The sequence below is a fragment of the Pseudomonas sp. NFACC37-1 genome (assembly GCF_900101575.1).
Taxonomy (GTDB): Bacteria; Pseudomonadota; Gammaproteobacteria; order Pseudomonadales; family Pseudomonadaceae; genus Aquipseudomonas; species Aquipseudomonas fluorescens_AA.
Window position 1 is genome coordinate 113510 of sequence record NZ_FMUZ01000006.1, and the last position, 112635, is coordinate 226144.

Here is a 112635-nt window from a genome sequence, read left to right on the forward strand (position 1 = left end):
CGAACATGGCCGATGTGGATTATCAGACCCTGGCCGGTGCCATCGCCACCTCGACCCACGGCCCCGGCAAGGCCTTTGGCTCGTACGCGTCCCAGGTCGTCGGCCTGCAACTGGTCACGGCCAGCGGTGAGGTCCTCGATTGCGATGCCCAGCATCATGCCGAAGTATTCAAGGCCGGCCGGGTGTCCCTTGGCGCGCTGGGGCTGGTGACCCGCGTGCGCCTATAGAACCGCGCCGCTTATCGCTTGCGCGAGCACCAGTGGGTGGCGAAAACCGAGGAGTTGCTCGAGGCTGAACACCGAAACTTCCTGCTTGATCCAAGGCTGGGCGATGTAGATCCCCGCGCGCCCACCGGCCACCCACAGCGGGCTCAGGTAGTCGATGCGCGGGACCACTGCCGTGGATTCGATTTCGACATCCGGCAGTTCGCCGCCCAAAGAACTGATGTTGAATTTCCGAGCCTTGTAATGGTTGTAGTAGAGGTTGAACGCGACCATGTGGTCCGGAAGGCTGTCGACCTCCAGTGGCAACACAAAAAAACCGTCGGTGCCCGGGCCGATGTTGTCCACCCCCGATTCGGTCGCCAGGGCGGGCAGGGCACCGCCGCAGGCCAGGCCGAGGGACAGTTGCAAGGCGAATGTCGTGCGGATCGGGTTCATGGGAGGGGCTCATTATTATTGTTGGAAACGCACCGGAGGTCCGAGTCATACAAATAAGCCGTTCGCTGCCGACAGGGCAGGGTATTGGCGGCCATTCAGGGGACTTGGGCGGCCAGATTTTCAGGTCCCTCTATCCGAACACAGCCTGACCTTCGAGACCTTGCTCGAACAAGTGCGCCGCGGCCGCACCCTGAACCTGCTGGCCAACCCCGAGCTGTCCATCGAGCGCATCACCGAAGAGGTCGGCTACAGCGATGTGCGCAGTTGCCGCCGGGCGTTCTGGCGCTGGACCGGCATGAGCCCGAGCGCGTTTCGCAATGAGGGGCAAACGTTGTAGCCACGACATTCAGGCTGGGTCTGATTAAACTCCTGCCTTTTTTGAGGGGCTCATTGCGCAGCCTGGGCCTTGATTCCATGAGTCAAACGATGAAAACAGTACGCTGGGGCATGATCGGGTGTGGCAGCGTGACGGAACGCAAGAGTGGGCCGGCCTTCTACAAGGCGCCCGGTTCCGCGTTGGTAGCGGTGATGGGGCGACGTTTGGAGGTCGTGTCCGATTATGCTGAACGCCACGGCATCGCCAGGTTCTACACCGACGCGCAGGCACTGATCGATGATCCTGAAGTCGATGCGGTTTACATTGCGACGCCGCCCGACAGTCATTTCAGCTATAGCCTGCTGGTAGCTGCCGCTGGCAAACATTGCTGTGTCGAAAAACCCATGTCCCTCAATGTCGTGCAGAGCCGGGAAATGCAGCGCGTATTCAACAGCGCCGGGGTGCAGCTGTTTGTGTCGTACTACCGGCGCTCGCTGCCGCGTTTTCGCAAAGTGTGGCAATGGATCGAGCAGGGATGCATCGGTGACATCCGGCATTTGACCTGGACGCTGACTAAGCCCGCGTCATTGGCGGATATCAACGGCGCGACCAATTGGCGTACCGATCCGGCGATTGCAGGCGGAGGTTATTTCACGGACCTGGCCTGCCATGGCCTTGATCTGTTCCAGTTCCTGTTGGGGGACATCGTCGAAGTGGCAGGTTTCGCCGCTCACCAGAACGGCTTGTATCAGGCGGAAGACGCGGTCGTGGCCAATTGGCGTTTTGCCTGCGGGGCCACAGGCATGGGCTGTTGGAACTTCGTCGCTGATCGACGTGAGGACCGCGTGGAGGTGATTGGCAGCCAGGGGCGGATCAGCTTCTCGGTGTTCGATGAGGCGCCGCTGCAACTGTATACGGACACCTCCGTCAGCCTCGACATTCCTCATCATCCTGAGCATATCCAGTGGCACCATGTACTCGGCATGAATGCCCATATCCGGGGTGAGTCGAAGCATCCCGCCGTGGCCGAAGAGGCCTTGAAGACCGACTGGGTGATGGACCGCATTCTCCAACGCCGTTGAGGCGAGCCCGCGCGGGCATAACTCATGTCGAACGGCGTCCCTTCACCGGCGCGCTGTTCCTACGGTCGCTGCACAGCCGAGCGGGAGCAGGCTCCTCGCCACAATGATGGGTACAGGCAAACTGTGAACTGACTGGCGGCGCTTGTCAGAAAAATCCTTAAAGAGTACAAATGTACTCCATGACGACTCTCACTCCCCGCCGCACCGCCATCCTGACTTTCATCCGCGAACGCATCGCCGATCAGGGCCAGCCTCCCAGCCTCGCTGAAATCAGCGAGGCGTTCGGTTTCGCCTCCCGTAGCGTGGCGCGCAAGCATGTGCTGGCGTTGACCGAGGCCGGTTTCATCGAAGTCAATCCGCACCAGGCCCGAGGCATTCGGCTGTTGAACCAGCCGCCACGGCCTGAACTGCTGGATGTGCCGGTGCTGGGGCGGGTGGCGGCTGGCGTGCCGATCGGCGCCGATGCCGAGGTCCACACTCGCCTGATGCTGGACCCGGCGATTTTTACCAAGGCGCCGGATTACCTGCTGCGGGTCCAGGGCGATTCGATGATCGAGGACGGCATTCTCGACGGTGACCTGGTGGGCGTGCAGCGCACCCCCCAGGCTTCCAACGGCCAGATCGTCGTGGCGCGCCTGGACGGTGAAGTCACCATCAAGCGCTTCGAGCGCATCGGCGAGCGGGTGCGTTTGCTGCCGCGTAACCCGGCCTACCAGCCGATCATCGTCGAGGCCGACCAGGACCTGGCGATAGAAGGGGTGTTTTGTGGCTTGGTGAGGCAAGGTTGATGGGCGCTGTCGTTGCGCTGGACACGCTGTTCAACGGCGGCCAGGTCTGGAAGGGCCGGCCTGCGCCGCCGGCCGCCAGTGCGCAACCCACTGGCCATGCAGCGCTGGATGCGGCGTTGCCCAGTGGTGGCTGGCCAGAGGCGGCCTTGACGGAACTGCTCATCGCCGCGCCGGGCGTGGGCGAGTTGCAGTTGGTGTGGCCGACCCTGGCGCGGCTGTCGGCAGCGGGGGAGCGGATCGTGCTGGTGGCGCCGCCGTTCGTGCCTTATCCCCAAGCCTGGCTGAACGCTGGCATCGACCTGCGTCAGTTGTCGGTGATCCGTGCCGATGAACGCGATGCCCTGTGGGCCACCGAACAATGCCTGCGTTCGGGCAGTTGTGGCGCCGTGCTGTGTTGGCCCCGCCAGGCGGACGACCGGGCCTTGCGGCGCTTGCAAGTGGCGGCGGAAACCGGCCAGACCCTGGCGTTCGCCTGGCGCTCGATCCAGGAGGCCATCAATCCGTCGCCAGCGGCGCTGCGCATCGCCATCGATACCCGGCCGGCGCAATTGCGCGTGCTCAAGTGCCGGGGCGGGTTGGCTCGTTCGGCGCCGATTGCCTTTGCCACGCTCGCCACACAAACCGGGCATTGAGGTTGCGATGCGCTGGGTCTGTATTCTCTTCCCGCAATTGGCGCTGGACGCCGCGCTGCGTCAGCGCCCCGATCCCGACCAGCCCCTGGCATTGCTGACCGGTCCGGCCCAGCGTCGGGTGCTGCAAGCGGTGAACGCGCCGGCACGGGCCCTGGGTTTGCGGCCCGGCCAGACCATGACCGCCGCCCAGGCCTTGAGCAAAGGCTTTGCCACCGCCGAATACGACGCGGCGCAGATCGAACATTGGCAACAGTTCCTGGCGGCCTGGGCCTACCGTTTCAGCGCCCAGGTCAGCGTGCATTATCCGCGTACGCTGCTGTTCGAGATCGAGTCGAGCCTGGGCCTGTTCGGACCCTGGCCGGTGTTCGAGGCGCGCTTGCGAGCCGAGCTGACCGAGCTGGGCTTTCGTCATCGCATCGTCGCCGCCCCGAACCCAGTGGCGGCGCGGGTGTTGGCCAATGCCTATGACGCCCTGGTGGTGCCCGATGCCGAGACCTTGCAACAGTACCTGGGGCACATGCCGGTGGAGCGAATCGGCCTGGAGCCCGACGTCGCCACGGCGCTGTCGCGCATGGGCCTGCGTCGCCTGAGCCAGGTCCAGGCCTTGCCCCGGCAGACCCTGGCGCGGCGCTTCGAGGCCCAGGTGCTCAAGCACCTCGACGCGTTGACGGGCCATCGCACCCTGGCGCTGTCGTTCTACCTGCCACCGGACCGTTTCGATGTGCGCATCGAGCTCAACTATGACGTGCAATCCCATCAGGCGCTGTTGTTCCCGTTGCGCCGCCTGACCGGTGACCTGTCGGCCTTCCTCTGCGGACGCGACAGCGGCGTGCAGCGCTTCGACTTGCACCTGGAGCACGTCGGGTTGCCGGACACCGTGATCAAGGTCGGCCTGCTTAGTGCCGAACGGGCCCCGGCGATGCTCTTCGAACTGGCCCGCGGTCGCTTGGAACAGGTGCAGGTCGAGGCCCCGGTGCGGGGCTTTCGCTTGTGTGCCGAAGACCTGCCGAGTTTCGTGCCCCAGCGCCTGGAGCTGTTCGACGAACGCCCCCAACAATCATTGCCCTGGGAACAACTGCGCGAACGCTTGCGGGCCCGGCTGGGGGATGACGCCGTGCAGGGCCTGGGATTTCGCGACGACCATCGGCCTGAGTGCGCCTGGCAGATGACGTCCCAACCCCGATCCCAGGCTTGTCCGGTGCGCGACGGCGTGCAGCGTCCCGGCTGGCTGCTGGAGGAGCCCCAGGCATTGGCGCAAGATCAGGCGCACATCCTCATGGGCCCCGAGCGTATCGAGACCGGTTGGTGGGACGGTGCGGATGTGCGTCGCGACTATTACCTGATCGAAACCCGCAGCGGACAACGGGGCTGGGCCTATCGACCGGTGGGCGAGGGCGGGCCGCTGTGGCTGCAGGGCTGGTTCGCATGAACGTTGAGTATGCCGAGCTGCATTGCCTGTCGAACTTCAGCTTCCAGCGCGGCGCCTCCAGTGCCCTGGAGTTGTGTCGTCGCGCCAAGCAGCAGGGCTACCAGGCCCTGGCGATCACCGACGAATGCACCCTGGCCGGGATCGTCCGGGCCTGGCAGGCGGCCAGGGAGCTGGACCTGCAACTGATCGTCGGCAGCGAGATCCAGGTCGAGAACGGTCCGAAACTGGTGTTGCTGGTGGAAAACCTGGACGGTTATCAAACCTTGTGCCGGTTGATCACCCGCGCCCGACGTCGCAGCGAGAAGGGCCACTACCGCATCGTGCGAGAGGATTTCGACCAACCCTTGCCGGGGCTGCTGGCGTTGTGGATAGCCGAGGGCAAGGACGCCGAGGAACATGGGCGTTGGCTCCAGCCGATCTTTGCCGGGAGCCTGTGGCTGACGGTCCAGTTGCATTGCGCACAGGACGACCGCCGCCGGTTGGCAGACTCGTTGGCGCTGGCCGGGCGCCTGGCGCTTCCGGCCGTGGCCAGCGGCGATGTGCACATGCACGTGCGTGGCCGTCGCGCCTTGCAGGACACCATGACCGCCATCCGTCACCACGTCACGGTGGCCGAGGCCGGCCAGCGCTTGCACCCCAACGGCGAACGCCACCTGCGCAGCCGCAAGGATCTGGCCGATCTCTACCCGCAGGCCTTGCTCGATGAAACCCTGAACATCGCCCGACGCTGCACCTTCGACCTCGGCCAACTGCGCTATCAATACCCCCGCGAGCTGGTGCCCGAGGGGCATGATCCGGCGTCCTGGCTGCGGGAACTGACCGCGCGAGGCATGCGCGAGCGGTGGAAGGACGGCGTGACAGACAAGGTGCGGGTGCAGATCGACAAGGAGCTGAGCCTGATCGCCGAGTTGGGCTATGACAGCTATTTCCTCACCGTGCAGGACATCGTCAGCTTTGCCCGCAGCCGCCATATCCTTTGCCAGGGGCGCGGTTCGGCGGCCAACTCGGCGGTGTGCTACGCCTTGGGCATCACCGAAATCGACCCCAGCCTCACCAGCCTGTTGTTCGAACGCTTCCTGTCCCGGGAGCGCAACGAGCCGCCGGACATCGACGTCGACTTCGAACACGACCGTCGCGAGGAAGTGCTGCAGTACGTGTTCCAGCGCTACGGTCGTCATCGTGCGGCCTTGACGGCGGTGGTCAGCAGTTACCACGGCGCCGGAGCGGTACGCGATGTGGCCAAGGCCCTGGGCCTGCCGCCGGATCAGGTCAACGCCCTGGCCGATTGCTGTGGTCGCTGGAGCGACGAGGCGCCGCCGGTGGAGCGCTTGCGTGAGGGCGGCTTCGATCCGGACAGCCCGGTGTTGCGTCGGGTCCTGAGCCTGACCCGGCAATTGATCGGTTTTCCCCGACACTTATCCCAACACCCTGGCGGCTTCGTGATTTCCGAACAGCCCCTGGACACCCTGGTGCCGGTGGAAAACGCCGCCATGGCCGAGCGCACCATCATCCAGTGGGACAAGGACGACCTGGACGCGGTCGGGCTGCTCAAGGTGGACATCCTCGCCTTGGGCATGCTCAGCGCGATCCGGCGCTGTTTCGACTTGATCGAGCAGTACCGGGGGCAGCGTTATACCCTGGCATCGCTACCCCAGGGCGATCGGGCTACCTATGAAATGATCAGTCGCGCCGACACCATCGGTGTCTTCCAGATCGAGTCCCGGGCGCAGATGTCGATGTTGCCTCGGTTGAGACCCAAGACCTTCTACGACTTGGTCATCGAAGTGGCGATCGTGCGGCCCGGGCCGATCCAGGGTGGGATGGTGCATCCGTACCTGCGGCGCAGAAACAACGAAGAGGCGGTGACTTATCCCTCTGACGCGCTGGAACAAGTGCTCAACCGCACCCTGGGTGTGCCCTTGTTCCAGGAGCAGGTCATGCAGATCGCCATCGTCGCGGCCGATTACACCCCGGGAGAAGCCGACCAGTTGCGACGTTCCATGGCTGCCTGGAAACGTCACGGCGGGTTGGAGCCTCATCGAGAACGCCTGGCGCAGGGGATGAAGAAAAACGGCTACACCGCTGAATTCGCCGCGCAAATCTTCGAACAGATCAAAGGCTTCGGCAATTACGGTTTCCCCGAGTCCCACGCCGCCAGTTTCGCCTTGCTGACCTACGCCAGCAGTTGGCTCAAATGTCACGAACCGGCGGCATTCGCCTGTGCCCTGATCAACAGCTGGCCGATGGGCTTCTACAGCCCGGACCAGATCCTTCAGGATGCCCGCCGGCATCAGTTGTCGATCCACCCGGTGGACGTGCGCGCCAGCGATTGGGATTGCAGCCTCGAACCCATGGAAGGCCGGCAACCGGCGATCCGCCTGGGGCTGCGCCTGGTCAAGGGCTTTCGCGAAGAGGATGCCCTGCGTATCGAAGCGGCGCGCCGGCATCGGCCCTTCAGCGATGTAGCCGACCTGGGCGAGCGCGCGCAACTCGATGCCCGGGCCCAGGCGCAACTGGCCGACGCGGGGGCCTTGCAGGGCTTGGCCGGGGATCGCCATCGGGCCCGCTGGGAAGTGGCCGGCGTGCAGAGGCAACTGGGCTTGTTCGCCGGTTTGCCCAGCCAGGAAGAGCCGCCCGTGGCGCTGCCCGAACCCACGCTGGGGGAAAACCTGTTTGCCGATTACGCCACGCTGGGCACGACACTGGGCCCTCATCCGCTGGCCCTGCTGCGTCCCGAACTGCGCGCCCGACGCTGCCGCAGCTCCCGGGAATTGCAGGGCGTGGCGCATGGCCGCAATGTCAGCGTCGCCGGGCTGGTCACCGGTCGCCAGCGCCCGGGCACGGCCAGCGGCGTGACCTTCGTTACCCTGGAAGATGAGTTCGGCAACCTCAACGTGGTGGTCTGGCGTGACCTGGCCGAGCGCCAACGCAAGGTTTTGGTGGGCTCGCAATTGCTCAGGGTCGACGGCCGTTGGGAAAGCGTCGGCGAGGTCCGCCACCTGATTGCCGGGCGCTTGAGCGACCTGACTCAATTGCTGGCGGGTATCCAAGTGCAGAGCCGCGATTTCCGCTGAATTCGCAGGCTGGAGACACGATTTCTGCGGCATCGGAATTACGTGGCGAGGGGATTTATCCCCGCTGGGTTGCGCAGCAACCTCCTGCGTCCCGTCTGACACACCACGGTGGCTGATGAATCATGGGGGCTGCTTCGCACCCCAGCGGGGATAAATCCCCTCGCCACAGTGTTAATCGTCTCCCCGATCCGAACAGCGCCCTCGCATGAAACCAAACGCCAACCCGGCGCTCGAAGCTCTGATCGCAAGGGATTTGTGTCTGTCGATTCCCTGCAGGCATTTTTGAGGTTCAGAGTCGACCATGGAGTTTCTATCCCAGAATCACGGCTGCCCTGGGTGGGGCGGTGAGATGGCCGGGCGTATCCGGGCGTTCGATTGGAGCCGAACGGAGTTGGGCGCCATCGAGCACTGGTCCGCCAGCTTGCGCAGCGCTGTCCAATTGTTGCTGGCTTCGCCCCTGCCGATGGTGATGTTGTGGGGCCGCCAGGGCTTCATGATTTACAACGATGCCTATGCCGAGTTCGCCGGCGGCCGCCATCCCTACTTGCTGGGGTGCGCGGTGGAGTTGGGCTGGCCGGAGGTCGCTGAATTCAATCGCCATGTACTGGACGTCTGTCTGGCCGGCGGCACCTTGTCCTACCGCAGCAAAGAGCTGGTCCTGCTGCGCGATGGCAAGCCTGAAGACGTGTGGATGGACCTCTACTACAGCCCGGTGCCCGATGATGACCAGTGCCCGGGGGGCGTGCTGGCGATTGTGGTGGAAACCACAGAGCACGTATTGACCGAGCGCGCCCGGCAAGAGGCCGAACGCAGTTACCGCGCGGTCAATGAACGCATCCAACTGGCGCTCTCGGCCGGGCCCTTGCTGGGGTCGTTCGTCTGGGACATCCAGGCCGACACGCTGTCGGGCGATGAGCGTTTTGCCCGCACCTTCAACTACCCACCCGACTGTCCGCTGGACGCACTGCCCATCGAGATTGCCCGCCAGGGCATCCACCCGGACGACCTTGAAGAGGTCAACCAGCGGGTCGAACTGACCGTGCGCACAGGTACGCCTTACAGCGCTGAGTATCGGGTTCGCCGCCTGGGCGGTGACTACCGGTGGGTACTGGCCAGCGGTCGATGCGAGTTCGACGGGACGGGCCGGCCCCTGCGGTTTCCGGGAGTGCTGATTGATATCGACGAGCGCAAGACGGCCGAAGCTTCGCTGCTCAAATTCACCCGCGACCTGGAGCAGCGTGTCGCCAACGAGGTGCAGGCGCGGTTGGCAGCGGAAGAGCAGTTGCGCCAGTCGCAGAAACTCGAGGCCATTGGCGGCCTCACCGGTGGCGTGGCCCATGACTTCAATAACTTGCTGCAAGTGATCGCCGGCAATCTGCACTTGCTGGCCCGCCACGAACGGGACAACGCCAATGTGCAACGACGGGTCAGTGCCTCCATCGAGGCCGTGGAGCGGGGCGCCAAGTTGTCATCGCAACTGCTGGCCTTTGCCCGGCGCCAGCCATTGTCACCGGCGGTCTATAACCCTCGGCGCATCTACGAGGGCATGGGTGAACTGCTGCAACGGGCCTTGGGTGAAACCATCCTGATTGAAGTGAGCCTGCCCCAGGAACCCTGGTGCATCCATGTCGATCGCAATCAGCTGGAAAATGCCCTGTTGAACCTGGCGATCAATGCACGTGATGCCATGCGGGGCGAGGGCACCATCCATCTGATCGGCGAGAACATCGTGCTCGATGACGCGTTCTGCGCCGGCAAGGGGATTGCGGCCGGCGACTATGTCCGGCTGTCGGTGATCGATTGCGGCGTCGGCATGCCACCCGAAGTCCTGAAGCAGGTGTTCGAACCGTTTTTCACCACCAAGACCGATGGCCAGGGCACCGGGCTTGGATTGAGCATGGTGTTCGGGTTCGTCAAGCAGAGTGGCGGCCATATCGAGATCTCCAGTGACCTGGGCGAAGGCACGCGGGTGCGGATGTATTTCCCTCGAAGCCTTGCGCCCGAAGCAGGGGAAGCCGAGCAACACGACACACTTCATTCCGGCCGGCAAGAGACGATCCTGGTGGTGGAGGACAACGCCCAGGTGCGCAGCGCGTCGGTGGAACTGCTGGAACAGTCCGGCTACAAGACCCTCACGGCCGCCAACGGCGATGAGGCGATGAAGCTGCTGCTGGATGGCACCCCGGTGGACCTGATCTTCACCGACGTGGTCATGCCCGGCCTGATCAAGAGCTCCGACCTGGCCGCCTGGGCCAAGGTGCAGACCCCGCCGGTCCCCGTGCTGTTCACCTCGGGGCATACCCGGGACATCATCTCCCGCAACCATCAATTGAGCCCCGATACCCATTTGTTGAGCAAACCCTACGGTCCGGACGCACTGGCCCGGATGGTGAGGAGCGTGCTGGGCGGTTGATCGCGGCGTCTTAAACAAATGGAACCGAAGCCGTCGCGTCACCTTCGAATGTTCAAGACCGGTCATCCATCCGGCCCTGTCATGAACGAGGTGCCCATGAACGACGATCCCGCAAACACTCAGCAACAAGGCCAGGGGCAGACGCCATTCCCGCGTAATGATCCGGCCATCGATCCTCAGGTCCCGGGCAAGCCTTCGAATGCCGAACCCGTCAGTCCCGCCGGAGCGGACCAGGCTGACAGCGCCGCCACTGAGGTCGACCAGAAGCAGCATCATCAGGACAATGACAACACCTTCAGCCCCGGCTTCAAGCCTGACCCGGACCGGCCGAAATCCGGTGACGACACGGATGCTGACATCGACACCGATGGGGGCTAGACCAGGAAGGATGTACAACACCGCATCAGGGTGGTGAATGCAAAACTCATGAACATCCACAAACCCTGTGGGAGCGAGCTTGCTCGCGCTTGAGCGCGAAGCGCTCACAAATGGGTCTGCTGCGCAGCCCAGCGGGAGCAAGCGCCCTCGCCACAGGTTACCGAACGCCTTGAGCGCAACGGCATGACCTCAAATGTCCTTGACCAGCCGCAGCGCATCGTAGATAGCCGCATGGGTGTTACGCGCCGACACCGCGTCGCCAATTCGGAACAGCTGGAAACGGCCCTCCGGGTTGGTCACGATATTTTGGGTTTTCCCGGCGATCAGATTGTGCTGCTCCACTGCGCCGTTATTGCTCGAGTGCGGGCGTAGCTCGAAGTACAAATCGTCCAGGGGCAGGGTGCCGTGGTTGACCACCACCTGATCGACCACGCGCTGCTTGTGCACCTGACCATAATCGCTGCCGAAGTTGGCCACCAATTGACCGTCGCGCTTCTCCACGGAGTCGACCCGATAGGTGACCGTGAAGGTGACGTTCAGGTCTTGCAGGCTGCGCATGTAAGGCACCAGGTTCATCGCCATCACCTCCGGCGCAAACGACCGGTCCGGCGTGACGATCTCCAGTTTCGCACCGCTGCTGGCGATGACCTCGGCTGCTTGCAGCGCCGCGTGGTCGCCCGCGTCGTCGAAGATCAGCACGTTCTGGCCGGGCTTGACGTCGCCGGAAATGATGTCCCAGGTCGACACCACCAGTTCATTGCCGTGCTTGAGCACTTCGGTGTGGGGTAAACCGCCGGTGGCGACGATCACCACGTCCGGCGCCTGCGCCATGACGGTCTCGGCTTCGGCCCAGGTGTTGAATTGGAACTTCACCCCCAGCCGTTCGCATTGCGCCATGCGCCAATCGATGATGCTGATCATCTCCCGCCGCCGCTCGCTCTGCGCAGTCAGGCGGATCTGCCCACCGGGTTGATCCGCCACTTCGAACACCGTGACGTCGTGGCCACGTTCGCCGGCTACCCGTGCCGCTTCCAGGCCCGCCGGGCCGGTGCCAATCACCACCACCTTGCGCGTGACCGACGCCTTGGGAATTTCGTGGGGCATGGTGGTTTCGCGGCCGGTGGCGGCGTTGTGGATGCAGTACGCGGCACCGCCCTGATAGATGCGGTCCAGGCAATAGTTGGCACCGACGCAGGGGCGGATCTCTTCTTCACGCTTCTCGATGATCTTGCGCACGATGTGCGGGTCGGTCATGTGCGCCCGGGTCATGCCGATCATGTCCACCTTGCCGGAGGCGATGGCGTGACGCGCCGTGGCGACGTCCGGAATCTTGGCCGCATGGAACGTCGGGAAACCGGTGGCCGAGCGGATCTCGCCGGCAAAATCCAGGTGCGGCGAGTTGCGCATGCCCTGGATGGGGATCACGTCGGTGAGGCCGGCATCGGTGTCGATGTGCCCGCGAACGACGTTGAGGAAGTCCACCAGCCCACTGTCCTTGAGCATGTGGGAGATCTGCAGGCCATCGCTGGCACCGAAGCCGCCGGGCAGGTCTTCATCGCCGGTGTAGCGCACCCCGAGCAGGAAATCTTCGCCACAACGCTGGCGAATGCCGCGTAACACATCAAAAGTGAAGCGCATCCGGTTTTCCAGCGAACCACCGTAGGGCCCGTCGAGATCGTTGGTCAACGGCGACCAGAACTGATCCATGAGATGCCCGTAGGCCTGCAGTTCCAGGCCATCAAGACCGGCGGCCTTCATGCGTTCGGCGGCGTCCACGTAATCCTTGATGATCCGGTCGATGTCCCAGTCTTCCAGTTTTTTCGGGAAGGCCCGGTGGGACGCCTCGCGGCGATGGGACGGCGAGACGACCGGCAGCCAATCAGCCTTGTCCCAGCGTGTGCGCCGGCCCAGGTGGGTCAGTTGGATCATCACCGCAGCGCCGTGTTCGTGGCACTCGTCGGTGATGTCCTTCATCCATTTGACCACTTCGTCCTTGTACGCCAGCACGTTGTTGAACACCGGCGGGCTGTCGCGGGAAACGGCGGCGGAGCCCGCCGTCATGGTCAGCGCCACGCCGGCCTTGGCGCGCTCGACGTGATAGGCGCGGTACAAATCCTTCGGCATGCCGTCGACAGGATAAGCGGGCTCATGGGAGGTGGTCATGATCCGGTTTTTGAGGGTCAGGTGTTTGATCTTATAGGGCTGCAGCAGAGGATCGCTGGACATGGTGTTGCGCTCCGGGAACAGGACATCAGGCTTGGTTTGACATAACGGTATGTCGAATGTTCATGTGTGTCAACGAGTGGGACACAGGTGTACATTTTCCTTGCGTGACGTAAAAACCGGGATTACCATCCAGTCGAAACAGGGGGGGGCTGGCTCGTGCGGCCGGCCATCGTGTCGATCCAAAGTGCAAGGGGGCTGTGCGAAGCGCTATGCCAGGAACCGCTCTACATCGCGGCGGGTATCAGTGGCGCCATTCAACCTTTGGCGGGCATGCGTGGTTCAAAGGTCATCGTTGCGATCAACCAGGACGCTGAAGCGCCAATTGCCCAGGTGGCGGATTACATGTGGGTGGCGGATCTGTTCGAGGCCTTGCCGGCGCTCGAAAAAGCACTGTGAGTGCTTACATTCATACGTTCCGCCAAAGGGCGGAGGAGGGCCGAACGACCTGAATACAGGAAGGGTTTCGCATAACTAGAACTTATCCACGCATAACATTAAATCCCTTGAGGAGTGTAATGGCACTCTGCTTTGATGAGGGAACGTGAATTCTTCTGCTGCCCTGCCAATAACTATTAATACAGTACGCGGAGATGCACCATGATGACGTTTTCCAGTAAAACTCGTATCGGCTGGCTTGCAGGCCTGGCGATGGCCGCCGGCAGCCTGATGGCCCACGCCGAGGAACCCACGCCCATTCGTATCGGTTGGGTGAATTGGTCGGATACGGAAATCGCTGTAAAGCTGGCGGATACCGCATTGCGCGATCACTTGAAGCAACCGGTCAAATTGGTGCTCGCCGACATTGGCATTCAGTTCCAGGCCTTGGCCAACGGCAATATCGACCTGATCCCGATGGTCTGGCTGCCGAACACTCACAAGGCGTTCTATGACAAATACCAGGACAAGCTCGAAGACCTCGGCGTGCTGTATGAAGGTCGCATCGGCATGGCCGTGCCAACGTCCATTCCCGCCAGCGAACTCGCCACTGTCGAGGACCTCAACAAGCCTGAAGTGCGGCAAAAGCTCGACGGCAAGATCCTGACCTCGGAAGTGGGCAACGGCCAATACAAACTCACGGAAAAGGCCATCAAGGAATACAAGCTCGAGGGCTACAAGATGGTCGCCTCTTCAGAGTCTGGCATGTTGAGCGAGTTGGATCGCAACCTCAAACGTGACAAATGGGCCTTGATCAACGCCTGGAGCCCACACTGGATGTTCGCCAAGTGGCCGCTGCGCTACCTGGATGATCCGAAGCAGGTTTTCGGTGGCGCCGAGCAGATTCACGCGATTGCCCGCAAAGGCTTCAGTGCCGAACATCCCGATGTCGCCCGGTTCTTCGCCAACTTCAAGATTCCCAAGGCCGACCTTGAGAAGCTGATGGCGACCGCCCGCGACAGTTCGGCAGACAAGGTCGTTGCCGAGTACTACGCCGCCAACAAGCCTCGTTTCGAGGCCATGTTTGGCAGTCAGACCGCCTCGGCGACCGTTAGCCAGTAATCGCCGCCGTTGCTTGGGTGTTTGCAGTTCGGTGCCCTTGACGCAAAGTGAAGGGCGTCGGCTGTCATCGATACCGTTCGGGCTACCCTTGGAACATGCCGGGACCCGCTTCCAGTGCCGCTGGGGTACGTTGAGCAGCCTGTCATCTTCTTCTACGTCTGACTCAGGAATGGGGTTGAAAACGATGATCACCCATCACGAGCCTTTGTCGTTGGATCCGGCCGTCACCTGCGGCGCGCAGTGGCTTCGGCGATCGCTGCATGAAATCCTCTCCAGCCATCTGGGGGACGGTACATCCGGGGCGACACAGGCCTATGCCGCCGCCCTGGGCCCGACCGAGTGGTCCCTCAAGAAGCCGCCGGCAACGCCCCGCGCGTTACCGGCAGTCCTGGCACCCTATTTGGCCCAGGCATTCGACGCTGCGCCAAGAGGCTCCGAACACCTGGCAGGGGTATTGGAGGCGTTGAACGTGCTGGTGCCCCATGTTCCCTGGATCAACCGTCAGGCCCAGGCCGGCCAGGACGATCGGTTCGTGGAGCGGCATCGCCATGGGATGGTCACCGGTCCAGGGGGATTGTTCGACTGTCCTGGCATGACCCTGGGGTTGGCCCTCATGGCGCCCGAAACCTGTTATCCGTTCCACCAGCATCCTCCGGCTGAGTTCTATCTGGTGTTGTCCCCAGGCGACTGGTATCGCGAGGACGTAGGCTGGTGGACGCCCGGGGCAGGGGGCATTGTCATAAACCCACCGTCCTGCACCCATGCGATGAGATCAACGCAAGCGCCACTCCTGGCGCTGTGGGGATTGCTCCATGAGTCCTGCGCTTGAGCCGACCACGGGTGATGCACACCGTGGGTGATGCCCCACGGCCGCAACTTGGAATCCTCTTGTGCCTGCTTGCCATGCTGCTCTTTGCAAGCCAGGATGGGATCACCAAAGTGCTGGTCAAGGACCTTCCCGTCGCCCAGCTCGTCATGGTGCGTTACTGGGTATTCCTGGCATTCGCTGTCGGCTATAGCCTTTATCGCGGCCACCTGGGAGCGGCGTGTCGAAGCCATCATCCGGTCCTGCAGGTCATCCGTGCCTTGCTGGGGGTGGGCGAAAGCGCGTTGTTCGGATTGGGGCTGCGCTACCTCGGAATGGCGGAGATGCATGCCCTGTATGCGGTGTTTCCGCTGATGACCCTGGCCTTGGCGGGCGCGTTCCTGGGTGAGTTCATCGGCGTCCGTCGCTGGGTGGCCGCGGCCATAGGGTTCATGGGGACCCTGGTGATCCTCCGTCCGGGAACCGGTGTCTTCGAGTTGGCGGCGTTGATTCCGCTGTTGTCGGCCCTGGGGTTCGCGGTCTTCAGTGTGCTGACACGTCGGATCAGCCGGGATGATTCATTCGCGACGAACATGCTCTACATGGGTTTTTTCGGCGCCCTGGCCATCACGTTCTCTGGCTTGCCTGGGTGGGTTTCGCCGAACCCGACACAGTGGGGCCTGATCGCCGTGCTGTCGACGATCGGCATGGTGGCGCAGTTGCTACTCCTCCAGGCGCTCAAGTACGCAACGGCAGGTACGCTTCAACCGTTCAACTACACGTTGTTGGTGTTCGCCACATGCATCGGCCTGTTCGTATTTGGCGAACTGCCCGACCTATGGACCGTCGTGGGGGCGTGCATGGTGATTGCCGCAGGCCTGTATGCAATCAAGGCGAAAGGGTAGGGAGCCCGTTTCATGTTATTCGATCCAGGAATAAGCATAATAGAATATATTCCTTGATCGAATTAGTTGGCATGTTAAGTTGACGCTACCGGACCGCCGGATATGTTCAACCCTACTCTATGGTACGACTATGTCCGGCGCCCGAATCTTCCAAATCAGCCTTGAGGCTCTGTCGCATGATGGGGCCCATGCAGTGATTTCTCAGTCCGGCACTCTGCGCATCAGTTCTTGTGCCGCCATTGCCGCTCCATTCGTGACCGGCAAACCTCTCCCTTGCCAGGCCAACAGTGAGGCCTGCAGTGCAATCAGCGAAGGCTTGGCGTTTCTGCTCTACGCCATGTGACGCACCGCTGTCGGCACTTCCATACCGTAACGTCAGTCAGTCATCTTGAGGTAATACCCGGTCCCGGGTGGTCGCTTGAAGTGTGAGTGAGTGGGCGTCTGTTCAGCGCAGCCTATCGCGACTTACCACCATGCCAAATTATTTGGATGAAGCTCATCGAGTTGAAATCGTCAAGCTCAGCAGGACCTTGACCAGCCAGACTGAATGGCCCACCTGGCTTTTACTGGTCGGCTTTTATCTGGCTTGGGCTCTTATTGTTTTTCATGGGCAGGCACTTGGCCAACTCATCAGCATTGTTCTGTTGGTTCCACTGGTCGTGCTCTGGATGTCGATCCAGCATGAGCTTATTCACGGTCACCCAACGCGTTGGCCTGTCATAAATAAAGCCCTGGGGTTTCTGCCGTTTGCCGTTTGGTATCCCTACGACATTTATAGGGACACGCATTTGGCACATCACAACGACGAGGTGTTGACGGTGCCTGGTCAAGATCCAGAAAGTCGCTATGTCACAAGTGCCTTCTGGTTGCAGTCACCTCGTTATGTGAAAGCGTTGCTTTGGGTAAATAAGACCTTGGGTGGTCGCTTGCTCGTGGGAGCACCATTGGCAGTGATATCCCTGCTGGGTAGCGAGATCAGAGGCTTGTTTCTCGCGGGACGAAGTACTGGACGAGTGTGGATAGCTCACGTGCTAAGTGTCGTCGTGGTGCTGACCTTGGTTGAGCAATACAGCGCCATCAGCGCTGTGCAGTACGTATTTTTAGTTTCACTGCCGGCCTTGTCCATTGCAATGATCAGGTCGTTTTACGAGCATCGGCCGTCAACGCTGCCAGAACACCGCACGGTGATCAATGAATCCTCAGGGCTTTTGAGTTGGCTCTTTCTTAACCTCAATCTTCACTTGGTTCATCACGATCTTCCCGGTTTGCCCTGGTTTTATTTGCCTCGGGTGTATAGAGCCAGGCGTGAACAATGGATCGCGCGAAACAATGGCTATGTCATTCATGGCTACTTCCAGTTATTGCAGAGGCATCTGATCAATCCCGTGGATTGTCCTCGCCATCCTGTCAGGCACTAAAAATACTCAAGCTAATCTGGGCGTCGGAAAATGATACGTTTTGAAGCCATCAAGAAAACTCATAAAGGCAGCCCGCGAATGGCCGTGAGCGATTTAACGCTTCATGTCCGGGAGGGGGAGATCTGCGTATTTGTCGGGCCAAGTGGGTGTGGCAAAACGACCATTTTGCGAATGATCAATAGACTGGACACCCAGGACAGTGGCCGCATCAGTGTCAATGGGGTGGCGACCGATGAGCTTGACGTCGTGACGCTTCGCCGTGGCATTGGTTTCATGATGCAAAGCTCAGCCTTATTTCCTCATCAAACCGTTGCAGAAAATATTGGCGCTGTTCCGCGGCTCTTGGGTTGGAGCAAGCATAAGATCCGCCAGCGCGTGAGCGAGCTCATTTCCCTGGTCGGGCTTCAGCCGGAATTTCTGGACAGGTACCCTAATCAACTGTCGGGCGGGCAGCAAAGTCGTGTTGCCTTGGCGAGGGCATTGGCCTCGGACCCACCGGTTGTATTGATGGACGAACCCTTTGCCGCGCTTGATCCGGTGATCCGCGAGCGACTGCAGGACGAACTGGTTGCGCTGCAGAGGCGTTTGCATAAAACCATCATCCTGGTGACCCATGACATGGAAGAGGCCATCAAGATTGGTGACCGGATCGCCATCTTCGAGGGTGAAGGAAAGCTTGCTCAGTTCGATACACCTCACAATATCCTTGCCCACCCTGCCAGCGAGTTTGTGAAGAACTTCATCGGCAAGGATCCGCTGTTGAAAAGACTGTCGCTGATGAAGGTTTCTGATCTTCCTTTGGATGAAGTCAATTGCGAATTCAAACTTCTGCTGGACGATAAGTCCAATCCGCTGAAGTGGGTCAGTGAATCGGACTTGCCTGTCCCGGAACTTACCACGGTGTCTAATAATGACTCGTTGCATCACGCACTGGTTAAAATTCTAACGGCTCCGCTCGGTGTGGTTGTTCGAGTGGACGAGGCGGGCGGTTACGAAGGTTGCCTGTCGATTGCCAGCTTTCACAGCGCACTCAATGAGCGCCGCTTTGGAAGTGCGCAATGATTGACTGGTCCTGGATCGTTGAAAACTGGCAGCAGATCGGTCAGCTGTTATTCGATCATATTCAGCTGGTGACCCTGGGCCTGTTTATAGGAATGTTGTTGGCGGGCGCAATGGTGCTCTTGACGTTGTGGAAGCCAGGGTTGGCGCAGCCCATGATTTATATCAGCGGAATACTTTTTACCATTCCGTCCCTGGCACTGTTCATTTTGATAATGCCCTTTGCCGGTTTGTCCAAGACGACGGCGGTGATTGGTTTGAGCCTGTATGCCTTGCTGATTGTGTTACAGAACACTTTGGCGGGCCTTGCGAGTAACCCCCCGGACGTGCTGGAAGAAGCCCGTGCGCTAGGGTACACGCGCATGCAGAGATTCCTGGGAGTTGAACTTCCCCTGGCGTTGCCTTCGTTATTGGCAGGGCTGCGAACGACTGCAGTGACATTGGTAGGGCTGGTGACGGTTACGGCGTTAATTGGTCAAGGCGGATTGGGGCAACTGTTCATTACCGGGTTGGCTCAAAGTTTCACTACGCCTGTGGCGGTCAGTTTGGTCCTGACGGTGATGTTGGCGTTATGTTTTGATTTTCTGTTTTATTCAATCAATAAATGGCTGGTCCCTTGGGTGCGCTAATGAATAGGATCGCAGATGTCTACCTCTGGTTTTCTCTTCCTGAACACTGGTTGGGCGAAGACGGAATACTGACTCGGCTGGCAGAGCATATTTATTATGTGTCTTTGAGCCTGGCGATTGCTTGTGCGATAGCGTTGCCGCTCGGCGTACTCATGGCTAACTACCGCAAAGGCGCGCAGGTTGCGATCGGGCTGTTCAATATTGGGCGAGCATTGCCTTCCCTGGGTATTGTGATACTTGCAATCATGGTCATTGGCTATGAAACCAGCACAGTGATTATCGCCTTGGTCACCATGAGCATCCCGCCGATATTGACCAATACCTATGTTGGCATCGATCAGGTGGATTCGTCTCTGAAGCATGCTGCCAAATCGATGGGGATGCGCAGATGGCAGATGTTTATCCAGCTGGAATTACCGTTGGCTTTTCCGTTGATCTTTTCTGGATTCCGATCAGCCCTGGTGCAACTTATTGCCACGGCCACCATCGCCGCCTATGCAGGGTTCGGCGGGCTGGGCAGGTTTCTCATTGACGGGCTGGGTCGAAATGACATCCCTCAAATCATTGGCGGCGCACTGGTGGTGTCGGCACTTGCGATTGTCAGCGAGTGGGTTTGTTCAATGATCGAAACACTCATGGTTCGAAAATGGCGAGCGGGGGATGTTGAACTGAGCGCTACATGATCAGGAGCATTTGAAAGTGCGTATTAATTCTGCAGAGGTGCAAATCCAAATGAAAAACAAACGACGTTCGAAGGCTCGTTCAGCGCACTCGGTTTCATTGTTGCTGGGGTTAGGCTTGCTGGTGGGCAGCGCATTTGCCAGTGCCCAGTCCATCACCATAGGCGGGGCCAATTTTTCCGAGCAGACGATTCTCGCAAATATCTATGCGTCAGCTTTGAAAAAGGAAGGGATTGAGGTCAAGACCCGGCTCAATCTGGGGAACCGCCAGATCATCGCCAAAGCGCTGGAAAACGGGGATATCGATGTTGTACCCGAGTACATAGGATCACTGTTGAGTTTCTATGACGACAAGAGCGCCCTGACCAGCCAAAAGGAGATCGTCAGCGTCTTGCAACAGAAGTTGCCGGCGGACCTCCAGTTGCTTGAACCTTCGGCCGCGGGCTCTATTACCGCTTGGGCCGTCACCCAGAAAACCGCAGAAAAGTACAACCTGCAGACCTTGTCCGACCTGGCGCCCGTCTCCGGTGAACTCACGCTGGGTGGGCCTCCCGAAGTCACCACTGCCGCCTTAGGCCTGCCCGGGTTGAAGGCGGTCTACGGCATCAACTTCAAGAGCGTCAAATCGCTGGACATGGGCGGGCCCTTGTCGCGGCTGGCGCTGAACTCAGGTGCTATCGACGTCGCCACGGTGGTCTCCACGCAAGGCATCCTGGCAAAAGAACCTTGGGTTGTGCTCGAGGACGACAAGCACCAACAGCCCCTGCAAAACATTACGCCACTGGGGCGCAAGGCGTTGCTGACCCCAGAAGTCACCAAAGTGCTCAACGAGGTCTCTGCAAAACTGACCGATGACGACCTCAAGCAACTCAATCGCCTGGTTGATATCGATCACAAGGATCCCGCAAAAGTCGCGGCGCAGTGGGTCGCTGAAAATACCGTCAAGGCGGCCAACTGAACATGAATGCGATGTGGGTAAGGTCGCGGAGGCGTTATGTCCAATAAAAGTATGATTTTGAATCTGTTCTTTTTTAATCCCCAAGGGGATCACCGTTTTTCCTGGCGCCACCCGCTGTCGCCGACCAAGGAAATATTGACGCTGGGCTACTACGTGAAACTGGTGCAGGCAGCCGAAGCGGCGAAGTTCGATGCGGTTTTTGTCGCGGATCACGTCGCGGTCTGGGACTCCGTCGCCAGTGGGTTGAGGCACTATGCCAACGCCCGCCTTGAACCGATTACGCTCTTGTCCGCATTGGCGGCTGTCACCGAACACATCGGGCTGATGGGCACCGCTTCAACGTCCTATAACGAGCCCTTCAACATTGCGCGATATTTTGCTTCGCTGGACTACCTCAGCACAGGGCGAGCCAGCTGGAATATCGTGACCTCCTGGTTGGAAGAGGAGGCTTCGAATTTCGGATTGTCAGGCGTGACGAAACACGGCGATCGTTATCGGCGGGCCGAGGAGTTCATTCATGTCGTCAAGCAGCTTTGGGACTCCTGGGAGGAGGGGGCTCTTGAGTTTGACAAGGACAGCGGCGATTTTGCCGATCCGTCCAAAATTCACCCGATTCATCACAAAGGAGCGCATTTCAACGTGCGTGGGCCGCTTAACGTGCCGCGTCCACCGCAAGGACATCCAGTCCTTGCCCAGGCGGGGTCTTCTGAAGCGGGCAAGGATCTGGCCGCCGCCCATGGGGACGTGCATTTCTGTTTCATCAATACGGTCGAAGAGGGACTGGCGTACAGGGCCGATTTGAATCGCCGACTCGAGTTGAAGGGCCGGCATTCCAGTGATCTGAAAATCATTACCGGTGTGCTTCCGGTGGTTCTGGAGGATGAGACTGAGGAGGAGCGCCGTCGGCAACTGGAGGACAGCCTCATTATCGATGCCGTGGCGATTGATCTGGTCTCCAGCTACACCCGTCTTGATCTGACAGGCCTGTCGCCGGACAGCCCGCTGCCCGCGTTGCCGGATGAGTCTGAGTTCGATGGCATTCGAACCGAACTGGCCCTGCTCAAGAAGTACGACACGACCTTGTCCATCCGTGAAATAGGGCGCCGGTTGGTCAAGAGTTCCAGTACCTGGCTGCTGATCGGAACGGCGGAGCATATTGCCGATAAGCTTTCAGCGTTATACGAGTCGAATGCCGTCGATGGCTACAACCTCATGTTTCCGTTTTTGCCGACGGACTTCGACACATTCACCCGTGGCGTGGTGCCTTTGCTGCAAGCCAGAGGGGTTTTTCGCACGGAATATGAACCTGGGACCCTGAGGGATCGCTTGGGTTTGAAGACGCCTGCCAACCGCTTCTTGCTGTGATCAGCGTCAATCACAATCCTCTGAATGGCTTTCATATGATCAGCGATCTATCCATGTACCTCGCTCCCGCCAGGGTTTTACAGGCCCAGGACGCCTGGCTCCAGCGCACCCTGGAGATTCTGGGTGAGCGCCGTGAGCAAAGACCGATCGTTGATCCCGTGTCCCATTGGCTTTCCCCTGATCTGTTGTTATCCCAGACCTGCGGCTATCCATTCGTCACGTCACTGCGGGGAAAGGTGAGGCTGATAGGGCGTCCGAGCTATGAGCTTGCTCATAGCTCGGGGGGTGACCATTGCAGTTTGCTGCTGTGTAGAGCTGATTCGGCCGTCACCGATCTGGCGGGTTTGCAGGGCAGCCATGGTCTGATCAACGCCCGGGATTCCAACTCGGGAATGAATTTATTGCGCCACACGTTGGCTGGGATCAGCGACCGTGGTTTTTTCTCGAAACTGACCTTCACCGGATCCCACAGGGAGAGCATTCGAAGGTTGAAAAACCACGACGGTGATTTGGCTTCTATCGACAGCGTCACCTACGACTATCTGGCGAGAGACAACAGTGACGAGATCGAAGGCCTCAGGATCCTGGTGCGAAGTGTGCGCAGTCCCTGCCTGCCTTACATAACGTCGATTCGTCGAACGGCGACGCAAGCAGAGTCTATCCGGCACGCAATGAACGAAGCCTTGAGCCAGCTTCCCGAGATTTCCCGTGACCTGGCGATCAGGGAAGTCCTGCCGGCCAGTGAGGCTGACTATGAGTGTCTTCTGGAGTATGAGCGCAGTGCGGCCAATCGCGGCTTTTCGTTTGTATCATCCTGAGCGGCGAGCCGTCCCTGGCTCGCCACCTCGAACACGCTAGAACTTGAAGCGCCCAACCAAGCCCTTGAGCTGCCCGGAAATATCCGTCAAACGCCCCGAGCCGGTCTGTGCCGAGTGAGCGAATTCCTCGACCAACTGGGCATCGGCATGAATCTGCGCGATGTGCCGGTTGATGTCTTCGGCGACCTGGTGCTGTTCCTCTGCCGCCGTGGCGATCTGGGTGTTCTGATCGCGAATCGAGTCCACCGAATTGCGGATCTTGTCGAAGCTGTCACGGGCCTGCTGAATGCGCTCGACGCTGGTGTGGGACACCTGCAGGCTGCTTTGCATCTGCTGGGTGACTTCCTGGGTGCGCCGTGCGAGGTTGCCCAGCAGGCTGTCGATCTCGCCGGTGGAGTCGGCGGTGCGGCGTGCCAGGGCCCGCACTTCGTCGGCCACCACGGCGAACCCACGACCTTGATCGCCGGCCCGTGCGGCTTCGATCGCGGCGTTGAGGGCCAACAGGTTGGTCTGTTCGGCGATCGAGCGGATGGTGTCGAGGATGGTGTTGATGTTCTTGCTGTCCTGTTCCAGCGCCTGCATGGTCTGGGTCGACTGCTGCAGGTCCTCGCTCAGTTTCAGCACGCTGCCGGTGGCTTCGCCGATGTGATGCTGGCCGTCGTGCACATCGCGGTAGCCTTCGTCCGCACTGGAGGCGGCCTGGCTGCAAGAACGGGCCACTTCGTTGGCGGTGGCAACCATTTCGTTGAACGCGGTGCTCACCAATTCCACGGCCTGGCGCTGGCGCCCGGCCGCATCGTTCATGTTCTGGGCCACGTGGCTGGTATCGGCCGCGGCGGTTTGCAGGTCGGAAGAGGCGCTGCCGATGCGTTGCATCAGTTGCGCGATCATGCCCAGGAACTGGTTGAACCAGCCCGCCAGGGTGGCCGTTTCGTCCTTGCCTTGCACGATGAGTTTGCGGGTGAGGTCGCCTTCACCTTCGGCGATTTCCTGCAGGCCATTGGCAACGCCGCGAATCGGCCGCACGATCACGCTGGCGAAACTGGCGCCCACCACGGCGAAGACCACGGCCAGCGCGGCGGCGATGGCGGCGATCAGCCAAGTCAGGCTCGAGGCCTCGGCCATCACTTCATCGCGCTTGATCAGGCCGATGAAGCGCCAGCCCAGCCCTTTGGAACTGACCACGTTGGCCATGTAGGGCACGCCGTCGATCTCGATCTGAGTCACGCCATCGCTGCTTTTGGCCAGCTCGGCATAGTGGGGGCCAAGGTCGGCCAGCGGCTTGAAGTTGTGCTTGGCATCGGCGGCGTCCACCAGGACGTTGCCGTTGGCTTCCACCAGCATCAGGTAGCCGCTGTCGCCCAGCTTGATGTTCTTGACCAGTTCGGTGAGCTGCTTGAGCGACACGTCCAGGCCGACCACGCCCACGACGTTGCCGCTGGCGTCGGCGACGGTGTGTACGGTGCCGATCAGCGACACATCGTCCGGCGCCCAGTAATAGGCGTCCGTGCGCACGGTTGTACCCGGTGCGGCGATGGCAGCCTTGTACCAAGGGCGCACGCGCGGATCATAGTTGGTCATCTTCGGATCGTCAGGCCAGCTGGCGTAGCCGCCGTCGCTCAGGCCCACGGACAGATAGGCGGTGGTCGGATGGCTCTTGGCGAATCGGTCGAATATTTCCAGAAGTTGTTGGTTGATCTCGGGGAGCGGTGTTTGTGCGGCATCGGCCAGGGAGTAGTTTTTCAACCCCTTGGCGGCGATGATCCGTGGATCCTTGGCGATGTATTCGACGTTCTGGCTGATGCCATCGAAGAACTGCTTCATGCCGTTATCGATCTGGCGGATTTCACGGCCGCTGCTGTCCAGGAAGTTGGCCTTTGCGGCGTCGCGCAGGTTCATTACGACAAGCACCGCTACCAGGATAACCGGGAGGCAGGCGATGGCCGCGAACGCCCATGTCAGCTTCTGTTTGATATTCATGACTTCTCCCGCGGAATATTTTAAGTGTTGGAACGGCGGAAACAGCAGTGTTTGGCGTTGCGAGTCTCTGGAAGGGAAAAGCGCCCATGCCTACTGCCACTGTATCGACCAAAGTTGTAGGCACTTGAGGCTTGCCATTTTGGCGCGGGCCGATCGGTAGAGGGCGTAGGCGCGATTGCAGGCGGCTTGACTAGTCTGGAAGATAGCGTGGTTTGCCCTGCGCCTTCGCTCTGCGGCTCGGGCACCCACGTGCAGCCAATCCTCATTGTCTTTAATGTATTAACGAGGCCCTATGCCAAGCGCATTCGAGAGCGTACTCAAAAACAAGAACATGGCTTATCGACCGCTCGGAGCGGCGTCCGCCAGCGAGGCGCCGATCCGCGTCGCGTTTGTATTGATGGACAACTTCTCGATGATGTCCTTCACCGGTGCGGTGGACGCGCTGGTGACCGCCAACCTGATGAGCGACATGCCCCTCTACGAGGTGCTGACGGTGGGGGTTTCAGGTGGGCAGGTGACGAGCGACCTGGGCATTGTCATCTCGACGGACATCGAACTGGCGCAGATGCCGGAAAACCAGGACGTGCTGATTGTCGCCGGGGGCTTTCGCGTGAAGTTGCAAGGCCATCCCTTGCTGCGCCGCAAGCTGCGCGCTAATGCGGCGTCCGGGGCGATCCTGGGCGGGTTGTGGAACGGTGTCTTCTTCGTTGCCGATGCCAATCTGTTGGATGGTTTCGAATGCGCTGTCCACCCGGAAAGTCGCGCGATGATGGTGGAGGTGTTCCCCCATGTGAAGGTGTCCAGCCGGGCCTATGTGGTGGATCGGGAGCGGGTCAGTTGCGCGGGCGCCAACAGTTCGCTGCGCATGATGCTCCAATTGATTCGCCAGACGGGCGGAGCGGCGCTGGTGGGGGCCATCGAGGAAATTCTGCGTTGTGATGAGTCGGGCGACGATGCGACGGACTTGCCACCGGTTTTCGTCGAGACCGACCCGACGCTGCCGGAAAGCCTCAAGTTGGCGTTGGAACTGATGTGGCAGAACGTAGAGGAACCCTTGACCATCGATGAGCTGGCCGCGTGCGTGAAGATTTCCAAGCGCCAGTTGGAGCGACGGTTCTGCAGTTTTCTCGGCGCGACTCCGACGCGCTATTACCTGGAGCTGCGCCTGACGCGGGCGCGCCAACTCATCCAGCAAACCAATCGGTCTGTGACCGAAATCGCCGTGGCGACAGGCTTTGTCAGTTCCCCGCACTTCCAGCGTCGCTTCCGGGATTTCTTTGGTGTGCCGCCTGGCAGTTACCGTTCGAAATCGGAGCGCAAGCAAGCCTTGCGCTGAACACGCTGCCGGAGCGGAAAGTGAGTTTTTGGGACGGGGAGGGTCACGCAGCTCAGCGGGAGCAAGCTCCCGCATCACGGGCACAAATCAGCTGTTATCGTCGGTTTGTGTTTCGGTGGGCAGGTCTTCGGTTTGCGGAGCGGCTTGTGATGCGGTCAAAGTCGTCTCCTTGCACAGCACCTTGCCTACTTCGTCGGCTATCGAGCCGTCGATGATTCGCCCTTGCATCTGGTCGAACTGGGCTTTTTCCAGCACTGCGAGGCTGTTGTACATCCCCATGTGCCGTACATTGCGGCTGGCGCAGTCGAGTTCGAGTTTTGTGTAGTTGGTGAAGTAAGCCCCGGATCTCTGTACGGTGGCCTGGATGGCTGAGCCGCTGTCGATAAACGACACGATGGAGTACACGGCATCCGAATCATCGTAAAGGTATTTGATGTTCTGAACTTCCGCGACCGCACTGCACGCAATGGAGATTAAAGCGAGGGATATGACGGTTTTCATGCTTTCTTCCGTGAATAAGCAAGTCAGGAATATTAGTGGCAAAGTGAGATTATTTTGCCGGGACTCATACATTGGGTCAATTTACTTCGGGCAGTCTCTATGACCGCCGGTCAGAAGCGAAATCCTTTTGGGAACTTTATAGATCCCTCGGGCTCGTGGCAACCGACGAGCACATTTCCTGGGTAATGGGCCCTTCCCGATACGCACCGCAGCTCCATTAGATCAAAGCTTGAATTCGTCCAATCGCCTGACTTTTTTTAGAAGTTTTTCGTCTGAGCTGCACGGGTAATCACGGTTTCAGGACTTTCGAGCTTTTTCCGCCCCGAAAGAAAAATCGAACATCAATGCAAAAAGAATCGCCCCGACGCAGATAGGTCTGGCGGGTCACCACGCGGCTGCGCCATGCCGCACAGGTGCGGGCGGCCATCCATTCAATGTGGAGGCGCCATTGTGAAACACCCATTGTGGGAGCGAGCAAGCTCGCTCCCACAGGGTCTACAGGTTGCTTCATAGCCTCATGGCATCTGCGGCAGCTCCTGCGGCCGCAGATCGAACACGAGCACCTCGGCATCCTGGCCGTGACTCAAGGTCAGGACCTGCTCCTCGCGTACCCGCACGCCGTCACCCTCCTGCAACTGCACGCCGTTGAGCTCGACAGCGCCTCGGGCCACGTGCACGTAGGCATAGCGATCCGCGGCCAGGGTCAAGGTGGCGCTTTGCTCACCATCGAACAGCCCGGCGTAGACCCGTGCATCCTGGCGCACCTGGAGTGAGCCGTCGGCGCCGTCCGGGGAGATGATCAATTGCAGGCGACCGCGTTTCTGCTCGCTGCTGAAATGCTCCTGTTGATAGCGTGGCGTGGCGCCACTGACGTTGGGCACGATCCAGATCTGCAGGAAGTGCACCGGCTCGTCCGCACTGTGGTTGAACTCGCTGTGGGCCACGCCGCTGCCGGCGCTCATCAACTGCACGTCGCCGGGGCGAATGACCGAGCCCGTGCCCAGGGTGTCCTTGTGTTCCAGCGCCCCTTCAAGCACGTAGGAAAAGATCTCCATGTCCCGGTGGGGATGCTGGCCGAAACCCTTGGCCGCGGCGACCCGGTCGTCGTTGATGACCAGCAGGTCGGAGAAGCCCTGTTCGTTGAGGTTGCGGTAGCTGGCGAACGAGAAGGTGTGGAACGAGGTCAGCCAGCCGTGGCGGGCAATGCCGCGGTCCGAAGCTTTGCGAAGGGTCAGCATGATGATTCTCCTGATGTCTATGGGCGGCGGCTGGGGCCGTTCGCCGGGTTCAGAAGAAGGTTAATGGTTATCCTGAAGTTCAATAAGCAGGTGGAAAACGAAAGACTGTCTACTTTGAGTGGACAATCGAGAATGCCTACCGGCGGATGCCTGGCTTCGACATAATGCTGACGATAAACCCTGTGGGAGCGAGCTTGCTCGCGATAGCGGTGTGTCAGTTACATCAATTCCAACTGATCTGACGCTATCGCGAGCAAGCTCGCTCCCACCGGGGGCATTTATGTTTTCTGGATTTTTTTGGCGTCTTTTTAATGAAAACCGTTGCAATGGTGCTGTTCCCGGATTTTTTGCTGCTCGACATGGCCGGGCCTCTGGAAGTGTTTTCCATCGCCAATCGTTACCTCGAAGGGGACCTGCGTTATCAACTGCTGACCCTGGGGACCGAGCGCGGGCCGTTGCGAGCCTCCAACGGCGTGTCGGTGCAGGCCGATATCCATATCGACCAGGCATGGGCAGCCTATGACGTGTTGCTGGTGCCGGGTGGGCCGGGGGCCTATAACGACCGGCATCCGGGGCTGCACACCTGGCTGCGGGCCGCGGCGCAACGGGCTACGCGCTACGGCTCCATCTGCACCGGTGCCTTCGTACTCGGTGAGGCGGGTTTGCTCGACGGTTATCGCGTCACCACCCACTGGCATTACACCGAACGCCTGATACAACGTTTCCCCAAGGCCCTGGTGGAAACCGACAAGATCTTCCTGCAGGACCGCCGCCTGATCACCTCGGGCGGTGTCACCGCCGGGATCGACCTGGCCTTGTCCATCGTGGCCCAGGATCACGGCCGCAAAGTCGCGTTGGACGTGGCCAAGGTGTTGCTGGTGGTGATGAAGCGCCAGGGCGGCCAGGCACAGTTCAGTCCCTCGGTGGCGGCGGTGTCGACGCAGGAATCGGCCATTACCCGGGTGCAGAATCATGTGATGGAGCACCTGGAAGAACCCTTCACCATTGAGCGCATGGCCGCCTTGGCCTCCATGAGTGCGCGGCATTTCGCCCGGGTCTTTGCCCGTGAAGTGAAGATGACGCCCATGGAGTTCCTGCAGGGCGCGCGCATCGACCGGGCGCGTCATCTGCTGGAGACCACTGACCTGCCGCTCAAGACCGTGGCGTTTCGCAGTGGCTTCGGCAGTGTGCGGCACATGCGCTTTTTGTTCGGTGAAAAGCTCGGCCTGACCCCGGTGCAATATCGTCAGCAGTTCAGTTGAGGCGTCGGTGTCCGTCCAGGGCACCGTGATGTCCGTGACGCTCCCAGTGCCAGCATTGTCCTGAGGCCTGCGCCTGCCAAGATTACGGCGAACCCTTTGGAAAGGATGCGCAGGAGCCCAGGGCAGACGTGTTCGGTGATCCGCACGCTGACGCCCGCACCGGTTATCCGGCGCTGGATCGCCCATGAACAGTTTCGTCAAACCCGATAGCGAGCCGGCGGTAGGTTTCGGTCCGTTCGCCTTCTACCGGCAGCAACGGCTGGTCACCCGTGACGGCCAACCCCTCGCGCTGGGTGGCCGGGCCCTGGATGTTCTGCAGGTACTGGTGGAGCACGCCGGCCACTACGTCAGCAAGCAAACCCTCATCGCCCACGTCTGGCCTGACAGCGTCGTGGAAGCCATCAACCTGCGGGTGCATATCGCGGCGCTGCGGCGGGCCTTCGGCGACGGGCGGGATGGCGCTTGCTATATCCTCAACCATCCGCGACAAGGCTATTGCCTGGCGATGCCCCTGGTGGTGCAAGAAGGCGTTGAGTCGCCTTTGAGTCCCAGGACCGAGCGACACAACCTGCCCACGCGCTTGAGCCCGGTAATCGGTCGCGACAGAGTCCTGGGACGGCTGCTGGCCCAAGTGCCCCGTCAAGCCCTGACCACCGTGAGCGGCACGGGTGGGGTCGGCAAGACCACCGTGGTGTTGCGGGTGGCGGAACTGCTGCTTGAGCACTTTGACGACGGGGCCTGGTTCGTTGACCTGGCGGACATCGACGATTCTTCACAGGTGATGGCGCGGGTGGCCGGCACCCTGGGTCTGGCGCCCGGTTCCTTGGGCCGGCACCTTGAGTCCTGCCGCATGTTGCTGGTGCTCGACGGTTGCGAACATGTGCTCGATGCCTGTCGGGAGTTGGCCCAGGCATTGGCTGCGGCGGCGCCCGGGGTGTCGCTGTTGTGCAGCAGTCGCGAGCCCCTGGCCCTGCCGGGCGAAAAGATCGTGCCGCTGCCGGGCCTGGCCGTGGCATCACCCCTGGAACCCGAGCACCAGATCGAGGCGTGTCCGGCGGTGCAGTTGCTGGTCGAGCGGGTGGGCGCCCGGCAACAGGGTTTCCAGCCCGTTGGCCGCGACTGGCTGATCCTGGCCCGGATATGCCAGCGCCTGGACGGCTTGCCGCTGGCGTTGGAACTGGCGGCGGCCCAGGCCGACGCCTTGGGGTTGGCCGGGGTCCTCGAACAATTGGATTACGGCTTGTCAATCTTGAGCCTCGGGCGGCGTACGGCGGTGGCCCGGCATCGAAGCCTGGAGGCCGTGCTGGATTCGAGTGTCGAGCGTTTGAGTGCTGACGAGCAAACCGTGTTCCAGCGCCTGGCGGTGTTCGAGGAGCCGTTTACGCTCAGGGCGGCGCTGGCCGTAATCAGTTGCGCTGAACTGAGTGTCGGGCAATTGCCCTCGTTGCTATTGCGGCTGGCGAGCGTGTCATTGCTGATGGTGGAGCCGCTGGCCGACGGAGTACGTTTTCGACTGCTGCACACTACTCGCGCCTATGCCCTGGACAAATTGCGGCGCAGTGGTCAGTGGCCCGTGTTTCATCGGCGTTATGTGCTGCAAGGCGCTTGGGGCGCGGGCCATTCAAGGCCCCAACCGGCGAGTCAGCCCCTGGAGCAGCGCGCCGGCTTCCAATAGGTCGGGGGTGTCGAATCCCTCGCTGAAGCGTCGGTAGACCGGCCCGAGCAGCTCCTGCGCGGCGTGGACTTGCCCGCGGCGTTGCCACAAGCGGGCCAGGGACGTGGCGCTGCGCAGTTCCCAGGCCAGGGCATGATGCTGACGGGCGACGGCCAGGGCGGCCAGCAGTTGCGTTTCGGCAGGGCCTTCCAAGGAGGGCTCGTTCCGGGCCAGCCAGGTTTCGGCGCCGGCCCGCAGGAGCTCCGCCGAGCACCAGCCCGCGGCGCCACTGCGGGCCCGTTCCAGTTGCGCCGGGTTGACAACACCAGGGCGCAGGGTGACGGCGATGTCCTGGATCAGCCCGTTTGTCGGGCTCGTCTCCAGGGGCTGGTCGTTGAATACGCTGTCGTAATGACAGGCCCAGTCATGGAACAGCATCACCGAATGTTTCTTGGCCTGCTGCTTCAACAGGTCGAGCCTTTCCCGGGCAATCGGATGATCGCCGTTGTAGTGGGCGATCACGCAACCGGCCAGCGCCAAGGTGTAGCAGATCGAAATGCCGTGATTGATCTGCAAGGCGATCTGCAGTGCCAGGTTGGCGGTACGCCGGGCTTTCTCGGCAAAACCTTGCAGCCAGAGGATGCGCGCCAGAATCGTCAGCGCGGCCACGCTCTGGTCGTATTGAACGCCGAAGCCGTGGCTGAAGCGGCTGAGATGGCCGCTCTGGGCCAGGCGCTGGATCACCTGTTCGGCCTCGCGCCGCGCCGCGCCCTGGTCACCGGTGAAATGCAGCGCCAGCACCCGCAGGCGTTGGGTGCTCAAGGACAGGATCGGGTCGCCCTGCAAACCGAGCCGGTCGAAATCCAGGCTGTGGGCCAGGGCCTGTGGGTAGTTGCCGCAACTGAGGTCCACGGTCATTTGCCCGGACACGGCCCGCAGCTCGCTGGCCAGGTCCTGGCATTGCCGGGCCAGTTGCCGGGCGCTGGCGAAGGCGCGGACCGTGGCCGGCGTGCCACCCTCGGTGTGGTAGTTGAAACTGGCGTGGGCCAGCTCCAGGGCCAGGGTCAAGCGTGGGCAGGGTGTGGGGCTGGCCCGCAACAATTGCAGCGCCTTGTTGACGTAGAGGCCGTGCTCCTTGAGCAGCGACAGCTCCTGCCAGAGGGGCAGGGTGCGGGCGGTCAGGCGGATCGCCACGGCGTGTGAACCCTGCGGGCCCAAGCCGCGGTCGAGCGCCGCGCGGATGTCGTCGCGATAGTCGGCGTAGCGGGCGATCCACAATCGGGTGGGTGTGTTCTCCCAATCGTTTTCCGCTTGCCCCATGAGGGCCAGGCAGCGTTCGGCATGGCGTTCCTGGCTGGCTGCCAATTCTCCGGCTTCGGCCAGTTTTTCCAAGGCATAACGGCGGGTGGTGTCCAACAGGCGATAGCGCACCTCTTCATCGCCGACCTCGACGTTGAGCAACGACTTGGCGACCAACTGGCTGACCGACACCAGCACCTGGTCGGGTGCGACATGCTGGCCGACGATCACCGCCGCGGCCGAGGCCAGGTTGAAACTGCCCATGAACACCGCCAGCCGCCGCAGGCAGGTCTGCTCGCAGGCCGTGAGCAGCGCGAAGCTCCAGTCCAGCGTGGCGCGCAGGGTCTGCTGGCGCGGGGCGGCGTCGGTGTCGTTGTGGAGCAGGGCGACATTGTCTTGCAGTTGCCGGTGCAGCGCTTCGAGGCTGAAGCGGCCGATTTGTCCGGCGGCCAGCTCGATGGCCAGGGGAATCCCGTCCAGCCGCTGGCAGATGTCGACCACCAACGGCACCTCGCGGTCGGTCAGTTCGAAGTCGTCACGGCTGGCCATCGCTCGCTCGGCAAACAGTTGCAGCGCCGGGTACTCCAGGGCGGGATAACCCTCGATGGGCATTTCCCGGGGCGGGCATGCCAGGGCATCCAGGCGCTGCACGTATTCGCCTTCGGCGCGCAGGCCTTCGCGGCTGGTGGCCAGGATGTGCAGGTGAGGGGCGCCGCGCAGCAAGGTCTCGCTGAGCTGGGCGATGGCGTCGATCAGGTGCTCGCAGTTGTCGATCACCAGCAGCAGATGCCGCTCCTTGAGCGGTCGGGCGACGGTGTCCAGCGGATCACCCTCCTGCAGCGGCAGGTCGAGCAATGCGCACAGGTTGGGGACGATCATGGCCGCATCGTTGAGCGATGCCAGGTCCAGCAGATGGGTGCCGTCACGGTAGTGGCCGATCAGCCGTTCAGCGACCCGCAGGGCGACGGTGGTCTTGCCGATGCCGCCGGTGCCGACCAGGGTAATGAAACGCTTTCGTGGCAACTGGGTCACCAGGTTTTCCACCAAGGCCTGGCGTCCGATCAGGCGCGTGCGCTGCAGCGGCAGGTTGCGCGCCAGGGACGGATGAGGAATGCGCGCCAATGGGTCGAGGGATCCGAATGACACCGGCGCGACAAAGCTGTAGCCGCGCTGCGCCACGGTGACGATGTAGCGCTGCCCGGCCTGGCCGTCCCCGAGGGCCTTGCGCAGTGCCGCGACGTGTACGCGCAGGTTGGTGTCCTCTACCACGCTCCTGGGCCAGACCCGGGCGATCAGTTGCTGCTTGCTCACCACCTCGCCTGCGTGTTCGAGCAACACCAGCAGAATCTCCACGGCCCGTCGTCCCAGGCGCAACGGTTGCTCGCCCTCCAGCACCAGGCGCTGGCGCGGATGGACCCGGTAAGGGCCGAAATGCACCGTCTGTTCGACGGGCAGGCTGAGGTATTGGCTCATGGTGCTCTCAAATGTTCTGGGCTCGATGCCTGGGCTTTACCCGAGCATATTCCTCAGGTTTGGCTTCAAGCGCAACGGCGCGGGCTTCCCTGCCAGGCACAGATCCCTGTGGCGAGGGGATTTATCCCCGTTGGGCTGCGAAGCGGCCCCACAACCCAAACTCCAGTCAGCCTGACACACCGATATGTCGCTTTTGGGGCTGCTGCGCAGCCCAGCGGGGATAAATCCCCTCGCCACAAAAGCAGTCTTAATCCGGGTTTTTAACACCCTCGTCCCGAAAAAATTAACAACGTTTAACTCACGCCCATGCCCCCTCTGACCAGACCATAAAGCGATCCACCCACCTCAGGAGTCATGTCATGAGCACCTTCATCACCCGCGACGGCACCGAGATCTACTACAAGGATTGGGGCAGTGGTCAACCGGTGGTCTTCAGCCACGGCTGGCCGTTGAACTCGGACAGTTGGGAGGCGCAGATGATGTTCCTGGCGTCCAACGGCTATCGGGTGATCGCCCATGACCGCCGTGGACACGGGCGTTCCAGCCAGCCTTGGGACGGCAACGACATGGACACCTACGCCGATGACCTGGCCGAGCTGATCGAACGCTTGGACTTGAAGGATGCGGTGCTGCTCGGCTTCTCCACCGGCGGTGGCGAAGTGGCACGCTACATCGGTCGCCATGGCGCCGCCCGGGTCGCCAAGCTCGGCCTGATCTCGGCGGTGACGCCGCTGATGCTCAGGACCACGGCCAATCCTGGCGGCTTGCCCATCGAAGTTTTCGACGGTTTCCGCCAGGCCTCCCTGGCCGATCGTTCTCAGCTATACAAAGATGTGGCCAGCGCGTTTTTCGGTGCCAACCGTCCGGGCGCCAAAGTCTCCCAAGGCATGATCGACTGGTTCTGGATGCAGGGCATGCTCGCCGGCCACAAGAACGCCTACGACTGCATCAAGGCGTTCTCGGAGACCGATCTTTCCGATGACCTGCGCAACATCGACGTGCCGACTCTGGTGGTCCATGGCGATGACGACCAGGTGGTCCCCATCGAAACCGCCGGCATCGCCGCCGCCAAATTGCTGAAGAACTCGCAGTTGCTGGTGTACCCGGGCGCGCCCCATGGCCTGACCGATACCCACAAGGACCGGCTGAACGCGGACCTGCTGGCGTTCATCCGGGGCTGAAGGGGAGGTGCCGGGCTTGCCCTGATGCTATGAGGCAAGCACAGATTTCATGTGGGAGCGGGCTTGCTCGCGAAAGCGGTGTGTCAGTCGACGAAGATGTTGAATGTCGGTGCGCCTTCGCGAGCAAGCCCGCTCCCACAGGGACTCCACCAACCCTTGGCATTCAACAGGACCAAAAAACCGATGAACCGCAACGATTTACGCCGTCTCGACATGAACCTGCTGGTGATCTTCGAGGCGCTGATGTTCGAGAAAAACCTGACCCGCGTCGCCGAAAAGCTCTTCATGGGCCAACCAGCGGTGAGCGCGGCGCTGGGGCGGCTGCGGGATCTGTTCGATGACCCGTTGCTGATCCGTCACGGTCGTGGCATGGAACCGACCCCGCGAGCCCTGGCGATCCTGCGAGAGCTGCAACCGGCCATGGACACCATCTCCGGCGCGGTCAGCCGGGCCAAGGCGTTCGACCCGTCCACCAGTTGCGATGTGTTTCGCATCGGGCTGTCCGACGATGCCGAATTCGGCCTGTTTCCTCCACTGCTGAGCCAACTGCGCGAAGAGGCGCCGGGGATCATCGTGGTGGTGCGCCGAGCCAATTTCCTGCTGATGTCGTCGCTGCTGGCCAGCGGTGAAATCAGCGTCGGCGTGAGCTACACCACCGATCTGCCGGCCAATGCCAAACGCAAGAAACTGCGGGACATTCCTTGCAAGGTCTTGCGTGGCGACAAGCGCCCGGGGCCGCTGACCCTGGACGAGTACTGCTCGCGGCCCCACGCCATGGTTTCGTTTTCGGGCGACTTGAGCGGCAACATCGACCTGGACCTGGCCCGTATCGGCCGGACCCGTAAAGTGGTGCTGGCGGTGCCGCAATTCAGCGGGCTGCGAGCCTTGCTGGCCGGCACCGAGCTGATCGCCACCGTGCCCGACTATGCCGCCTGTGCGCTGGTGGAAGGCTGCGCACTGCGTGCCGAGGACCCGCCGTTCGAGATCAATGCGGCCGAACTGTCGATGGTCTGGAGCGGCGTGCATGACAACGACCCGGCGGAGCGCTGGCTGCGCTCGCGCATTGCCAGTCACATGTCCCAACCCTTGCCGGCCGCTGCCTCGGCGGCCCCGGACGGAGCGCACCGATGAACATGACCGATGAGCGCCCGTGGCAGGACCTGGGCTTGTTGTTCCTGCGCCTGAGCGGCGGGTTGTTCCTGCTGTGGGTCCATGGGCTGCCGAAGCTGTTGCACTACAGCGTCGAGCTGACCCGGATCGAAGACCCGTTTCACCTCGGCGCGGCGCCAACCCTGATCCTGGCGATTTTCGCCGAGGTGCTGTGTCCGCTGCTGATCATGGCCGGCGTGCTGGTGCGCCTGGCGTGCTTGCCCATCCTGTTTCTGCTGGCGGTGGCGCTGCTGGTGGTGCATCCGCAGTGGAGCCTGGAAGAGGGGCAGTTCGGTTGGTTGCTGCTGATTGTATTTACCAGCGTGTTCATTGCCGGGCCTGGGCGCCTGGCGCTGAACGCGCGTTTTGATGGAGTGCTGCGCCATGCCTGAATCTCAAGCTGTTGAATCCACCGCGAGCCCATCCCGGCCCGGCTTCGACGAAATCGTGACCCTGGTGGTCAAGCACCGGATCAAGGCCGGCCAGGACGTGGCGTACGAGGCCTGGTTACGCCGCATCGTGCGCGTGGCCGGTCAATGGCCGGGCCACCTGGGCGTGGACGTGGTGCGCGGCAAACTGGGTGGGTTGTCGCTGTTCACCTGCGTGCTGCGTTTCTGCTCCACCGAAGCCATGCAACGCTGGCTGGACTCACCCGAACGCCGGGAACTGGTGGAAGAAGCCGCACCCTTGCTGGCCGACGGCGACCAGACAGAAGTCGGGTCGCACAAGGAGTTTTGGTTCGCCCCGCTGGCCGATGCCGCCACGCCACCGCCGCGCTGGAAGCAGGCCGTGGTGACGCTGCTGGTGATCCTGCCCCATACGCTGCTGGTGCCTTTGCTCTGGGGGCCGGTGCTGCAACTCAACGCCTTTCTGTCGAACTACGTGGTTGCCACGTTTTTGATCACCCTGACCATCGTGCTCTCGGTCTGCTACGTGTGCATGCCGCTGGCGACCCGTTTGTTCGCCCCTTGGCTGGAAGCCTCGAAAGCTCACGAACAGCTGAAACCATAAGCGTTATCACATTGTGCTGGCGAGCGCTCTTGTGGCGAGGGGATTTATCCCCGCTGGACTGCGAAGCAGTCCTGAAAGAGCGGCCGCTACGCGACCGAGCGGGGATAAAGCCCCTCGCCACACATTCTATTTTTGATAGTTGAAGGAAAAACCTATGAACGCAGATCTGATTCTATTCAACGGTCAATTCCATACCGTCGACCGCGAGAAGCCTCGGGCCAGCGCAGTCGCCATCAGCCAGGGCCGCTTCGTCGCGGTGGGCACCGATGCCGAGGCCATGGCCCTGCGGGGCAGCGGCACCCAGGTCATCGACCTCAAGGGGCGTACCGTTATCCCCGGCCTCAACGACTCGCACTTGCACCTGATCCGTGGCGGTCTGAACTACAACCTGGAACTGCGCTGGGAAGGCGTGCCGTCCCTGGCCGATGCCTTGCGCATGCTCAAGGACCAGGCCGACCGCACGCCGACGCCCCAGTGGGTGCGCGTGGTGGGGGGCTGGAACGAATTCCAGTTTGCCGAAAAGCGCATGCCGACCCTGGAAGAACTCAACCAGGCGGCCCCCGATACGCCGGTATTCGTGTTGCACCTGTATGACCGCGCCTTGCTCAACCGCGCCGCGCTGCGGGTCGCCGGCTACACCCGTGACACGCCGAACCCGCCGGGTGGCGAGATCGTGCGTGACAGCAAGGGCGAGCCCACCGGCATGCTGGTGGCGCGGCCCAACGCGATGATCCTTTACTCGACGCTGGCAAAAGGGCCGAAGCTGCCGCTGGAATACCAGGTCAACTCCACGCGCCAGTTCATGCGGGAACTCAATCGCCTGGGCCTGACCAGCGCCATCGATGCCGGCGGCGGTTTCCAGAATTACCCGGACGACTACGCGGTGATCGAGCAGTTGGCCCGTGAGCAGCAGTTGACGGTGCGCATCGCCTACAACCTGTTCACCCAGAAGCCCAAGGAAGAACTCAGCGACTTCAAGAACTGGACCGGCAGCGTCAAGCTGCACCAGGGCGACGATTTCCTGCGGCACAACGGCGCAGGGGAAATGCTGGTGTTCTCGGCGGCGGATTTCGAGGACTTCCTCGAGCCGCGTCCGGACCTGCCGCCGGGCATGGAGCAGGACCTGGAACCGGTGGTCCGGCACCTGGTGGAGCAGCGCTGGCCATTCCGCTTGCACGCCACGTATGACGAATCCATCAGCCGCATGCTCGACGTGTTCGAGAAGGTCAACCGCGATATTCCGTTCAACGGCCTGCCGTGGTTCTTCGACCACGCCGAGACCATCACGCCGAAGAACATCGAACGTGTGCGGGCGCTGGGCGGCGGCATTGCGATCCAGGACCGCATGGCCTTCCAGGGCGAATACTTCGTCGACCGCTACGGTGCCAAGGCCGCCGAAGCCACGCCGCCGATCAAGCGCATGTTGGCCGAAGGCGTACCGGTGGGCGCCGGCACCGATGCCACCCGCGTCTCCAGCTACAACCCCTGGACCTCGTTGTACTGGATGGTCAGCGGCCGCACGGTCGGTGGTCTTTCGTTGCACGAAGAGGGCCTGCCGCGCCTGACCGCGTTGGAACTGTTCACCCATGGCAGCGCCTGGTTCTCGTCGGAGCAGGGCAAGAAGGGCCAGATCAAGGTCGGCCAACTGGCGGACCTGGCGGCCCTGAGCGCGGACTTCTTCAGCGTCGAGGAAGAAGCCATCAAGTGGATCGAGTCGGTACTGACCGTTGTGGACGGCAAGGTGGTGTACGCCGCTGGTGATTTCGAAAAACTCGGCCCGGCCAGCGTCCCGGTTTTGCCCGACTGGTCACCGGTGGTCAAGGTCCCGGGCCATTGGCGCCCGACTTCGCCGTTGCAGGCTCAGGTCCACCAGTGCAGCGGTCCGTGCACGGTGCATGCCCACAGCCATGAACGGGCACGACTGTCGAACGTTCCGGTCAGCGATTTCCAAGGCTTCTGGGGCGCGTTTGGCTGTTCCTGCTTTGCCTTCTGACTGATACACACAGATCCCCCTGTGGGAGCGGGCTTGCTCGCGAATGCGGACTGACATTCAGCATTTTCGTCGACTGATACACCGCTTTCGCGAGCAAGCCCGCTCCCACCAGGGTTTTGTCACAATCCATCCCAAAGGAGTCATCCCATGAGCAACGTTCCCGCCTACAACCGTCTGAACAAAGACGACGCGGTGGTCCTGCTGGTCGATCACCAGACCGGCCTGATTTCCCTGGTCCAGGACTTCTCGCCCAACGAGTTCAAGAACAACGTGCTGGCCTTGGCCGACCTGGCGAAGTTCTTCGAACTGCCCACCATCCTGACCACCAGCTTCGAACAAGGCCCCAACGGCCCGATCGTGCCGGAGCTCAAGGAAATGTTCCCGGACGCGCCATACATCCCGCGTCCAGGCCAGATCAATGCCTGGGACAACGAAGATTTCGTCAAGGCGATCAAGGCCACCGGCCGCAAGCAATTGATCATCGCGGGCGTGGTCACCGATGTCTGCGTAGCGTTCCCGACCCTGTCGGCGCTGGCTGAAGGTTTCGACGTGTTCGTCGTGACCGATGCCTCGGGTACGTTCAACGAAACCGTGCAACAGGCTGCCTGGGTCCGCATGACCGCCGCCGGCGCGCAGATGATGAACTGGTTCTCGGTGGCCTGTGAGCTGCACCGCGACTGGCGCAACGACATCGAAGGCCTGGGCAACCTGTTGTCCCAGCGCATTCCGAACTACCGCAACCTGATGAACAGCTACTCGGCGCTGACGGCCAAGTAAGTAGTTTCCTGGCTGAACAGGTGCCCGCCAATGTGCGGGCATCTTTTTGTCTGGCCAATGACTCCTTGTGGCGAGGGGATTTATCCCCGTTGGGCCGCGCAGCGGTCCAAAAATAGGCCAACTGGGTGTGTCAGAATGTTTACGTGATTAATTATAGGGGCTGCTACGCAGCCCAGCGGGGATAAATCCCCTCGCCACAGGTTTTGTATTCGGCCTGATGTCTAAATAAAGCCCCACCCCAGGAATGACAATGAACCCCTTCGAAGAAATGCGCATCTTTGCCCAGGTCATGGAGTCAGGCAGCTTCACCGCCGCGGCGGACAAGCTGGGGCTGTCCAAGCAGTTCGTCAGCCGCAAGCTCATGGCATTGGAGCAGCGCCTGGGGGTGCGCCTGCTCAATCGCTCGACTCGCCGGCTGGACGTCACTCCGTTGGGCCAGCGCTATTACGAAGCGTCGCTGCGCCTGCTCAATGACGTCGAACAAGTGGAGCAGGGGATCAGCGGCCAGACCAGCGAACCTCGCGGGACCATTCGCCTCAGTGCGCCGCTGTCGTTCGCGGTAGCGCATCTGGGCAGCCTCTTGCCGGTTTTTCTGCAGCGCTATCCTGGTGTCAGCGTCGAAGTGGACCTGAGCGACCGTTCGGTAGACCTGCTGGGGGAGGGCTATGACCTGGCGCTGCGCATCGGCGTGCTGGAGGACTCGACGCTGATTGCCCGGCGCATCGCGACCATCGAGCGGGTGTACTGCGCCAGTCCCGCCTACCTGGCGCAGAAAGGCACACCCACGCGACCGGAAGACCTGCGCCATCATGACTGCCTGCCCTATGGTCACAGCCGCCAGGTGCAGTGGCGTTTCGCGGGGGCCGGCAAACCGTTGACCCTGGAGGTCACGGGACGCATGCGCGCCAATAACGGCGATTTGCTCAGGGACGCGGCCATCGCCGCAATGGGGGTCACTTACCTGCCCACCTTCATCCTCGGCGATGCCTTGAAGGAGGGTCGGTTGATCAAGGTGTTGGAGGGGTTCGAAACCGAGCCCCTGGCGCTGTCGGCGGTCTACCCGCAACATCGCCAAGGCTCACGCCCGGTGCAGGCGCTGGTGGAGTTTCTGCGCGAACAGATGCAGTAAAACGCCGCAATGCATTCCGCCGTCACAGACGGGCTAAAGCATTACGGCGTTGGGAGTCAGGCGGCGAGGTTGGCGCTGCTCAGCTCTTTTTTGTACTGCGCTTTCATGGTTTCCATTTCCGCACCCAAGGCGTCCAGTTTGGCCTTGCCCAGCAGTTTTTTCGCGTGGGGGAACATTTCTTTTTCTTCCTCCTCGATGTGGTGCTCAAGCAGCTCCTTGACCACTTTCACGCGACCGGCAAATTCTGGCTGGGTCGGGTCGGTGGTTTTCAAGTCCGGCAGCACCAGCGAATCGACGGTGCGGTGTTCTTCCTTGGCTTCGTAATACATTTCGGCCTCATCCTTGCCGCCTGCCTGTTTGAAAGCCGGATACAGAATCTCTTCTTCCAGACGGGTATGGATGGAAATTTCCATTTCCAGTTTCGCCAACAGGTCGGTGCGTTTTTTCACGGCGCGTTCGGTCGACTCGCTCAGTTGAGTCAGGATGGCTTTGACGCGTTCATGGTCGGCTTTCAACAGATCGATGGCGTTCATAAGTAGCTCCAGGCAATTCACGGTTACGGGCCGGCTTCAAGCGCCAACGCCGCGTATGAGATGAATTGCATCAGCCGTGCCAGCCGAATCGTCTTAAAAAAACGTTTAAAAACAATTGGTTGTATCAAGGTGGTTTTTCATGTTCGTGCAAGCTGCAAGAGGGCGGGAGAAATGGTCTTGCACTTTGACTGGCAGGCGCGCTGAGTTTCTGTGGGAGCGGGCTTGCTCACGAAAGCGGTAGGTCAGCTTGCATCGATGTTGAAGGTGCCGCTGTCATCGCGACCAGGCTGGCCGAGTCGACGTTATCGATCCTCACGTGTGTGCCACAGGCGCAGCAGGTACAGGGTGGAACCTACTATTTCGTAGCGCATCTCGTAGTGGCCGACCTGAATTGTGCGCACATCCCGAGGTTCGAACTCTTCCAGGCGTTCACCCATGCGTGGGTTGACCAGCAATGAGGTCGGTGCAGTCGTGAGCTGTTGTACTGTTCGTGCGGCAGCGGGTTGGTTCGCCGATGCCAGAAACTCATAGAGTCGGGCTATGCCGGACAGTGCCTTGCTGGTCCACTTCAACTCCATCAGCGCGGGACCGGTAACGGAGTGTCGGTATTGAGACTATCGGCCCAAGCCTGGACCGCCTGGTGATCAATCACACGGCCAGCGTCAACATCGGCCAGGGCCTCGAGGGTCAGACGACTGCGCTCCTCTTCCTGATCTATCCAAGCAGATAGAGCTTGTTTGACGATCCAGTTCCTGGAGCGCTCAAGGCGTTCAGCCATCAGGTCGACTTTTTCGGCCAGTTGCACTGGGACGTGGGCGGTGACAGAGCGAGTTTTCGTGGTGGTTGCCATGATGGATGACCCCTTTCAATTGGCGGGAATAGCCAGCCTTCTCAAACAACCGCTTCCAGGCCGATGATTAGCGATTTATTTTGTATCGATGTACAGCAATCTGATTCAAGGTTAATCATATTGAATAAGGTGGCAGCGTCAAGGACCTGAATCAGTCCGCGCTTCTTGTCTTATCTCGTATCACTCTTCGCGAACGAGAGCCAAAAAAATGCCCGTATCTTGCGATACGGGCACTTTCGATGGCTACAACGCTTGGGCGATCAGCCCACCAAGCCAGCCTGCTGGACCAAAGTCAGCAACGGCTGCGGGTACACGCCCAGGAAGAACGCCAACACGGCGATGGCCAGCAGCATCACGCCGCCTGCCTTCTGTTCCCAGTGCAACTCGGCATCGTGACGACGCAGGTTCGGTTCCATCAGGTACAGGGTGACCATCACGCGCAGGTAGTAGAACACGCCGATGGCACTGCCCAGCACCAGGGAGCCGACCAGCCACCATTGGTGAGCCTCGACGCCGGTGGCGATGATGTAGAACTTGCCGATGAAGCCGGCGGTCAGCGGGATGCCGGCCAGGGACAGCATCATCACGGTCAGCACGGCGGTCAGGTACGGACGGCGCCAGAACAGACCGCGGTATTCGTACAGGGCGTCGGCGTCGCGGCCGTTGTACGGCGAGGACATCAGGGTGATCACGCCGAAGGCGCCGAGGCTGGTGATCACGTAGGTGACCAGGTACACCCCGATGGCTTCCACGGCCAGGCCCTTGCTGGCGATCAGGGCGATCAGCAGGTAACCGAAGTGGGCGATGGACGAGTAACCCAGCAGACGCTTGAGGTTGCTCTGGGTCAGCGCCAGCAGGTTACCGAACAGGATCGACGCGATGGCGATGATGGTCAGCACGTTGCTCAGTACACCGCTGCTGGCCACGGGCGAGATCTGGAACAGCCGCACCATGACCGCGAACACCGCCACTTTCGACGCGGTGGCCAGGAACGCCGCCACCGGCGCCGGGGCGCCTTCGTAGACGTCCGGGGTCCAGAGGTGGAACGGTACCAACGACAGCTTGAACGCCAGGCCGATCAGCATCATGCCCAGGCCCAGTTGCGCGATCGGGCTAGGCAGGCCGGTGGCCGCCAGGGCCTGGCCGATGCCGACGAAGCTCAGGGTGCCGGCTTCGGCGTAGAGCAGGGCCATGCCGAACAACAGGAACGCGGAACCGGCCGCCGACAGCACCATGTACTTGATGCCGGCTTCCAGGGAACGCTTGTTGAAGAAGGCGTAGGCCACCAGGCCGTAGACCGGTACCGACAGCAGTTCCAGGCCGATGAACAGGCTGGCCAGGTGCTGCGCGCTGACCAGCACCAGGCCACCGGCGGCGGCCATCAGGATCAGCAGGTACAGTTCTTCGCGGTTGCCCGGGTAACCCGAGCCGCCATCGCCGAGGTAGGCGTGGGCGAGGGTGACGCAGGCCAGGGTGGCGACCAGGATCAACGCCATGTAGAGGCAGGCGAAGCTGTCGATCTGCATCAGTGGCGTGACCGCCAGTGGCGCGACTTTCAGGGCCGGCAAAATCGACAGCAGGGCCAGGTTCAGCCCCGCCACCGACAGCAGGAAGGTCTGCGAGTGATTGCGCCGCCAGGCGATCGCCAGCATCACCACGATGATCGTGGCGCTGGTGATCAACAGCGGCGCAAGCGCGATAAAGTGTTGAATCGTGAATTCCATAGCGCTCTTACCGGGCCGAAGCGAGTTGAGAGAAGGCGGTGCCGAGCCACTGCTGCACGCCATGCATCGTGGCGGCAGAGGTGTCGAGGAACGGTTGCGGGTACACGCCGAGGTAAACCAGCAGCACCGCAAGGCCGAGCACCATGATCAGTTCGCGACCGTCCATGCCACGCAACACTTCATCCGACTTGGCCGGACCGAAGTAGGCGCGGTGGATCATGATCAGCGAGTAGACCGAACCGAACACCAGGCCAGAGGTGGCAATCGCCGTGATCCAAGGCGCACTGACGAACGAGCCGATCAGGATCAGGAACTCGCCGACGAAGTTGCCCGTGCCCGGCAGGCCCAGGGACGCGGCCGCGAAGAACAGGCTGATGGCCGGCAGGTAGGCGATGCGCGACCAGATGCCGCCCATTTCACGCATGTCCCGGGTGTGCAGGCGCTCGTACAGCTGACCGCTGAGGATAAACAGCGCTGCCGCCGACAGGCCGTGGGCGAGCATCTGGATCACCGCGCCTTGCAGGGCCAACTGGCTGCCGGAGTAGATCCCGATCAGCACGAAGCCCATGTGCGAGACGCTGGAGAACGCGATCAGGCGCTTGATGTCGGTCTGGGCGAACGCCAGGAACGCACCGTAGAAAATTCCGATCAGGCCCAGGGTCATGGCAATCGGCGCGAACTCCGCCGAGGCATTGGGGAACAGCGGCAAGGCAAAGCGCAGCAGGCCGTAGGCCGCGGTCTTCAGCAAGATACCCGCCAGGTCCACGGAACCGGCGGTCGGCGCCTGGGCGTGGGCGTCCGGCAGCCAGGAGTGGAACGGCACCACCGGCAGCTTCACCGCGAAGGCGATGAAGAAGCCCAGCATCAGCACGTACTCGGTGGTGCGCGACATTTGCACTTTCAACAGGTCGGCGTAGTTGAAGGTAATCACGCCGGTGTTGTTGAAGTTGACCAGCACCAGGCCAAGGATCGCCACCAACATGATCAGGCCGGAAGCCTGGGTGAAGATGAAGAACTTGGTCGCCGCGTAGATCCGGGTTTTCTTGCCGTCCGAAGAACTGTGACCCCAGAGCGCGATGAGGAAGTACATCGGCACCAGCATCATTTCCCAGAAGAAGAAGAACATGAACAGGTCCAGCGCCAGGAACACGCCGACGACACCGCCCAGGATCCACATCAGGTTCAGGTGGAAGAAACCGACGTGACGCTGGATCTCTTTCCAGGAGCAGAGGACCGAGAGAATACCCAGCAGGCCGGTCAGCAGGATCATCAGCAACGACAGGCCGTCGAGGGCCAGGTGCACGCTGATGCCGAAGCGAGCGATCCAGGCGTGCTTGAACTCAAGTGCCCAGGTCGGATCGGCGCCAGGGGCCGGAGCGAATGAATAGTCGCCGGTCGCCCACAGCCAGAGGCCGAGCGCGAGTTCCAGGGACATGGTCAGCAGCGCAATCCAGCGCGGGAGCGTGGAGCTGGAGCGCTCCGCGATCCAGCACAGCAGGCCGCCGATGAAGGGGATCAGGATTAGCCAGGGCAGAATCATGACGGGCTCGTTTCCTTTCGCAAGTTCGCAAGGTTCATATCAGACCGCTACCAGCACGATGGCGCCGATAACCAGCACGGCGCCAGCCGCCATGGAAGCCGCATACCAACGCAGTTGACCGGTCTCGGTACGGCTCAGGGCGGTGTGACCGCCCTTGGCCATGCGCGGGATCAGGCCAATGGTCTGGTCGAGCGGGTCTTTGCGCAGAATGTGGCTGATCGCAAGGTATGGCTTGACGAACAGTTTGTCGTAGATCCAGTCGAAGCCCCAGGCGGCGAACCACCAGGCCGAAAGGAACCGCCCGATGCCGCTGTTGGCGACCGCCGTGACGAAACGACGCTTGCCCAGGAACAGCAGGGCGGCCAGCAGGATACCCGCCAGGGCGATGGCGCCGGAGGCGATTTCCAGGCTGTGCTTGGCTTCGCCGCCGGCATGGCCGACGCTTTGCGGCAGCACATCGGCCAGCGGTGGGGTGATCAGGGCGCCGACGAAGGTCGACAGCACGATCAGCACCGACAGCGGCAGCCAGTGGGCAATTCCGTGGCCGGCATGGGCTTCGGTCTTGGCTTCACCGTGGAACGCGATGAAGATCAGGCGGAAGGTGTACAGCGAGGTCATGAACGCACCCACCAGGCCGGCATAGAGCAGGCCTTGGTTACCGCTGGCGAAGGCTTCCCAGAGGATCTCGTCCTTGGAGTAGAAACCGGCGGTGACCAGTGGCAGGGCCGCCAGGGCCGCGCCGCCGACGATGAAGCTGGCGTAGGCCAGCGGCAGTTTCTTCCACAGGCCGCCCATCTTGAAGATGTTCTGCTCGTGGTGGCAGGCCACGATCACCGCACCGGACGCCAGGAACAGCAGGGCCTTGAAGAAGGCGTGGGTCATCAGGTGGAAGATCGCGCCTTCCCAGGCACCCACGCCCAGGGCCAGGAACATGTAGCCGATCTGGCTCATGGTCGAGTAGGCGAGGATGCGCTTGATGTCGGTCTGTACCAGGGCGGCAAAACCGGCCAGCACCAGGGTCACACCGCCAACAATGCCAACCAGGTGCAGGATGTCCGGCGCCAGGGCGAACAGACCATGGGTGCGGGCGATCAGGTAGACGCCCGCGGTCACCATGGTCGCGGCGTGGATCAGTGCCGAGACCGGGGTAGGGCCGGCCATCGCGTCCGCCAACCAGGTCTGCAGCGGCAGTTGCGCGGATTTACCAACGGCACCGCCCAGCAGCATCAGGGTCGCCAGGACGATCCAGAAGTCGCCGACCTTGAAGTGCTCGGGTGCCTTGACCAGCAGTTCCTGGATGTTCAGCGTGCCCAGTTGCTGGAACAGGATGAACAGGCCGATGGCCATGAACACGTCGCCGATCCGGGTCACGATGAACGCCTTGAGTGCGGCGTTGCCGTTGTTGCGGTTGCTGTAGTAGAAACCGATCAACAGGTACGAGCACAGGCCCACGCCTTCCCAGCCGAAGTACAGGAACAACAGGTTATCGCCGAGCACCAGGAACAGCATGCTGGCGATGAACAGGTTGGTGTAGGCGAAGAAGCGCGAGTAACCGGCTTCACCGCGCATGTACCAGGACGCGAACAGGTGGATCAGGAAACCCACGCCGACCACCACGCCGAGCATGGTGACCGAGAGGCCGTCCAGGTACAGGGCGAAGTTCGGCGTGAAGCCTTCCACCGCCATCCACTGCCACAGCACTTGCACGTACCGGCCACCTTCCGGCGGGGCGACGTTGAATTGCCAGATCACGTAGGCCGTGACGATGGCAGACAGGCCGATGGAACCCACGCCAACCAGCGCCGACAGGTTTTCCGACCAGCGTCCACGGGAGAACGACAGCAGCAGGAAACCGACAAGAGGAAATATGAAAGTCAGGAAGAGAAGGTTCATCCGCGCATCTCGCTGGCAGCGTCAATATCGAGAGTGTGGAAGCGGCGATACAGCTGCAACAGGATCGCCAGGCCGATACTGGCCTCGGCGGCTGCCAGGCTGATCACCAGGATGAACATGATCTGTCCATCCGGCTGCGCCCAGCGAGCGCCCGCGACGATGAAGGCCAGGGCGGAGGCATTCATCATGACCTCCAGGCTCATCAACACGAACAGAATGTTGCGGCGGACCATCAGGCCGACCAGACCGAGACAGAACAGGATGCCGGCAACCGCCAGGCCATGTTCGAGAGGGATAGCAGGCATGTGATTACTCCTTCGCCTCGTTACGGCCCAAATGGAACGCCGTGACGGCTGCGGCAAGCAGCAGCATCGAGGCGAGTTCGACCACCAGCAGGTACGGACCGAACAGGCTGATGCCCACGGCCTTGGCGCCTACGGTGGTGTGGCCGATGGCCTGGCCGCTCTGGTGAGCGAACAGCACATACAGCAGTTCACCCAGCAGCAGGGCGGCGAGAATCACCGGCCCCGCCCAGATGCCCGGCTTGAGCCAGGAGCGTTCCTGCTGGACCGCGGCCGGGCCGAGGTTGAGCATCATCACCACGAACACGAACAGCACCATGATGGCGCCGGCGTAGGCGATCACTTCCAGGGCACCGGCGAACGGCGCGCCGAGGGCGAAGAAGGTCATGGCCACGGCGATCAGCGAAATGATCAGGTAGAGCAGGGCATGTATGGGATTGGTGTTGGTGACCACACGAAGCGTGGACACCACCGCGATACCCGATGCGAAATAGAAAGCGAATTCCATCTTTCTTCCTTAAGGCAGCAAGCTCTTCACGTTGATCGGTTCGGCTTCATTCTGCGCGGCGCCTTTTGGCTTACCGGCAATGGCCATGCCTGCAACACGATAGAAGTTGTAATCAGGGTTTTTACCGGGACCGGAAATCAGCAGATCTTCTTTCTCGTACACCAGGTCCTGACGTTTGAACTCGGCCATTTCGAAATCCGGCGTGAGCTGGATCGCGGTGGTCGGGCAGGCTTCCTCGCAGAGGCCGCAGAAAATGCAGCGCGAGAAGTTGATGCGGAAGAAGTCCGGGTACCAGCGACCGTCTTCGGTTTCAGCTTTCTGCAGCGAGATGCAACCTACCGGGCACGCCACGGCGCACAGGTTGCAGGCCACGCAGCGTTCCTCGCCGTCGGGGTCGCGGGTCAGGACGATGCGGCCACGGTAACGGGGTGCCAGGTAGACCGGCTCTTCCGGGTATTGCAGGGTGTCGCGCTTGCGAAAGCCATGGCCGAAGATCATGACCAGGCTTCGCAGTTGGGTACCGGTACCCTTAACGATGTCGCCAATATATTTGAACATGGGTCAAATCCTCACTGAACCGCGGCCGCAGGCGCGTTCATCAAAACGATCGCAGCGGTCACCAGCATGTTGATCAGGGTCAGCGGCAGGCAGAATTTCCAGCTGAAGTCCATCACCTGGTCGTAGCGCGGGCGCGGGATCGAGGCGCGCAGCAGGACGAACAGCATGATGAAGAACGCGGTCTTCAGGGCGAACCAGACGAAGGACAGTTGCGGCAGGATGCCGAACGGACCGTGCCAGCCACCGAAGAACAGCGTCACCAGCAGCGCCGAGATCAGGATGATGCCGATGTACTCACCGACGAAGAACATGCCCCATTTCATGCCGGCATATTCAATGTGGTAACCGTCGGCCAGTTCCTGTTCCGCTTCCGGCTGGTCGAAGGGGTGACGGTGAGTCACGGCCACGCCAGCGATGAAGAAGGTACAGAAACCGAAGAACTGCGGAATGATGAACCACAGGTTCTGGGCCTGGTACTCGACGATGTCGCGCATGTTGAACGAGCCGGCCTGGATCACGATGCCCATGAGCGCCAGGCCCATGAACACTTCGTAGGACACGGTCTGGGCCGAGGCCCGCAGGCTGCCCAGCAGGGCGAACTTGTTGTTGCTCGACCAGCCGGCGAACAGCACCGCGTACACCGACAGGCCGGCCATGGCGAAGAAGAACAGCAGGCCGATGTTCAGGTCCGCCACGCCCCAGGTCGGGGTGATCGGGATGATCGCGAAGGCGATCAGCAAGGCGCTCATGGCCACGACCGGTGCCAGGGTGAAGATCACCTTGTCGGCAAACGGCGGTGTCCAGTCTTCCTTGAAGAACATCTTGATCATGTCGGCGGCGATCTGGAACATGCCGAACGGGCCGACGCGGTTCGGACCGTAGCGGTCCTGCCACCAGCCCAGCAGTCGACGTTCGACGAAGCTCAGCAACGCGCCGCAGACCACCACGGCCAGCAGGATCACGATGGCCTTGAGGACCGTCAGGATCACAGCGATCACTTCAGGGGTGAACCAGCTCATTGCGCTGCCTCCTGCAGACCGTCGACGGTTTTGCCGAATATCGCCGGTGGAATACCCGCCAAACCGGCCGGCAGGGCCACCAGGCCGGCGCCCAGTTCTTCATTGATGCGCAGCGGCAGACGCAGGGTCTGGCCGGCCACGTTCAGGCTCAGCAAGGCGCCATCGTTGACGCCCAGGCGGTCGGCTTCGGACTTGGCCAGCGCCACGTAGGCGGCCGGGATGCGTTCCTGCACCGGTGCGGCCTTGGAAGAGTTCTCTTCGCTGCCGAACAGGTGATGGAACGGCACGACCTGCCAGGTGCCCGGTGCCGGGTTGAAGGCGCGTGGCACGCTGGCGAACCAGCTCAGGCCATCGCCTTGGCTTTCGATCAGGCGGGTGCCCGGGTCGCCGGCACGCAGGTGACCACCGACTTCGTCCTGGAACTTGTTCCAGGCTTGCGGCGAGTTCCAGCCCGGCGACCAGGCGAACGGCACTTGCGAGCGCGGTTCGGTGGAGCCCGAGTAGCCTTCCATGGAGAACGAGAACGCGGTATCCGTGTCCTGGGAGGTGCGCGGTTCGTGGACGCTGATATTTGCGCGCATGGCGGTACGGCCACTGTAGCGCAGGGGTTCGCGCGCCAGTTTCAGGCCTTTGATGCGGAACGAAGCCGACGGGGCGGCATCGACGATGCGCGCCAGTTGCGGGTTGCTCTCGGCGCAGGCAGCGGTGGCATGGTCCAGTTGCGTCCAGTCCACTGGCTGGTCCAGCAGGGTCGAGCGCAGGGCATGCAGCCAGCGCCAGCCTTCGTGGACCAGGATGCTGGCGTCCAGGTAAGTCGGGTCGAACACCTGGAAGAAGCGCTGGGCGCGGCCTTCCTGGCTGACCAGTGTACCGTCGCCTTCGGCGAAGCTCGCCGCCGGCAGCACCAGGTGGGCGCGGTCGGTGGTGGCGGTTTTCTGATGGTCGGCGACGATCACCACTTTCGCGGCGTTCAGGGCGGCGTCCACCCGGGCTTTGTCGGTGCGGGTGTAGAGGTCGTTTTCCAGCACGACGATGGCGTCGGCATTGCCGTCGATCACCGCTTGCAGGGCTGCGTCCACCGATTCGCCCCCGAGCATGGCCAGGCCGAGGCTGTTGGCTTCCGGCACGATCAGGCTGATGGAACCGTTCTTCTCGCGCAGTTTCAAGGCTTTGGCGATGTTGGCGGCAGCTTCGATCAAGGCCTTGGAACCCAGGGAGGTGCCGGCGATGATCAATGGGCGCTTGGCCGCCAGCAGGGCGTCGGCGATGCGTTGGGCCAGGGCGGCGGCTTCGCTGTCCAGGCCGTCGACGGCCGGGGCGCTGGCGTCCAGGGCGTGGGCCACGGCGAAACCGATGCGGGCCAGGTCGTCGGGAGCGGCGTGGACGCATTCTTCGGCCACGTCGTCGAGCTTGGTTTCAGCGATACTGGCGATGAACAGCGGGTTCAGCGCGTGCTGGCCGATGTTCTTCACGGCGGCGTCGAGCCATGGCTGCACGCGCATGGCGTCGGCCATGTCCTCGGCCTTGCCCTTGACCGATTGGCGCAGGGCCAGGGCCATGCGGGCGGCGGTCTGGGTCAGGTCTTCGCCAAGGACGAACACCGCGTCGTGGTCTTCGATGTCGCGCATCGTCGGCACCGGCAGCGGGCTGTCCTTGAGCACTTGCAGCACCAGGCGGATGCGTTCCAGCTCGCCGGCTTCGATGCCACTGTAGAAGTGCTCAGCGCCGACCAGTTCACGCAGGGCGTAGTTGCTTTCCAGGCTGGCCCGTGGCGAGCCGATGCCGACGATGTTGCGACCGCGCAGCAGCTCGGCGGCCTTGTCCAGCGCTTCGTCCAGGCTCAGCTTGGCGCCGCCCGCCAGCTGCGGTTGGCGTGGGCGATCCTTGCGGTTGACGTAGCCATAGCCGAAACGGCCACGGTCACACAGGAAGTACTGGTTGACCGAACCGTTGAAGCGGTTTTCGATGCGCCGCAGTTCACCGTAGCGCTCGCCCGGGGAAATGTTGCAGCCGCTGGAGCAGCCATGGCAGATGCTTGGCGAGAACTGCATGTCCCACTTGCGGTTGTAGCGTTCGGAGTGAGTCTTGTCGGTGAACACACCGGTCGGGCAGACCTCGGTGAGGTTGCCGGAGAACTCGCTTTCCAGGGTGCCGTCTTCGACGCGACCGAAGTACACGTTGTCGTGGGCACCGAACACGCCCAGGTCGGTGCCGCCGGCGTAGTCCTTGTAGAAACGCACGCAGCGGTAGCAGGCGATGCAGCGGTTCATCTCGTGGGAGATGAACGGGCCCAGTTGCTGGTTCTGGTGGGTGCGCTTGGTGAAGCGATAACGGCGCTCGTTGTGGCCGGTCATCACGGTCATGTCTTGCAGGTGGCAGTGGCCGCCTTCCTCACAGACCGGGCAGTCGTGAGGGTGGTTGGTCATCAGCCATTCGACGACGCTGGCGCGAAACACTTTCGCTTCTTCGTCGTCGATGGAGATCCAGCTGCCGTCGGTGGCGGGGGTCATGCAGGACATGACGATCCGACCACGCTTGTCGTTTTCGTCGGTGTACTGCTTGACCGCGCACTGGCGACAAGCGCCAACGCTGCCAAGGGCGGGGTGCCAGCAGAAATAAGGAATGTCGAGGCCCAGGGACAGACATGCCTGTAACAGGTTGTCTGCGCCATCGACTTCGAGCTCTTTGCCGTCTACGTGGATAGTGGCCATGGTTCAAAGTTCTTCGTTGGCCCGGTGTCAGCGGGCGTGGCTAATGGAATCTTGTTGTTCGCGTGAATCAACACAGCCGCTTACGGCGTCATCACACGAGAAGACGAAGGGCACGGACCCTTCGCCTTTTTAAGCGTTTACGCGCCGACTACGATCGGCTTTGCCAGAGGCGGGACGACGGCGCTGGTGGGCGCGATGCCGGCTTCGAACTCTGGACGGAAGTATTTGATGGCGCTGCCCAACGGCTCCACGGCACCCGGTGCGTGAGCACAGAAGGTCTTGCCTGGGCCGAGGAAACCCACCAGACCCAGCAGGGTCTCGATATCGCCGGCCTGGCCTTCGCCATTTTCAATGGCTCGCAGCAGCTTGACGCTCCACGGCAAGCCGTCGCGGCAAGGGGTGCAGAAACCGCACGACTCACGGGAGAAGAACTCTTCCATGTTGCGCAGCAGCGACACCATGTTGACACTGTCGTCCACCGCCATGGCCAGGCCGGTACCCATGCGGGTACCCACCTTGGCGATGCCGCCGGCGTACATTTGGGCGTCCAGGTGTTCCGGCAGCAGGAAACCGGTACCGGCGCCGCCGGGCTGCCAGCACTTGAGCGTGTAGCCGTCGCGCATGCCGCCGGCGTAGTCTTCGAACAGCTCGCGGCCGGTGATGCCGAACGGCAGTTCCCACAGGCCAGGGTTCTTGACCTTGCCGGAGAAGCCCATGAGCTTGGTGCCCATGTCTTCGCTGCCGTCGCGGGCCAGGGATTTGTACCACTCCACGCCGTCGGCAATGATCGCCGGCACGTTGCACAAGGTCTCTACGTTGTTCACGCAGGTCGGCTTGCCCCACACGCCCACGGCGGCAGGGAAGGGCGGCTTGGAGCGTGGGTTGGCGCGGCGGCCTTCGAGGGAGTTGATCAGCGCGGTTTCTTCACCGCAGATGTAGCGCCCGGCGCCGGTGTGGACGAACAGCTCGAAGTCGAAGCCGCTGCCCAGGATGTTCTTGCCCAGCAGGCCCGCGGCCTTGGCTTCTTCCACGGCACGGTTCAGGTGCTTGGCGGCGGTGGTGTATTCGCCACGCAGGAAGATGTAGCCACGGTAGGTCTTCAGCGCACGGGCGCTGATCAGCATGCCTTCGATCAGCAGATGGGGCAGTTGCTCCATCAGCATGCGGTCCTTCCAGGTGTTGGGTTCCATTTCATCCGCGTTGCACAGCAGGTAGCGGATGTTGATGGATTCGTCCTTGGGCATCAGGCCCCACTTCACACCTGTGGGGAAGCCCGCGCCGCCACGACCTTTAAGGCCGGAATCCTTCACGGTCTGGACGATGTCGTCCTGGGCCATGTCGGTGAACGCCTTGCGCGCGGCGGCGTAGCCGTTCTTGGCCTGGTACTCGTCCAGCCATACCGCTTCGCCGTCGTCACGCAGACGCCAGGTCAGGGGATGGGTTTCGGCCGAACGCTGGATGCGGTTGGCGGGCCCGAAGGAAGTCAGGGTCATACGTAGCCCTCCAGCAGTTTGGCGACACCATCAGGCTGGACGTCACCGAAGGTGTCGTCGTCGATCATCAGCGCCGGGGCCTTGTCGCAGTTACCCAGGCAGCACACCGGCAGCAAGGTGAAGCGGCCGTCGGCGGTGGTCTGGCCCAGGCCGATGCCCAGCTTGCTCTGGAGCTCGCCGACCACCGATTCGTGGCCGCCGATGTAGCAGACCATGCTGTCGCAGACGCGGATGATGTGACGGCCCACTGGCTGGCGGAAAATCTGGCTGTAGAAAGTGGCGACGCCTTCGACGTCGCTGGCCGGGATGCCGAGGATCTCGCCGATGGCGTAGAGCGCGCCGTCGGGCACCCAGCCACGTTCCTTCTGGACGATCTTCAAGGCTTCGATCGACGCCGCGCGCGGGTCTTCGTAGTGATGCAACTCGTGCTCGATGGCCGAGCGCTCGGTTTCGCTCAGGGCGAAACGGTCAGTCTGGATAAGCGTGCTGTTCATGCTTAGCGGTCCACGTCGGCCATAACGAAATCGATACTACCCAGGTACGCGATCAAGTCCGCGACCATGCTGCCTTTGATCACTGAAGGGATCTGCTGCAGGTGCGGGTAGCTTGGGGTGCGAATCCGGGTGCGGTAGCTCATGGTGCCGCCGTCGCTCGTCAGGTAATAACTGTTGATGCCCTTGGTCGCTTCGATCATCTGGAAGGACTCGTTGGCCGGCATGACCGGGCCCCACGAAACCTGCAGGAAGTGCGTGATCAGGGTCTCGATGTGCTGCAGCGTGCGCTCTTTGGGCGGCGGCGTGGTCAGCGGGTGATCCGCCTTGTACGGGCCTTCCGGCATGTTGCGCAGGCATTGGTCGATGATCTTGATGCTCTGGCGCATTTCCTCGACGCGAACCATGCAGCGGTCATAGGCGTCACCGTTGGCCGCCAGCGGTACTTCGAATTCGAAGTTTTCGTAGCCGGAGTAGGGGCGCGCCTTGCGCAGGTCGAAGTCGCAACCGGTGGAACGCAGGCCGGCACCGGTGACGCCCCATTCCAGGGCCTCCTTGGTGTTGTAGGCGGCGACCCCGATGGTACGACCCTTGAGGATGCTGTTCTGCAGGGCGGCCTTGGTGTATTCGTCCAGGCGCTTGGGCATCCACTCGACGAAGTCCTTGACCAGCTTTTCCCAGCCGCGCGGCAGGTCGTGGGCCACGCCACCGATGCGGTACCAGGCCGGGTGCAGGCGGAAACCGGTGATGGCTTCGATCACCGTGTAGGCCTTCTGGCGGTCGGTGAAGGTGAAGAACACCGGCGTCATCGCCCCCACGTCCTGGATATAGGTACCCAGGAACAGCAGGTGGCTGGTGATGCGGAAGAACTCGGCCATCATGATGCGGATGACGTCGACCTTCTCCGGGACCTTGATCCCGGCCAGTTTCTCCACCGACAGTACGTACGGCAGGTTGTTCATCACGCCGCCGAGGTAGTCGATACGGTCGGTGTACGGGATGAAGCTGTGCCAGGACTGGCGCTCGGCCATTTTCTCGGCGCCACGGTGGTGGTAGCCGATGTCCGGCACGCAGTCGACGATCTCTTCGCCGTCCAGTTGCAGGATGATGCGGAACGCACCGTGGGCCGAAGGGTGGTTCGGGCCCAGGTTGAGGAACATGTAGTCCTCGTTGGCGCCCGAACGCTTCATGCCCCAGTCTTCAGGCTTGAAGCGCGCGGCTTCTTCCTCGATCTGTTGCTTGGCCAGGGACAGGCTGAACGGGTCGAACTCGGTGGCACGGGCCGGGAAGTCCTTGCGCAAAGGGTGACCTTCCCAGGTCGGCGGCATCATGATGCGGGTCAGGTGCGGGTGGCCGGGGAAGTCGATCCCGTACATGTCCCACACTTCACGCTCGTACCAGTTGGCGTTCGGCCAGATGCCGGTCACGGTCGGCACGCTGAGGTCGCTCTCGGACAAGGCGACCTTGATCATTACGTCACTATTACGCTCGATCGACATCAAGTGATAGAAAACGGTGAAGTCGACGCCGTCGGGCAGCCCTTGACGCTTGGTGCGCAGGCGCTCGTCCACGCCGTGCAGGTCATAGAGCATGACGTACGGCTTGGGCAGGTTGCGCAGGAACGTCAGGACTTCGACGAGTTTGGCGCGGGCGACCCAAAGCACCGGCATGCCGGTACGGGTCGGCTGGGCGGTGAACGCCTCGGGGCCAAAACGGTTGTTCAGTTCGACGACCACATCCTGGTCGTCTGCCTTGTAAGGCGGGATGTACAGAGCACTGCCTGTAGTCATGGTTATTTATCGCTTTCGGTCAACGTAAAGAATGAAGCCAGGTTCTCGTTTCTTGTACAGAGCAGAGCTGGATCAGACTTCGTCGGGGCTGCGCAGGTTGGTGACTGCGATACGCTGTTCGCGGCGCTGTTCCTTTTGCGACGGCATCTCGGCGCGATAGACGCCTTGATCGCCAACGACCCAGGACAGTGGGCGACGCTCCTGGCCAATCGACTCCTGCAACAGCATCAAGCCTTGCAGGAAAGCTTCTGGGCGAGGCGGGCAGCCGGGCACGTAGACGTCCACGGGCAGGAACTTGTCCACCCCTTGAACGACAGAGTAGATGTCGTACATGCCACCGGAGTTGGCGCACGAACCCATGGAGATGACCCACTTGGGCTCGAGCATTTGCTCGTAGAGACGCTGGATGATCGGCGCCATCTTGATGAAGCAGGTACCGGCGATAACCATGAAATCCGCCTGGCGCGGCGATGCCCGGATCACCTCGGCGCCAAAGCGCGCGATGTCGTGGGGCGCCGTGAAGGCGGTGGTCATTTCCACGTAGCAGCACGAAAGGCCGAAGTTGTACGGCCACAGGGAGTTCTTGCGACCCCAGTTGACCGTGCTGTTCAGCACGTCTTCGAGCTTGCCCATGAAGATGTTTTTGTGGACTTGATCTTCTAACGGATCGGCGACGGTTTCCCGTTTGCCAATCGGATACTGCTCGTTAGGAGCATCGGGGTCGATCCTGGTGAGATTGTATTGCATTGCCAAAGCCTCATTGTTTCAGCTTCGCTTGCCGCTTGCGCCGAGCTTCCGGAGCCCAATCAAGTGCCCCCACCCGGTAAAGGTAGACAAGACCTGCCAACAGAATTGCTATGAAAACGAGAGCTTCGACGAATCCGGTCCAGCCGCTTTCGCGGACGGACACAGACCAGGCAAAGAGAAAGAGGGCTTCGATATCGAAGATCACGAACAGCATCGCGACCAGATAGAATTTGGCTGAGAGCCGCAAGCGGGCGCCACCGGTAGGCAGCATGCCGGACTCGAACGGTTCATTTTTGCTGCGGCCCCAGGCTTTTGACCCAAGCAGGCTCGACACACCGAGCATGAAAGCACACAGGCCAACAACGCCCAGAAGGAAAATGGCAAAGCCCCAATTGTGGGCCATGAGTCCTGTCGCTTCGGACATGCTGGAAATCCTTAACAGAGAGCAAAGGTCTCTGAGCTTGAATGAAATAAAGCAGTGACGATATGTCGCAGCAATCAATCGCGGTGATTTTATGGCTAAACACCGGGCAAGTAAAATTCCTATAGCGAAATTATTTATTGGAATAAGGACATAGCGCGCCTCCAGGACCCTGCGGCCCCGGCCCCGTGGGCGTTGGCCGGCTATTCATCAATAATATTTCGTGCGGAATGTAACAATGATAACGACTTTCAAATGATAATTATTATTATCTGCGCCGGCCTTTTCTACAGTGCACTTAGTGTCGTGTCTGAGAGGCTGTCTTAATCGTCGCTACTGCAATTGTCAGCGTCGGACGTTTTACTCCTTTTCGGACTGCCCAATACTGCGTTCGATCAATTTTTCTAGCGCTGCGCCGAAGTTTTATGGGGGGCTGCTCCCGTGGAAGCCAGGCTTGCTCGCGATGTCGACAACGCAGTCCCGAGGCAGACTGCCTTATCGTTCATCACAGCCAAGCCTGGCTCCCACAGGTGCAGGCTTGCTCTTACAGCGTAGGTGGCTTCAAAGAAAACGGGTAAAAAAACCTCGGTCATCAGATCTAGGTCACCCAGCCGAGCCAATCCAGAAACCGCGCCCGGGGCATTGGAGCGTTAAGCGAAACCGCTTTGCCCGCAAAAAATCGGCATGAGGCTCGGCCTAGAGCCTTGAAGGATTGATGGCAAATAGCTATCTTTGTCCCTCGCTCATCTAATCATCTATATCAATATGGTTAGACAATCGCTCCCTTCATAGATAGCTGCGTCAGTTCTCATCGTTCGCGGCTGATTACCAAAGGAATGTCATGAATTCTTGGTTCGCGAATATGAGCGTCATGCTCAAGTTGGCTTTGGGCTTTGCCGTTGTGCTGCTGCTGACCGCTATCCTTGCGGCGAGCGGCTGGTTCAGCCTGGGAAAAATGGTCGAGCGCACTGATCGAATGACCAGCATTACCGAACTCGGCGACCGTCTTGATCACCTGCGCAGGGCTCGCTTGCAATACCAGCTGGACAAGGGCGATGAACAAAAGGGGGCATTGATCCAGGCGTCGTTGGAGCAGTTTGTCGCCAAGCAGAAAAGCCTTGCGAACGAGTTGAGAAAGCCTGACAACCTTAAAAAGCTTGCGCTGATCGAGCAGGCCAGCGCGCAGTATCAAGTGGCACTGAATACGATGCGCGAGGCTTATCGCAACGACACAGCCATGCGCAAGGAGATGGGCGTCAATGCGGTCAAGGGCGCCGCGCTGATTGCCAAGGTCATCAATGACGTAGAGGCAATGCCTGCCTCGGATGATCGCCGTTTCGAGTTGTACAGGATCATCCTCAAGGCCAAGGAGGACGTGGCGCTGGTGCGTTATGAAGTGCGGGGCTACACCGGCAACCCCAACAGCGCCACCGAACAGGCCGCCACCCGCCAGCTCGAAAATGCGCTCAAGGGCATCGAAACCCTCAACAGCGCTTTCGGCCCGAGCTATGCCGACACTATCAAGCAGCTGGAGGCCGCACTGATTGCTTACCGCCATTCGGTGCAGAACTTCACCGCCAGTAACCAGGCCATTGGCAAGGCTGTGCAGGACACCACCGATTTGGGTGACACCATCACCCGTCTGACAGACGAAATGTATGCCAGCCAACTGACCTCCCGTGACGAAGACAGCGCCCAGGCCCGCATCCTGCAGTTGAGCTGCACTGCTTTGGCGATGTTGTTGGGGATTCTTGCGGCCATGATCATCACTCGCCAGATTACGCGGCCATTGCAGGACACATTGGCTGTGGTCGATCGCATTGCAGCAGGCGACCTCACCCAAGACATGGTCGTGACCCGTGGTGATGAACTGGGTGTCCTGCAGCAAGGTATCCAGCGCATGGGCACCACGTTGCGCGACCTGATCGGTGGCATCCGCGATGGCGTCACCCAAATCGCCAGCGCCGCCGAGGAGTTATCGGCCGTCACCGAGCAGACCAGTGCCGGGGTCAATAGCCAGAAGACCGAGACCGACCAGGTGGCCACCGCCATGCAGGAAATGTCGGCCACCGTGCATGAAGTCGCGCGTAATGCCGAACAGGCTTGCACTGCCGCATCGGAGGCCGATGCGCAGGCTCGTATCGGCGACCAGGTGGTCGCCCAGGCCATCGTTCAGATCGAGCGCTTGGCCGGCGAAGTCGGGCGCTCCGTCGACGCCATGGATGAGTTGGAACAAGAAAGCGCGCGCATCGGCAAGATCATGGACGTGATCAAGGCGGTGGCTGAGCAGACCAACTTGTTGGCCCTTAACGCCGCCATCGAGGCCGCTCGCGCGGGTGACGCCGGGCGCGGTTTTGCCGTGGTCGCCGATGAAGTGCGTGGGCTGGCCCAGCGTACCCAGCATTCCACCGAAGAGATCGAAAGCCTGGTGGCGGGCTTGCAGAACGGCACGCGCCAGGTGTCGAGCATCATGCGAAACAGCCGCGAACTGACCGACAGCAGCGTGGAATTGGCCGGCAAGGCCGGCATCTCCCTGGGCAACATCACCCAGGCGGTTTCCGGCATCCAGGCCATGAACCAGCAGATTGCCGCTGCTGCGGTGCAACAAAGCTCGGTGGCCGAGGACATCAGTCGCAGTATTCTGAGCGTGCGCGATGTATCCGAACAGACCGCCTCGGCCAGCGAAGAAACCGCCGCTTCCAGCATCGAGCTGGCGCGCCTGGGTAACCAGTTGCAGCAACTGGTCAGTCACTTCAAAGTGTAAAAAAACCGGCGAAAAAAAGCCCCGAACCAGTCGGGGCTTCAGATCGTCGGCTTTGCGGTTAGTTTTTATCCGGTCCGCAAGGGCCGCTTACTCGAGGCAAGCGTGTGAATCAGTGGAACTGTTCTTCTTCGGTGGAGCCGGTCAGTGCGGTCACCGACGAAGTGCCGCCCTGGATCACGGTGGTCATGTCGTCGAAGTAACCGGTGCCCACTTCCTGCTGGTGAGCCACGAAGGTGTAACCCTTGGCGGCGTCGGCGAACTCCTGCTCTTGCAGTTTCACGTAGGCGGTCATGTCGTTGCGGGCGTAGTCGTGCGCCAGGTTGAACATGCTGTGCCACATGTTGTGAATGCCGGCCAGGGTGATGAACTGGTGCTTGTAGCCCATGGCGGACAGTTCGCGCTGGAACTTGGCGATGGTCGCGTCGTCCAGGTTTTTCTTCCAGTTGAAGGAAGGCGAGCAGTTGTACGACAGCAGTTGGTCCGGGTATTCCTTCTTGATCGCTTCAGCGAAGCGACGGGCTTCGTCCAGGTCCGGCTTGGCGGTTTCGCACCAGATCAGGTCGGCGTACGGCGCGTAGGCCAGGCCACGGGCGATGGCCTGGTCGAGACCGGCGCGCACCTTGTAGAAGCCTTCCTGGGTGCGGGTACCGGTCACGAACGGCTGGTCGTACGGGTCGCAGTCGGAGGTCAGCAGGTCAGCGGCGTTGGCGTCGGTACGGGCCAGGATGATGGTCGGTACACCGGCAACGTCGGCGGCCAGGCGGGCAGCAGTCAGCTTCTGCACGGCTTCCTGGGTTGGAACCAGAACCTTGCCGCCCATGTGGCCGCATTTCTTCACCGAGGCCAGTTGGTCTTCGAAGTGAACGCCGGCGGCGCCTGCTTCGATCATGCTCTTCATCAGCTCGTAGGCGTTCAGGACGCCGCCGAAACCGGCTTCGGCGTCAGCCACGATCGGCGCGAAGTAGTCGATGTAGCCCTCGTCGCCCGGGTTCTTGCCGGCTTTCCACTGGATCTGGTCGGCGCGACGGAACGAGTTATTGATGCGCTTGACCACGGTTGGAACCGAATCCACCGGGTACAGCGACTGGTCGGGGTACATCGACTCGGCGGAGTTGTTGTCCGCAGCCACTTGCCAGCCCGACAGGTAGATCGCCTGGATGCCCGCCTTGACTTGCTGCACAGCCTGGCCGCCGGTCAGGGCGCCCATGCAGTTGACGAAATCTTTCTCGGGACGGAAGGCTGGCTTGGCGCCCTGGGTGACCAGGTTCCACAGCTTCTCGGCGCCCATTTTCGCAAAGGTGTGCTCAGGTTGAACCGAGCCACGCAGACGGACGACGTCAGCAGCGGAATAATTGCGCTTCACGCCTTTCCAGCGCGGGTTTTCAGCCCAGTCTTTTTCAAGGGCTGCAATTTGCTGTTCGCGTGTCAGTGCCATGGAGATAAACCTCGTCGCATAGGTCTTGGTGGAAAATTCCTGCTCCTGCCGACCAGGGGTTGGCGTACAAGTCGGTTCAGGCGAGGCGGCGACGGGATGAACGATGGGCTCGAGGGGAAAGTGAGCAGGTAGGGGCGAACTGCGGGCGCATTCGGGCGTCGTGGGCCTTCAATACGAACTCAGAGTGATGCCGGGTTACCTAGTTACGCTTCCGTCCCTCGGGACAACTTCGTTCCAGTCGCAACCTCGTCAAACACACCTTGTGGGCGGTACAGACACGAATCGGCTCGCAGGATAGTTGCAAGCGTCGACCCGAAGGCCCTTGCCAGGGCCCCTGATTAGCGGGAGCGAGGCCATCATGCCTTCGGTTTTTTGGCTCGTCAAACGTTTTGTAGTGCTTTTTTTATAGCACTACATCTTTGGTCTAATACGACTCATCAGTCAGTTTTTGGTGCTTCAGTTCAGGGTATCGACCTTGACCCGCAAAATCATGTCGTCACGGCCCTGGGTCGAGTAGCTGCGGGTCAGGCCTTGTTTGTCGGCCTGAGTCTGGCGATTCACGCCGGCCAGGGTGATCCATTCGCCGAGGCGTCCGCTGACAGTTGTGTCGGTACTCTGAACGTTCACTACATCGGGACGTTCCTGGCTCATGCGGTCACGATTGGTGCTGATGCTCAGATGAACGGTCTCGCCGGTGACGCTGGCCGTGACATAAAAACCCTGGGTGACATTGCGGTATTCAGTCTGGCTCTGCATGCGGCCGTAGTTGTCGGTCTGGTTGCTAGTGAATGGCACGCTCTGGCCTACCTGGATCAGCGCCGGCTGGCCTTCACTGGCCTGTACCTGCTGTACGCCGCCGTCACGGCTGGCGGTGCTGCGGTTGATGATGCGGGTCTGGCTGGGGGCGGCACCGTTGATCGAGTAACCCTGGTCGCCCTGCAGGTTGTTTTCGTTGGTGTCGACCGTGATCAGCAGGCGCTTGGGGGCGGTGTCCAATTGGGCCAGGAACTGCCGGAGTTCTTCGATCTTGCCCGGCTCGGCGTTGACGATCAGTTGGTTGCCGTAGGCGCTGACCTGACCGTCCTTGCCGATGAAATTCTGCGCCACCGGCAACAGGTCGGCGCTGGTGCGGTAGTTCAGCGGCACGATTTGCGTATCGGCCATGACCGACAGGCTGCAACCGAGCAGCAGGGTGACCAGGAGGGTGCGTAGAGGCATGTCCATTTCTCCGCGAGACAAAGGCTTGATATTGCCAGTTTGTCGGCCCCGGATGGGGCAAGTTGAATGGTAGACGGCAAAACGCCCCGGCATCGGGGGATGGCGGGGCGTTTTGGATGTGAGCTGAGAGATTGCTTTGTGGCGAGGGGATTTATCCCCGCTGGGCTGCGAAGCAGCCCCCAAATCAATCGCCGCGGTGTGTCAGGTCAATGCAATTCAGCTCCATTGGGGCTGCTGCGCAGCCCAGCGGGGATAAATCCCCTCGCCACAGGATTTGTGTCAGGCCGAGTGCCGCACCATGTCCACATGGGGAATCCCGGCTTCCAGGAACTCCTCGCTGACCACTGCAAACCCCAACCGCTCGTAGAACGGCGTGGCATGCACCTGGGCGCTGAGCATCTGTTGCTTGAGCCCGCGCTTCTCGGCTTCGGTGATCACCGCCTGCATCAACGCATCGCCCACCTTCAGGCCGCGCCAGTCCTTGAGGACCGAGACACGGCCGATGTGGCCGTCGGCCAACAGGCGCGCGGTGCCGATGGGGAAATCGCCTTCAAACGCCAGGAAATGCACCGCGCCCTGGTCGTCGGCATCCCACTCCAGCTCGGGCGGGACGGACTGCTCGGCAATGAACACGGTCTCACGAATGCGCCGGATCTCGGCGTTATCCTTTTGCCAGTCTGCGACACGAACGTGGATTTTATTCATCGGCGAACCCCAGGCTGCCTTGCTTGACCAGCTCGCAGATCAGGCCGCGGCCGTCTTCGTCGGCCAGCCATGGGCCGAGGTTTTCGCTGTGCAGGGCGTCGGCGGCGCAGATCATTTTCAGCAGTTCGCGCAGCTTGCCCGGCAGGTAACGGCTCTGGCCGCTGGCGAACAGCAACAGGTCGTCGTCGACTTCCGACCAGGCCAGACGGGCGCTTGGGTTGCGGATGATCACCGCGCCTTGCTCCAGGCCGGCCAACAGTTCGTCATCTTCCATTTCCGGGCCCACTACCAGTTCCGGGTAGCGCGGCTCGGTCATGAACTGGCCGAACCAGGTCAGCAGCAGGCGCTCGTCGCTCATGTGCTCGGCCAGCAGGCCCTTGAGGCGGTCGAGGGCGTCTTGCTGGATCTGGTGCGGGTCGGCCACCGGGCGCGCGTCGGCGTCGGTGTAGCGCTCTTCGTCCGGCAGGAACTGGCTCAGGAAGTCGGTGAAATGGGTCAGCACTTCAGCGGCGCTTGGGGCGCGGAAGCCCACCGAGTAGGTCATGCAGTCGTCCACGGCCACGCCGCAGTGCGCCAGGCGCGGCGGCAGGTAGAGCATATCGCCCGGTTCCAGGGTCCACTCGTCGGTGGCTTCGAAGTCAGCGAGGATGCGCAGGTCGGCGTGCTGCAGCAGCGGGCTTTCGGAGTCGCACATCTGGCCGATTTTCCAGTTGCGCTGGCCATGGCCTTGCAGCAGGAACACGTCATAGTTATCGAAATGCGGGCCCACGCTGCCACCGGGGGCGGCGAAGCTGATCATCACATCGTCGATGCGCCAGCTCGGCAGGAAGCGGAAGTTCTCCAGCAGTTCGCCGACTTCCGGTACGAACTGATCGACCGCCTGCACCAGCAGGGTCCACTCGCGTTCCGGCAACTTGCTGAATTCGTCTTCGGCGAACGGGCCGCGACGCATTTCCCAAGGGGTCTCGCCGTGTTCGATCACCAAGCGCGATTCGACTTCTTCTTCCAGGGCCAGGCCGGCCAGTTCATCGGCGTCGATCGGGCTTTGGAAGTCGGGAATCGCCTGACGGATCAGCAGGGGTTTTTTCTGCCAGTAGTCGCGCAGGAATTCCCGTGCCGTGATGCCGCCCAGGAGTTGCAGAGGAATATCAGGATTCATGTGTAACCTATTGAAAAAATATACTTTTCAGACGCGAATAAAAACGCCCGGCGCGGCCGGGCGTCTCAAAGGTAAAGCCGTGGATCAGATGCGCTTGGCTTGTTCCGCCGCGTTGCCGATGTAGCTGGCCGGGGTGAGCTTCTTCAGCTCCGCGCGGGCCTCGGCAGGCATGTCCAGGCCATCGATGAAAGTTTGCAGCGCTTCAGGGCTGATGCCCTTGCCACGGGTCAGTTCTTTCAGCTTTTCATACGGGTTTTCGATGTTGTAGCGACGCATCACGGTTTGGATCGGCTCGGCGAGAACTTCCCAGCAAGCGTCGAGGTCGGCAGCGATCTTCTGCTCGTTCAGTTCCAGCTTGCTGATGCCCTTGAGGCTGGCTTCGTAGGCAATGACGCTGTGGGCAAAACCCACGCCCAGGTTGCGCAGCACGGTGGAGTCGGTCAGGTCGCGCTGCCAGCGGGAGATCGGCAGTTTGCTCGCCAGGTGCTGGAACAGCGCGTTGGCGATGCCCAGGTTGCCTTCGGAGTTTTCGAAATCGATCGGGTTGACCTTGTGCGGCATGGTCGAAGAACCGATTTCGCCGGCGATGGTGCGCTGCTTGAAGTAGCCCAGGGAGATGTAGCCCCAGATGTCACGGTCGAAGTCGATCAGGATGGTGTTGAAGCGTGCGATCGCATCGAACAGCTCGGCGATGTAGTCGTGCGGTTCGATCTGGGTGGTGTACGGGTTGAAGCTCAGGCCCAGCTCGTCTTCGATGAAGGCGCGGGCATTGGCTTCCCAGTCGATGTCCGGGTAGGCCGACAGGTGGGCGTTGTAGTTGCCCACGGCGCCGTTGATCTTGCCCAGCAGCGGCACGGCGGCCACTTGGGCGATCTGGCGCTCCAGGCGGTACACCACGTTTGCCAGTTCCTTGCCCAGGGTGGTCGGCGAAGCCGGTTGACCGTGGGTGCGCGACAGCATCGGCACGTCGGCGAAGCGGATCGCCAGTTCGCGGATGGCTTGGGCGGTCTGGCGCATCAGGGGCAGCATCACCTCATCACGGCCTTCGCGCAGCATCAGGGCGTGGGACAGGTTGTTGATGTCCTCGCTGGTGCAGGCAAAGTGGATGAACTCGCTGACGTTGGCCAGCTCCGGCAGCTTGGCCGCCTGCTCCTTGAGCAGGTATTCGATGGCCTTGACGTCGTGGTTGGTGGTGCGCTCGATTTCTTTGACGCGCTCGGCGTGCTCCAGCACAAAGTTTTCTGCCAGTGCGTTCAACACTGCGTTGGCTTCGGCGGAAAACGCCGGCACTTCGCCGATGGCAGGGTGGGCGGCCAGGCGCTGGAGCCAGCGCACTTCAACCAGGACGCGGGCACGGATCAGGCCGTACTCGCTGAAAATCGGGCGCAGGGCCTGGGTTTTGCCGGCGTAGCGGCCGTCAACAGGGGAAACCGCAGTGAGCGAAGAAAGCTGCATGGGGTGTTCTCGGACAGTCGGGCAACGAAATGGGGCGCGTATCATACATGAAAACAAGTGCCGGTCCGTCGCCAACTGACCGGCGTGCTACGCGTAACAAGCTAAAACTGTTTATTACCTGTGGCGAGGGAGCAAGCGCCTTCGCCACAAAAAAGCAGGTCGAGGCGACTTATTCGTTGCGCATCAACGGGTAAAGCTCTTTCAGCAATTTGCGGCGGCTGATCACCAGTTGCCAACGATGACCACCTAACTGCCGCCAAAGTCGTGCCGAGCGAATTCCGGCCAGCAGCAGGGCGCGGATCTTCGAGGCATTGCTTGGCTGTTGCAGGTTGCGCATGTCGCCATGCACCTGGATGCGCTGGCGCAAGGTGCTCAAGGTGTCCTGGTACAGCGAACCGCAGGCTGCGACGACGTTTTCGTGAGCCGGGCCGAAGTGTTCGACCTGGGACTGGATCTGCGGCAAGCGTTTGCCGATGGTCTCCAGCAGGTCGTCGCGCTTGGCCAACTGGCGCTCAAGGCCCAGCATCGACAGGGCATAGCGCAACGGCTCGCGTTGCAAGGCGCTGGGATCGCGCTCCAGGGCGCCGATCAGCGCCCGATAGCCTTCGCGCAGGTTCAGGTCGTCGCCGCCATAGACTTCCAGGGTGTCCTTGGGGTCGCGAACCAGCAGGCTGCCGAGCATGCAGGCCACGCCCGCTTCGGTGGCCTGGCCGGTCTTGGCGATCCTGTCCACCAGCACGGCGGCGAGAAACACGCCGCCCAATGCCGTCAGTTGTTCCTGGATAGGGTTCATGCCTGGCTGCTCCAAGGCTCTGCGACTTCGATCACGCCGCCGCCCAGGCAGATGTCGCCGTCGTAGAACACCACGGATTGGCCGGGTGTGACCGCTCGCTGCGGGTCATCGAAGGTGGCGCGGTAGCCCGTGGCGGTTTTTTCCAGGGTGCAGGGCTGGTCGCTCTGGCGGTAGCGAACCTTGGCCGTCAGGCGGCGTGGTTCGCCGAGGTCGATCGGGTTGACCCAATAGATCTCGGAGGCGAGCAGGGCACGGGAAAACAGCCAGGGATGGTCGTTGCCCTGGCCGACGATCAACTCATTGTGTTCCAGGTCCTTGACCAGCACGTACCACGGCTCTTCCCCGGCGTCTTTCAGCCCGCCGATGCCCAGGCCCTGGCGCTGGCCGATGGTGTGGTACATCAGGCCATGGTGACGGCCGATGACTTCGCCTTCGGTCGTCTTGATCTCGCCCGGCTGGGCTGGCAGGTACTGTTTGAGGAAATCGCTGAAACGGCGCTCGCCAATGAAGCAGATCCCGGTGGAGTCCTTCTTCTTGGCGGTGGCGAGCTGGTGTTTTTCAGCAATCGCGCGCACTTCGGGCTTTTCCAATTCGCCTACCGGGAACAGGGTCTTGGCGATCTGCTCGCCGCCGACGGCATGCAGGAAATAGCTCTGGTCCTTGTTCGGGTCCAGGCCCTTGAGCAGTTCGGTGCGGCCATCGATGTCGCGGCGGCGCACGTAGTGGCCGGTGGCGATCAGGTCGGCACCCAGCATAATGGCGTAGTCGAGGAATGCCTTGAACTTGATTTCGCGGTTGCAGAGGATGTCCGGGTTCGGCGTGCGACCGGCCTTGTATTCGGCCAGGAAGTGCTCGAACACGTTGTCCCAGTACTCGGCGGCGAAGTTGGCGGTGTGCAGCTTGATGCCGATCTTGTCGCACACGGCCTGGGCGTCCGCCAGGTCATCCATGGCGGTGCAGTATTCGGTTCCGTCGTCTTCTTCCCAGTTCTTCATGAACAGGCCTTCCACCTCATAACCCTGCTCGATCAGCAGAAGGGCGGAAACGGAAGAGTCCACGCCGCCGGACATGCCGACAATGACGCGCTTCTTGGGTGTGTCAGAAGGGGCTGGATCACGCATAGGGATTCAATGAGTGTCTTGAAAAAGGACGCGATTCTATCAGGCCCGGGCGCGCAAGGCTAAAGAGAAGGACGGATCAGCGTCAGACTGTGGCAATGGCCGGCCAGATAATCGTCGATGCAACGGATGATCAGCTCACTGCGCCAGTGCTCGCGCCGTTCGAGCAGTTCGTCGCGGGTCAGCCATTTGGCGCCGAGGATGCCGTCGTCCAGTTGATACTCGGGGTGGTGTTGCAAGGCCTTGGCGGCGAAACAGACGCGTTGGTAGGTCACGCCGTTGCTGGGGGCGGTGTACAGGTAAATGCCTACCACGGCGGTGGGCTCGACGTCCCAGCCGGTTTCTTCCAGGGTTTCGCGCACGGCGGCTTCGATCAGCGTTTCGTTCGGGTCCAGGTGACCGGCCGGCTGGTTGAGCACCGCGCGTCCGCCCTTGGATTCTTCCACCATCAGGAAGCGGCCGTTGTCCTCGACGATGGTGGCGACAGTGATGTGGGGTTGCCAGTCCATGGAGCTTTCCTCAATGTCAAATTTTGAACACGGACCCTGTGGGAGCGAGCTTGCTCGCGAAAGCGCTGGGTCAGTCAATAGAGATGTTGAATGATAAACCGCATTCGCGGGCAAGCCCGCTCCCACATTGGATTCGTGTTTACATTGGAATTATTTGTCGGAAACACAAACCCCGGCACAAGGCCGGGGTTCGTGATGTTCCCTTACAACCTTACACCAGCGCAGCAATCGCCGTGTTGAAGGTGGCGCTCGGGCGCATGGCCTTGCTGGTCAGCTCGGGGTTGGCGAAGTAGTAACCGCCGATGTCCACGGGCTTGCCTTGCACGGCATTGAGTTCGGCAACGATCTTTTCTTCGTTGTCGGTCAATGTCTTGGCCAGGGAGGCGAACTGGGCCTTGAGGGCTGCGTCGTCGTCCTGGGCGGCCAGTGCCTGGGCCCAGAACAGGGTCAGGTAGAAGTGGCTGCCGCGGTTGTCGATGCCGCCGACCTTGCGCGAAGGCGATTTGTTGCGGTCCAGGAACTCACCGGTGGCCTGGTCCAGGGTCTTGGCCAGCACCAGGGCTTTCGGGTTGTTGTAGGTCACGCCCAGGTGTTCCAGGGACGCGGCCAGGGCCAGGAACTCGCCCAGGGAATCCCAGCGCAGGAAATTCTCTTCCAGCAACTGCTGAACGTGCTTGGGGGCCGAGCCGCCGGCGCCGGTTTCGAACAGGCCACCGCCGTTCATCAGCGGCACGATCGACAGCATCTTGGCGCTGGTGCCCAGTTCCATGATCGGGAACAGGTCGGTCAGGTAGTCACGCAGCACGTTGCCGGTCACCGAGATGGTGTCCTTGCCTTCGCGGGTGCGGCCCAGGGTGAACTTCATCGCGTCGACAGGCGACATGATGCGAATGTCCAGGCCGCTGGTGTCGTGGTCCTTCAGGTAGGTCTGGACTTTCTCGATGACTACGCCGTCGTGGGCGCGCATCGGGTCCAGCCAGAAGATCGCCGGGGTGCTGCTGGCGCGGGCACGGTTGACGGCCAGTTTGACCCAATCCTGGATCGGCGCGTCCTTGGTCTGGCACATGCGGAAGATGTCACCGGCTTCGACGTTCTGCTCCAGCAAGGTGCGACCGGTGTTGTCCGAAACGCGGACCACGCCATTGGCCTTGATCTGGAAAGTCTTGTCGTGGGAGCCGTACTCTTCGGCTTTCTTGGCCATCAGGCCGACGTTCGGCACGCTGCCCATGGTGGTGGGGTCGAAGGCGCCGTGTTGCTTGCAGTCTTCGATCACCGCCTGGTAGATGGTGGCGTAGCAGCGATCCGGGATCACGGCCTTGGTGTCGTGCAGCTGGCCATCGGTGCCCCACATCTTGCCGGAATCACGGATCATGGCTGGCATCGAGGCGTCGACGATCACGTCGCTCGGCACGTGCAGGTTGGTGATGCCTTTGTCGGAGTTGACCATCGCCAGGGATGGGCGCGCCGCGTAGACCGCCTGGATGTCGGCTTCGATCTGCGCCTGCTGCTCGGCCGGCAGGGCCTTGATGCGGGCGTACAGGTCGCCGATGCCGTTGTTCAGGTTGAAGCCGATCTGCTCCAGCACTTGTGCGTGCTTGGCCAGGGCGTCTTTATAGAACTCGGCAACGATCTGGCCGAACATGATCGGGTCGGAGACCTTCATCATGGTGGCCTTGAGGTGAACCGACAGCAGCACGCCTTTTTGCTTGGCGTCTTCGATTTCAGCGGCGATGAAGTCGCGCAGGGCGTTTTTGCTCATCACGGCGCAGTCGAGGATCTCACCGGCTTGTACGGTGGTTTTTTCCTTCAGGACAGTGGCAGTGCCGTCCTGGGCGATCAGCTCGATTTTCACACTGCCGGCGGCGTCGATCAGGGCGGCTTTTTCGCTGCCGTAGAAATCGCCGGTGCTCATGTGGGCTACGTGGGACTTGGAGTCCGCGGCCCAGGCGCCCATCTTGTGCGGGTGCTTGCGCGCGTAGTTCTTGACCGACAGCGGTGCGCGACGGTCGGAGTTGCCTTCACGCAGGACCGGGTTCACGGCACTGCCCTTGACCTTGTCGTAACGGGCGCGAGCGTCTTTCTCGGCGTCGGTGGTCACGGTTTCCGGGTAGTCCGGCAGGGCGTAGCCCTGGGCCTGCAATTCCTTGATCGCGGCCTGCAGTTGCGGCACCGAGGCGCTGATGTTCGGCAGCTTGATGATGTTGGCTTCAGGCGTAACGGCCAGATCGCCCAGTTCGGCGAGGTGGTCGGCTACGGCTTTGTCACCCAGTTGCTCGGGGAAGCTGGCCAGGATGCGCCCTGCGAGGGAGATATCGCGGGTTTCCACGGCGATATCGGCCGAAGCGGTAAAGGCTTCGACGATCGGCAGCAGCGAATAGGTGGCGAGGGCGGGCGCTTCGTCGGTGAAGGTATAGATGATCTTCGAGCGGGTGGGCATATTCGGATTAACTCTCTTCTTTGCTAAAGCATGCGCAGAAACTCGAGGGGCGCCGGGTAAGCGCGTTCGTTCAAAGTCTTCCGTGAACCGAATGTCGAGGTTTCTTCGCGGTGATGTTGGGTGCATCAGTCGAGCGTCAAGCGGTCGGGCCGCGGTAACGGTCCGGCTTCTAACTGGCCGAAAGCCCTGTCATAGAGCCGTCAACCGGCGTGACCCTGTGGTCAGCGGCGGCATTATACATAGGTAGCTGGCGATCTGCCGATGGTTCATAGACTTCCGTACACGTCCATTGGTCTAAACGTCGCAGTACCCTTGGGGCGGACTATGCTCATGTTTGGCGCTTTTCCCTTGGTTTTCAGGGTTGTACCCGGCGAAGTGCAACGCTTTGCCGTCGATGGGCCTAACGTAGGGTTTGCGTGCCGATTCAACTGGGGTACGCTCGAACGCAGCCAGATGTTCAATCCAAGCAATGGAGTTCAGCATGGGGTATCAAAAGATTCAGGTTCCAGCCGTCGGTGACAAAATCACCGTCAATGCAGACCATTCTCTTAATGTTCCCGACAACCCGATCATCCCCTTCATCGAAGGCGACGGCATTGGCGTCGATATCAGTCCGGTCATGATCAAGGTTGTGGACGCTGCGGTTCAGAAGGCCTATGGCGGCAAGCGCAAGATTTCCTGGATGGAAGTCTATGCCGGTGAGAAAGCGACCCAAGTCTACGACCAGGACACCTGGCTGCCCCAGGAAACCCTGGATGCGGTCAAGGACTATGTAGTTTCCATCAAGGGCCCGCTGACCACGCCGGTCGGTGGCGGTATCCGTTCGTTGAACGTAGCGCTGCGCCAGCAGCTCGACCTGTATGTCTGCCTGCGTCCGGTGCGCTGGTTCGAAGGTGTGCCAAGCCCGGTCAAGAAGCCCGGCGATGTGGACATGACGATCTTCCGCGAGAACTCCGAGGACATCTACGCGGGCATTGAGTGGAAAGCCGGCTCGCCCGAAGCCACCAAGGTCATCAAGTTCCTGAAAGAAGAAATGGGCGTGACCAAGATCCGTTTCGACGAGGATTGCGGCATTGGCGTCAAGCCGGTTTCCAAGCAGGGCACCAAGCGCCTGGCGCGCAAGGCCCTGCAATATGTGGTCGACAACGACCGCGATTCCCTGACCATCGTGCATAAAGGCAACATCATGAAGTTCACCGAAGGTGCCTTCAAGGAATGGGCCTACGAAGTGGCGGCCGAAGAGTTCGGCGCGACCCTGCTTGACGGCGGGCCGTGGATGCAGTTCAAGAACCCGCGGACCGGCAAGAACGTCATCGTCAAGGACGCCATCGCCGATGCGATGTTGCAGCAGATCCTGTTGCGCCCGGCCGAGTATGACGTGATCGCCACCCTGAACCTGAACGGTGACTACCTGTCCGACGCCCTGGCGGCGGAAGTGGGCGGTATCGGTATCGCGCCGGGCGCCAACCTGTCCGACACCGTGGCGATGTTCGAAGCCACCCACGGTACCGCGCCCAAGTATGCCGGCAAGGACCAGGTCAACCCGGGCTCGCTGATTCTGTCGGCGGAAATGATGCTGCGCCACATGGGGTGGACCGAAGCGGCCGACCTGATCATCAAGGGCACCAACGGCGCGATTTCGGCCAAGACCGTGACCTATGACTTCGAACGCCTGATGGAGGGTGCCAAGCTGGTATCGTCCTCGGGCTTCGGTGATGCCCTGATCTCGCACATGTAAGCGAATCGGCGCTCAACGCGAATGCCCGGCTCGAGTGATCGAGCCGGGCATTTTCATTCAGGCGGGGTGGCGACTGCCGGTCAGTGGGTCTCGGTGACCCTGGCAATGACATTGACAGGGGCGGGCGCGTCTTCGGCGAGGACAACCTTGATGTTGATCGCGTGCAGGCCCTTGGGCCCCTGGATGACGTTGAATGTCACCGGTTGCCCGGCCTTCAGGGTCTTGTAGCCGTCCATCTCGATCGCCGAAAAATGGGCGAACAGGTCTCCAATATCCTTGCCGTCCGCAAGAATGAAACCGTAACCCTTGGCATTATTGAACCATTTCACCTTACCCTTCATCTTGACGACCGACATAACCCATTTCCCTCTGCAACGCACTCCATCACTGGAGTATCATCCAGTCCATCCGCAGGTTAATCTTCTTGTACAGGATAGATTCCACGGACCTTTTTAACCCACGATGGGCTCTATTGGTTGTAACACCGTTTTCCCGATAGTCAAGGTGGCTCCGGTGGTCGTGGTTGAAATCGCCCACAAGCGCCCCCATCACTGTATTCGCCAACTAAACGAACCTTTCTTTCCATGCATGCAGTCAGCCAGATTCGACTAACATTCAATCAGGATCGCCCGGATCTACACGACGACGATTCCGCAGGCATTGCTGTTCAGGAAGCAAAGCCCGCATTACAGGCGCCACCGATGTACAAGGTGGTTTTGTTCAACGATGACTACACACCGATGGATTTCGTCGTCGAAGTGCTCGAGGTGTTTTTTAACCTGAATCGGGAGCTGGCGACCAAGGTCATGCTGGCCGTCCATACAGAGGGGCGGGCAGTATGTGGCGTGTTTACCCGCGACATCGCCGAGACGAAGGCCATGCAGGTCAACCAGTACGCCCGGGAAAGCCAGCATCCGCTACTCTGTGAAATCGAGAAGGACGGTTAACGCCGACCACTTGGGTATGAGGTGAAGCTATGTTAAACCGCGAGCTCGAAGTCACCCTCAATCTTGCCTTCAAGGAGGCTCGTTCGAAGCGTCATGAATTCATGACCGTCGAGCACCTGCTGCTGGCCCTATTGGATAACGAGGCTGCCGCCACCGTTTTGCGTGCCTGCGGCGCGAACCTCGATAAACTCAAGCATGATCTGCAGGAGTTCATCGACTCCACCACGCCATTGATCCCTGTGCATGACGAGGATCGTGAAACCCAGCCAACCCTGGGCTTCCAGCGTGTCCTGCAGCGTGCTGTCTTCCACGTACAGAGCTCGGGCAAGCGCGAAGTCACCGGCGCCAACGTGCTGGTTGCCATCTTCAGCGAGCAGGAAAGCCAGGCAGTGTTCCTGCTCAAGCAGCAGAGCGTTGCACGTATCGATGTCGTCAACTACATCGCCCATGGCATCTCGAAGGTGCCGGGGCATGGCGATCATTCCGAGGGTGAGCAGGATATGCAGGACGACGAGGGCGGTGAGTCTTCTTCTTCAGGCAACCCATTGGATGCCTATGCCAGCAACCTGAACGAACTGGCGCGCCAGGGCCGGATCGATCCGCTGGTCGGGCGCGAGGCGGAAGTCGAGCGCGTGGCCCAGATCCTGGCCCGGCGGCGCAAGAACAACCCATTGCTGGTGGGCGAGGCAGGGGTGGGCAAGACCGCGATTGCCGAAGGCCTGGCCAAGCGCATCGTCGATAACCAGGTGCCGGACCTTCTGGCCAACAGCGTGGTGTACTCCCTCGACCTGGGCGCCTTGCTGGCCGGTACCAAATACCGCGGCGATTTCGAGAAACGCTTCAAAGCGTTGCTCGGTGAGCTGAAAAAACGTCCGCAGGCGATCCTGTTCATCGACGAAATCCACACCATTATCGGTGCCGGGGCGGCGTCGGGCGGGGTCATGGATGCGTCGAACCTGCTCAAGCCGCTGCTGTCCTCGGGTGATATCCGTTGCATCGGCTCGACCACGTTCCAGGAATTTCGCGGGATCTTCGAGAAAGACCGTGCCCTGGCCCGGCGTTTCCAGAAGGTCGATGTGTCGGAGCCTTCGGTGGAAGACACCATTGGTATCCTGCGCGGCCTGAAAGGGCGATTCGAGCTGCACCACAACATCGAATACAGCGATGAAGCCCTGCGCGCGGCGGCTGAACTGGCCTCGCGCTACATCAACGACCGACACATGCCGGACAAGGCCATCGACGTCATCGACGAAGCGGGTGCCTACCAGCGCCTGCAACCCGTGGAGAAACGCGTCAAGCGCATCGAAGTGCCTCAGGTCGAGGACATCGTGGCGAAAATCGCGCGTATTCCGCCCAAGCATGTCACCAGTTCCGACAAGGAGCTGCTGCGTAACCTGGAGCGTGACCTGAAGCTGACGGTGTTCGGCCAGGATGCGGCCATCGACTCGCTGTCGACCGCCATCAAGCTGTCCCGCGCCGGTCTCAAGTCGCCGGACAAACCGGTGGGTTCGTTCCTGTTCGCCGGTCCTACCGGTGTCGGCAAGACCGAGGCGGCACGGCAGTTGGCCAAGGCGATGGGCATCGAGCTGGTGCGCTTCGACATGTCCGAGTACATGGAGCGCCATACCGTATCGCGTCTGATCGGTGCGCCTCCGGGCTATGTCGGTTTCGACCAGGGCGGCCTGTTGACCGAAGCCATCACCAAGCAACCGCACTGCGTATTGCTGCTCGACGAAATCGAGAAGGCGCATCCGGAAGTCTTCAACCTGCTCCTGCAGGTGATGGATCACGGTACGCTGACCGATAACAACGGGCGCAAGGCGGACTTCCGCAACGTGATCGTCATCATGACCACGAACGCCGGCGCCGAAACCGCAGCGCGCGCTTCGATCGGTTTCACCCATCAGGACCACTCGTCCGATGCGATGGAAGTGATCAAGAAAAGCTTCACGCCTGAATTCCGCAACCGCCTGGACACCATTATCCAGTTCGGTCGCCTCAGTCATGAAGTCATCAAGAGCGTGGTGGACAAGTTCCTTACCGAACTTCAGGCGCAGCTCGAAGACAAGCGTGTGTTGCTGGAGGTGACCGATGCGGCCCGCAGTTGGCTGGCCGAAGGTGGTTACGATGTGACGATGGGCGCGCGGCCGATGGCTCGCTTGATCCAGGACAAGATCAAGCGTCCACTGGCGGAGGAGATCCTCTTTGGCGAGCTGGCCGAGCATGGCGGTGTGGTTCACATCGACATCAAGGACGGCGAACTGACCTTCGACTTCGAAACCACGGCCGAAATGGCCTGACCGTAAACTGCAACAAAGCAAAAGGCGCCGAAAGGCGCCTTTTTGCTGTGTATGGGATCGTTCCCACGCTCCGCGTGGGAACGCCTCAACGGACGCTCTGCGTTCGGCTTTTGGGACGCAGAGCGTCCCTGGCTGCATTCCCACGCGGAGCGTGGGAATGATCCGCGTTGCGCGCAAACAAAAACGCCCGGCATCTAGCCGGGCGTCTTGTATTGACTTGTTAGCGAGCGCGGTAAGTGATGCGCCCTTTGCTCAAGTCATAGGGCGTCAGCTCGACGCGCACTTTGTCACCGGTAAGAATACGAATGTAATTCTTGCGCATCTTGCCGGAGATATGCGCGGTTACGACGTGCCCATTTTCCAACTCCACACGAAACATGGTGTTGGGCAGGGTGTCGACGACAGTGCCTTCCATTTCGAAGCTGTCTTCTTTCGACATGCAGTAAAGCCCTCGGTATCCAGTGAATGGCCCGGTGCAACTGCGCCAGGCAAAAGCGGCGTGCATTGTGCCCGAAAAAGGGGGGGCAAGCCAAGGGGTTCTAGCTTTATAAGCCGAAGGGATCTAACTCAGGACAACCCATCGCTGGTTGATCAGCAATTCGATAGGCCGATATTGGGTCTTGTAGTTCATTTTCTTGCAGTTCTTGATCCAGTAGCCCAAGTACACCGCCTCCAGTCCCAAGCGCCGGGCTTCATTGATTTGCCAGAGGATGGCAAAGCGCCCCAGGCTACGCCGTTCTTCTTGTGGCTCATAGAAGGTGTACACCGCTGAAAGACCGTTGGGCAGCAGGTCCGTGACAGCGATGGCGACCAGCCGTCCCTCCAGTCGGAATTCATAGAAGCGGGAAAACGGCAGGTCACGCACCAGGAAGGTCGAGAACTGATCCCGGCTGGGCGGGTACATGTCGCCATCGGCATGGCGTTGTTCGATGTAGCGTTGGTACAGGTCGAAGTATTCCTCGGTGAACTGCGGCTTGGCCGGGCGGACCTGAAGGTCGGCGTTGCGCTTGAAAATGCGTTTCTGCTGGCGATTGGGCAAGAATTGCGCCACGGGAATGCGCGCCGGGACGCAGGCGTTGCAATGCTGGCAATGGGGCCGGTAGAGGTGATCGCCGCTACGCCGAAAGCCCATTTCCGACAGGTCTGCGTAGACATGCACATCCATGGGCTGGCTAGGGTCGAGGAACAGCGTCGTGGCCTGCTCCTCCGGCAGATAACTGCAAGAGTGGGGCTGAGTGGCATAGAACTTCAAACGCGCCAACTCGGTCATGATCGGCCCTCGGAATAAGCTTTGGATTTAATTGTAAGCCAGGAGCGCGAATGTCGCTCAGCAAACCCATGTTGCCTGGTTGGGCAGATCCAGATGTGCCTTTAGATAGCCGGCAAATTCGGTGCGTGGGATCGATCGAGCGCCCAGGCTTTGCAGGTGCTCGGTGGGCATCTGACAGTCGATCAGCACGAAACCGGCGGCCTTGAGGTGTTGGACCAGGGTGGCGAAGCCGAATTTCGACGCATTGTCGGCCCGGCTGAACATGGATTCGCCAAAAAACAACTGGCCCATGGCCAAGCCATACAGGCCGCCCACCAGCACCCCCTGGTCCCAGACTTCCACCGAATGGGCGAAACCGCGTCGGTGCAGGTCCAGATAAGCGGTCTGCATGGCGTCGGTGATCCAGGTGCCCTCGGCATAGTCGCGCGGTGCCGCGCAGGCCTGTATGACCGCGGCAAAATCCTGATCGAACGTCACGTCATAGCGCTGCTTGCGCAACAGTTTGCCCAGGCTGCGGGATATGTGCAGTTCGTCGGGAAACAACACCGTGCGTGGGTCCGGCGACCACCACAGGATCGGTTGCCCCTCGGAAAACCATGGGAAGCAGCCGTGGCGGTAGGCCTGGATCAGCCGGTCGGCGGATAGATCGCCACCGGCGGCCAATAATCCGTTGGGATCGCGCATGGCTTTTGCCAGTGGCGGAAATTCTAGGCTGTTGCGTTGTAACCAGGTCAGCATGGGCGTCCGGCTTGTAGAAGGGGAGGGCGGCAGATGCGGGGGCTCGCCGGTCAGCGAGCCCCCGCCTGGAAGGTTAACCGTCAAACGGCAGGGATGTCATCGAGATACTTCTCCGCGTCGAGTGCGGCCATGCAGCCGGCACCGGCGGAGGTAATCGCCTGGCGATAGACATGGTCGGCCACGTCGCCTGCGGCGAATACGCCTTCGATATCGGTCGCGGTGGCGTTGCCTTCGCTGCCGCCGCGCACGAGCAGGTAGCCGTCGCGCATCGTCAACTGGCCCTGGAACAGATCGGTATTGGGTTTGTGGCCGATGGCAATGAACACCCCGGCGAGGGGCAGGGTACTGGTTTCGCCGGTCTCGCTGTGCCGCAGGCGTGCGCCGGTCACGCCGCTGGCGTCGCCCAGGACTTCATCCAGGTTCTGGTTCCAGTGCAGCTTGATATTGCCGCTGGTGGCCTTTTCGAAGAGTTTGTCCTGGAGGATTTTCTCGGCGCGCAGCTTGTCGCGGCGGTGGATAAGGTGCACTTCCCTGGCGATGTTCGACAGGTACAGGGCTTCCTCGACCGCTGTATTGCCGCCGCCGACTACCGCGACCACCTGGTTGCGATAGAAAAAGCCATCGCACGTCGCGCATGCGGAAACCCCTTTGCCGGCGAAGCTTTCTTCCGAGGGCAGCCCCAGGTACTGGGCCGATGCGCCGGTGGCAATGATCAGCGCATCACAGGTGTAGATGCCGCTGTCGCCGGTCAATTCGAACGGGCGCTGCTGCAACTTGGCGGTGTGGATATGGTCGTAGACGATCTGCGTGTCGAAACGCTCGGCGTGCCGTTGCATGCGCTCCATCAGTACCGGGCCGGTCAGGCCTTCGACATCGCCGGGCCAGTTATCGACTTCCACGGTGGTGGTGAGCTGGCCACCGGCCTGCAGGCCAGTAATGACAACAGGTTTGAGGTTGGCGCGGGCGGCATAGACGGCCGCGCTGTACCCCGCAGGGCCGGAACCCAGAATGATCAGGCGTGAATGCTTCACTTCGCTCATAAAAACACCTCATAAGCCTTTGTCACAAAAGAGAATGCATGGTCCAATTGGCGCAGACAAACCCGTACAATGCCTGGGTTTTGAACGCGGGATGGGCTAAAGATCAAAATTTTCGGCCACGCCTGTAGTTTTCTGGATGCGCCTCACAGTGGTAAAAGTAGTACCGGTTGTGCACATTCACTTTTTTACCTGCTCGTCATGGGCAGTTTTTTATAGTCATTCAACAGATGGACGCGCCGTTGGCGCAGGAAAAGAAGCGTTTTGAAGAAATCCACCGCAGCACCCAAACCAGTCGTTCCGCTCTGGCGCCAGCAACTGCACTATCGGCTCAAGGAAGGTGCATTGATCGCCATCGGCGCCCTGTGCCTGTTCCTGATGATGGCCTTGCTGACCTATGGCAAGGACGATCCGGGCTGGAGTCATAACAGCAAGATCGACGACGTGCAGAATTTCGGCGGTCCGGCCGGTTCCTACAGCGCCGACATCCTGTTCATGGTGCTGGGCTATTTCGCCTACATTTTCCCGTTGCTGCTGGCGATCAAGGCCTACCAGATCTTCCGCCAGCGCCACGAGCCGTGGCAGTGGAGCGGCTGGCTGTTCTCATGGCGCCTGATCGGCCTGGTGTTCCTGGTGTTGTCGGGGGCTGCGCTGGCCCATATCCATTTCCATACGCCCACCGGTTTGCCGGCCGGGGCGGGTGGCGCGCTGGGGGAAAGCCTCGGCGACCTGGCCAGGAACGCCCTGAACATCCAGGGCAGCACGTTGTTGTTCATCGCCCTGTTCCTGTTCGGCCTGACGGTATTCACCGACCTGTCCTGGTTCAAGGTCATGGACGTCACCGGCAAGATCACCCTCGACCTGATCGAGCTGATCCAGGGCGCCGTCAATCGCTGGTGGGCGGCGCGTACCGAGCGCAAGCAACTGGTGGCGCAATTGCGTGAAGTGGACGACCGCGTCCACGACGTGGTGGCCCCGACGACGCCGGACAAGCGCGAGCAGGCCAAGGTCAAGGAGCGCCTGATCGAGCGTGAGCAGGCCTTGAGCAAGCACATGTCCGAGCGCGAAAAACAGGTGCCGCCGGTCATCACCATGGCCCCGGCCAAGCCGCCGGAGCAGAGCAAGCGCGTGCAGAAAGAGAAACAGGCGCCGCTGTTCGTCGACAGTGCGGTGGAAGGCACCTTGCCGCCGATCTCGATCCTCGACCCGGCCGAGAAGAAACAGCTCAATTATTCCCCCGAATCCCTGGCGGCCGTCGGCCACCTACTGGAGATCAAGCTCAAGGAGTTCGGGGTCGAGGTGTCGGTGGATTCGATCCACCCGGGTCCGGTGATTACCCGCTACGAAATCCAGCCGGCCGCCGGCGTGAAGGTCAGCCGCATCGCCAACCTGGCGAAGGACCTGGCGCGTTCCCTGGCTGTGACCAGTGTGCGGGTGGTGGAGGTGATTCCCGGCAAGACCACCGTGGGCATTGAGATTCCCAACGAAGACCGGCAGATCGTGCGCTTCTCCGAAGTGCTGTCGACGCCTGAGTATGACAACCACAAGTCGCCGGTCACCCTGGCCCTGGGCCACGACATCGGCGGCAAGCCGGTCATCACCGACCTGGCGAAGATGCCCCACCTGCTGGTGGCCGGTACCACCGGTTCCGGTAAGTCGGTGGGCGTGAACGCGATGATCCTGTCGATTCTGTTCAAGTCCGGCCCGGAAGACGCCAAGCTGATCATGATCGACCCGAAAATGCTCGAACTGTCGATCTACGAAGGCATTCCGCACCTGCTGTGCCCGGTGGTCACCGACATGAAGGACGCCGCCAACGCCCTGCGTTGGAGCGTCGCCGAGATGGAGCGCCGCTACAAGCTGATGGCGAAGATGGGCGTGCGCAACCTCTCGGGCTTCAACGCCAAGGTCAAGGAGGCCGAAGAGGCCGGTACGCCATTGAGCGACCCGTTGTATCACCGCGAGAGCATCCACGACGAAGCGCCGCTGCTGCACAAGCTGCCGACCATCGTGGTGGTGGTGGACGAATTCGCCGACATGATGATGATCGTCGGCAAGAAGGTCGAAGAACTGATCGCCCGTATCGCCCAGAAGGCCCGTGCGGCCGGTATCCACTTGATCCTCGCCACACAGCGGCCGTCGGTGGACGTGATCACCGGCCTGATCAAGGCCAACATCCCGACCCGCATGGCGTTCCAGGTATCGAGCAAGATCGACTCGCGGACCATCATCGACCAGGGTGGCGCCGAGCAGTTGCTGGGGCATGGTGACATGCTCTACATGCCGCCGGGCACCAGCCTGCCGATTCGTGTGCACGGTGCGTTCGTTTCCGATGACGAAGTGCACCGCGTGGTGGAAGCCTGGAAGTTGCGTGGCGCCCCTGAATACAACGACGACATCCTCAACGGTGTCGAAGAGGCCGGCAGCGGTTTCGAGGGCAGCAGTGGCGGCGGTGACGACGACGCTGAAACCGATGCGCTCTACGACGAAGCGGTGCAGTTCGTCCTGGAGAGCCGCCGGGCCTCGATTTCCGCCGTCCAGCGCAAGCTGAAGATTGGCTACAACCGCGCCGCCCGCATGATCGAAGCCATGGAAATGGCCGGGGTGGTGACGGCCATGAACACCAACGGCTCGCGCGAAGTACTGGCGCCGGGCCCGATGCGCGACTAATGACCCGGGCGGCCTGTCGAAGCGCCGCTCGAACCCCCACGACTTCATGAGGACTCCCATGCGCCTGATTCGCATGTTGCTGTTGCCCGTACTGGCCTTGTCTACCTTGTCGGCCCACGCCGGCGAAAAGGACGTCGCTCGCCTGACCCAATTGCTGGGGGGCTCCCAGACCCTGACCGCACGTTTTTCCCAGTTGACCCTCGATGGCAGTGGCACCCAATTGCAGGAAACCGCTGGCGACATGGCCCTGCAGCGCCCGGGCCTGTTCTACTGGCACACGGATGCACCAGCCGAACAACTGATGGTGTCCGACGGCAAGAAAGTCTCCCTGTGGGACCCGGACCTGGAACAGGTGACCATCAAGACCCTCGACCAGCGCCTGACCCAGACACCGGCGTTGCTGCTCTCCGGTGACATCTCCGAGATCAGCCAGAGCTTCGAGATCACCTCCAAGGAGGCCGGTGGCGTGATCGACTTCACCCTCAAGCCCAAGACCAAGGACAGCCTGTTCGACAGCCTGCGCCTGTCGTTCCGCAACGGCCTGGTCAACGACATGCAGTTGATCGACAGTGTCGGCCAGCGCACCAATATCCTGTTCACCGGTGTCAAGGCCAACGAGCCGATCGCCGCGTCCAAGTTCAAGTTCGACATCCCCAAGGGTGCCGATGTGATCCAGGAATAAGGGGGCATCTCAGAACCTAATGTGGGAGCGAGCTTGCTCGCGATATCGGTGGGTCAGTCACATCTATTTCGACTGATCCGACGCCATCGCGAGCAAGCTCGCTCCCACAGGGTGCTGTAGTGTTCAATAGAGTCGGCAACAGGACCCAGCGGAGGTTTTGTAGTAATCATGGACCTGTTTCGAAGCGCCCCGATTGCCCAGCCCCTGGCCGCTCGCCTGCGCGCGACCAACCTGGATGAGTACGTCGGCCAGGAGCATGTGCTCGCCCGCGGCAAGCCTCTGCGCGAGGCCCTGGAGCAGGGCGCCCTGCACTCGATGATCTTCTGGGGGCCGCCGGGCGTGGGCAAGACCACCCTGGCGCGGCTGCTGGCGGAAGTCTCGGACGCTCACTTCGAAACGGTGTCGGCAGTGCTGGCCGGGGTCAAGGAAATCCGCCAGGCGGTGGAAGTGGCCAAGCAGCAGGCTGGGCAGTACGGCAAGCGCACGATCCTGTTCGTCGACGAAGTGCACCGCTTCAACAAGTCCCAGCAGGATGCATTCCTGCCCTACGTCGAAGATGGCACGCTGATCTTCATCGGTGCCACCACCGAAAACCCTTCGTTCGAACTCAACAACGCCTTGCTCTCGCGGGCGCGGGTCTATGTGCTCAAGAGCCTCGACGAGACGGCGATGCGCAAGCTGGTGCATCGGGCGCTGACCGAGGAGCGCGGCCTGGGCAAGCGGCACTTGAGCCTCAGCGATGAAGGCTTCCAGATCCTGTTTTCAGCCGCCGATGGCGATGGCCGGCGCTTGCTCAACCTGCTGGAAAATGCCTCGGACCTGGCCGAAGACGACAGCGAGATTGGCGTCGAGCTGCTGCAAAGCCTGCTGGGCGATACCCGGCGCCGCTTCGACAAGGGCGGCGAGGCGTTCTACGACCAGATTTCGGCGCTGCACAAATCCATTCGCGGTTCCAACCCGGACGCGGCCTTGTACTGGTTTGCGCGCATGATCGACGGTGGTTGCGATCCGCTGTACCTGGCGCGGCGCGTCGTGCGCATGGCCAGCGAAGACATCGGCAATGCCGACCCCCGGGCCCTGAGCCTGTGCCTGGCGGCGTGGGACGTGCAGGAGCGCCTCGGCAGCCCGGAAGGTGAACTCGCCGTGGCCCAGGCCATCACGTACCTGGCCTGCGCACCGAAGAGCAACGCGGTGTACATGGGCTTCAAGGCGGCGATGCGCAGCGCCACCGAGCACGGCTCCCTCGAAGTACCGCTGCACCTGCGCAACGCGCCGACCAAGCTCATGAAGCAGTTGGGCTATGGCGATGAATACCGTTACGCCCACGACGAGCCGGACGCCTATGCCGCCGGCGAAGATTATTTCCCCGATGAACTCGAACCCCAGCGCTTCTACCAGCCGGTGCCCCGGGGTCTTGAACTGAAGATCGGCGAGAAGCTCAACCACCTGGCACAACTGGATCGCCTGAGTCCACGGCAGCGGAGAAAACCTTGATCCCCCTGATACTTGCTGTTTCCGCTGGCGGCGTCGCCGGCACGTTGTTGCGTTTCGCCACGGGCAACTGGATCAACGCAAATTGGCCCCGGCACTTCTATACCGCGACGCTGGCCGTTAATATCGTGGGCTGTCTGCTGATCGGCGTTCTATACGGTCTGTTTTTGATTCGCCCGGAAGTGCCCATCGAGGTGCGGGCCGGGCTGATGGTTGGCTTTCTCGGCGGCCTGACGACTTTTTCATCCTTTTCACTGGATACGGTGCGCCTGCTGGAAAGCGGGCAGGTGCCGCTGGCCCTGGGCTATGCGGCCATCAGCGTATTCGGCGGGCTGCTCGCCACCTGGGCTGGCCTGTCCTTGACCAAACTTTGATAACGAGAGACCGACATGCTCGATTCCAAACTGTTACGTAGCAACCTCCAGGACGTAGCGGACCGCCTGGCTTCCCGTGGCTTTGCCCTGGATGTCGCGCGCATCGAAGCGCTGGAAGAACAGCGCAAGACCGTCCAGACCCGCACCGAAGCCCTGCAGGCTGAACGTAACGCGCGCTCCAAGTCCATCGGCCAGGCCAAGCAGCGTGGCGAAGACATCGCGCCGCTGATGGCCGATGTCGAGCGCATGGCGGGTGAATTGAGCGCGGGCAAGGTCGAGCTGGACGCGATCCAGACCGAGTTGGATTCGATCCTGCTGGGCATCCCGAACCTGCCTCACGAGTCGGTGCCGGTTGGTGAAGACGAAGACGGCAACGTCGAAGTGCGCCGTTGGGGCACGCCGACAACCTTCGATTTCCCAGTGCAGGACCACGTGGCCCTGGGCGAGAAATTCGGCTGGCTGGACTTCGAAACCGCCGCCAAGCTGTCGGGCGCCCGTTTCGCCCTGTTGCGCGGGCCGATCGCGCGCCTGCATCGGGCCCTGGCGCAGTTCATGATCAACCTGCACGTCACCGAACACGGCTACGAGGAAGCCTACACCCCGTACCTGGTCCAGGCCCCGGCGCTGCAGGGCACCGGTCAGTTGCCGAAGTTCGAGGAAGACCTGTTCAAGATCAGCCGCGACGGCGAGGCCGACCTGTACCTGATCCCGACCGCCGAAGTGTCGCTGACCAACATCGTGGCCGGCGAGATCGTCGACGCCAAGCAACTGCCGATCAAGTTCGTCGCCCACACGCCGTGCTTCCGCAGTGAAGCCGGGGCGTCGGGCCGTGATACCCGCGGCATGATCCGCCAGCACCAGTTCGACAAGGTCGAGATGGTCCAGATTGTCGAGCCGTCGAAATCCATGGAAGCGCTGGAAAGCCTGACCGCCAACGCCGAGAAGGTCCTGCAACTGCTGGAACTGCCGTATCGCACCCTGGCGCTGTGCACCGGCGACATGGGCTTCAGTGCGGTCAAGACCTACGACCTGGAAGTCTGGATTCCGAGCCAGGACAAGTACCGCGAGATCTCGTCGTGCTCCAACTGCGGCGACTTCCAGGCCCGCCGCATGCAGGCGCGTTTCCGCAACCCGGAAACCGGCAAGCCGGAACTGGTCCACACCCTCAATGGCTCCGGCCTGGCGGTGGGGCGTACCCTGGTGGCGGTGCTGGAGAATTACCAGCAGGCCGACGGTTCGATCCGTGTGCCCGAGGTGTTGAAACCCTACATGGGCGGCATCGAGGTCATCGGCTAAATGGACTATTTGCCACTGTTCCACAACCTGCGCGGCAGCCGCGTGCTGGTGGTCGGCGGCGGGGAGATTGCCTTGCGCAAATCCCGACTGCTGGCCGATGCCGGCGCGTTGCTGCGGGTGGTCGCACCCGACATCGAACCGCAGTTGCGGGAACTGGTCAGTGGCAGCGGCGGCGAGTGTATCCAACGCGGTTACCTTGAGTCGGATCTGGACGGTTGCGGGCTGATCATTGCCGCCACCGACGACGAACCGCTCAATGCCCAGGTCTCGGCCGACGCCCATAAGCGTTGCGTGCCGGTCAACGTGGTGGACGCGCCGGCCCTGTGCAGCGTGATCTTCCCGGCGATCGTCGACCGCTCGCCCTTGGTGATCGCGGTGTCCAGTGGCGGCGACGCGCCGGTGCTGGCGCGGCTGATCCGGGCCAAGCTGGAAACCTGGATTCCCTCGACCTATGGGCAGTTGGCCGGGCTGGCGGCGCGTTTTCGCAATCAGGTCAAGCAACTGTTTCCCGATGTCCAGCAGCGCCGGGCGTTCTGGGAAGAGGTGTTCCAAGGTCCTATCGCCGACCGCCAACTGGCCGGGCAGGGCGGCGAAGCCGAGCGCTTGCTGCGGGAAAAGATCGACGGCCAGGCGCCGAGCGCGCCGGGCGAAGTCTATCTGGTGGGGGCCGGGCCGGGTGATCCGGACCTGTTGACCTTCCGCGCCTTGCGTTTGATGCAGCAGGCGGACGTGGTGCTGTACGACCGCCTGGTGGCGCCGGCGATCCTCGAACTGTGCCGGCGTGATGCCGAGCGCATCTACGTCGGCAAGCGCCGCGCCGAACACGCCGTGCCCCAGGACCAGATCAACCAGCAATTGGTGGACTTGGCCCGCCAGGGCAAGCGCGTGGTGCGGTTGAAGGGCGGCGATCCGTTCATCTTCGGTCGCGGCGGTGAAGAGATCGAAGAGCTGGCGGCCCATGGCATCCCGTTCCAGGTCGTCCCGGGCATCACCGCCGCCAGTGGTTGCGCGGCCTACGCCGGGATCCCGCTGACCCATCGCGACTACGCCCAATCGGTGCGTTTCATCACCGGCCATCTCAAGGACGGCACCAGCGACTTGCCGTGGGCCGACTTGGTGTCGCCGGCGCAGACGCTGGTGTTCTACATGGGCTTGGTCGGCCTGCCGATGATCTGCGACGAGCTGATCAGGCACGGTCGCGGGGCGGATACGCCAGCGGCGTTGATCCAGCAGGGCACCACGTCGAACCAACGGGTCTTTACCGGCACTTTGGCGGACTTGCCACGGCTGGTGGCTGACCATGAAGTGCATGCGCCGACGCTGGTGATCGTTGGGGAAGTGGTGCAGTTGCGCGAGAAACTGGCCTGGTTTGAAGGGGCTCAGGGGCAGGTCTAGGAAGACCCGCACCGTTGATCGTTCCCACGCTCCGCCTTGGAGTGACGCAGAGCGTCACCGGATGCATTCCCACGCGGAGCGTGGGAACGATCTCAATGGCGCTGCCAAATCCCTTTCCCACTCAACCTTTCCCGATCATGGGCGACCGTAAAGTCCTGCTTCGGCCCCTTGGGCACGATCCCGTTAGGGTTGATGGTCTTGTGGCTGCCGTAGTAATGGCCCTGGATATGGGTGAAGTCCACGGTTTCGGCAACGCCCGGCCACTGATACAACTCCCGCAACCAGTTCGACAGGTTCGGATAATCGGCGATGCGCCGCAGGTTGCATTTGAAGTGACCGAAATACACCGCGTCGAAACGGATGATCGTGGTGAACAGGCGGATATCCGCCTCGGTCAGGTATTCACCAGCCAAGTAGCGCTTGGTCGCAAGCAAGGCCTCCAGCCGGTCCAGTTCGGCGAATAAACCGTCGAACGCTTCTTCGTAGGCCGCTTGGGTGGTGGCGAACCCGGCGCGATACACGCCGTTGTTGACCGCCGGGTAGATTCGCTCGTTCAAGGCATCGATATCGCGGCGCAGGTGCTCGGGGTACAGGTCCAGGTCGTTGCCCGTCAAACCATCGAAGGCACTGTTGAACATGCGGATGATTTCCGCCGATTCGTTGTTGACGATGCGTCGCTGGCGTTTGTCCCACAGCACCGGCACGGTGACACGGCCGGTGTAGTGCGGCGTGTCGGCGGTGTAGCGCTGATGCAGGAATTGCAGAGGGTCGAGTTTATCGCCTGTGGAGCCGTGGGCCTTGTCGAAGGTCCAGCCGTTTTCCAGCATCAGGTAGCTGACCACCGAGACGTCGATCAGGTCTTCCAGGCCTTTGAGCGTGCGGAAAATCAGTGTGCGATGGGCCCAGGGGCAGGCCAGGGAGACATACAAATGGTAGCGCCCGGCCTCGGCGGCAAAGCCACTCTCGCCCGAGGGCCCGGCGCTGCCGTCGGCGGTCACCCAATGACGGCGCTGCGCCTGTTCGCGCTGGAAGGTGCCATCCTTGCTTTCATACCACTGGTCCTGCCAGCGGCCCTCGACCAACAAACCCATCTGGATATCCTCGCTCAATAATCATTGGAGACGAGTCTATTCCCATAGGTTCGAACTAAAAGCGCAAAGGTTGGGCGTTAATGATCGGTTAAATCGAACGATCCCGCGCGTCCCAGTACTGCCGGGCTTTATCGAACGCTTCTTCGCGAGCCAGGCCCAGGCCGCGCAAGGCCAGTGCCATGGTGGCGATCAGCGCCAATTGCGGGTAGCTGTCCTCGACGTCACCGCGCCAGATCGCCTTCAAATGCTCGGGGTCGAGGCTCTCCGGTTTGACATGGCGCTGCTCGGCCAGGCGCGGCCATTCTTCGTCCCAACTGGCGCCGCCGGTGGTGCCGTACAGGTGGCTGTCGGCGTCCGGGTTGATCTCGATTTCGCCGCCGTCGCCCTTGATCACGATGGCGGTATCACCGAGCAAGCCGCTGGCATCGCGATGCACGGCCTGGTAGCCCGGATGGAAGATGCTTTGCAAGCCGCAACGGGCGCCCAGTGGATTGAGAATCCGGGCCAGGGAATGGATCGGCGAGCGCAGGCCCAGGGTGTTGCGCAAGTCGATCATCCGCTGCATTTGCGGCGCCCAGTCCACCAGCGGCATGAAGGCCAGGCCGCCGTTGTCCAGCGCGCTGCCGACCTGTTGCCAGTCCCGGCACAGCGGGATCTGCAGCAAGCCCAGCAATTGTTCGGTGTAGAGGCGACCGGCCGTGTGAGCGCCGCCGCCGTGCATGAAAATTCGCACGCCGTTCTGGCCCAGGCACTTGGCCGCCAGCAGGTACCACGGCAAATGGCGCTTCTTGCCGGCGTAGGTCGGCCAGTCGAGATCCACCGTCAACGCCGGGACCACCAGGCGTTCACGCAGGGCTTCGGTGAAGCCGGCCATTTCCTCGGCGCTTTCTTCCTTGTGCCGCAGCAGCATCAGGAAGGCGCCCAGCTGGGTGTCCTCGACCTGTTCATCGAGCACCATGCCCATGGCTTCGCGGGCTTCTTCGCGGGTCAGGTTGCGGGCGCCGCGCTTGCCTTTGCCAAGGATGCGCACGAACTGGGCGAACGGGTGTTCGGCCGGGGTCTCAAGGGTCAGTGCTGGAAAATCGGTCATAAGCAATTCGTCGGTTTGGGCAGGCCCGCCAGCTTGGCGGCGAGTTTGGCGGGAGTGCCTTTGAACAATCGGTTCAGGTGCAGGCTGTTGCCTTTGTCCGCCCCCAGTTTCAGTGCCGTGTACTTGATCAGCGGCCGGGTTGCGGGGGAGAGCTGGAATTCGTCGTAGAAACCCCGTAGCAGTTCAAGGATTTCCCAGTGTTCGGGACTTAACTCGATGTCCTCGGCGCTGGCCAGGGCCGTGGCGACTTCGGCCGACCAGTCGTCCAGGTCAGCCAGGTAGCCGTCCTTGTCCAGCGCGATGGCGCGGTCGCCCACGTTCAGCGTGTTCATAGCCAGGTGTTGACCTTGTCGTGCTCGATCGATAGCTCGACGAAACCTGAGTAGTTGATGGCTTCGGCCCAGTCTGGTGTGTCCAGGGCGCGGGCCTGGAGGTCTTCGGCGAGCACGAACAGCTTCACGCCGGCGGCCTGCAGCACTGCAAACGGTGGGCTGGCCGGTTGCAACGCGTACGTCGCGTCGCCGCACAGCAGCAGCGCATCCTGATTGCCCAGCACCCGCAGGCAACTGGCGAGGCGGTTATCGCCGAAGGGCGAATGAGACAACACATGCAAAGTCGACATCAGAGGGTGATCACCTGGTCGTAACGGTCGATGAGCGCGGCGATGTCCGGCGCGCTCAGTACTTTCACCTCGCCCAGGGCCAGGGCAGCGCTGGCAACGCCACGTTCGGCGGCACTGTCAGCGCAGAGGAACAGGTCTTCGACGCCGAACATCGGCAACGCCTGCAGGTTGGCGCTCAGGTCCTTTTGCTGGAGCGCCTTGGCGTTTTGGCCGGCGGTGAGCTGGAACACGCCGTCATCGAGAAACAGCAAGCCGATGGGCAGGTCGAACGCACCGCCGGCCAGGACGATGTCCAGGGCTTCACGGGCGCCGGGGCCGGACCAAGGGGCCTGGCGGCTGATCAGCAATAAAGACTTGGCCATTCACGCGCCTCCAAAACAGATCAAGCGGTCGGCGTCCTGGATCGCATCGTGCAACTGGCCCAGCCCGGACAAGGCCCAGGGCGCTTCGACGCTGGCCGCCGCACGCTGGTAGCGCAGGGCTTCTTCCTCGTTCAACACGCCACGACGCAACGCCGCCGCGATGCAGACCACGCCGTCGAGCCGGTTGTCGCTGACGAATGCGCGCCACTGCTGGGGCAGGTCCTGTTCGTCCTGGGGCGTGACGACACTGGCGCAGGCGTTATAGACGCCGTCCTGATAGAAAAACAGCCGCACGATCTCATGCCCACCTGCCAGCGCCGCCTGGGCAAACAGCAAGGCACGGCGCGAGGAGGGCGCATGGGCGGCGGAAAACAGCGCGATGGCGAACTTCATGACAGACCCGATCAGCAAAACTGCGGCCATGATAAAGCTTTATGGGCGGTGGGGCGATTGCCAGGAGATTCAACACAAGGGCATGCTTTGAATACTTTGTGGCGAGGGGATTTATCTTGTGGCGAGGGGATTTATCCCCGTTGGGTCGCGTAGCGGCCCCTCTTTCAGCCGCCGTGGCCTGTCTGATACACCGCGTTGACGGGTCAAGGGGCTGCTTTGCAGCCCAACGGGGATAAATCCCCTCGCCACAGGTGGTCTGCCATGTCCCCGGTCCAAACAGTGCTATTCAATCCATACGAGCTACTGCTTGAGTCCATGCAACTGGCAATACTCCGCCCACTCCATCCCCGCCATCTCCGCCACTTCCCTGTGCACTTCCAGGCGCTGGGCCTGGTACTCCTCGGGCGAGGCGGCGGTCAGTTGCAAAGTCAGTTCCCAGGCAAACAGGCCCAGGCGCTCGGCCTCGGCTTCGAACGCTTCGTGCAAGCGCTCGGCGCGGTACTGCGCAGCGGTCTCGCCCTTGACCTGGGCCAGCAGCGGGTTGAGATGGTCCATTTCGTGGCGCAGTTCGGGGCGCTCATCGAGAAACTTTGCCAAGGCCCGTTCGTGTTGCTGTTCGGTTGCCGCCATGGTCACTCCTTGGGGGATGCAGACTGCTTCTTGCTGGCCTTGGCCGCAGCCGCCAGGCATTCGAGGGCGAATTGTTCGGTGTAGGTCATCTGGATCGGCGTGGTTTCGCCCTTGACGGTGCGTTCGCCGTCGAGGATGTAGCGAATCCGCTTGTCGGTGACGCCGATTCGCTTGGCGATCCACGAAGGTGTCTGGCCGATCTGGCTGATCAGTTTGTCGGCATATTCCGGGGTGGGCTTGTAGAACTCGGCGTTGGGGGTCATGGGGGTTCCGCGTGGCTGGTGGCGATGGCGCGACAGATTGCGTGAATCGGTGCTCGCTGTCGCGGGTAAATTTCAGTAAAGCAGCACGATGGCTCGGGCCGCAGTGCTACAGTCCGTTTTTTTTCGATGAGTGAACGCAATGCGAATGTTGACGGTGGCCCTGGCCGCCACTTTGCTGGTCGGCTGCGCGGGTTCGGCGATGAACGAGGCTCGGACCCAGGCCCCTTACAAGACCCTGACCTCGGACAAGCCGGAACAGGTCGTGGCCCAGTGCGTGCAGTTTTCCTGGCAGGACGAAGCGGTATTCGGTGTCGATGCCGGCGCCTACCTGCAACCGGGCAAGAAAGGTGGCTCTACGGTCTACACCCGCTCCGCCGAATCGTTTGTCGATTTGCACGCCGGCGCGACGGGCACCGAGTTGAGTTATTACGCCAAGCATGACGACTTCGTGGCCAAGCGCCGGTTGGCGGCGTTGGCGACTTGCTTGTAAGCAGCTCGCACTAATGCCCCGGATCCTATGTGGGGGCGGGCTTGCTCGCGAAAGCGTCGGGTCAATCGACATCGATGTTGAATGTTAAGCCGTCTTCGCGAGCAAGCCCGCTCCCACAGGGGGTTGTGCTTCAGGTGTCCAGGCGCTTCTGGAAGAAGAAGCGCTGGTGGCCCGGCGGGTAGTCGTCGATCAGGCCGCACTCGGTGAAACCGTGTCTGCGGTAGAACGCCGGGGCCTGGAAGTCGAAGGTGTCCAGCCAGATGCCCACGCAGTTTTTCTCTCGGGCCAGTGCTTCGGCCATCTGCATCAGGGTCGAGCCGGTGCCCTGGCCCCGGGCCTGTTCCGGCACCACCAGCAGCTCGATATACAGCCAGCGAAAAAACACTCGGCCGTAGAGCCCGCCGACAATTTCGCCTTTCTCGTCCCGCACCAGCCAAGCCACCAGTTCAGGTGCACTTCCACCGGTCTTGGCGGTGTTGAAGGCGCGTAGCGGGGCGAGGATGGCTTGGCGTTCTTCGTCGGTGGGCGTGTCTGTGCGTTCGATTCGTAGCGTCATCGGCGATGTCCCTATTCAGTCAAGATCAAGCCCAGGAGCCTATCCCAAAGGCTGCCATGACGTCACCCGGTCGGCGGGGAAGGCGCATTACGCAAACCAAGCCATACTGCCTAATGCTTTTGAAGCGATCCCTATCCCCAAAAAACAAGAAGAGACCGACTCATGAAGTTCGAATCCTTGGCCCGGACCCTCATCGCGACGTCACTGACCCTCGGTTGTTTATCGGCGTACGCCGCTTCCCAGGCGCCGGTGGCGGCCGAGAACGGCATGGTGGTCACCGCCCAGCACCTGGCGACCCATGTGGGTGTCGATGTGCTCAAGAACGGCGGCAATGCCGTGGATGCGGCGGTGGCGGTGGGCTATGCCCTGGCGGTGGTGTACCCGGCGGCGGGCAACCTGGGCGGGGGTGGTTTCATGACCCTGCAATTGGCCGACGGTCGCAAGACGTTCCTGGATTTCCGCGAAAAGGCCCCCCTGGCCGCCACCGCCAACATGTACCTGGACAAGGACGGCAACGTCGTGCCCGAACTCAGCACCCGCGGCCACCTGGCGGTAGGCGTGCCCGGCACCGTCTCCGGCATGGAGCTGGCGTTGAGCAAGTACGGCAGCAAACCGCGGGCGGAATTGATCGCCCCGGCCATCAAGTTCGCCGAGGAAGGCTTCGCCCTGGAGCAGGGTGATGTCGATCTGCTGGAAACCGCCACCGATGTGTTCAAGAAGGACATGCGCGACTCCGGTGCGATCTTCCTGCACAACGGCGAGCCCATGCAGGTCGGCCAGAAGCTGGTGCAAAAGGATCTCGCCAAGACCCTGCGGGAAATCTCTGCCAAGGGCGCCGACGGTTTCTACAAGGGCTGGGTCGCCGATGCCCTGGTCACCTCCAGCCAGGCCAACAAAGGCATCATTACCCAGGCCGACCTGGACAAGTACAAGACCCGCGAGCTCGCCCCGGTGGAGTGCGACTACCGTGGCTACCACATCATCTCGGCGCCGCCGCCCAGTTCCGGCGGGGTGGTGCTGTGCCAGATCATGAACATTCTCGACGGCTATCCGATGAAGGAGCTGGGGTTCCATTCGGCCCAGGGCATGCACTATCAGATCGAAGCCATGCGCCACGCCTACGTGGACCGCAACAGCTACCTGGGTGACCCGGATTTCGTGAAGAACCCCATCGACCATCTGCTGGACAAGAACTACGCCGCCAAGCTGCGGGCCGCGATCGAGCCGCAAAAAGCCGGCGACTCGCAGAAAATCAAGCCCGGCGTGGCGCCCCATGAGGGCAGCAACACCACCCATTACTCCATCGTCGACAAGTGGGGCAACGCCGTTTCGGTTACCTACACCTTGAACGACTGGTTCGGCGCGGGCGTCATGGCGAGCAAGACCGGGGTGATCCTCAACGATGAAATGGACGATTTCACCGCCAAGGTCGGCGTGCCCAACATGTATGGCCTGGTGCAGGGCGAGGCCAACGCCATCGCGCCGGGCAAGGCACCGCTGTCATCCATGAGCCCGACCATCGTCACCAAGGACGGCAAGACGGTCATGGTGGTGGGCACCCCGGGCGGCAGCCGGATCATCACCGCAACGTTACTGACCATCCTCAACGTGATCGACTACGGCATGAACCTCCAGGAGGCGGTCGATGCGCCGCGTTTCCATCAGCAATGGATGCCGGAGGAAACCAACCTGGAGACGTTCGCGGCCAGCCCCGATACCCAGAAACTGCTGGAGAGCTGGGGGCACAAGTTTGCCGGCCCGCAGGACCCCAACCACATCGCCGCGATCCTGGTCGGCGCGCCGTCATTGGGTGGCAAGCCAGTGGGCAAGAACCGCTTCTATGGCGCCAACGACCCCCGTCGCAACACCGGGTTGTCGCTGGGTTATTGATGAGTTGCACGGCTGCGACACGGTTTGAAGAGGGAAGGTCATGAACAGCGCATTGCTGATTATCGATGTCCAGAACGCACTGTGCAGCGGCGAAGAGGAATGCTTCGACAGCCAGCGCATCATCCGGACCATCAGCGACCTCGGTGCCAGGGCCAGGGCTGCCGGCCGGACGGTGATCCTGATCCAGCATGAAGAGTTGGAAGGGGCGCTGACCCATGGCGCCGCCGGCTGGCAACTGGCCGTCGGCCTGTCGACCGCGGCGGATGACCTGCGGGTGCGCAAGACCACCGCCGATGCTTTCTACCAGACCGACCTGCAACCGTTGTTGCAGGCCCGAGGCATCGACCGCCTGGTGATCTGCGGGCTGCAAACCGACTATTGCATCAATGCCACCGTGCGCCAGGCCCATGCCCTGGGGTACGACGTGATCCTGGCGGCCGATGCCCATTCCACCGTGGACAACGGCAGCATGGCGGCCGAGCAGATCATCGCCAACCACAACAACCGGCTGGGGCGACTGAGCAGTGCGGTATCGCGGATTGATGTAACGCCGGCTGCTGAAATCCGCTTGTAGCCGATACTCACTGTTTGGGCTGGAGCAGCAGACCTATGGCTCAGCCTCGAGGATGGTTTTTCACGGCGCGCCAAGCACCATCGTCCAGTACACCCGCGCATCGCTGCGCGAGTCGCTGGCCGACGCTGCGCCCATCTGGGTGAACATCGGGTTCATCAGGTTGGCGCAGTGTCCGGGGCTGGCGAGCCAATCGTGCAGGGCCTGGCTCGGTGAGCGTTGGCCGGCGGCGATGTTCTCACCCAATTTACGTCCGCGAAAGCCGGCGCTCCTGGCGCGATCGGAGGTGGAGCGACCGTCCGGGTCGCGATGGGCGAAATAGTTGTCCTGGGCCATCGACCGGCTGTGGCCTTGGGCGGCCGTTCCCAACGCGGCGTTCCAGCTCAGCGGTCGAGCCGCCGCGAAGCGCTGGCGCCCGCACATCCTTGGCTTGGCCCTGGCGGCGTTGACCTGGGCCAGCAGTGTCTTGTCCGCCGAACCCACATCGCTCATCCGCGTGCCACCCATGGGCTGCGCCAACACCAGGCGCCACTCGTCACCGACCCGATTGACGCCGATATCGGCGTACTGGTTATCCAGTAGCGCCGCGCAATGCTCGTCCGCCAACATCTCGAAGGCCTCTTCGGCATCCCGTGCATCGGTCAGGCGGATGCTGCGCACGACCCGGGCTTGATAGCCGGCGTCCTGCAAGGTTTCCCGCAGGCCACCGCGAAAGCCGATCGGCAAGCCCAGGTTCGAACGCAGCACCAGCGGCTGCGTGGCGCGCACCGTGCGCCATTCACAACGGCGGGTCTGGCTGCGGAAGTCGTTGATGGCGTCCACCAGTTGCCTTTCGCCGCGCGCATGGGCGGGGCTGGTGAATAAGGGAAACAAGGCAAGCAGGCACAGCGAAACGAAACGGCAAGAGCGAACAAGGTGGCGCATGGGGCGAACGGCTCAAGAGAGGGAGTTGCTTTAGCGCCAAGCTTGGCGCCGATCAGCTGGAAAACCCGTGGTCGCAGGTTGGCGAGGTTTTCACGGCTGGGGTAGGACTGTGGGTTTGGAAACTAGTTTCAGGGGATGGGGACTTATCTGTGTGCTCGCCCAATACCCTGTAGGAGCTGCCGAAGCTGCGATCTTTTGATCTTGACCTGTTGAGCGTTCGCTCGTGTCTCAATTGTCTGGGAAAAGATCGCAGCCTCGCTTCGCTCGACAGCTCCTATGGTCAAGCGGGGAAAAATCCCATCGCCACAGTGGATTCAGTCAGTTCAATTCGCCGTTCCAGCCACAGGCACCTTGACCCGTTCAACCTTGCGATAGGTCAGCAGCACGATGCCGGTTACCACAATCGCGCCGCCCATCACTTGGCCCGGGTTGAGCATCTGGTCCAGCACCAGCCAGCCGATCAGCAGTGTCGCCAGCGGTTCGATGTTCATCACCGGAGCGTTGCGTGGCATGTCCAGGCGGGGCACGGAAATGAACAGCACGATGAACCCGGTGCCATAGAGCACCACCAGGGTCGCCAGGGCCAACCAGCCGGTGCTGCTGGCCGGCAGGTCGAAACCGCCGGGCAGGGCACCGGTCAGGCCGGCGAGGTTGACGCTGCTGAACACGATGAAAATCGTCAACAGGCTACGTACCGAACCGCGCACCTGGGACAACTTGTGGTCGGTGATCCACAGCGCGCAAGCGAACACGCAGGCGGCGCAGAAGGCCAGGCCCACCCCGAGCAACCATTGCGGGCCGACGTCCTGTGAGGAGGATAAGCGTGCCGGCACTTCCAGCACGAACACCAGCCCCACCAGGATCATGCCCATCAATGCGGCGGTGCGCGCCGTCGGGCGGGGGCCGCCCAATGCCCAGGTCAGCAAGGCCAGCAGGATCGGAAACACGTTGCCCACCAACAGGGCCAACGCCACCGGCACGCGCGCCACGGCGGAGTACAGGCACAGGCTCTGGGCGGCGATCAACAACCCCAGGGTCAACTGCCAACGCCACGCCCCGGGCGGCAGGCGCAGACGCTGGCGTTGCCAGAGCACCATCGTCGCCAGTACCAGCAGCGTCCCGCCCGAGCGCAGCAGGATCGCCAGCAGCACCCCGGCACCGTCGTCGAAGGCGGCCCGGGCGGCGACATGGTTGCCGGCGAAGGCACAGCCCATGCACAGCAGGACGAGCACCGCGAGATGGCGGGGTAGTGGCGTGGGGGTATCAGGTGTGACAGTGGAGCGGGTCATGGCAGGTGTCTCGAAGGCGGCCGCCAAGGCAAAAGGCCTCGGACCGGCTATTTTTAGTTATTAGTTGTCGTACAACTAAAAACTTTGTACCCCATAGGGTGGTAACAGACAAGCTCCCTCGTCACCTCGTATGTCTCGCACATTGTCCGGCGCTTTGCTGTACAACAATCTTGCCGCTGTGTCGTTTACAGCCTTGCCCTTTTTACGGAACAACTCATGCGCCTGGCTGATTTCATTCTCGACAATATCGAGCCGATTCTTCAGGCGTGGGAAGACTTCGCCAAAACCATCACCCCCGCGTCCATTGGCATGGATTCCATTGCCTTGCGCGACCATGCCGAACAGATGCTGCGCACCATCGCCGCCGACCTGCGCACTTCGCAAACGCGCAAGGAGGCGATTGCCAAGTCCCACGGGGAGGCGCTGGCGACGGATACCGAAACCGCCGCCGAAACCCATGCGGTCATCCGCCAGTCCTCGGGTTTTACCGTGGAGCAAATGGTCTCCGAATACCGGGCCCTGCGCACCAGCGTGCTCATGCTCTGGATGCCGCATACGCAGCTGGATCACAAGCAGGTCATGGACGATCTGATTCGCTTCAACGAGGCCGTGGACCAGGCCTTGGCCGAGTCTGTCGTCAGCTACTCCGGGGCGGTGGATGCGTCGCGCAACATCTTTCTCGGGATTCTCGGACACGACCTGCGCAGCCCCTTGGGTGCGATCCTGCTGAGTTCCGAAGTGCTGCTCCGGGCGGGGGACCTGCCCGCCAAAGCCACCAAGATCACTTCGCGCATCTACACCAGCGTAAAGCGCGCCAACAAAATCGTTGGCGATCTGCTGGATTTCACCCGAACCCAACTCGGCTCGGGTATTCCGGTGCGACGCTTCAACGGTGACCTGGTACTGGCCTGCGAAGGCATGGTGGAGGAGGCGCGGGCCTATCATCCGGAAAGCAAAATCATCTTTGAAACGACCGGTGCCCTGGAGGGGCTGTTCGATCAGGCTCGCATGGAGCAGGTCTTCGCCAACCTGATTGGCAATGCCGTCCAGCATGGCACCGAAGGCACGCCGATTACCGTTTCGGTGAGCGCTGAAAAGGATATGGCAGTGATCGCGATCAACAACCAGGGCAAGCCTATCGAGAAAGATGCCATTGCCAGAATCTTCAACCCGATGGTTCGAAACCTGCGTGAAACGCAGTACGGTTCCACGGCCGGGCTCGGACTGGGCTTGCACATCGCTTCAGCGATCGTATCGGCCCATAAGGGCACCATCGACGTGCATTCTAAGGCGCGAGTCGGCACCACCTTTACTGTGCGTATACCGCTGCATCCGGACTGATCGATTGTGCGGATGGGCCTTTTCGTATTCTTGTACGATGTCTTATCACAGGGTAAAACTGTCGTCCCGTCCAATAATAATTAACGGAGACGCACGATGGATGTTTCGCAATCTGCAACCGCCGCCGATCAGGGCCGCCGGGTGTTCCTGAAAAAATCCCTGGTGGTCTCGGCCGCCGCCGCCACCCTTGGCAACTTGCCCGGGCTTGCCCAGGCCGAGCCCTTGAGCCAGCGTTACCCAGACCCGCTGATCAATATCCTTGACCCCAGCTTCATGGACTTGCGCATCTTCAACGCCAGCGTGGAGAAGCTCGCCACCGGCCTGCGTTGGGCAGAGGGGCCAGTGTGGGTCGGTGACGGGCGTTATCTGCTGGTCAGTGACATTCCCAACAACCGCATCGTGCGCTGGGATGAAATCACCGGCGGGCTGTCGGTGTACCGAGAAAATGCCAATTTCTCCAACGGCATGTGCCGCGATCGGCAGGGGCGGCTGCTGGTGTGCGAAGGCTCCACCACCTCCAGCGAAGGCCGGCGCATCACCCGCACCGAGCACAACGGCACCCTCACCGTGCTGGCGGACAGTTTCGAGGGCAAGCCTTTCAACTCGCCCAACGACATCGTCTGTAAAAGGGACGGTTCGGTCTGGTTCACCGACCCGCCGTTCCAGACCGGCAACAACTACGAGGGGCATAAAGTCACGCCCGTCCAGCCCCATGCGGTGTATCGCATCGACGGTGAAACCGGCAAGGTCAGTCGGGTGATCGACGACCTGGCGGGGCCGAACGGGTTGTGTTTTTCCCCGGACGAAAAAATCCTCTATGTGGTCGAAGGCCGGGCCAAGCCCAACCGCTTGATCTGGGCCATCGCCGTCAAAGACGACGGCACCCTGGGCGAGCGGCGCAAGCACATCGAAGGCTTGGATTACGCGGCGATCGACGGGATCAAGTGCGATGAAAGCGGCAATCTCTGGTGCGGCTGGGGCGGCAACGGCGACCCTAAGGCCGACCTGGAAAAGCTCGACGGCGTGCGGGTATTCAACCCCGAAGGCAAGACCATCGGGCACATCTCCCTGCCGGAGCGCTGCCCCAACGTCTGCTTCGGCGGCCGGGAAGGCAATCGGCTGTTCATGGCCGGCAGCCACTCGTTGTACTCGCTGTTCGTGAATACACGGGGGGCGACGTTTGCCTGATGCAACAACTGATCTTCAGCCTGTTGACCATTGTGGCGAGGGGATTTATCCCCGCTGGGCTGAAGCAGCCCTGAGCTCAGTCAACCTCATGAGCCTGATACACCGAGATGCCAGGCTTTAGGGCCGCTTCGCGGCCAGCGGGGATAAATCCCCTCGCCACAGGTTCCTTGTCATGCCAAAGGAGCCGTACTGCCCCGCACCGTCAACTCAAACGGCAACACCACATGCCGTTCGGCAATCGGCTTTTTCTCGATCAGGGCAATCAGCATCTCCACCGCTTTTTGCCCAAAGATCTCGGCGGGCTGCGAAATGGTCGTCAGGGGCGGGTCGCAGTAGGCGGCGAACGGGATGTCGTCAAAGCCCACCAGGGAAATATCCTCGGGCACTCGCAGGCCCATTCGCTTGATGCGCCTGAGGGCGCCGATGGCCATTTCGTCGTTTTCACAGAACAGCGCACTGGGGCGATCGGCCAACGCCAGCATCGCCCCAGCACCGTCGTCACCGGCCTTCAAGGTGAAGTCGCCATGGCAGATCAGGCTGGGGTCGACGGCGATGCCGGCCCGGTGCAGGGCATCCTGGTAGCCGGCCACGCGGTCCAGGGTCAGGGGGCTGCTGCGCGGTCCCTTGATGATGCCGATGCGGCGATGGCCGAGGCCGATCAGGTGTTCGGTCATGGCCTGGGCGGCGGCTCGGTTGTCCAGGCTGATAGTCGGGTAGGGGGCACCTTTGACCACTTCGCAGGCGTTGACCAGCGGCAGGCTGTCGGCACCAGCGGGCATCGATTCGAAAGGATCGCTGGCACGCAACTGGATCACCCCGTCGGCCTGGTGGGCGTAGACCAGGGCGGCGAATTCCCGCTCGATCTGCGCCCGACCCTGGGTGTCGCACAACAGCAATCGATAACCCGCCGCCTGCGCCGCCTGTTGCGCGCCACTGATGACCCGGGCGAAAAACGTGTTGGCGATGGCCGGCACCAGGATCACCAGGTTGCCGGTCCGGCGGGAGCGAAATTGCACCGCCATCAGGTTGGGCCGATAGCCGGCCTGTTCCACTGCCGCGTTGACCTTGTCCCGTGTTTCGGGGAGTACCCGCTCGGGCGATTTCAGGGTTCTGGACACCGTGGCCACCGAAACACCCGCCAGCCGGGCCACCTCACGAATGTTGGACAAAATCACCTCGGGGAACAGGGGTACGGTGGGGGAGCTTACCGCAGGTTGAGCGCCTCACAAATATTCAACGGTGAACCCGTTGGGTTTGACACGCGGGGAAACTGAGCCTAGATTTCCGCCATGATGTAACCGGTTACATCGTCATCCTGACAGGAAGAGAATCGCGATGAATCCTGTAGCACCGAAAATAAGAATGGGCTTCGTCGGCGGTGGAGAGGGCGCTTTCATCGGCCAGGCTCACCGTCAGGCCGCGGGCCTGGACGGCGGTTTCGAACTGGTGTGCGGCGCGTTCAGCCGCAACCCGCACAACACTCGGCAGACGGGTACGGCCCTGGGCCTGGCCGCGTCCCGTTGTTATCACGACTGGCAGCAAATGCTCGACACCGAAGCGCTGCTGCCGCTTGACCAGCGCATGGAATTGCTGGTCATCGTCACCCCCAATCATCTTCATGCACCCATCGCCAGCGAGGCCTTGAAAGCCGGTTTCCATGTGTTCAGCGAGAAGCCCGCCGCACTGGACCTCAAGCAATTGCTGGCCCTGCGCGAGGTGCTGCAGGGCAGCCGTTGCCTCTATGGCCTGGCCCACACCTACCTGGGCTATCCCATGGTGTGGCAGGCCCGGGACATGGTGCGCTCGGGCGTGATCGGCCAGGTGCGCAAAGTGCTGGTCGAGTACCCCCAAGGCTGGCTTAGCCAGGATGTCGCCGCCCAGGGCAATAAGCAGGCCGAATGGCGCGACGACCCCGGCCAGTCCGGCCTGGGCGGTTGCATCGGCGACATTGGTACCCATGCGTTTTCCCTGGCCGAGTTCGTCGCGGACCAACCGATCCAGCAGCTATGCGCTGCGTTGGGCACCCACGTCCCGGGGCGGCAACTGGATGACGATGCGGCGATGCTGTTCAAGATGGCGGGCGGCGCCAGCGGTGTGTTGATCGCCAGCCAGGTCTGCACCGGCGAAGAGAACCCGCTGAAGCTTCGCGTCTACGGCGACAAGGGCGCCTTGGAATGGCGCCAGGAAGAACCGGCAAGCCTGATCCATCGCGCCTTCGACCAGCCTTTGCGCACCCTGCGTAGCGGTCTCGGCCAGCCGTGGCTGTGCGCGGCGGCCACGCGGCGCATGCGTCTGCCGGCCGGGCATCCCGAGGGCTACCTGGAAGCCATGGCCAACCTCTACGGTGATTTCGCCCACGCCATTCGCAGCCATGTCGAAGGCCCCGACGCCCCGGGCGTACCGGGCATCGAGATCGGCTTGCGTGGCATGGCGTTCATCGAGGCCGCCATCCTCAATCACCGTGGCGACGCGAAATGGACCACCGTGCAAACCGGAGCATCCCTGTTGTGAATACCCTCGACAAGACACCCAGCGGCCTGCGCGGCCCAGGTATTTTCCTGGCGCAGTTCATGTCCGCCGAAGCCCCGTTCGACACCCTGGCCAACATCGCCCAGTGGGCCGCTTCACAAGGCTACAAGGCCATTCAACTGCCGACATCGGGCACGCAATACATTGACCTGGCCCGGGCCGCCGAGAGCCAGGCCTATTGCGATGAGCTCAAGGCCACCTGTGCCCAGGCCGGTGTCGAGATCAGCGAGTTATCGACGCACCTGCAAGGCCAGTTGGTGGCGGTGCACCCGGCGTTCGACGCGCTGTTCGATGACTTCGCCCCGGCCCATTTGCGTGGCCAGCCCCAGGCGCGGACCGAGTGGGCGATCGAGCAACTCAAGCTGGCCGCCCGCGCCAGCCAGCGGCTGGGTCTCAAGGCCCATGCGACGTTTTCCGGCGCGCTGCTGTGGCCGTATCTCTACCCCTGGCCGCAGCGGCCGGCGGGCCTGGTGGAGCAGGGTTTCGCCGAACTGGCCCGGCGCTGGTTGCCGATTCTCGATTGTTTCGACGCGGCGGGGGTGGACCTGTGCTACGAGATCCACCCCGGCGAAGACCTCCATGATGGCGCCTCGTTCGAACGTTTCCTGGAGGCGGTCGATCATCACCCACGGGCGGCGGTTCTCTACGACCCCAGTCATCTGCTGCTGCAACAGATGGACTACTTGGGCTTCATCGACCGATATCACGCACGTATCCGCATGTTCCACGTCAAGGACGCCGAGTTCCGCCCCGATGCCCGTTCGGGGGTGTACGGCGGCTACCAGGGCTGGGTCGATCGTCCCGGGCGGTTCCGTTCGCTGGGGGATGGCCAGATCGATTTCAAATCGATCTTCAGCAAGCTGACCCAATACGATTTCAGCGGGTGGGCGGTCCTGGAGTGGGAATGTTGCTTGAAGGATTCACAACAGGGCGCCGCAGAAGGGGCGGCGTTCATCCAGCGGCACATGATCAGCAAGACCCGTAAGGCGTTCGACGATTTCGCCAGCGTCACGGCGGATGAGGATTCCAACCGGCGGTTGTTGGGCTTGCCCCCAATGCCGATGAGATAACCCTGTGGCGAGGGGATTTATCCCCGTTGGGCTGCGAAGCAGTCCTAAACCCTGGCATCCCGGTTCGCCCAGGTTGATTGAGTCGACTGTTTTTTGGGGCTGCTTCGCAGCCTAGCGGGGATAAATCCCCTCACCACAGGAGCTCTGCAAAACTCCATTTCCACAAGAACAACAATAAAACGGTGACGCTCATGACCACGATGAATGCACGCCTCAGCGTGATGATGTTCCTGCAGTTCTTTATCTGGGGTGGCTGGTTCGTCACCCTCGGTACCTTCCTGTCCAGCACGCTGGGCGCCAGCGGGGGGCAGATCGGCATGGCGTTCTCCACGCAATCGTGGGGGGCGATCATTGCGCCGTTTGTCATCGGCCTGATCGCCGACCGTTTCTTCAACGCCGAACGGATCCTGGCGGTGTTGCACCTGCTCGGCGCGGTGTTGCTGTATCAGCTGTATTCGGCGGCGGATTTCAGCGTGTTCTACCCGTACGTGCTGGTGTACATGGTGGTCTACATGCCGACGCTGGCCCTGGTCAATTCCGTGGCCTTCCGGCAGATGCGCGATCCGGCGCTGGAGTTCTCCCGCATCCGGGTGTGGGGCACGATTGGCTGGATCGTCGCGGGCGTGGTGATCAGCTTCGTGTTCGCCTGGGATTCGCGCGAAGCGATCGCGGCAGGCGGCTTGCGCAATACGTTCCTGATGGCGGCCATCGCGTCCCTGGTCCTGGGGCTCTACAGCTTCACGCTACCGGCCACGGCGCCGCTCAAGGAACAGGCCAGCGTGGGCGGCGTCAAGCAACTGCTGGGGCTGGACGCGTTGGGTCTGTTGAAGGATCGCAGCTACCTGGTGTTCTTCATCGCCTCGATCCTGATCTGCATTCCCCTGGCGTTCTATTACCAGAATGCCAACCCGTTCCTGGCTGAAACCGGGATGACCAACCCAACGGCGAAAATGGCCATCGGGCAGGTCTCGGAGGTGTTGTTCATGCTGCTGTTGCCGCTGTTCATCCAGCGCTTCGGCATCAAGCTGGCATTGTTGGTGGGCATGTTGGCGTGGGCGCTGCGCTACGTGTTGTTCGCCTACGGCAATAACGGCGACCTGGCGTTCATGCTGTTCACCGGCATTGCCTTGCACGGCATCTGCTACGACTTCTTTTTTGTCTCGGGGCAGATCTACACCGACGCCAAGGCACCGGAGCGCTTTCGCAGCTCGGCCCAGGGCCTGATTACCCTGGCGACCTATGGTGTGGGGATGCTGATCGGCTTCTGGGTGGCGGGGCAGGTGACCGATCACTTTGTCGTGGCGGGCGGTCATGACTGGCAGAGCATCTGGCTGTTCCCGGCCGGTTTTGCGCTGCTGGTATGGGTCTGCTTCCTGTTTACCTTCCGTGGCCAGCAGGCGCTTGTTGCGCCGTCAAAGGCTTGAAGCAGGGCTGGGCGTCAGTCATTTGTGGCTGACGTCCAGTTTGGTGTAGGTCACTTTCCCGCCTTCGTTGGAATAACCCTTGTTGTCCAAGGTGTAGACACCGGCCTTGAAATAGAAGTTATAGCCGTACCAGGACGGGTCCAGTTTCACCTGTTTGCCACTGTTGCCGATCAGCACCGAGAGCTTGCCTTGCTTGTCCATCTGCAGCGAATAGGAGAAGGCCTTGTTCAGCGGCACGTTTGGCACGGTGTAGATCACCGGGCTTTTCTTGTCCTTGGGCTTGACCCGGTATTCCACGTCGATATTGCCGGTGCCCTTGGTGTAGCGGTACACCAGTTTCAACAACGGCGTGGGGGCATCCTTGGCGTGGATCTGCGCCACCACCACCCGGCCTTCGGAAGGCACCTGGTTCACCGCCAGGGTGCCCTTGAGGGTATTGGTGCCGCTGTTATAGCGCCAGTTGCGCAGCTTGCCGTCCTTGCCGGTTTCCCGCAGCTCGGAGCGCGGGTACTCGCTTTTACCGGTATGGGAACCGGTGACCGGCGCCCAGAAGACGATCCGCTGGCCGTTATTGTCGAAATACTTGTTTTTCAGGGTCGGCATGGCTTTGGTCGCCACGACCTGCGCCGGCGTTTGCACCGGCAGGGTAATGTTCCAGACAGTCAGGTCAATCATGATAAAACCCTCCAACGGGACCGGCCGCTACCTGGCGGCCGTCAAGACAGAAACTGCCTTCCGTGGCGCAGTTTTCATGTTATCGACAAGGGCCTGTTTCGCTGGAGGCGTACCTGACGGATGGCTCTGCGGCGAGCCTTTCAGGCACTGAATTGGGCGGATTAGGGTGTGTCAATTTATTGCTGATCGGTTAGAGTACGCGCCGCCCGAGAGACGGATCCCGGGCGTCTTCCCATGGAGCGTCAAATGAATCACATCAGCAAAGTTGTCGCCTGCACACTGTTGGGCCTGGCCTTGGCGGGTTGCACCGGCACCCCGATGAAAACCCAGCAATACGACAGCAGCCAATACACCGTTGTCGGCCACAGTGAAGCCAAGGCCACCGGCCTGCTGCTGTTCGGCCTGATCCCGATCCGCCAGAACAACCGTTTCGTACGCGCACAGACCGCGGCGATCAAGGCCAAGGGCGGCGACGCCATGATCAACACCCAAGTCCAGGAAAACTGGTTCTGGGCCTGGGTCCTGACCGGCTACACCACCTCGGTGTCCGGTGACGTGGTCAAGCTGAAAAGCGTTCAGTAACACCGTTGTTTTGATCGTTCCCACGCTCCGCGTGGGAATGCCGCCCGGGACGCTCCGCATTCCGTTAAGCGTGACGCAGAGCGTCAGTGGATGCATTCCCACGCGGGAGCGTGGGAACGATCAATCATGCCCGGTCCTCTGTCACTGTCCTCCCACCACCATATGCGTGAACGGCGCCACATACGCCTGCAACGTCACCAGCCCGCCCACCAGAATCGCCAGCACCACCGAGTGGAAAAACACGTAGCGCAGGATTTCGCCTTCGTGACCGTACCAACGGGTCGCGGTGGAGGCGACCACGATCGACTGCGCGTCGACCATCTTGCCCATCACCCCACCGGAACTGTTGGCCGCGGCCATCAACACCGGGCTGATGCCCAATTGCTCGGACGTGACCCGTTGCAAGCCGCCGAACAACACGTTGGAGGCGGTGTCCGAGCCGGTCAGCGCCACGCCGAGCCAGCCCAGCAGGGTGCCGAACATGGGGTAGAAAATGCCCGTGGCGGCGAAGGCCAGGCCCATGGTCGCATCCAGGCCCGAATACCGCGTGAGGAACCCCAGGGCCAACATCGCCACAATGGTGATCAGCGAGTAGCGCACCACCCAGAGCGTTCGCAGGTAGTGGTGCAGCAGTTGCGGAATGGAATAGCCCATCAGCAAGCCACCGAGAATCGCGGCCAGGAAGATGCCGCTGCCCGTGGCGGTGAACCAGTTGAACTTGTAGACCGCTTCCTCGGTTTTAGGCTGGGGCACCACGGGCGGGACTTTTTCGATCTGCTGGTGAATGGTGCCGAAGGTCACCAGGGGCGAGAAGATCGGATTGGCCTCGCGCATCGGCTTGCCTTGGGGGTCAAGCTTGGCTGATTGGGTCTGCGGGTCCAGCGCCGGACGGGTGTCGAACAGGTTCTTGAAGCCCTGGGTGCCCCAGGCGAACACGAACACCGTGAGGATGATCCACGGCATCCAGGCCCGTCCCACGGCGGGGCGGGTGTCGCTGGAAAACGCCGCGCTGGCGGTGGGTTTTTCATCCTCGCTGGCGTCGATCTTCGAGTTGTCGACCCGCCCGGACAGCGCGGCGGAGGTGTGCACCGTGGCCGGCTTCCAGACCTTGAGGAAACCGGTGAGGCAGGCCATGGAAATCAGCGCGGCGATGACGTCCACCAGCATCGGCCCGTGGTAGTTCGACACCAGGAACTGCGGGATGGCGAAGCTGACCCCGGCCACCAGGATCGCCGGCCAGACTTCCAGCATCTTGCGCCAGCCGGCGAAAGCCCAGATCAACCAGAACGGCACCAGCACCGAGAAAAACGGCAACTGCCGACCGACCATCATCGACAGCTCCATTTCATCCAGCCCGGTGACTTTGGCCAGGGTGATGATGGGCGTGCCCAGGGCGCCGAAGGCCACGGGCGCGGTGTTGGCGATCAGCGCCAGACCCGAGGCGGCCAAGGGGGAAAACCCCAGCCCGATCAGGATCGCCCCGGTCACCGCCACCGGTGTGCCGAAGCCCGCCGCGCCCTCGAAAAACGCGCCGAAGCAAAAGGCGATCAACAGCAGTTGCAGGCGCCGGTCGTCGGTGATGCGCGCGAGGGAGTCCTGCAGGACCTTGAACGAACCGTTCTCGGTGGTCAGCCGGTGCAGGAAAATGATGTTGAGCACGATCCAGCCGATGGGCAGCAGGCCGTTGGCCGCGCCATAAAGCGCCGCCGAACCGGCCATGCCAGCGGGCATGCCGAAGGCGAAAATCGCGATCAGCAAGGCCGAGACCAGGGCCAGCAAGGCCGCCAGGTGTGCCTTGACATGAAAGAACGCCAGGGACGCCAACATCACCACCACCGGAACCGCCGCCAGGAGCGTGGACAGCACCGCATTACCGAAGGGATCGTAGACTTGTTGCCAGACCATGTTCCACCTCTGCTTTTTATTGTTGGAAGTGCAGGCCCCAGGGGGGATTGGCAGAGAAGTATAGGCGGGGATTTGTTCAGCGATTGCCCACCGACCCCCTGTGGCGAGGGAGCTTGCTCCCGCTGGGCTTCTGTAGGCGCTGGCGAAGCCTGATCTTTTGTTCTTTCGCTTGAGATTGTAGGAGCTGGCTAAGCCTGCGATCTTTTGTTCTTTACGCTTGAGATTCAAGTGTCTGGGGAAAGATCGCAGCCTCGTTGCACTCGTCAGCTCCTACGCAGCTCCTACGCAGCTCCTACGGGCGCGGATCAGCGCTCACCTTCCTCCAGGCGAAGCCCGAGGCTCAAGCTATCGCAGCTTTGCGACCAGGCGACCAGCCAGTCGGGCATGGCTGGCGACTGTTCGGCCAGGCCCAGCCCGCGGATGAACTCAGCCGGTGCAATCGTGCCTTTGGCCGAGCGGAACAGGCCGCGCATGATCACCACTCCGACCACACGTCCCTGGCTGATGAAACGGTGCTCCATGAACGTCCATTTTTCGTCCCAGCCGAGCAGACGGGTGTGCACCTCGAACGCCTCGAACAGTTTCAATTCCCGCCTGAACTTGCCCCAGACATCCCCCACGATCGGCACCGCCCGGTTGCGCAACGCCACTTTGTAGGCGCCGCTGCGCAGCACGTAATCCATGCGTCCCACATCGGCCAACGTGAAGTAACGTCCGTTGGTGACGTGGCGATTGAGGTCCAGGTCCAGCGGCCATACCCGCATGCGCACCACCGTGGTGCCCAAGGGCGCCGCCGGCTTGCGCCACGGGCGGCGGAACAGCATCAGCAACAGTCGGAACCAGAGATTCATAAGTAAGCCGTGAAGAGGGAAAACGGCGCACTTTAGACCCCGTGCAGGGAGCGGGCTAGGTGCGAAAATGACGATTTGCGTGGCAATCGCGCATTTGGGGCATGTTCGAGCGGCTTTTGTGGCAGCGAGCTTGGGCCCGCTGTGTGGCGAAGCCGCCCCAAGAGTTTGTGTTGAAACAAAGAACCTGGGCCTGCTGCGCAGCCCAGCGGGGATAAATCCCCTCGCCACAAAGGAGTCGTGTCTGTTGGAGCGTGGTCAGTTCAGCCTTTCGCCGCCATCGCGGTTACTTCCACTTTCATGCCTTCAACCGCCAGCGCCGCCACACCCACCGCCGCACGCACCGGCCAAGGCTTGGCGAAGAAACGTTTGTAGACCTCGTTGAATGCGGCGCGGTCAGCCATGTCGGTCAGGTAGATGGTCAGGTGCAGGACCCGGTCCATTGAGCTGCCGGCGCCCTCCAGGGCGTTCTTGAGGGCTTGGAGCGTGCATTCACTCTGCCGGGTGATGTCACCCAGTTCCAGGCTGCCGTCGGCGTGAGTGGGGATTTGCGTGGAAATCAGCAGGCCACCGAAACCGGCGACGTCGGAGGAAATGGAGTCCGCATCCGGATCTGGAATAAACGTGATGTCTGGGTTGCTCATGCAAAGCCTCATGCTGGAAAAGAAAAAGGACCGCCGCAGTTTACCGTCCCTTGCTGCGGCGTTCCTGCATTCCTTTATCCGCATAGGACTGCGCCGCCGCGGGGCTGCGAATCAAAACCAGATGCAACGGCAGAGGCGTCAGCGGCGGCATCGTTCCCACAATGGATTTGTGGTGGGGCGGGATTTTCAGCTACACAGCCGAACCCCTGTGGGAGCGAGCTTGCTCGCGATAGCGGTGTATCAGCTTGCGAGGATGTTGGCTGTGCTGACGCCATCGCGAGCAAGCTCGTTCCCATACCGTTGCGCATTGATGAAGTCCACGAACGCCCGCAGCGGCGAGGGCAGGTAGCGGCGACCGGGGTAGTAGAGGAAGGGCCCGGTGAAGCGTTGCCACCAGGGTTCGAGCACTGGTTCGAGGACACCGCTGTCCAGGTACGGTCGCAGCCAGTCTTCGAACAGGTAGACGATGCCCAGACCGTCTACAGCGGCTTGCACCGACAGGTCCACCGCACCGCCAATGCGCGTGATCAACGGGCCGCTCGGGTCGACGCTAATGGTTTCGCCGTCACGCTCATACTCCCACAGCGGCATGGCGCCGCTGGGGAACTTGCCCCGCAGGCACGCGTGTTCCAACAGGTCCCTGGGATGTTCCGGCCTGCCCCGGGCATCGAGGTACGCCGGTGCGGCGGCCGTGGCGAAGCGCTGGAAGCGGGGGCCGATGGGGATGGCGATCATGTCCTGCTCAAGGCGTTCGTCGTAGCGAATGCCCGCGTCACAGCCGGCCGCGAGCATGTCGACGAAGCTCTCTTCGGTGATCACTTCCAGGCGGATGTCGGGATAGCTGTTCAGGAACGGCGTGATGATCGCCGGCAACACCAGCCGGGCCGCGCTGACCGGCACGTTCAGCCTGAGGGTGCCCGAAGGACGGTCGCGAAAGTCGTTGACCACGTCCATCGCCGCCTCGACCTCGCCCAGGGCCGGGACGATGCGTTCCATCAACCGGGCACCGGCCTCGGTCGGTACCACGCTGCGGGTGGTGCGGTTGAGCAGGCGCACGCCGAGCCGGCTTTCCATTCGGCGTACGGCATCGCTGAGGCTCGACGCGGACTTGCCGCTCACCCGGGCGCCTTCACGAAAGCCCTTCCCATTGACCACGGCCACAAAGGCCAGCAAATCTTGAATATCCGTTGCCATTGTTCTCTCCGCCGTACAGCCCGTGCCGATTGCACCTGATTATCAAGGGAATGGTCAACGCCTATAGTCGGCCCACTCACATTGATCCGAGGGCGACGAGATGAACATTGCAAGCAAGGCAGGCAGCTTTTTACTGGGCGATCGCACGGTCAATCGCATGGGCTACGGTGCGATGCAGTTGGCGGGGCCCCAGGTCTTCGGCCCGCCCAAAAACCCGACGGCCGCCATCGCCGTGCTGCGCGAAGCCTTGGCGAGCGGGATCAACCACATCGACACCGCCGATTTCTACGGGCCCCATGTCACCAACCAACTGATCCGCGAAGCGCTGCACCCTTATGCCCAGGACCTGGTCATCGTGACCAAGGTCGGTGCCGTGCGCGGTGCCGATGCGTCCTGGAACCCGGCCCACAGCCCCGCCGAGCTGACCCGGGCGGTCCACGACAATCTGCGCAACCTGGGCGTGGAGGTCCTGGACGTGGTCAACCTGCGAGTGTGGGGCGATCTGCATTCGCCCACGGAAGACTCCATCGAAGAGTCGTTCACGACACTGGCACAGTTGCAGAGCCAGGGCCTTATCCGTCACCTGGGCCTGAGCAACGTCACGGCCACGCAGGTCAAGCAGGCCCAGGGCATTGCCAAGGTGGTGTGCGTGCAGAACCACTACAACCTGACCCATCGCGACGACGAACACCTCATCGCCGACCTGGGCCGGCAGGGCATCGCCTACGTGCCGTTCTTCCCCTTGGGCGGCTTCACACCGTTGCAGTCGCAAACCCTTTCCAGCGTGGCGGCGCGCTTGCAGGCGTCACCGCTGTGCGTGGCCCTGGCGTGGCTGCTGCAACGTGCGCCGAACCTGCTGCTGATTCCCGGCACATCGTCCCTGGCGCACCTGCGGGAAAACCTCACGGCGAGTGAGCTGAAGATCCCAGCGCCGATGCTCGCTGAGCTGGATGCATTGGTCTAGTGGCCTGAAAGACCAGCGTCTCGCCAGCATCGGCGCTGAACGGGGGGTCAGCGCCAGCGCCAACTTGCAGCCGATGTCCGGCGCAAGTTCGGGCGCGTATGACGCCGGTCAACCCGGCGTCTTGTCGGTTTCGTTGCGATGGTGTTCCGGCCAGTTGTCGACGGGGTGGGCACGGTCTTCGTTGAACATTTCCGTGAGCAGCGCATTGGCACGTCGGTAGGCGTCGTGGCGGAACTTGAGGTCGTCTTCCGGCTGGGCGACGATCTCCTCCAGCATCTTGAGGTTCAGCCGCCGGAACTGATCCGCCCGTTCACGCGCTTCGTAAGCCCCGACCCCCATGTGCTCCAGCGCACTGCGACCCAATGCCAGCGCGCTCTCGAAGGTTTCCCGCTCGGCCGCCTCCACGCCCATCTGCCGCAGGGTGATGAGGTGGCCCATGTCCCGCGCCCGCACGATCAGTTGCAACGCGGGGAAGTGCTCCTGGGCCAGCCGGGTCAGCGTCAGGTTGTCTTCCTGATTGTCGATCGCGTTGATCAACACCACCGCTTGGGCCGCGCCGGCCGCATGCAGCAAGTCGAGGCGCGTGGCATCGCCATAAAAGACTTTCACCCCGAACTTGCGCAGCGTCTCGATGTTGTCAGGGTCGTGATCCAATACCACCACCTCGACGCCGCAGGACATCAACAGGCGTCCGGCGATCTGCCCGAAGCGGCCGAACCCGGCGATGATCACCCGCGGGTTCTGTTGGTCGACGAGGTCGGATTCGCGTTTGTTTTTCCGGGTGACGGACTCGAAGCGATCCAGCAGCAGGATCAGCAAGGGCGTCAGGCACATGGACAAGGCCACCGCCAGGGTCAGGCTCTTGCCCCATTGAT

The 112635-nt window shown here is 61.7% G+C and carries 101 protein-coding genes and 6 pseudogenes (2 of these 107 only partly in view); 52 read left to right on the top strand and 55 right to left on the bottom strand.

The features are described from left to right. A pseudogene (locus BLP82_RS09760) lies at positions 1-305 on the top strand (FAD-binding protein); its annotated part reaches 311 nt to the left of the window's first position; the annotation flags it as partial. Here BLP82_RS09760 and BLP82_RS09765 read toward each other — a convergent pair. Next, positions 288-659, bottom strand: a pseudogene (locus BLP82_RS09765) (hypothetical protein); the annotation flags it as partial. The pseudogenes BLP82_RS09760 and BLP82_RS09765 sit on opposite strands and share 18 nt — an antisense overlap. Positions 660-789: 130 nt before the next feature. Here BLP82_RS09765 and BLP82_RS09770 point away from each other — a divergent pair. From BLP82_RS09770 to BLP82_RS09805, 8 genes and pseudogenes are all read left to right on the top strand, one after another. Further along, a pseudogene (locus BLP82_RS09770) lies at positions 790-996 on the top strand (helix-turn-helix domain-containing protein); the annotation flags it as partial. A gap of 89 nt (positions 997-1085) precedes the next feature. Then, positions 1086-2057 (top strand): Gfo/Idh/MocA family protein, encoded by a 972-nt coding sequence (locus BLP82_RS09775; protein WP_092167043.1) that lies wholly within the window; start codon positions 1086-1088, stop codon positions 2055-2057. A 170-nt stretch (positions 2058-2227) separates the two neighbouring features. Next, positions 2228-2845 carry a transcriptional repressor LexA gene (gene lexA / locus BLP82_RS09780; RefSeq protein ID WP_092167046.1) on the top strand — a complete coding sequence of 206 codons (618 nt, stop codon included), beginning with the start codon at positions 2228-2230 and terminating at the stop codon, positions 2843-2845. Further along, a complete protein-coding gene (gene imuA / locus BLP82_RS09785; protein ID WP_092167048.1) occupies positions 2845-3477 on the top strand; it encodes a translesion DNA synthesis-associated protein ImuA in 633 nt (210 codons plus the stop codon). Before lexA ends, imuA begins: the two co-directional genes overlap by 1 nt. Positions 3478-3484: 7 nt before the next feature. Next, complete coding sequence (locus tag BLP82_RS09790) at positions 3485-4906, top strand: Y-family DNA polymerase (protein ID WP_092167051.1); 1422 nt, start codon at positions 3485-3487, stop codon at positions 4904-4906. Continuing rightward, on the top strand, positions 4882-7980 hold the full coding sequence (locus tag BLP82_RS09795) for an error-prone DNA polymerase (RefSeq protein WP_218189412.1): 3099 nt from the start codon (positions 4882-4884) through the stop codon (positions 7978-7980). The genes BLP82_RS09790 and BLP82_RS09795 overlap by 25 nt, the downstream gene beginning before the upstream one ends. A gap of 301 nt (positions 7981-8281) precedes the next feature. Continuing rightward, positions 8282-10393 (top strand): hybrid sensor histidine kinase/response regulator, encoded by a 2112-nt coding sequence (locus BLP82_RS09800; protein ID WP_092167056.1) that lies wholly within the window; start codon positions 8282-8284, stop codon positions 10391-10393. A 96-nt stretch (positions 10394-10489) separates the two neighbouring features. After that, the gene (locus BLP82_RS09805; RefSeq protein ID WP_170842292.1) at positions 10490-10771 is read left to right on the top strand and encodes a hypothetical protein; all 282 of its coding nucleotides are present in this window, start codon (positions 10490-10492) and stop codon (positions 10769-10771) included. A gap of 189 nt (positions 10772-10960) precedes the next feature. On the opposite strand, the gene BLP82_RS09810 is transcribed toward BLP82_RS09805, so the two are convergent. Next, positions 10961-12997 (bottom strand): NADH:flavin oxidoreductase, encoded by a 2037-nt coding sequence (locus BLP82_RS09810; protein ID WP_092167061.1) that lies wholly within the window; start codon positions 12995-12997, stop codon positions 10961-10963. Between the two features lie 222 nt (positions 12998-13219). On the opposite strand from BLP82_RS09810, the pseudogene BLP82_RS09815 reads away from it, so the two are divergent. The 12 genes and pseudogenes from BLP82_RS09815 to BLP82_RS09870 form a co-directional block, all read left to right on the top strand. Next, a pseudogene (locus BLP82_RS09815) lies at positions 13220-13393 on the top strand (electron transfer flavoprotein subunit alpha/FixB family protein); the annotation flags it as partial. A gap of 201 nt (positions 13394-13594) precedes the next feature. Then, entirely contained in the window at positions 13595-14494 is a 900-nt protein-coding gene (locus BLP82_RS09820) for a glycine betaine ABC transporter substrate-binding protein (protein ID WP_092167063.1), read from the top strand. A 169-nt stretch (positions 14495-14663) separates the two neighbouring features. Further along, a complete protein-coding gene (locus tag BLP82_RS09825) occupies positions 14664-15323 on the top strand; it encodes a dimethylsulfonioproprionate lyase family protein (protein ID WP_092167065.1) in 660 nt (219 codons plus the stop codon). Next, complete coding sequence (locus BLP82_RS09830; protein WP_256574144.1) at positions 15320-16204, top strand: DMT family transporter; 885 nt, start codon at positions 15320-15322, stop codon at positions 16202-16204. The genes BLP82_RS09825 and BLP82_RS09830 overlap by 4 nt, the downstream gene beginning before the upstream one ends. A gap of 193 nt (positions 16205-16397) precedes the next feature. After that, positions 16398-16547 (top strand): hypothetical protein, encoded by a 150-nt coding sequence (locus BLP82_RS31170; RefSeq protein ID WP_170842293.1) that lies wholly within the window; start codon positions 16398-16400, stop codon positions 16545-16547. Positions 16548-16677: 130 nt separating this feature from the next. Beyond that, a complete protein-coding gene (locus BLP82_RS09840; protein WP_092167072.1) occupies positions 16678-17622 on the top strand; it encodes a fatty acid desaturase in 945 nt (314 codons plus the stop codon). A gap of 30 nt (positions 17623-17652) precedes the next feature. Beyond that, positions 17653-18684, top strand: a complete 1032-nt coding sequence (locus tag BLP82_RS09845; RefSeq protein ID WP_092167074.1) for an ABC transporter ATP-binding protein — start codon at positions 17653-17655, stop codon at positions 18682-18684. Continuing rightward, positions 18681-19310 (top strand): ABC transporter permease, encoded by a 630-nt coding sequence (locus BLP82_RS09850; RefSeq protein ID WP_092167077.1) that lies wholly within the window; start codon positions 18681-18683, stop codon positions 19308-19310. Before BLP82_RS09845 ends, BLP82_RS09850 begins: the two co-directional genes overlap by 4 nt. Next, entirely contained in the window at positions 19310-19993 is a 684-nt protein-coding gene (locus BLP82_RS09855) for an ABC transporter permease (RefSeq protein ID WP_092167079.1), read from the top strand. The genes BLP82_RS09850 and BLP82_RS09855 overlap by 1 nt, the downstream gene beginning before the upstream one ends. Positions 19994-20009: 16 nt before the next feature. Beyond that, positions 20010-20948, top strand: a complete 939-nt coding sequence (locus BLP82_RS09860) for an ABC transporter substrate-binding protein (protein ID WP_256576578.1) — start codon at positions 20010-20012, stop codon at positions 20946-20948. 36 nt (positions 20949-20984) lie between these two features. Further along, the gene (locus BLP82_RS09865) at positions 20985-22313 is read left to right on the top strand and encodes an LLM class flavin-dependent oxidoreductase (RefSeq protein ID WP_092167081.1); all 1329 of its coding nucleotides are present in this window, start codon (positions 20985-20987) and stop codon (positions 22311-22313) included. Positions 22314-22348: 35 nt separating this feature from the next. Then, on the top strand, positions 22349-23131 hold the full coding sequence (locus BLP82_RS09870; protein ID WP_092167084.1) for a phosphate/phosphite/phosphonate ABC transporter substrate-binding protein: 783 nt from the start codon (positions 22349-22351) through the stop codon (positions 23129-23131). A 36-nt stretch (positions 23132-23167) separates the two neighbouring features. On the opposite strand, the gene BLP82_RS31970 is transcribed toward BLP82_RS09870, so the two are convergent. Together BLP82_RS31970 and BLP82_RS31975 are read right to left on the bottom strand one after the other, a co-directional pair. Beyond that, positions 23168-24022: a methyl-accepting chemotaxis protein gene (locus BLP82_RS31970; RefSeq protein WP_371128530.1), complete on the bottom strand. Its 855-nt coding sequence runs from the start codon at positions 24020-24022 to the stop codon at positions 23168-23170. A gap of 6 nt (positions 24023-24028) precedes the next feature. Then, a pseudogene (locus BLP82_RS31975) lies at positions 24029-25111 on the bottom strand (cache domain-containing protein); the annotation flags it as partial. Positions 25112-25403: 292 nt separating this feature from the next. On the opposite strand from BLP82_RS31975, the gene BLP82_RS09880 reads away from it, so the two are divergent. Continuing rightward, positions 25404-26447 carry a GlxA family transcriptional regulator gene (locus tag BLP82_RS09880; RefSeq protein ID WP_092167088.1) on the top strand — a complete coding sequence of 348 codons (1044 nt, stop codon included), beginning with the start codon at positions 25404-25406 and terminating at the stop codon, positions 26445-26447. 87 nt (positions 26448-26534) lie between these two features. Here BLP82_RS09880 and BLP82_RS09885 read toward each other — a convergent pair whose 3' ends face one another. Continuing rightward, positions 26535-26948 (bottom strand): hypothetical protein, encoded by a 414-nt coding sequence (locus tag BLP82_RS09885; RefSeq protein WP_060741527.1) that lies wholly within the window; start codon positions 26946-26948, stop codon positions 26535-26537. A gap of 515 nt (positions 26949-27463) precedes the next feature. Next, a complete protein-coding gene (locus BLP82_RS09890; RefSeq protein WP_092167091.1) occupies positions 27464-28186 on the bottom strand; it encodes a pirin family protein in 723 nt (240 codons plus the stop codon). A gap of 311 nt (positions 28187-28497) precedes the next feature. Between BLP82_RS09890 and BLP82_RS09895 the strand changes: the two genes are divergently transcribed. Together BLP82_RS09895 and BLP82_RS09900 are read left to right on the top strand one after the other, a co-directional pair. Continuing rightward, on the top strand, positions 28498-29448 hold the full coding sequence (locus BLP82_RS09895) for a GlxA family transcriptional regulator (RefSeq protein ID WP_092167093.1): 951 nt from the start codon (positions 28498-28500) through the stop codon (positions 29446-29448). 184 nt (positions 29449-29632) lie between these two features. Beyond that, entirely contained in the window at positions 29633-31123 is a 1491-nt protein-coding gene (locus BLP82_RS09900; protein WP_092167096.1) for an ATP-binding protein, read from the top strand. On the opposite strand, the gene BLP82_RS09905 is transcribed toward BLP82_RS09900, so the two are convergent. Next, positions 31070-33874, bottom strand: a complete 2805-nt coding sequence (locus BLP82_RS09905) for an ATP-binding protein (protein ID WP_092167098.1) — start codon at positions 33872-33874, stop codon at positions 31070-31072. The genes BLP82_RS09900 and BLP82_RS09905 overlap by 54 nt on opposite strands. Before the next feature lie 359 nt (positions 33875-34233). Here BLP82_RS09905 and BLP82_RS09910 point away from each other — a divergent pair, with 359 nt between their 5' ends. The 7 genes from BLP82_RS09910 (at position 34234) to BLP82_RS09940 (ending at position 41114) form a co-directional block, all read left to right on the top strand. Next, the gene (locus BLP82_RS09910) at positions 34234-35055 is read left to right on the top strand and encodes an alpha/beta fold hydrolase (protein ID WP_092167100.1); all 822 of its coding nucleotides are present in this window, start codon (positions 34234-34236) and stop codon (positions 35053-35055) included. A 183-nt stretch (positions 35056-35238) separates the two neighbouring features. Beyond that, a complete protein-coding gene (locus tag BLP82_RS09915) occupies positions 35239-36186 on the top strand; it encodes a LysR family transcriptional regulator (RefSeq protein WP_060741535.1) in 948 nt (315 codons plus the stop codon). After that, positions 36183-36596 carry a DoxX family protein gene (locus BLP82_RS09920; RefSeq protein ID WP_072406841.1) on the top strand — a complete coding sequence of 138 codons (414 nt, stop codon included), beginning with the start codon at positions 36183-36185 and terminating at the stop codon, positions 36594-36596. The genes BLP82_RS09915 and BLP82_RS09920 overlap by 4 nt, the downstream gene beginning before the upstream one ends. Next, on the top strand, positions 36589-37215 hold the full coding sequence (locus BLP82_RS09925; protein WP_092167103.1) for an antibiotic biosynthesis monooxygenase: 627 nt from the start codon (positions 36589-36591) through the stop codon (positions 37213-37215). Before BLP82_RS09920 ends, BLP82_RS09925 begins: the two co-directional genes overlap by 8 nt. Positions 37216-37369: 154 nt before the next feature. Continuing rightward, positions 37370-39208: an amidohydrolase gene (locus BLP82_RS09930; protein ID WP_024617381.1), complete on the top strand. Its 1839-nt coding sequence runs from the start codon at positions 37370-37372 to the stop codon at positions 39206-39208. A gap of 147 nt (positions 39209-39355) precedes the next feature. Next, positions 39356-39985, top strand: coding sequence for an isochorismate family cysteine hydrolase YcaC (gene ycaC, locus BLP82_RS09935; RefSeq protein WP_014337664.1), 630 nt, complete (start codon positions 39356-39358; stop codon positions 39983-39985). Positions 39986-40235: 250 nt separating this feature from the next. Then, complete coding sequence (locus tag BLP82_RS09940; protein WP_092167105.1) at positions 40236-41114, top strand: LysR family transcriptional regulator; 879 nt, start codon at positions 40236-40238, stop codon at positions 41112-41114. Between the two features lie 56 nt (positions 41115-41170). On the opposite strand, the gene BLP82_RS09945 is transcribed toward BLP82_RS09940, so the two are convergent. From BLP82_RS09945 to BLP82_RS10020, 16 genes are all read right to left on the bottom strand, one after another. Then, the gene (locus BLP82_RS09945) at positions 41171-41647 is read right to left on the bottom strand and encodes a hemerythrin domain-containing protein (protein ID WP_053123224.1); all 477 of its coding nucleotides are present in this window, start codon (positions 41645-41647) and stop codon (positions 41171-41173) included. A gap of 302 nt (positions 41648-41949) precedes the next feature. Then, on the bottom strand, positions 41950-42225 hold the full coding sequence (locus BLP82_RS09950) for a type II toxin-antitoxin system RelE/ParE family toxin (protein ID WP_092167108.1): 276 nt from the start codon (positions 42223-42225) through the stop codon (positions 41950-41952). Continuing rightward, positions 42225-42497, bottom strand: a complete 273-nt coding sequence (locus BLP82_RS09955; protein WP_060741541.1) for a CopG family ribbon-helix-helix protein — start codon at positions 42495-42497, stop codon at positions 42225-42227. Before BLP82_RS09955 ends, BLP82_RS09950 begins: the two co-directional genes overlap by 1 nt. A 260-nt stretch (positions 42498-42757) precedes the next feature. Continuing rightward, positions 42758-44221, bottom strand: a complete 1464-nt coding sequence (gene nuoN / locus BLP82_RS09960; RefSeq protein WP_092167110.1) for an NADH-quinone oxidoreductase subunit NuoN — start codon at positions 44219-44221, stop codon at positions 42758-42760. A gap of 7 nt (positions 44222-44228) precedes the next feature. After that, entirely contained in the window at positions 44229-45761 is a 1533-nt protein-coding gene (nuoM, locus tag BLP82_RS09965; RefSeq protein ID WP_060741543.1) for an NADH-quinone oxidoreductase subunit M, read from the bottom strand. 39 nt (positions 45762-45800) lie between these two features. Next, positions 45801-47654, bottom strand: coding sequence for an NADH-quinone oxidoreductase subunit L (gene nuoL, locus BLP82_RS09970; RefSeq protein WP_060741544.1), 1854 nt, complete (start codon positions 47652-47654; stop codon positions 45801-45803). Beyond that, positions 47651-47959 carry an NADH-quinone oxidoreductase subunit NuoK gene (gene nuoK, locus BLP82_RS09975; RefSeq protein ID WP_003180046.1) on the bottom strand — a complete coding sequence of 103 codons (309 nt, stop codon included), beginning with the start codon at positions 47957-47959 and terminating at the stop codon, positions 47651-47653. Before nuoK ends, nuoL begins: the two co-directional genes overlap by 4 nt. Before the next feature lie 4 nt (positions 47960-47963). Continuing rightward, the gene (gene nuoJ, locus BLP82_RS09980) at positions 47964-48464 is read right to left on the bottom strand and encodes an NADH-quinone oxidoreductase subunit J (protein ID WP_060741545.1); all 501 of its coding nucleotides are present in this window, start codon (positions 48462-48464) and stop codon (positions 47964-47966) included. A gap of 9 nt (positions 48465-48473) precedes the next feature. Continuing rightward, on the bottom strand, positions 48474-49022 hold the full coding sequence (nuoI, locus tag BLP82_RS09985) for an NADH-quinone oxidoreductase subunit NuoI (protein WP_003180051.1): 549 nt from the start codon (positions 49020-49022) through the stop codon (positions 48474-48476). An 11-nt stretch (positions 49023-49033) separates the two neighbouring features. After that, positions 49034-50041: an NADH-quinone oxidoreductase subunit NuoH gene (gene nuoH / locus BLP82_RS09990; protein WP_025212983.1), complete on the bottom strand. Its 1008-nt coding sequence runs from the start codon at positions 50039-50041 to the stop codon at positions 49034-49036. After that, on the bottom strand, positions 50038-52752 hold the full coding sequence (gene nuoG, locus BLP82_RS09995) for an NADH-quinone oxidoreductase subunit NuoG (protein WP_092167112.1): 2715 nt from the start codon (positions 52750-52752) through the stop codon (positions 50038-50040). Before nuoG ends, nuoH begins: the two co-directional genes overlap by 4 nt. 137 nt (positions 52753-52889) lie before the next feature. Then, positions 52890-54245: an NADH-quinone oxidoreductase subunit NuoF gene (nuoF, locus tag BLP82_RS10000; RefSeq protein WP_092167115.1), complete on the bottom strand. Its 1356-nt coding sequence runs from the start codon at positions 54243-54245 to the stop codon at positions 52890-52892. After that, complete coding sequence (gene nuoE, locus BLP82_RS10005) at positions 54242-54739, bottom strand: NADH-quinone oxidoreductase subunit NuoE (RefSeq protein WP_053123206.1); 498 nt, start codon at positions 54737-54739, stop codon at positions 54242-54244. Before nuoE ends, nuoF begins: the two co-directional genes overlap by 4 nt. A gap of 2 nt (positions 54740-54741) precedes the next feature. After that, on the bottom strand, positions 54742-56526 hold the full coding sequence (nuoC, locus tag BLP82_RS10010; RefSeq protein WP_092167117.1) for an NADH-quinone oxidoreductase subunit C/D: 1785 nt from the start codon (positions 56524-56526) through the stop codon (positions 54742-54744). Between the two features lie 72 nt (positions 56527-56598). Continuing rightward, complete coding sequence (locus BLP82_RS10015) at positions 56599-57273, bottom strand: NuoB/complex I 20 kDa subunit family protein (RefSeq protein WP_030141322.1); 675 nt, start codon at positions 57271-57273, stop codon at positions 56599-56601. Positions 57274-57283: 10 nt separating this feature from the next. Beyond that, positions 57284-57697: an NADH-quinone oxidoreductase subunit A gene (locus BLP82_RS10020; protein ID WP_003203367.1), complete on the bottom strand. Its 414-nt coding sequence runs from the start codon at positions 57695-57697 to the stop codon at positions 57284-57286. A 973-nt stretch (positions 57698-58670) separates the two neighbouring features. Here BLP82_RS10020 and BLP82_RS31980 point away from each other — a divergent pair. Both BLP82_RS31980 and BLP82_RS31985 read left to right on the top strand, forming a co-directional pair. Then, positions 58671-59555: pseudogene (locus BLP82_RS31980) on the top strand (methyl-accepting chemotaxis protein); the annotation flags it as partial. Between the two features lie 198 nt (positions 59556-59753). Next, the gene (locus tag BLP82_RS31985) at positions 59754-60458 is read left to right on the top strand and encodes a methyl-accepting chemotaxis protein (protein ID WP_371914129.1); all 705 of its coding nucleotides are present in this window, start codon (positions 59754-59756) and stop codon (positions 60456-60458) included. Between the two features lie 109 nt (positions 60459-60567). On the opposite strand, the gene aceA is transcribed toward BLP82_RS31985, so the two are convergent. The 9 genes from aceA to BLP82_RS10070 form a co-directional block, all read right to left on the bottom strand. Then, entirely contained in the window at positions 60568-61893 is a 1326-nt protein-coding gene (gene aceA, locus BLP82_RS10030) for an isocitrate lyase (protein WP_014337679.1), read from the bottom strand. Between the two features lie 456 nt (positions 61894-62349). Next, entirely contained in the window at positions 62350-63111 is a 762-nt protein-coding gene (locus BLP82_RS10035) for a secretin N-terminal domain-containing protein (protein ID WP_060741550.1), read from the bottom strand. Between the two features lie 279 nt (positions 63112-63390). After that, positions 63391-63816: a GNAT family N-acetyltransferase gene (locus tag BLP82_RS10040; protein ID WP_092167122.1), complete on the bottom strand. Its 426-nt coding sequence runs from the start codon at positions 63814-63816 to the stop codon at positions 63391-63393. Then, positions 63809-64975, bottom strand: coding sequence for a ribosomal protein uL16 3-hydroxylase (locus BLP82_RS10045; protein ID WP_092167125.1), 1167 nt, complete (start codon positions 64973-64975; stop codon positions 63809-63811). Before BLP82_RS10045 ends, BLP82_RS10040 begins: the two co-directional genes overlap by 8 nt. Before the next feature lie 84 nt (positions 64976-65059). Beyond that, complete coding sequence (purB, locus tag BLP82_RS10050) at positions 65060-66430, bottom strand: adenylosuccinate lyase (protein WP_092167127.1); 1371 nt, start codon at positions 66428-66430, stop codon at positions 65060-65062. Positions 66431-66599: 169 nt separating this feature from the next. Continuing rightward, on the bottom strand, positions 66600-67223 hold the full coding sequence (hflD, locus tag BLP82_RS10055) for a high frequency lysogenization protein HflD (RefSeq protein WP_060741554.1): 624 nt from the start codon (positions 67221-67223) through the stop codon (positions 66600-66602). Beyond that, positions 67220-68344: a tRNA 2-thiouridine(34) synthase MnmA gene (gene mnmA / locus BLP82_RS10060; protein WP_092167129.1), complete on the bottom strand. Its 1125-nt coding sequence runs from the start codon at positions 68342-68344 to the stop codon at positions 67220-67222. Before mnmA ends, hflD begins: the two co-directional genes overlap by 4 nt. 59 nt (positions 68345-68403) lie before the next feature. Further along, positions 68404-68850, bottom strand: a complete 447-nt coding sequence (locus tag BLP82_RS10065) for an NUDIX hydrolase (RefSeq protein ID WP_060741556.1) — start codon at positions 68848-68850, stop codon at positions 68404-68406. A gap of 211 nt (positions 68851-69061) precedes the next feature. Further along, the gene (locus tag BLP82_RS10070; RefSeq protein ID WP_092167131.1) at positions 69062-71287 is read right to left on the bottom strand and encodes an NADP-dependent isocitrate dehydrogenase; all 2226 of its coding nucleotides are present in this window, start codon (positions 71285-71287) and stop codon (positions 69062-69064) included. 481 nt (positions 71288-71768) lie between these two features. Here BLP82_RS10070 and icd point away from each other — a divergent pair, with 481 nt between their 5' ends. Beyond that, positions 71769-73025, top strand: coding sequence for an NADP-dependent isocitrate dehydrogenase (gene icd / locus BLP82_RS10080; RefSeq protein ID WP_060741560.1), 1257 nt, complete (start codon positions 71769-71771; stop codon positions 73023-73025). 80 nt (positions 73026-73105) lie between these two features. Here the strand turns inward: icd and BLP82_RS10085 are convergent, their stop codons facing one another. Continuing rightward, positions 73106-73381, bottom strand: a complete 276-nt coding sequence (locus BLP82_RS10085) for a cold shock domain-containing protein (RefSeq protein ID WP_092167136.1) — start codon at positions 73379-73381, stop codon at positions 73106-73108. Between the two features lie 228 nt (positions 73382-73609). Between BLP82_RS10085 and clpS the strand changes: the two genes are divergently transcribed. Further along, complete coding sequence (gene clpS / locus BLP82_RS10090; RefSeq protein ID WP_003180089.1) at positions 73610-73972, top strand: ATP-dependent Clp protease adapter ClpS; 363 nt, start codon at positions 73610-73612, stop codon at positions 73970-73972. 29 nt (positions 73973-74001) lie between these two features. Beyond that, the gene (clpA, locus tag BLP82_RS10095; RefSeq protein WP_024616766.1) at positions 74002-76272 is read left to right on the top strand and encodes an ATP-dependent Clp protease ATP-binding subunit ClpA; all 2271 of its coding nucleotides are present in this window, start codon (positions 74002-74004) and stop codon (positions 76270-76272) included. Between the two features lie 220 nt (positions 76273-76492). On the opposite strand, the gene infA is transcribed toward clpA, so the two are convergent. The 4 genes from infA to trxB form a co-directional block, all read right to left on the bottom strand. Beyond that, positions 76493-76711 (bottom strand): translation initiation factor IF-1, encoded by a 219-nt coding sequence (gene infA, locus BLP82_RS10100; protein ID WP_002553999.1) that lies wholly within the window; start codon positions 76709-76711, stop codon positions 76493-76495. Positions 76712-76834: 123 nt separating this feature from the next. Continuing rightward, positions 76835-77542 carry an arginyltransferase gene (locus tag BLP82_RS10105; RefSeq protein WP_092167139.1) on the bottom strand — a complete coding sequence of 236 codons (708 nt, stop codon included), beginning with the start codon at positions 77540-77542 and terminating at the stop codon, positions 76835-76837. A gap of 57 nt (positions 77543-77599) precedes the next feature. Then, entirely contained in the window at positions 77600-78280 is a 681-nt protein-coding gene (gene aat / locus BLP82_RS10110) for a leucyl/phenylalanyl-tRNA--protein transferase (RefSeq protein ID WP_092167142.1), read from the bottom strand. Positions 78281-78360: 80 nt separating this feature from the next. Continuing rightward, complete coding sequence (trxB, locus tag BLP82_RS10115) at positions 78361-79320, bottom strand: thioredoxin-disulfide reductase (protein WP_092167144.1); 960 nt, start codon at positions 79318-79320, stop codon at positions 78361-78363. Positions 79321-79581: 261 nt separating this feature from the next. Between trxB and BLP82_RS10120 the strand changes: the two genes are divergently transcribed. The 6 genes from BLP82_RS10120 to cysG all read left to right on the top strand — a co-directional run bounded on the left by BLP82_RS10120 (position 79582) and on the right by cysG (position 87225). Next, complete coding sequence (locus BLP82_RS10120) at positions 79582-81987, top strand: DNA translocase FtsK (RefSeq protein WP_092167146.1); 2406 nt, start codon at positions 79582-79584, stop codon at positions 81985-81987. 58 nt (positions 81988-82045) lie between these two features. Next, a complete protein-coding gene (gene lolA, locus BLP82_RS10125) occupies positions 82046-82669 on the top strand; it encodes an outer membrane lipoprotein periplasmic chaperone LolA (RefSeq protein ID WP_003203330.1) in 624 nt (207 codons plus the stop codon). A gap of 168 nt (positions 82670-82837) precedes the next feature. Beyond that, positions 82838-84163: a replication-associated recombination protein A gene (locus tag BLP82_RS10130; protein WP_072339609.1), complete on the top strand. Its 1326-nt coding sequence runs from the start codon at positions 82838-82840 to the stop codon at positions 84161-84163. Further along, positions 84160-84534 carry a fluoride efflux transporter CrcB gene (crcB, locus tag BLP82_RS10135; protein ID WP_018608522.1) on the top strand — a complete coding sequence of 125 codons (375 nt, stop codon included), beginning with the start codon at positions 84160-84162 and terminating at the stop codon, positions 84532-84534. Before BLP82_RS10130 ends, crcB begins: the two co-directional genes overlap by 4 nt. Before the next feature lie 15 nt (positions 84535-84549). Continuing rightward, positions 84550-85830 (top strand): serine--tRNA ligase, encoded by a 1281-nt coding sequence (serS, locus tag BLP82_RS10140; protein ID WP_025213005.1) that lies wholly within the window; start codon positions 84550-84552, stop codon positions 85828-85830. Beyond that, positions 85831-87225 carry a siroheme synthase CysG gene (cysG, locus tag BLP82_RS10145; RefSeq protein WP_092167149.1) on the top strand — a complete coding sequence of 465 codons (1395 nt, stop codon included), beginning with the start codon at positions 85831-85833 and terminating at the stop codon, positions 87223-87225. A 92-nt stretch (positions 87226-87317) separates the two neighbouring features. On the opposite strand, the gene BLP82_RS10150 is transcribed toward cysG, so the two are convergent. From BLP82_RS10150 to BLP82_RS10185, 8 genes are all read right to left on the bottom strand, one after another. Then, complete coding sequence (locus BLP82_RS10150) at positions 87318-88316, bottom strand: glutathione S-transferase family protein (RefSeq protein ID WP_092167152.1); 999 nt, start codon at positions 88314-88316, stop codon at positions 87318-87320. An 88-nt stretch (positions 88317-88404) separates the two neighbouring features. Beyond that, positions 88405-89406, bottom strand: a complete 1002-nt coding sequence (locus BLP82_RS10155; protein ID WP_092167154.1) for a glycosyl transferase family protein — start codon at positions 89404-89406, stop codon at positions 88405-88407. Beyond that, positions 89403-89738, bottom strand: coding sequence for a TusE/DsrC/DsvC family sulfur relay protein (locus BLP82_RS10160; protein WP_060741569.1), 336 nt, complete (start codon positions 89736-89738; stop codon positions 89403-89405). Before BLP82_RS10160 ends, BLP82_RS10155 begins: the two co-directional genes overlap by 4 nt. Further along, a complete protein-coding gene (tusB, locus tag BLP82_RS10165) occupies positions 89735-90028 on the bottom strand; it encodes a sulfurtransferase complex subunit TusB (RefSeq protein WP_092167156.1) in 294 nt (97 codons plus the stop codon). The genes BLP82_RS10160 and tusB overlap by 4 nt, the downstream gene beginning before the upstream one ends. Further along, positions 90028-90390 (bottom strand): sulfurtransferase complex subunit TusC, encoded by a 363-nt coding sequence (tusC, locus tag BLP82_RS10170; protein ID WP_092167159.1) that lies wholly within the window; start codon positions 90388-90390, stop codon positions 90028-90030. The genes tusB and tusC overlap by 1 nt, the downstream gene beginning before the upstream one ends. After that, on the bottom strand, positions 90391-90783 hold the full coding sequence (gene tusD / locus BLP82_RS10175) for a sulfurtransferase complex subunit TusD (protein ID WP_092167161.1): 393 nt from the start codon (positions 90781-90783) through the stop codon (positions 90391-90393). Between the two features lie 300 nt (positions 90784-91083). Beyond that, a complete protein-coding gene (locus BLP82_RS10180; protein ID WP_092167163.1) occupies positions 91084-91413 on the bottom strand; it encodes a DUF6388 family protein in 330 nt (109 codons plus the stop codon). A gap of 2 nt (positions 91414-91415) precedes the next feature. Continuing rightward, the gene (locus BLP82_RS10185; protein WP_072406776.1) at positions 91416-91676 is read right to left on the bottom strand and encodes a hypothetical protein; all 261 of its coding nucleotides are present in this window, start codon (positions 91674-91676) and stop codon (positions 91416-91418) included. Between the two features lie 139 nt (positions 91677-91815). Between BLP82_RS10185 and BLP82_RS10190 the strand changes: the two genes are divergently transcribed. After that, complete coding sequence (locus BLP82_RS10190; protein WP_060741574.1) at positions 91816-92166, top strand: hypothetical protein; 351 nt, start codon at positions 91816-91818, stop codon at positions 92164-92166. A 130-nt stretch (positions 92167-92296) separates the two neighbouring features. On the opposite strand, the gene BLP82_RS10195 is transcribed toward BLP82_RS10190, so the two are convergent. Continuing rightward, positions 92297-92722 (bottom strand): GNAT family N-acetyltransferase, encoded by a 426-nt coding sequence (locus BLP82_RS10195; RefSeq protein WP_092167165.1) that lies wholly within the window; start codon positions 92720-92722, stop codon positions 92297-92299. Positions 92723-92884: 162 nt separating this feature from the next. Between BLP82_RS10195 and ggt the strand changes: the two genes are divergently transcribed. Next, on the top strand, positions 92885-94612 hold the full coding sequence (ggt, locus tag BLP82_RS10200) for a gamma-glutamyltransferase (RefSeq protein ID WP_092167167.1): 1728 nt from the start codon (positions 92885-92887) through the stop codon (positions 94610-94612). A gap of 40 nt (positions 94613-94652) precedes the next feature. Beyond that, positions 94653-95186 (top strand): cysteine hydrolase family protein, encoded by a 534-nt coding sequence (locus BLP82_RS10205; protein ID WP_092167169.1) that lies wholly within the window; start codon positions 94653-94655, stop codon positions 95184-95186. Between the two features lie 60 nt (positions 95187-95246). On the opposite strand, the gene BLP82_RS10210 is transcribed toward BLP82_RS10205, so the two are convergent. Together BLP82_RS10210 and BLP82_RS10215 are read right to left on the bottom strand one after the other, a co-directional pair. Continuing rightward, entirely contained in the window at positions 95247-96107 is an 861-nt protein-coding gene (locus tag BLP82_RS10210; RefSeq protein WP_092167172.1) for a CAP domain-containing protein, read from the bottom strand. Positions 96108-96430: 323 nt separating this feature from the next. Next, the gene (locus BLP82_RS10215; protein WP_092167174.1) at positions 96431-97396 is read right to left on the bottom strand and encodes an EamA family transporter; all 966 of its coding nucleotides are present in this window, start codon (positions 97394-97396) and stop codon (positions 96431-96433) included. 216 nt (positions 97397-97612) lie between these two features. Between BLP82_RS10215 and BLP82_RS10220 the strand changes: the two genes are divergently transcribed. Together BLP82_RS10220 and BLP82_RS10225 are read left to right on the top strand one after the other, a co-directional pair. Next, positions 97613-98737, top strand: coding sequence for a sensor histidine kinase (locus BLP82_RS10220; protein ID WP_092167177.1), 1125 nt, complete (start codon positions 97613-97615; stop codon positions 98735-98737). A 96-nt stretch (positions 98738-98833) separates the two neighbouring features. Continuing rightward, entirely contained in the window at positions 98834-99925 is a 1092-nt protein-coding gene (locus BLP82_RS10225; RefSeq protein ID WP_092167179.1) for an SMP-30/gluconolactonase/LRE family protein, read from the top strand. A 170-nt stretch (positions 99926-100095) separates the two neighbouring features. Here BLP82_RS10225 and BLP82_RS10230 read toward each other — a convergent pair whose 3' ends face one another. After that, entirely contained in the window at positions 100096-101094 is a 999-nt protein-coding gene (locus BLP82_RS10230) for a LacI family DNA-binding transcriptional regulator (RefSeq protein ID WP_092167182.1), read from the bottom strand. 166 nt (positions 101095-101260) lie between these two features. On the opposite strand from BLP82_RS10230, the gene BLP82_RS10235 reads away from it, so the two are divergent. From BLP82_RS10235 to BLP82_RS10245, 3 genes are all read left to right on the top strand, one after another. Then, a complete protein-coding gene (locus BLP82_RS10235; RefSeq protein ID WP_092167184.1) occupies positions 101261-102436 on the top strand; it encodes a Gfo/Idh/MocA family protein in 1176 nt (391 codons plus the stop codon). Then, on the top strand, positions 102400-103524 hold the full coding sequence (locus BLP82_RS10240; RefSeq protein ID WP_092167186.1) for a sugar phosphate isomerase/epimerase family protein: 1125 nt from the start codon (positions 102400-102402) through the stop codon (positions 103522-103524). The genes BLP82_RS10235 and BLP82_RS10240 overlap by 37 nt, the downstream gene beginning before the upstream one ends. A 191-nt stretch (positions 103525-103715) precedes the next feature. Next, positions 103716-104948 (top strand): nucleoside permease, encoded by a 1233-nt coding sequence (locus tag BLP82_RS10245; RefSeq protein ID WP_092167188.1) that lies wholly within the window; start codon positions 103716-103718, stop codon positions 104946-104948. Positions 104949-104966: 18 nt separating this feature from the next. Here BLP82_RS10245 and BLP82_RS10250 read toward each other — a convergent pair whose 3' ends face one another. Beyond that, positions 104967-105623, bottom strand: coding sequence for a polysaccharide lyase family 7 protein (locus tag BLP82_RS10250; RefSeq protein ID WP_092167191.1), 657 nt, complete (start codon positions 105621-105623; stop codon positions 104967-104969). A 246-nt stretch (positions 105624-105869) separates the two neighbouring features. Between BLP82_RS10250 and BLP82_RS10255 the strand changes: the two genes are divergently transcribed. Further along, positions 105870-106205 (top strand): hypothetical protein, encoded by a 336-nt coding sequence (locus BLP82_RS10255; RefSeq protein WP_072406748.1) that lies wholly within the window; start codon positions 105870-105872, stop codon positions 106203-106205. A 141-nt stretch (positions 106206-106346) separates the two neighbouring features. Here BLP82_RS10255 and BLP82_RS10260 read toward each other — a convergent pair whose 3' ends face one another. From BLP82_RS10260 to BLP82_RS10275, 4 genes are all read right to left on the bottom strand, one after another. Beyond that, positions 106347-108110, bottom strand: coding sequence for an L-lactate permease (locus tag BLP82_RS10260; protein ID WP_092167193.1), 1764 nt, complete (start codon positions 108108-108110; stop codon positions 106347-106349). A gap of 305 nt (positions 108111-108415) precedes the next feature. Beyond that, positions 108416-108961 carry a thioesterase family protein gene (locus tag BLP82_RS10265; protein ID WP_092167195.1) on the bottom strand — a complete coding sequence of 182 codons (546 nt, stop codon included), beginning with the start codon at positions 108959-108961 and terminating at the stop codon, positions 108416-108418. A 260-nt stretch (positions 108962-109221) separates the two neighbouring features. Next, positions 109222-109602 carry a RidA family protein gene (locus tag BLP82_RS10270; RefSeq protein WP_092167198.1) on the bottom strand — a complete coding sequence of 127 codons (381 nt, stop codon included), beginning with the start codon at positions 109600-109602 and terminating at the stop codon, positions 109222-109224. A 240-nt stretch (positions 109603-109842) separates the two neighbouring features. Further along, positions 109843-110796, bottom strand: a complete 954-nt coding sequence (locus BLP82_RS10275; RefSeq protein ID WP_092167200.1) for a LysR family transcriptional regulator — start codon at positions 110794-110796, stop codon at positions 109843-109845. A 100-nt stretch (positions 110797-110896) separates the two neighbouring features. Between BLP82_RS10275 and BLP82_RS10280 the strand changes: the two genes are divergently transcribed. Then, positions 110897-111760, top strand: a complete 864-nt coding sequence (locus BLP82_RS10280; protein WP_092167203.1) for an aldo/keto reductase family oxidoreductase — start codon at positions 110897-110899, stop codon at positions 111758-111760. A gap of 108 nt (positions 111761-111868) precedes the next feature. Here the strand turns inward: BLP82_RS10280 and kefC are convergent, their stop codons facing one another. Then, a protein-coding gene (gene kefC / locus BLP82_RS10285) for a glutathione-regulated potassium-efflux system protein KefC (protein ID WP_092167205.1) crosses the window boundary here: on the bottom strand, positions 111869-112635 show its 3' end. Its footprint extends 1060 nt past the window's final position; 767 of the gene's 1827 nt are visible here — the last part of the coding sequence; its start codon lies beyond the right edge, outside the window; it ends in the stop codon at positions 111869-111871.

What these genes read in the sequence shown, in the direction of transcription:
- BLP82_RS09840 (WP_092167072.1), top strand. Translation starts at nt 16,678, where the DNA reads ATGCCAAATTATTTGGATGAAGCTCATCGAGTTGAAATCGTCAAGCTC.
- BLP82_RS10085 (WP_092167136.1), bottom strand. Translation starts at nt 73,381, where the DNA reads ATGTCGGTCGTCAAGATGAAGGGTAAGGTGAAATGGTTCAATAATGCC.
- BLP82_RS09790 (WP_092167051.1), top strand. Translation starts at nt 3,485, where the DNA reads ATGCGCTGGGTCTGTATTCTCTTCCCGCAATTGGCGCTGGACGCCGCG.
- BLP82_RS10040 (WP_092167122.1), bottom strand. Translation starts at nt 63,816, where the DNA reads ATGAATAAAATCCACGTTCGTGTCGCAGACTGGCAAAAGGATAACGCC.
- BLP82_RS10185 (WP_072406776.1), bottom strand. Translation starts at nt 91,676, where the DNA reads ATGACCCCCAACGCCGAGTTCTACAAGCCCACCCCGGAATATGCCGAC.
- trxB (WP_092167144.1), bottom strand. Translation starts at nt 79,320, where the DNA reads ATGAGCGAAGTGAAGCATTCACGCCTGATCATTCTGGGTTCCGGCCCT.
- BLP82_RS09865 (WP_092167081.1), top strand. Translation starts at nt 20,985, where the DNA reads ATGTCCAATAAAAGTATGATTTTGAATCTGTTCTTTTTTAATCCCCAA.
- BLP82_RS10105 (WP_092167139.1), bottom strand. Translation starts at nt 77,542, where the DNA reads ATGACCGAGTTGGCGCGTTTGAAGTTCTATGCCACTCAGCCCCACTCT.
- BLP82_RS09955 (WP_060741541.1), bottom strand. Translation starts at nt 42,497, where the DNA reads ATGGCAACCACCACGAAAACTCGCTCTGTCACCGCCCACGTCCCAGTG.
- BLP82_RS10245 (WP_092167188.1), top strand. Translation starts at nt 103,716, where the DNA reads ATGACCACGATGAATGCACGCCTCAGCGTGATGATGTTCCTGCAGTTC.
- BLP82_RS10155 (WP_092167154.1), bottom strand. Translation starts at nt 89,406, where the DNA reads ATGACCGATTTTCCAGCACTGACCCTTGAGACCCCGGCCGAACACCCG.
- tusB (WP_092167156.1), bottom strand. Translation starts at nt 90,028, where the DNA reads ATGTCGACTTTGCATGTGTTGTCTCATTCGCCCTTCGGCGATAACCGC.
- aat (WP_092167142.1), bottom strand. Translation starts at nt 78,280, where the DNA reads ATGCTGACCTGGTTACAACGCAACAGCCTAGAATTTCCGCCACTGGCA.
- lexA (WP_092167046.1), top strand. Translation starts at nt 2,228, where the DNA reads ATGTACTCCATGACGACTCTCACTCCCCGCCGCACCGCCATCCTGACT.
- BLP82_RS09855 (WP_092167079.1), top strand. Translation starts at nt 19,310, where the DNA reads ATGAATAGGATCGCAGATGTCTACCTCTGGTTTTCTCTTCCTGAACAC.
- BLP82_RS09805 (WP_170842292.1), top strand. Translation starts at nt 10,490, where the DNA reads ATGAACGACGATCCCGCAAACACTCAGCAACAAGGCCAGGGGCAGACG.
- nuoH (WP_025212983.1), bottom strand. Translation starts at nt 50,041, where the DNA reads ATGAGCTGGTTCACCCCTGAAGTGATCGCTGTGATCCTGACGGTCCTC.
- BLP82_RS09900 (WP_092167096.1), top strand. Translation starts at nt 29,633, where the DNA reads ATGAACAGTTTCGTCAAACCCGATAGCGAGCCGGCGGTAGGTTTCGGT.
- mnmA (WP_092167129.1), bottom strand. Translation starts at nt 68,344, where the DNA reads ATGCGTGATCCAGCCCCTTCTGACACACCCAAGAAGCGCGTCATTGTC.
- BLP82_RS09810 (WP_092167061.1), bottom strand. Translation starts at nt 12,997, where the DNA reads ATGTCCAGCGATCCTCTGCTGCAGCCCTATAAGATCAAACACCTGACC.
- BLP82_RS09915 (WP_060741535.1), top strand. Translation starts at nt 35,239, where the DNA reads ATGAACCGCAACGATTTACGCCGTCTCGACATGAACCTGCTGGTGATC.
- BLP82_RS10255 (WP_072406748.1), top strand. Translation starts at nt 105,870, where the DNA reads ATGAATCACATCAGCAAAGTTGTCGCCTGCACACTGTTGGGCCTGGCC.
- BLP82_RS10275 (WP_092167200.1), bottom strand. Translation starts at nt 110,796, where the DNA reads ATGGCAACGGATATTCAAGATTTGCTGGCCTTTGTGGCCGTGGTCAAT.
- BLP82_RS10220 (WP_092167177.1), top strand. Translation starts at nt 97,613, where the DNA reads ATGCGCCTGGCTGATTTCATTCTCGACAATATCGAGCCGATTCTTCAG.
- BLP82_RS10250 (WP_092167191.1), bottom strand. Translation starts at nt 105,623, where the DNA reads ATGATTGACCTGACTGTCTGGAACATTACCCTGCCGGTGCAAACGCCG.
- BLP82_RS09940 (WP_092167105.1), top strand. Translation starts at nt 40,236, where the DNA reads ATGAACCCCTTCGAAGAAATGCGCATCTTTGCCCAGGTCATGGAGTCA.
- BLP82_RS10215 (WP_092167174.1), bottom strand. Translation starts at nt 97,396, where the DNA reads ATGACCCGCTCCACTGTCACACCTGATACCCCCACGCCACTACCCCGC.
- aceA (WP_014337679.1), bottom strand. Translation starts at nt 61,893, where the DNA reads ATGGCACTGACACGCGAACAGCAAATTGCAGCCCTTGAAAAAGACTGG.
- BLP82_RS10265 (WP_092167195.1), bottom strand. Translation starts at nt 108,961, where the DNA reads ATGAATCTCTGGTTCCGACTGTTGCTGATGCTGTTCCGCCGCCCGTGG.
- nuoN (WP_092167110.1), bottom strand. Translation starts at nt 44,221, where the DNA reads ATGGAATTCACGATTCAACACTTTATCGCGCTTGCGCCGCTGTTGATC.
- BLP82_RS10045 (WP_092167125.1), bottom strand. Translation starts at nt 64,975, where the DNA reads ATGAATCCTGATATTCCTCTGCAACTCCTGGGCGGCATCACGGCACGG.
- BLP82_RS09920 (WP_072406841.1), top strand. Translation starts at nt 36,183, where the DNA reads ATGAACATGACCGATGAGCGCCCGTGGCAGGACCTGGGCTTGTTGTTC.
- BLP82_RS09885 (WP_060741527.1), bottom strand. Translation starts at nt 26,948, where the DNA reads ATGAAAACCGTCATATCCCTCGCTTTAATCTCCATTGCGTGCAGTGCG.
- lolA (WP_003203330.1), top strand. Translation starts at nt 82,046, where the DNA reads ATGCGCCTGATTCGCATGTTGCTGTTGCCCGTACTGGCCTTGTCTACC.
- nuoK (WP_003180046.1), bottom strand. Translation starts at nt 47,959, where the DNA reads ATGCCTGCTATCCCTCTCGAACATGGCCTGGCGGTTGCCGGCATCCTG.
- nuoI (WP_003180051.1), bottom strand. Translation starts at nt 49,022, where the DNA reads ATGTTCAAATATATTGGCGACATCGTTAAGGGTACCGGTACCCAACTG.
- nuoF (WP_092167115.1), bottom strand. Translation starts at nt 54,245, where the DNA reads ATGACCCTGACTTCCTTCGGGCCCGCCAACCGCATCCAGCGTTCGGCC.
- infA (WP_002553999.1), bottom strand. Translation starts at nt 76,711, where the DNA reads ATGTCGAAAGAAGACAGCTTCGAAATGGAAGGCACTGTCGTCGACACC.
- BLP82_RS10035 (WP_060741550.1), bottom strand. Translation starts at nt 63,111, where the DNA reads ATGCCTCTACGCACCCTCCTGGTCACCCTGCTGCTCGGTTGCAGCCTG.
- BLP82_RS10015 (WP_030141322.1), bottom strand. Translation starts at nt 57,273, where the DNA reads ATGCAATACAATCTCACCAGGATCGACCCCGATGCTCCTAACGAGCAG.
- nuoM (WP_060741543.1), bottom strand. Translation starts at nt 45,761, where the DNA reads ATGATTCTGCCCTGGCTAATCCTGATCCCCTTCATCGGCGGCCTGCTG.
- imuA (WP_092167048.1), top strand. Translation starts at nt 2,845, where the DNA reads ATGGGCGCTGTCGTTGCGCTGGACACGCTGTTCAACGGCGGCCAGGTC.
- serS (WP_025213005.1), top strand. Translation starts at nt 84,550, where the DNA reads ATGCTCGATTCCAAACTGTTACGTAGCAACCTCCAGGACGTAGCGGAC.
- nuoE (WP_053123206.1), bottom strand. Translation starts at nt 54,739, where the DNA reads ATGAACAGCACGCTTATCCAGACTGACCGTTTCGCCCTGAGCGAAACC.
- BLP82_RS31985 (WP_371914129.1), top strand. Translation starts at nt 59,754, where the DNA reads ATGTCGGCCACCGTGCATGAAGTCGCGCGTAATGCCGAACAGGCTTGC.
- cysG (WP_092167149.1), top strand. Translation starts at nt 85,831, where the DNA reads ATGGACTATTTGCCACTGTTCCACAACCTGCGCGGCAGCCGCGTGCTG.
- BLP82_RS10150 (WP_092167152.1), bottom strand. Translation starts at nt 88,316, where the DNA reads ATGGGTTTGTTGGTCGAGGGCCGCTGGCAGGACCAGTGGTATGAAAGC.
- tusC (WP_092167159.1), bottom strand. Translation starts at nt 90,390, where the DNA reads ATGGCCAAGTCTTTATTGCTGATCAGCCGCCAGGCCCCTTGGTCCGGC.
- BLP82_RS10260 (WP_092167193.1), bottom strand. Translation starts at nt 108,110, where the DNA reads ATGGTCTGGCAACAAGTCTACGATCCCTTCGGTAATGCGGTGCTGTCC.
- nuoC (WP_092167117.1), bottom strand. Translation starts at nt 56,526, where the DNA reads ATGACTACAGGCAGTGCTCTGTACATCCCGCCTTACAAGGCAGACGAC.
- BLP82_RS10020 (WP_003203367.1), bottom strand. Translation starts at nt 57,697, where the DNA reads ATGTCCGAAGCGACAGGACTCATGGCCCACAATTGGGGCTTTGCCATT.
- BLP82_RS10235 (WP_092167184.1), top strand. Translation starts at nt 101,261, where the DNA reads ATGAATCCTGTAGCACCGAAAATAAGAATGGGCTTCGTCGGCGGTGGA.
- BLP82_RS10205 (WP_092167169.1), top strand. Translation starts at nt 94,653, where the DNA reads ATGAACAGCGCATTGCTGATTATCGATGTCCAGAACGCACTGTGCAGC.
- BLP82_RS10180 (WP_092167163.1), bottom strand. Translation starts at nt 91,413, where the DNA reads ATGGCGGCAACCGAACAGCAACACGAACGGGCCTTGGCAAAGTTTCTC.
- BLP82_RS10070 (WP_092167131.1), bottom strand. Translation starts at nt 71,287, where the DNA reads ATGCCCACCCGCTCGAAGATCATCTATACCTTCACCGACGAAGCGCCC.
- BLP82_RS09930 (WP_024617381.1), top strand. Translation starts at nt 37,370, where the DNA reads ATGAACGCAGATCTGATTCTATTCAACGGTCAATTCCATACCGTCGAC.
- BLP82_RS10225 (WP_092167179.1), top strand. Translation starts at nt 98,834, where the DNA reads ATGGATGTTTCGCAATCTGCAACCGCCGCCGATCAGGGCCGCCGGGTG.
- BLP82_RS10210 (WP_092167172.1), bottom strand. Translation starts at nt 96,107, where the DNA reads ATGCGCCACCTTGTTCGCTCTTGCCGTTTCGTTTCGCTGTGCCTGCTT.
- tusD (WP_092167161.1), bottom strand. Translation starts at nt 90,783, where the DNA reads ATGAAGTTCGCCATCGCGCTGTTTTCCGCCGCCCATGCGCCCTCCTCG.
- hflD (WP_060741554.1), bottom strand. Translation starts at nt 67,223, where the DNA reads ATGAACCCTATCCAGGAACAACTGACGGCATTGGGCGGCGTGTTTCTC.
- BLP82_RS09910 (WP_092167100.1), top strand. Translation starts at nt 34,234, where the DNA reads ATGAGCACCTTCATCACCCGCGACGGCACCGAGATCTACTACAAGGAT.
- ggt (WP_092167167.1), top strand. Translation starts at nt 92,885, where the DNA reads ATGAAGTTCGAATCCTTGGCCCGGACCCTCATCGCGACGTCACTGACC.
- BLP82_RS10065 (WP_060741556.1), bottom strand. Translation starts at nt 68,850, where the DNA reads ATGGACTGGCAACCCCACATCACTGTCGCCACCATCGTCGAGGACAAC.
- BLP82_RS09845 (WP_092167074.1), top strand. Translation starts at nt 17,653, where the DNA reads ATGATACGTTTTGAAGCCATCAAGAAAACTCATAAAGGCAGCCCGCGA.
- nuoJ (WP_060741545.1), bottom strand. Translation starts at nt 48,464, where the DNA reads ATGGAATTCGCTTTCTATTTCGCATCGGGTATCGCGGTGGTGTCCACG.
- BLP82_RS09890 (WP_092167091.1), bottom strand. Translation starts at nt 28,186, where the DNA reads ATGCTGACCCTTCGCAAAGCTTCGGACCGCGGCATTGCCCGCCACGGC.
- BLP82_RS09895 (WP_092167093.1), top strand. Translation starts at nt 28,498, where the DNA reads ATGAAAACCGTTGCAATGGTGCTGTTCCCGGATTTTTTGCTGCTCGAC.
- BLP82_RS10130 (WP_072339609.1), top strand. Translation starts at nt 82,838, where the DNA reads ATGGACCTGTTTCGAAGCGCCCCGATTGCCCAGCCCCTGGCCGCTCGC.
- BLP82_RS10160 (WP_060741569.1), bottom strand. Translation starts at nt 89,738, where the DNA reads ATGAACACGCTGAACGTGGGCGACCGCGCCATCGCGCTGGACAAGGAC.
- BLP82_RS10195 (WP_092167165.1), bottom strand. Translation starts at nt 92,722, where the DNA reads ATGACGCTACGAATCGAACGCACAGACACGCCCACCGACGAAGAACGC.
- BLP82_RS09800 (WP_092167056.1), top strand. Translation starts at nt 8,282, where the DNA reads ATGGAGTTTCTATCCCAGAATCACGGCTGCCCTGGGTGGGGCGGTGAG.
- BLP82_RS10270 (WP_092167198.1), bottom strand. Translation starts at nt 109,602, where the DNA reads ATGAGCAACCCAGACATCACGTTTATTCCAGATCCGGATGCGGACTCC.
- BLP82_RS09870 (WP_092167084.1), top strand. Translation starts at nt 22,349, where the DNA reads ATGATCAGCGATCTATCCATGTACCTCGCTCCCGCCAGGGTTTTACAG.
- BLP82_RS31970 (WP_371128530.1), bottom strand. Translation starts at nt 24,022, where the DNA reads ATGATCGCGCAACTGATGCAACGCATCGGCAGCGCCTCTTCCGACCTG.
- BLP82_RS09775 (WP_092167043.1), top strand. Translation starts at nt 1,086, where the DNA reads ATGAAAACAGTACGCTGGGGCATGATCGGGTGTGGCAGCGTGACGGAA.
- BLP82_RS09950 (WP_092167108.1), bottom strand. Translation starts at nt 42,225, where the DNA reads ATGGAGTTGAAGTGGACCAGCAAGGCACTGTCCGGCATAGCCCGACTC.
- BLP82_RS09880 (WP_092167088.1), top strand. Translation starts at nt 25,404, where the DNA reads ATGCCAAGCGCATTCGAGAGCGTACTCAAAAACAAGAACATGGCTTAT.
- BLP82_RS09820 (WP_092167063.1), top strand. Translation starts at nt 13,595, where the DNA reads ATGATGACGTTTTCCAGTAAAACTCGTATCGGCTGGCTTGCAGGCCTG.
- BLP82_RS09825 (WP_092167065.1), top strand. Translation starts at nt 14,664, where the DNA reads ATGGGGTTGAAAACGATGATCACCCATCACGAGCCTTTGTCGTTGGAT.
- BLP82_RS09905 (WP_092167098.1), bottom strand. Translation starts at nt 33,874, where the DNA reads ATGAGCCAATACCTCAGCCTGCCCGTCGAACAGACGGTGCATTTCGGC.
- BLP82_RS09945 (WP_053123224.1), bottom strand. Translation starts at nt 41,647, where the DNA reads ATGAACGCCATCGATCTGTTGAAAGCCGACCATGAACGCGTCAAAGCC.
- icd (WP_060741560.1), top strand. Translation starts at nt 71,769, where the DNA reads ATGGGGTATCAAAAGATTCAGGTTCCAGCCGTCGGTGACAAAATCACC.
- BLP82_RS09925 (WP_092167103.1), top strand. Translation starts at nt 36,589, where the DNA reads ATGCCTGAATCTCAAGCTGTTGAATCCACCGCGAGCCCATCCCGGCCC.
- nuoG (WP_092167112.1), bottom strand. Translation starts at nt 52,752, where the DNA reads ATGGCCACTATCCACGTAGACGGCAAAGAGCTCGAAGTCGATGGCGCA.
- BLP82_RS10280 (WP_092167203.1), top strand. Translation starts at nt 110,897, where the DNA reads ATGAACATTGCAAGCAAGGCAGGCAGCTTTTTACTGGGCGATCGCACG.
- purB (WP_092167127.1), bottom strand. Translation starts at nt 66,430, where the DNA reads ATGCAGCTTTCTTCGCTCACTGCGGTTTCCCCTGTTGACGGCCGCTAC.
- BLP82_RS10240 (WP_092167186.1), top strand. Translation starts at nt 102,400, where the DNA reads ATGGACCACCGTGCAAACCGGAGCATCCCTGTTGTGAATACCCTCGAC.
- BLP82_RS09850 (WP_092167077.1), top strand. Translation starts at nt 18,681, where the DNA reads ATGATTGACTGGTCCTGGATCGTTGAAAACTGGCAGCAGATCGGTCAG.
- nuoL (WP_060741544.1), bottom strand. Translation starts at nt 47,654, where the DNA reads ATGAACCTTCTCTTCCTGACTTTCATATTTCCTCTTGTCGGTTTCCTG.
- clpA (WP_024616766.1), top strand. Translation starts at nt 74,002, where the DNA reads ATGTTAAACCGCGAGCTCGAAGTCACCCTCAATCTTGCCTTCAAGGAG.
- ycaC (WP_014337664.1), top strand. Translation starts at nt 39,356, where the DNA reads ATGAGCAACGTTCCCGCCTACAACCGTCTGAACAAAGACGACGCGGTG.
- BLP82_RS10190 (WP_060741574.1), top strand. Translation starts at nt 91,816, where the DNA reads ATGCGAATGTTGACGGTGGCCCTGGCCGCCACTTTGCTGGTCGGCTGC.
- clpS (WP_003180089.1), top strand. Translation starts at nt 73,610, where the DNA reads ATGCATGCAGTCAGCCAGATTCGACTAACATTCAATCAGGATCGCCCG.